Origin of the sequence: Haladaptatus halobius (genome assembly GCF_020618475.1) — an archaeon.
GTDB lineage: Archaea > Halobacteriota > Halobacteria > Halobacteriales > Haladaptataceae > Haladaptatus > Haladaptatus halobius.
This window is the reverse complement of the sequence record NZ_CP085340.1, coordinates 1-115,343: the sequence shown is the minus strand read 5'-3', so window position 1 is coordinate 115,343 and position 115,343 is coordinate 1. Positions and strand designations below refer to the sequence as shown.

The following is a 115,343-nucleotide window of genomic DNA, read 5'->3' as shown; positions in this document are numbered from 1 at the left end:
CAAAGGGGAGGATAACATTTTCGAGGCACCGTTCGGAGTTCCCGGTGTAGAGACGGTATTACCACTACTACTCAACGGCGTTAACAATGGACGAATCTCACTTGCCCGTGTCGTCGACGTTTTTTCGACCAAGCCTGCTCAGATCCTCGGCCTATTCCCAAGAAAAGGGATACTTCAGGTCGGCAGCGATGCAGATTTCGTCATCGTTGACATGGAACAGAGTCAGACGCTTCGTGACGAGGACGTCATCGCTAAATGTGGGTGGACTTCGTATGACGGACTTACCGTCCAGGGTATTCCCGAATCGACGTACGTCCGAGGCGAGCCTGTATTCGAGGATGGGGCCGTCACTGGAGAGGTAGGATACGGCGAGTTCATCGCTCGAAAGGAGGAGGTGTAACCGAATATGGTGCTTGATTTTGGTGCCCATCTCTATCCAGAATCGGTGTTTCCCCCACCCATTGCGGATAGCCCAGTTCGTACGATCCTCGGTGACGCACTTTCGGATCTTGACGTCCTGACTGGAAAGTACACTACTGCAGGTGTCGATGGGGCAGTACTTTCCCAACCCTATTATATGGGGCTGGCCGACAGTGACCGCGTGGCCACTGCGAACGACGCACTGCTTGACACTATTGCCGATGCTGATGACTTCGAATGCTACGGACTGGCAGCTATCCCCACAGCCGCAGGAGGTGATCAGGCGGCCGCAGAATTCGAGCGGTGCCTCTCGAATGGATATCAAGGCGGGGCACTCGAAACAGAGACTGACGGTATCGAAGTATCCGACGAACCACTTGCCCCCATCTTTGAGATTGCAAATAAAACAGGAGCACCGATTTTGGTGCATCCAAAGCTCTCTGACTCACTTCATCCCGAAGTATTGGACGATTCGTTACTTTTGAATGCCACCTTCGGTCGGGAAATCGCGCTCGCTGAAAGTGTCTGGAAGATGATTCATACTGGTGTTCTCGACCGCTATCCAAACTTAACACTCGTTTATCACCACCTTGGAGGAAACATCGCGAGCATGCTCGGCCGTATCCATCTCCAGCTTGACGCAGGACGATGGCCAGGTCAGGAACACGTCAAACCATTTGAGGAGTTCAACTCGCAACTCCACGAACGAATCCATGTCGATACGTCGGGGTTCTTTGGCTACACACAACCGCTTCAGACGACATTAGCTGAGATATCGGAGACGAACATCCTATTCGGAACTGACTACCCGTTTGAGCCACGGTCAGCTGACGAACTTGCGTCGTTCGTCGAGACAGTCCACGCTGTTACAGATGACGACACTGCGGACCGCATCCTTGATAAGAATGTGCGCGACCTTCTCGTCAACGTGAATTCCAGCTCAACATAAGGATGAAATAAAATGCAACTCGAAAATCGAACGGCTATCGTGACAGGTGGTAGCTCGGGGATTGGACGTAGTATCGCGCTCGAATTTGCACGCGAGGGAGCTGACGTTATGATTGGTGACGTTCAACGTGCACCGAAAGACAAAGCTGAAGAGACACCGACGGACGACCTGATTCAAGATTTGGGTCGTGAGGCAATGTTTACAAAAACAGATGTGACTCAAGTGACTGATGGAAAAAAGTTGGTTGAATCCACTGTCGAGGCGTTTGGTGGCGTAGATATCGTAGTGAATAACGCAGGGATTTTCCCACCTGGCTCCGTTGATACGGTTTCCGAGGAGGATTGGGATCAGACATTTGCGACCAACGTTAAAGCCATCTATATTGTGACAAAACCCGCAGTAGCACATCTTCGCGACTCTGAAGCAGGTCGCATACTTAATCTCTCTTCACAACTTGGGCTGGTTGGCCGTGCGAATGCAGCGGCTTATTGTGCATCAAAGGGTGCAGTCGTTAATCTGACCCGTCAGATGGCTATCGACTATGCATCTGATAAGATCACAGTGAATGCGATTAGTCCCGGTATTATTCGAACTTCGATGACTGCTGAAAAGTTGGCTGATGAGTCACGCCGCGAACCACTCGAGCGAGATACTCTTCTTCCCTTCTTTGGCGATCCAACAGATATCGGACGGACAGCCGTATTTCTTGCCTCAGATGACAGTCGGTATGTGACTGGTCATTGCCTTGTTATTGATGGAGGCTATACGGTGCACTGATTCTAAGTTAAGCAGTCGGTTTCCAATCCAAGTTGCTTAAGTTTGGTTCACTGGTTGCCTAGTGTATCGATTCTGTCCGCCCGCTCGCCGTCCGTTTCGGTCGGGCCGTCGTTCCACCCTCCCGGATCACCGGTTGGTTAGTCGGTCGGTTCCTGCGCGCCGTCGGTGCTCGGAACTCTCTTCACTGCCTCACGGAATAGTCACAATCTAGTACCCCAGTGTGAACCATGTGAGCGCAATCATGATCTCCTCTGTTGCAGGGTCGTGCTTCGTGACCCTGCCTGTCGTTGAGTTCGATGTGAGACCTCCCAGTTGATTGCTCCGATCGGCAGGTCCGGGAAATGCTCAGCTGCGACGTTCGTTGCGTGCTGTTGTGCTCGGTTGAGGAGGCCCGTCGGTGTCTCGTGGGTATCGTCGGCCGCAGCTTTCGCGCTTTTCGTCAGCGTTCGCTGGTCGGTGATCTCCGAGAACGTCACTTGGCGTGCCATGGATAAAAAAGACTGAAGCAGTGGTTAGTTCGGCAATTCCTTCCGTCCCGCTCTCACGCATGGCCAACACGGGAAGCCATCGAGACCGTCACAGTCGCAGTCTTCGGGTTCGGCATCGTCTTCGTCCTCCGACGGAAATGCGTCGAGCGTCCCGTCGTCGATCGCGGTTTCGACTGCGGCCATGTGTTTGCAGAACGCGCTCGTTCTCAGCCGTCTCCATGAAAACGACGAAATTCGCAAGAAGAAGCCCGAAGCTCGTCGCGTGATCTGGATTCGTCCGGAATAGGAGCCATTCGTTGGTATGGGTGATTGCTAATTGGAGGAGATTACACTCTTACTTAGAACAAATGAGTCACTCAGGATATTGGCTGCTCAGGTTCCGATCTGGAAAGGTCATTTGTACTTCTCGCAGGTAGGCGCATAAAGCAGCATCACTCTCACCATCATCGTACTCACTCTCAGGCCCGTCGATGATGGGATCTAGTTCGCGGGTAGTGCTACCAACCTCAATTGCCTCCGAATAGGCGTTCATTGTCTTTGAACTCCTGCTACAAAGCATTGTACCGAAATAGTTTTGTACTCATTGCCAATCGAATTTGCGTATTTCGGATAGATATAGTGTAAAAGAAGGAGCCGAGTACTGGAGTAATTCTTTGTCCTTGCCATACCGTATTTAATGGTCGAATGATGACTATTATATGATAATTTGATCAAAATTTTAGCCAATATATATAAATGCAATGAGAAGAATAATAATAACGATGAATCGACGGACCCTCCTCAAAGCGACACTCCCCGCAAGCCTCTTACTGGCTGGTTGTACCTCTCAGACAGATGACTCTAACACCTCAAGCCCTACTCAGATATCAACAACCGCAACGACAACAAAGAAGGTGTCAACAATAAACACGACGCGCCTGCAACCACAGACAACAACCAGCCAACGAACAGAATCCACAACAGAACCAAAGACAACCAGCATAACGCAATCTACAACAGAGCCGGAAACAACTTTTAGAACTCCATCTACGACAGAACCAGAGACAACTATCACAACCCAGTCCACGACTGAGCAAACGACTAGTACGACCCAATCCACAACTGAACCAGAAACAACCCCCTCGACAACCGAGCAACCAACAACCAGCACCAAACGAACAACTACAACGGTTGCTCACCGGGCACCGAACCACTCATCGACGAAGGGAGTGTTCGATGAACCAACGCGTGGACCGACGCCATTTAGTTCAGATGCAACTCTTATTGCATTCGAGGATCCATCCTGCCATAATTGTGTCTATTTTGAACAGAAAATATACCCAAAGCTCAAACGCAACCATATTGATTCAGGAGAGCTTTCATTCGTATTACGAACGATCCCCGTCGTCGAGAAGTGGGGAGCCCGCGCTATCTATGCACTTGAAGCGACCCACGCTCGGGATGAGCAAGCGTTCTGGGATCTGAAGGCATACTACTTCAGTAATCAAGATCAATTCAACACCGGAAACGTACTCTCGAAAACGAAATCTTTCATCGATTATAACACACGGTTGAATGGACGAGCCATCGTTCGCGACGCAAAATCAAAGGCATATAACAAACAGGTTCGAGAGGACCGTTCTGTGGCAAAGGCCGCAAACGTTCCTGGGACGCCGACGTTTTTCGCATTCAGATCTGAAGAGTACGTGACGAAAATCGTCGGGACGCAAAGTTACGGTATCTTTAAAAATATCCTTGGACTCTAAGAATAAGCGTGTTTGTTAGGTTTTGTTGTATTTGGCTATCCATATATGGGATTATCTATCCCTGAATGCTCTTTTACATATTTTATTACTTTGATAATGAACCTGTGCATCTGAGAATAAATTGCCACTTTGTGAAATGCGGTCGAATGTCACGCCGTGGTTAGCCTCACCGTATTCGTAATACTGCCAGGTGTAAATCAGTTCATGGCGAACGGTCGCACTGAATTGCTCCCAGCCGTGGTGCTCGAATGCATGCCATGCGAGCGAGATCGTCATCTCGTCCGTTGCAGGGTCGTACTTCGTCGCACCGGCCGACCGCTGTCGTCGGTGGGACACCTCCCACGCAATCGCCTCAACCGGCAACTCGGGGAAATGCGCAGCCGCGACGTCCGCCGCGTGCTGTTTCGCGCGGTCGAGCAGGGCGCGGTCAGTCGTCAGTGTATTTTCGCGTTCGGTCGCTGTATCCGAGCACTTGGTGAGCGTTCGCTAGGCGGCCACATCGGATAGCGTCATTTGGCGCGACATAAATGGAAGAGTGAGACGAGATTAGTTTGGCAGTTCTTTGCATCCCGTGCGCACGCACTCCCAGCACGGGAAGCCACCGAGGCCGTCACACTCGCACTCTGCCGTCTCACGCTCGTTCTCGTCCGTCTCGTCGTCGTCCAATGGGAACACCGTCAGGGTACCGTCGTCCCTCACGGTTTCGACGGCAGCCAGGTGCTTGCAGAACGCGGTGCGGTGGACGTGGTGCGGGCACGTGCAGGCAAGTGCATCGCCCGTCACGTCGTCCAGCGTGACGACATAGTGGTGTTCAGCGGGGTTCTCGTGGCTCTCATTGGTCACTTCGATCATTCCGGGGGCTTCGACATCGAAGCTGAAGTACTTCCGCTGCGCGCGTTTCTGTGCCGTCTCGTCACCTACAAATTCGCGAAGCGATTTCGTACCCAAGATCGTTCCATCATATTACAAAGACCAATATTTATTGGTGTGCGATGAGTGGGGGGTATGGAATGGCATTGATAGAGACGGAGGGTGTAAATGTCATACCGGAGTCAGAGCGCACGCGCGGATTCTGGCAGATATTTACCATCTGGGCAGGGTTCAGTATCGTCATCACAAACTTCCTCCTCGGATCACTAACAGTCGGCGCCGGACTCTGGACGGGTATCGTCGCCGTTATCGTCAGTATCCTCCTCATCGCGATCATCGTCTATTTCGGAACGTACATCGCCGCCGAAGAAGGAACAGCAGGAACCACCGCAATGAGGGCAGCATTTGGAATCAACGGACGCGCCATCCCCGCGCTGGCCACCGTATTAGCTACCGTCGGCTGGTTCGGCGTCCAAACTGGTATCGTGGCAGCGAGCGCAAAAAGTATTCTCACCAACTTCGGGATCAGCTTCCCATACATGTTCGCGATTCTTGCGCTTATCCTCGGATCCGTCATGGCCTCGGTTGCCATCTTCGGCTATCAGTGGATCGAAATCCTGAACAAAATCGCCGTACCAGTCATGACGATTCTGTTAGCGTTGGTAGTTTACCAGATCGTCACCCAGTACGGCCTCAACCTTTCGGGCGGTGGCGGAAGCGAGATGTCGTTCTGGGCTGCGCTCAACGTCTTCCCTGCGGCAACGGCGGCGTTCTTCATCGTTGCCATGGACTACGGCCGCTACGGATCGCCCACGAATCCAGACAAGCCGTCGTGGGGCGCGACACTCGCCTGGATCGTCTTCGGGATTGCACTCGCGATCATCGGCATCCTCGCGGCGATCGCCGCCGGTGACTGGAATCCCGTGAACATTATGGTCGAACTCGGCCTCGGCTGGGTCGGTCTTCTCTTACTAATCGCCGGCTCGTGGACGACAAACGTGACGAACGTCTACGTCGGCGGAATCGCACTCTCCCAACTCACAGGGATGAAACGTATCCAGATGACAATGCTCACCGGAGCGATCGGCACCGCGCTAGCAATCACGGGTATTTTCAGCTTCGGCGGGATCAACGCCTTCCTCGGAGCGCTCACGATTACACTCGTTCCGACGACCGGCGTACTGCTCGCCCACTACTATCTATTCGAACACGGCATCGATGAGCGCGCACTCTTCCAACGCGGCGGGAAGTATTGGTACCTACGGGGCTGGCATCCTGCCTCGGTCATCGCATGGGGCATCAGTGCGGTCTACGCGATCTGGGCGAACGGATGGATCCCCGGTCTCACGGGCGCTCCCTACCTCGTTCCAGCGCTCACTAGCGCCGTCGTCGCCGGCGCCATCTACTACGGTCTGAAAAATCCGGTCGAAAACTGGATCAACAACCGCTCGCCTACCGGTACCCGCACCGCCGATTGACCAACTAACGTCTCCTCTCTCGTTTCTTCTTTCTCATCTGTGCTATATGGAGTCTTGCCGGAGAGAACTAACCTCGTTTCGATCTTCTTCACTCAACTCTCTCTCTCTCGCGCGTTGTGTGATGAATATCTACCCCGCATCGCCGCTTCCCGGTTCGGACAGCCAGAGCAGGCATTCCTCCCACGATTACCGGTTCTTGTTTGGCACTGCAGCAGCGATGATCTTACAAGTCCACGGTTCCTTCGCTGGCAGCGGTTTCCCAGGCTGCACATAGCGTGAGTGCGTCCGCGACCTGCTCCGGTGCAGGGGGAACTGCATCAGGACAGGAATCAGTTTCGACAGCGTTGATGAACGCGTCGAACTGACGGTCGAGAATGGGACTTTGGACGCGTCCAAATACTTCCGCGTGGCGGTCGGCCGGCTCGCCAGCGTGCCAGTGGATGCCTTCGTACCCGTGGTGTGACGTTCGAAGGATCCCGTCCGTTCCAACTACCTCAACCTCCCAGTTCCCAAGCGGATCTCGGCAATCAGTCGTGTAGGTCATCGACATCTCTCCAATAGTGCCGTTTGCGAAGTAAACTGTCGCGGCGCCGAGATCGGGATGAGTGCTGTACGGTGTATTTACGTGAGAGAGCTCTCCCGAGAGCCGTTCTGGCGTGTCGTCGGCGAGCCAGAGGAGTGCGTCGGCAGTGTAGAATCCCATTGCGTAGATGCTTCCCGCTTCCTCGGGAGCGTGTTCGGCATTGGTCTCGATACCCGCTTCGGGAACTCGGTCATGTCGAATACTAGCACGGACGCTAACCACGTCGCCGACTGCTCCATTGTGAACGCGTCGTCCGAGGGTCGCGACAGCATCGTCGAACCGAGCCGGGCTCGTCGTCACGGCCGGAAGGTTCGCATCTACCGCTGCAGCACTGATTTCGGTAGCACCCTGGGGGCTGTTGGCGGCAGGCTTTGCTGTCAGTACTGGCGACCCGGCGTCGAGGACTGCACAGGCGTCGTCGGCGCGCCGGCGTGTTTTCGTAGTGACTACTGCGGCGTTGATGGATCCGGCTTCCAGTAGCTCGTCGACGTCGTGATAGAGCTGACAGTCGTACTCCGATGCAAACGATTCATCGGTCGGACAACCGAGCGACGTTCGCTGCTCGTCAGTCGTTTCTCCCGGGAATGCAGCAACGACCTCGCAATCGGGATGGCTCGCCGCTCGGTCTGCGTAGGCTGGCCCATAGAACGACGCAAGCCCGAGGATTGCAATGTTGAGTGTCATTGGATCGCCGCTACGCGATGACTTGCGCTGATGCCGATCGGATAGGATCGGAGTTGGAGTGTCGAATGGGTCGTTGTAGTTCTTAGTGATGCGTGGGTCCGATACCAGGACGAGTACTGGAGTAGCCGGTGAAACGGACGTGGTTTGGGTCGTGTTCGGTACGACTGTGGCATCGACTTGTGCCGGCTGGCAGTAGCTCTATCAGTAGAGTCTTCCTGGACAGTGAGTTGGTTCCAGGATCCTCGTTTGCGGTACTTCTCGGTGTCTGAGTAGCGACCGTTGGATTCCGCGTGTGTCATCGTAGCGTGTGGTATGGTACGACGAAGGTTGTAATGGTAGTTGGGTTCGTTTCGCGTGTCGGACGGAGCGACTACAAATTCATGACGACGAATCGGTATTTATGTGAATACATAACTGGTAGCAGATGCCACAGGAGAACATGGAATTCGGCATCTATCTGAACCAGTACGGTGACGACCGAGCAGATTTCGAGTTCGACGCAGCGTTCGAGCAGGCAGCGCTCATGGAAGACCTCGAATACAATATTGCCGCCGTGGGAGAACGACACTTCTACGAGGACGGGTTCTACGAACCGTTTACCTTCTTAGCGGCACTCGGCGGGCGCACAGACGCGCTAACGCTGATGACGAACATCCTCATTTTACCCGTCTATCATCCGATTCATCTCGCCGAGCGCATCACAGCCTTGGATCACCTCACGAACGGACGAACGGAATGGGGCGTATCGCTTGGCTACCGTGAGAGTGAATTAGTCAACTTCGGCGTAAAAATGGACAACCGTGTCGGTCGGTTCCTCGAATCAATCTCTGTCACGAAGCGACTCCTCGAAGGTGACCGATTCGACCACAACGGCAATCACTTTCAATTCAATGACGCGTTCATTCGCCCAGAGCCCGTACAGAACCCGTGTCCCCGATTCTGGGGTGGCGGCAACGCCGACATAGCAATCAAGCGTGCCGCATACCGCTGTGACGGCTTCACCGCGGCGGTAACCGAACCGGAACAACTTCGGAAAGACATCGAACGCTACTATGATGCCGTCGAGGAAGCCGGGAAAGACCCCAACGAAGCCGAGGTCACGATCATGGTCGACGGCTTCGTCGGCGAAACGACAGACGAAGCGTACAGCGCACTGGAACCGTACATGCTTGACCTCCATGAGAAGTACATCAAATGGGGGAATCCCGAATTCGACCGCCGTCCAACGTGGGAGGACATCGAAGACCAGATACTGGTCGGAACAGACGCGGAAGTCGCGGAAAAAGTCGAGGTCTACCGGGATATCGGCGTTGACAATCTTATCTTCCGAACGCAGTTCCCCGGAATGGAACAACAGCCCACCCTCGAGAGTATCCAACGGTTCGGCGAGGATGTCATGCCGGAATTCCAGTAATTGATAGTTCAGTCGACCGAACCGGATAACACCGCATCGCGCACCATCGACGCATCCGTCTCGACGGGAGCAGTCTCCAATTCGGATTCAGCTGGCTCTTTCAGCCCATGCCCGGTCACGAGTGCAACGACAGTCTCATCAGCAGCAATGCGATCCGCGGCGTGAATGCCGGCGACACTCGCCGCGCTCGCAGGCTCCGCGTACACACCCTCGGTCGCTGCGAGCCGGTCAGTTGCGTCGTAGATCACCATATCATCAAGCGCAACCGCATCCCCATCACTCTCGAGAACCGCCTGACGGGTCTGCTCCCCATCGGCGGCATAACCGTCCAGCGGATCAGCAATGGCGCCGACAGTTGTGGTGATCGGATCCGTCCACGGACGAACCGTCTCACCCTCCGCCATAGCGCGGGCAATGGGGTGGCAGCCTCGTGCTTGCACGCAGAGCATTCGCGGGATACTGTCGATAATTCCCGCAGCATGGAGTTCGACGAATCCGAAGTGTGTTCCGCCGAGCAAGGGACCTGCACCGACGGGAACGGTAACCCAGTCCGGTGCGTGCCCTAACTCTGCAACAAGTTCGAATGCGACGGTTCGGTTCGCACTAGCGACGAGTGCGTTTGCAGAATACACGGCGGTGGCGTTGAGCACTCGGTCGTCGCTCACCGTGTCGGCAAGTTGGAAGCAGTCGCTGAACGACCCGTCGACAGTGAAGATGTCGATACCGTGAGCGGCGACTTGTTCGAGCTTGGAGAGTGACGTTCCGTCAGGCACCAACACGACACATGGGACGCCGGCCCGAGCGGCGTACGCCGAGACGCTCGGCGCCGTATTGCCGGTGCTCGCGACGACAAGTCCCTCCCATGTCATCTCAGGATCGGTGACCGCCGACACGATGAGTGAACTGCCACGGTCCTTAAATGAGCATGTTGGGTTCAACGATTCTAGCTTGCCGTAGACAGATCCCGCGAGGGTCTGGCTTGTTTGATCGAATTTGACCAGAGCGGTCGTCCCTTCTCCCATCCGGAGGTCGGCCCCAAAGTCAGGGAGCGCGGCTTCTGGCTCGCCACTGACCGCTCGGCGGAGTGCAGTCAGGTCGTCCTCGATATAACGGACAAATCCACCGCACGTATCACACGTCGCCGCTGCGTCCGGCTCAGGGGTTCCGCAAGACTGACACCGAAAGGGCATGGTTAGGTGTACGCCTCGCCCTGTTCGGGATCGAACACATGAATCGCGTCCGGGCTCACGGTGATCGTGAGGTCGTCGTTCGGCGAGACCGACTTAATCACGTCTTCGTCGGCGGTCTTCATAATCAAATCCTCCTCGGTGCCCGCATCCAGATAGTACCAATTCGCATCGCCGAACGTTTCGACCATCGAGACTGAAGCGTCGAACGACGGCATCTCGGGCGCGCTGCCATTCGATGCGGGCCGTAGCTTGTTGGGACGCATCCCAATATGGACGTCTGGCGACGGGATGTTTTCGCGGTAGATCTCGTGATACGGTTCGGGAATCGCAAGCTGGAAGCCGCCCGTGTCGAGGTGTGGCTGCACCTCGTCGTCGACGTACGTCGCATCAAGGAGGTTCATGCTCGGTGTGCCAATGAAGTCAGCAACGAATTCGTTGTTTGGATCCTCGAACAGATCGATCGGGTCGCCGAACTGTTGAACCCGACCGTCGTTGAGCAGGAGAATCTCATCGGCGATCGACATGGCGTCCTCCTGATTGTGCGTTACGTGGACGAACGTGGTGCCGATTCGCTGCTGAATACGTGCGAGTTCGGTTCGCATTTCGATGCGGAGTTTCGCGTCCAACGAGGAGAGCGGTTCATCCAGCAGAATAACGTCCGGTTCGTGGACAAGACTTCGACCGAGCGCGACGCGCTGCTGTTGTCCGCCAGAGAGCGCTGCCGGTGACTGGTCGAGTTTATCCTCAATCTGGAGGATTTCCGCGATGCGCTCGACGTGTTTGGTTCGCTCGTCCTTCGGGACATCGTTCATCTTCAGCCCGAAAGCGATGTTCTCGCGGACAGTCTTGTGATCCCATAGCGCGAGATTTTGGAACACCATGCTAAGGTCGCGTTTGCGCGGTGGAAGATCGGTAACGATCTCGCCGTCGATGCTCACATCACCCATCGTCGGCGTTTCCAGGCCGGCGATCATCCGGAGCGTGGTCGATTTCCCACAGCCGGACGGCCCCAGAATCATCGTATAGGATCCTTCGGGGATGGTGATGTCAATGCTATCTACTGCGGTGAGGTTTCCGTATTCTTTCGTCAAATCGTAAAGTTGGATTTCGCCCATTGTTAGACCACTCCTGCACCTTTCGCGATGCCTTCGCCGAGATATTTCGCCATCAGCCAGAACAGGGCAAGCACGGGGAGCGTCGCGATGACGCTCACCGCCGCCAACAGCCCCCAACTGATGGAGTACGATCCAAGCAACTGCTGCAATGCAACCGGTACTGTATGGCTCGCCGAGTCAGTCATCAGCACGTACGCGAACATGTACTCGCCCCAGGACATGATGTAGGCGAACGTCCCGGCAGCGATGATACCGTGCATCGCCTGCGGGATCGTGATGTGGAAGAAGGCCCCGAACTGACTCGCGCCTTCGACGAGCGCTGCTTCTTCGAGTTCGCGCGGGATGTCTTCCAGGAATGCCTGGAGGATCCAGATGCAGAACGGCAGCGCCAGCATCGAGTGGACGAGGATGAGCGTGATCGGGTGGCCGAGCATTCCGAAGTCAGCGGCGAGTTGGTACATCGGCACCATGAGCGCGACGTGCGGGAACATGTACGTGAGCAACACCAGTTTCGCGGCTTGCTGGCGGCCAGGATACGTGAACCGAAGGATGCTGTACGCGCCAAGCAGCGCCACGGTGGTCGTCAACAGTGTCGTCCCGATAGCGACGACGAGGCTGTTCCAGACTGCACCGATGAACTCGATTTCGAGCGCGCGCTGATAGTGGTTGAGCGTGAACTGTGGCGGAATGAGGTTTACGCCACCGTAGATGACGTTCGTCGGCTCGAACGATGTTTTGAGCATCCAGTAGAAGGGAAACAGGAAGACGACGAGTACGATCGCGATCAGGAGGTATCGGATGGCTTCCGCAATGCGGCGGTAGGTGGAGTATCGCGAACTCACGCGAATTCACCTCCTTCTTTGAACTCTTCTTGCTGGAAGTAGAGCGCGACGAACACGACAAGCAGCAAGAATAGCACGACGCTGATGGCGGTTCCGCGTCCGATGCGCTGAGTGTTGAACGCGATCTCGTAGATGAACACGGGGAGAGTGGTGGTTCTGCCGACTGGCCCGCCGCTGGTCAACAGCCAGATGATATCGAAGATGTTGAACGTGAGGAGGAAGCCGAGAAGTCCGAGCACGGTCATGGAACTCTGTAGGTGGGGATAGGTGACGTGATAGAATTCGCTTAGCATCCCGGCACCCTCGATGCGTGCCGCCTCGTATTCCTCGGTCGGAATCGTTTGAAGAACCGCGAAGACGACGAGCGCGACCAGGGGCGTCCACCGCCACGTATTGATGAGCGTAACCGCCAGCAGCGCCAGTGATGGATCGTTCAAGGGGTTTACTGGTTGTGATAACACGCCGAGTTGGACGAGCCATTGGTTGAGCGGTCCGTACGTCATGTTGAGGATCCACCGCCACATGACGGCCGTTACCGCCGACGGAATGACGAACGGAATGAGCATGACGGTTCGAACGGCATTGCGTCCGAAAAAGTGGCGGTGAAGTAGCAGCGCGATGCCGATTCCCGCAACACCCTGGAGGACAAGATTACCGATCGTCCAGAAGAGGCTTTGTTTGAGCGCCGACCAGAACGTATTCGTTCCAAACAACCACTCGTAATGCGCGAACCACACGATTTCGCCGGCGGAATAGTTCGTGAAGCTAATGAAGACCGCGCTCAGGAACGGATACACGAGCGCGATAATGATGAGGAGGATTGCTGGAACGATGAGGCCCGCGCCGATGAGCGTTTGTCGGTCATACTCGTCGAGGTACTGACGGATCGTTTCAGAGCGAGTTGTTGTCGACATCGTCAGTTGAGCTTGTTACTTTTGTCCACCTGCAAGACGTTCTGGAGCCGGTTCTGTCCCCACGAGGCTGCATCCTTGGGGGATCGATCGTTCACGATGAGCTGCTGGGCGACCTCCCCCAGGACGTGTGAGCCCTCGAGCGTTCCAACGCTGGGGATGTACGTATTGTTCTTGACGTGGATGTCGCGGAATCCATAGAGCGATGCCTTGGGGAGCGCGTCGAACTGCGTTCTGACCATCTTCTCGTGTTTCTTGATGAGGTTGTGGTTCCAGAATTTCTTCGAGTTCTTCCCGGTCTTGGTGACGGGCAAGTACAGCGTCGGTTCCGTGTTCGCCAGCCATTCGCCGTACACACCCTCGCTGTGGAGGAATTTGACGAATTCTGCGATGGCGCTCTTTTTGTTCTCGTTGAACACCATGATATCGTTGACGTAGTGGACGCTTCCTTCCTGACCGTTCTTGGGATAGGGTTGCTCGATCGCCCCGAATTTCCCGGCGAGCCCTGTCTCTTCGAGACTGCGAACCCACGAGGAGAAGCCGTTCGTCGAGTAACTCGTCCCCTGTAGGAGCGAGCGTTCCCACTCGGCCCAGCCCCAGTTTGTTGCGCTCGGGGGGCTTGCCTGCTTGAACACTTTCTTGTAGAACTCCAGTGTTTCGACGGTCTCCGGGGTGTCGAACATGATCTTTCCCTGTGGCCCGTAGACGTACGCGCCGTTGTTGATCATCAGCGTGTAAAGGTTTTCGGTGGTCCAGAGGTTTTTCGCTGCTGGGAGCGTGATCCCATAGTGGTTGTCACCGCCAACCTTGGTCAATGCTTGTGACCACTGCTGCCAGTTTTTCGGCTTCCAAACGTTCGTCTCTCCGAGTGTGTCGGTCCGGAAATGATGGAGGAACACCATGTCCCACATTGGAATCCCCCACGTGCCGCCCTGGTACTGGAACGGTGTGATAGAGTTCTCGAACAGTCCGTGGTTCTTCTTGAGATCCTTGACGATGTCAGAGACGTCGACAAGGGCGCCACGGGACTGGAATGTCATTGTGAACGCTGGAAGCGAGAACATGAAGTCGGGCTCTTTGCCCGCTTCAAGTGCGCTCGTCAGTTTGCCGAACACGGAGTTCCAATTTTGGGGTTCAACTGTGACCTCGACCCTGTCCTGTTGCTGGTTAAACTTCTGCGTGTACTTCTCGAACTGTTTCTGCCGGTGGGGGACGCCTTCCTGGTGCCAGTACGTGAGTTCTGTGATCCCACTGCCGCCGTCACCGGTGCTGCCACTGCCGCCGTCATTGTTGTTTCCGAATCCGATGCAGCCGGCGAGACCGGCGGTTATGAGGCTCGAAGTGGCGATGAACGTGCGCCGTGACGTGCTCCTACTAGTATGGTTGTTACCCTCTGCCATGGCTGATCTATACAATTTCATTCCGCCAATTAATAGTTGTCGGATGGTTACCTTGAATAGACTCGGAAAAATATCGCAACCCCGCCACAACCCCAGCACCGCGCTATCTCGAATAGGGTTCAAGTGCGTTTGCGATCCACGTTAAGTTACGTTCTGGGAGGAGCCCATAGTTGTAAAAGGAGAGTCGGGGAGCGCCAGCATCCGCGAGACCGCGAACGATCTCACTGTTCGTCTCCTCGTCGTGAACAGCAGGGTGCCCAGGAAGGACTCCAGCGTGAATGCTCGCACCACCGGCGAGATCCGTCGCCGTTTGATACTGCTCAACAGCCGTGTCGCGAGAGGACTCATAGGCAACGACCGTATAATAGTCAACGAAGTCGGCGAGAGCGTCAAGATCGGCTCCGTGCATCCACGATCGCTCCACTCCGAAAAACCCGACGTAGTAGCCCAGTTCCGCATCCGTAACGGCGCTCTCTAGCAATCGGAACACCGACGTCAGAGTCGAAGTCCGAACATCGATATAGTCAGCGACCATTGGATGATCAGCTAGCCATTCTTTGACCGAGCGCTCCGAATCGAAGTTCCCGTCCGCGATTGCATCAATGGTCGTTCGACAGGTCTCTCGCGCACTCGCAACATCGATCCCTGCGTCCGCGGCGTTCGACCGGCAGTGATCACAGAAGCAGAGCCCGAACAAGAACTCGCCAAGCGCCCCAAGACGAGTGTGATACTTCTCGTGGTGCCAACCAAACCCCGTTCCATAGAAGTAATCGAACGTCTCCAGCTCGATGCGTTCGAACGGCGCACGCGAATCAAGATCCGCTACGAGGTTCCGAAGATACGCTTGCACTGCGGGGTTCGACGGACAAAGCCCGAACACGAGCGGATCGCCGTACGGGGATTCCAGCGTCAGATCTGGACGTTTCATTCCGAGCCGCGAATTATGACAGCCGACGGTCCAGGAGTTCAGCGACAAGTGAGTATCCTGTATCTGTTCGACGATCTGTTCTAGCCAGTCGTTGTCGCCCATTGTTTCGTTCGGGATTGGAGCAACGTCGTCATAGTCTTCACCAGGGTGGAAATAGGAACTGGCGTGCGCGAAGAACGTTCGTCGTTCAGGGTTATGTGGCAGGAACGTCTGCACCGAGTGGTAGTTCGTCGCGAGGTTGATTTCGGTCACCCCCATCGCACCGAGCTGGTCGGCGACGGTGTTGACACCCTCGTCAAGTAGATCCCAGGGATAGGCCCACATTGCGGCTTTCATGTCGGTCAGAGTATGCTGCGCGACGGACTTTATACTTTGGTACTCCATGGCAACCAGCTGGGGATAACAGTTATGCGCCCGACGATCCAGATTTCTTTCCATGGAGTTCGGTATCGACCTTGGCGGCATGTACGAGTCGCCGGCATACTATCTCGACCGCGCCGAGTCGGTCGAGGCTGCTGGCTTCGACACGCTCTGGTTCGGCGATCACATTCAACCATGGTTTCACACCGGCGGGCGAGCGCCGTTCGCTTGGTCGTGGATGCCAGCAGCGATGGAACGCACTGATTCCATTCCCGTTGGCGTCTTTGTCACTCCCCCGTTGTACCGCTATCATCCGCTCGTCATCGCGAACGCTGTCGCCACCATCGACGAACTCTACCCAGGGCGGTTCCTGTTCGGCGTCGGAACCGGCGAGCGAATGAACGAACACCCCTTCGTCGACGAGTGGCCATCGTGGGACGAACGGGGGGCGCGCCTCAAGGAAGCCATCGCTATTCTTCGCCAGTACTGGACTGAAGACGACTTCTTCGGCTTCGACGGCGACCAATTCTCGTTCGATCCAGTGTACCCATACGAGCAACCCGAGCAAGAGATTCCGGTATACGTCGCTGCCTCCGGGCCGAAGAGTGCACGCTTGGCTGCCGAGTACGGTGATCATATCATCACTATCGCAGGCGTCCCTAACGTCAAAGAACGCGTCATCGACACCTACCGCGAACACGGTGGCGACGGACAAGTCGTGATACAAACTGTCGGCGGATACGGCGACGCTGAACGCATCATCGATCGAGTGATGGAGTCGTTCGCCTCGACGCTCATCCCGGGGAACTTCGACGAAACGGATCCACGGGCACTCCAAGCGTCGACCGATCAGGTTTCCAGGGACGACGTCCGCGATGCGTTCCTCATTGCCGAGGAACCTGCGCACGTACTCGACTGGATGGATGAGCAAGCCGACCGTGGGGCCGATCACGTCGTGGTCACGGACGTCAGCTATGAACAAGACGAATTCTACCGTGTTGCAGCCGACGATATTCTCCCAGCACTGTAGCGTCGGACGACTCGGTCAGCTGCGTTACTATCCGGGGCTGTGACACGAGTTTACAAGTGACCGGGGGCCAGATTGGATGATATGCAGATAGAACGTGTAACGATCCACCAGTACGAAATCCCGCTCGAAGAACCCTTTGTGACGGCGCTCAAACCGATTCCGGAGCTCGAACGCGTCCTTGTTGAGGTCGAGACCGACGACGGAATCGTCGGGCTCGGCGAGGGTGCGCCCGCCTACGAGGTAACCGGTGAGACACAGGGATCCACCGCGGCGGTGCTCCAGGACGTACTGGCCCCACTGGTGCTCGAATCGAACCCGATCGCGATCGAGCGTCTCGTCAGTGAAATGCAAGCCCTGGTCGACGGCTCGCCTGCCGCTCATGCCGCGATCGAAATCGCACTCCAGGACATCCGCGGCAAACATGCTGGGATGCCGGTGTACAAGTTGCTCGGCGGCGACGCCGAATCGCCCTTTTTGGATGCACCGAAGGTATTGAGCATCAAAGCCCCCGACGAAATGGCGGCGGACGCCGAAGCAGCTGTCGAGGAGGGGTATAATCAGATCAAAATCAAGGTCGGAGGCGACCCAAGAACGGACATTGAACGGGTACTGACGATCGATGAACGCGTTCCGGATGACATGAGCCTCAAAGCTGACGCCAACCAGGGGTGGACTGATGCGAAGACGGCCGTCTCGGCACTGTCAGGGATGGCAGACCGTCTGGACGTCATCGAACAACCTGTTGCGAAAGAGAACGTCGACGACCTTGTTGCACTACGTGATCGCGTCGATATTCCAGTGATGCCCGACGAGAGCGTTGAAACGGCAAGCGACGCACTGGATTTGATAAAGCGCGGCGCCGGCGATATCTTCAACATCAAGTTGATGAAGACCGGGGGTATCACCGAGGCGATTCGACTCAACGCGGTCGCTGAAGCTGACACCCGGCCGGTTCAGATCGGCTCGATGGTCGAAGGACACGTCGGCACGGCCGCTGGCGTCCACTTCGCCGCGGCGTTCGAAAACGTAGTCTGGAACGAAATGGTCGGCCCGTTCATGACGACGTCAGGGATTACCAATCTTCGCACGGATCTGCCCCGCATTCACGCCGACGGCCCCGGACTTGGCGTGGATCTTGACCGCGACCGGCTGGCAGACCTACGGAGCAATCGGGAGGTCATCGAATGAGCAGCCAGGAACAGGCGGTGGTCGATTTGACGCGCGATCTCGTCGAGTGCGAGAGCGAGAATCCCCCCGGAAACGAGCACACAGTCGCCGAGTACCTCCGTACACGGCTGGAGAGTTCATCTGTCCCGTTCGAAGTGACCTCGTATGAGGTCGCCCCGAACCGTCCGAACGTCGTTGCACGAGTCGGCAACCCGGCGCACGGATCGGTACTCCTGACCGGGCATGTCGATGTTGTCCCGGCGAATGCTGAGGACTGGACTGGTGATCCCTACCTGCTGCGCGAGCAGAACGGCCGGATCGTCGGCCGTGGCACCGCGGACATGAAGGCAGCGCTGGCGGCGAAAATCCTCGCGACGGAGTCCTATTATGATGCAACTAACGACCCAGGCGAAGTGATTCTCGGATTCGTCGTCGACGAAGAAAATACCGGGATGGGAACGCGGGCGCTTGTCGATCGTGGGGTGGAGGCATACGCAGCGATCATTGGTGAACCGACCGAGCTCGAGGTGTGTGTTGCCCAGAAGGGTGTCGCACGATACAACGTGACTGTCCATGGTGAGAGCGGGCACTCCGGGCGGCCGGATGACGCCGTCGATGCGATTGCTGGACTTGGACAGGTGCTTGCGCGTATCGAGGCGTTCGACGATCGCCTTCGTGACGAAACCGCTCACGAATTCCTCGCTCCAGAGACAATCACCGTCACCAAAGTCGACGGTGGTATCGCCCCGAATGTAGTCGCTGATCATGCAACAGCGACTGTCGACTGGCGGATCCTCCCCGGCACGACGTCGGCCGAGACGTTTGACAACCGGCTGCGCGAACTACTCGCAGATATTACGGTTAACGGGCAAGCGATCGAGATTGAGTTCGAACGCACCGTGTTCGCTCGCGCGGCCGCGGTGCCAGCGGATCATGACCTCGTCCGGGCGATCCTCACTGCCGCTGACTCGGCCGGGGTCGCGGCGGATGCGGTTGGCTTTAATGCAGCGACCGATGCCCGGTTTCTCGTACACGATGCTGGAATTCCGACTGTCCTGTTCGGACCGGGGAGTATCCAGCACGACGCACATACTGTCAACGAGTCCATCAGCGTCAGAGACCTGCTATCGACGGTGGAGACGTATCAGGAAGCACTCGAACGACTTCTCTCCTGACGGGGTGATTGACGTCTCGATTCTCCCATTATGTTCTCGACGGCGGCGTGTACATCCCTGCAAGCGCGTCGGCCGCCTGATCGATGCTGTCCTGTCCGTCGCGGAGTCGTGGCAGTCCGTGGCCGGTGAAGAGCGCGTCGATTCCTCGTCCGACTAGATTCTCGATGTCGGTACGGTACGCAGCAAGTGATGAGCCGGGCGTATTGAGAAGACTGATCGATCCGTCCGGATACACTGCGTCGCCGATGAAGCACGCGGTCAGTCCGTCGACTTCCGTCAGGTACGCGACGTGGTCGCTTGCATGCCCGCGTATCTGGACGATGTCGAATTGTCGTCCGCCTAGTTCGAGTATCGATCCAGGAGTGGCCGTCTGATCCGGTGTGTAATGGCTGTACTCGTAGTCGTCGGGGTAGACAGAATCACGTTTGGCCGCCGTGATACCGAGTTCCGTTTCGGTTCCCTCCGTGAGCAGTGGGACGCTCGGGGTTGGCGCGACGACCGGGATGTCACGGTCTTGGAGTTCTGGACCGCCCTGTGCGTGGTCTGCGTGTGCGTGTGTGATGAGCGCACCGACGACATCGCCGAAGGTGTGTCGTGCGTTTTCAAGTATCAGCTCGGTGTCGCCGCCGCCGCCGGTGTCAATCAGGAGTGCTCCTTCTTGGGACTTTATTGCGTAGATGTTACAGTCGTAGGGATCCGTGAGTCGTGCATCGCCGGATCCAACGAGTGCGATGCTATCAGTGAGGCGCATACATAGCCTCATGACAGGGATCGCTTTGTAGTTACTGCCGTCGAGATCCAACATCAGAATTATTACTGTGGGTCGTCGTGTACTCAATAGAATGGTATCGCGACAAGCCACCGACGCCCCAGACGCCCGTCTCTCGAGCCGGGCCACATCGGTTGAACGGTCGTCGATTCGACTGATGTTCGACCTTGCGCAAGAATCCGATCGAGATGATCTCGTTCATCTTGAGATTGGCGAACCGGACTTCGATACGCCTGATCATATCATTGCCGCCGCGAGCGACGCTGCTACAGCCGGGAAAACGCATTATACATCGAATGCTGGACTGCTGGAGCTCCGTGAAGCCATTGCCGACGATATGGCGCAGGACGGGGTGACGGTGGATCCTCGATCGGAAATTCTCGTCACCACCGGCGCGATGGAAGCATTACACCTTGCGATGTTAACAGTCGTCTATCCCGGTGATGATGTAGTCGTTCCCACGCCGCTGTGGCCGAATTACCGAACGCAGGTGAAACTCGCTGATGCGACTCCGGTCGAGGTTCCTCTCCCGCCCGAGAAGGGATTTGAACTGGATCCGGATCCAATTATCGATGCGATGAGTGATGAGACGGCTGCCGTCGTATTAACCTCACCGTCGAATCCGACTGGACGCGTGTACGAGCGGGATGCAGTAACGGACGTCGTCAAGGCAGCAGTCGAACACGACACGTACGTCATCGCGGACGAAGTCTACAAAGGGTTGGTGTATGGCGATCAACCGACGGGGATCGCCGGTTACGTCGATGCGTCGGATCACGTGTTGACAGTATCGTCGTGTTCGAAGACATACGCGATGACGGGCTGGCGTCTTGGTTGGCTCGCCGGGCCAACGGCTATCGTTGAGGCGGCAACGAAGCTTCACGAGAGCACGACGGCATGTGCGCCGAGTATCTCACAGCACGCGGCTATTGCGGCGTTGACAGGGCCACAGGGCGACGTCGAGTCGATGCACGAAGCGTTCCGCAAACGCCGCAATTACGTGATCGACCGCCTCGATGAGATTCCTGGTGTCTCGTGCGCTACACCCGAAGGGGCGTTCTATGCGTTCGTCGATGTTTCATCGTTGGATGCCTCTTCGCTCGAGATTGCGAAGGAGCTCTTGTATGAATGGGGCGTCGTTACGACGCCTGGGTCTGGATTCGGTTCTGTTGGAGAAGGATTTCTTCGCTTGAGCTTCGCAAACGGACTCGAACGGCTCGAAGTTGGTCTCGATCGGTTCGAGGCGTTTGTCCGTGAGGGAGGTGTCAAGTGAGATGGTTCGCGTGACCATCCTCGGATGTGGGTTCATGGGCGAGAACCATATTCATGCTGTGAGCGATCACCCAACGTTCGAGCTTGCAAGTGTCGTCGATGTCGACAAGGAGCGGGCGGCGGCTATTGCTGACGAGTATGGTGCTGATCAGGCTTTAACTGATTACGAGACGGCGCTCGATGACGCTGATGCTGCGATCGTTGCCACGCCCGAGCAGTTGCATGCCGAGCAGGCGCACGCCACGTTGGATCGTGATCGCCACCTGTTGCTCGAGAAGCCGGTGACGGTCGAGCTCTCGTCGGCGTGGGAGCTCGCAGATCGAGCGGCCAAGAGCGACGTTACGACTGGTATAAGTTTTGTGCTCCGGTATGATCCGGGTTACAGCGGCGCCCATGATGCAGTTCGTGCTGATCGGGTTGGAGAGCCGGTGAGTGTGCGTGCGAAGCGGGGAATCACGATTGCGGAATCGCATCGGATCGGTGGCCGGGGGCATCCGGTCTACTACATGAACGTGCACGATATCGATGCGATGCGGTGGTGTATGGAGAGCGACGTTGAGAGTGTGCGTGCTGTTGAACGCCGTGGGGCGCTTGATGTCGATGTTCCCGATGCGATGCAGGCGCTTTTTGAATTCGAGAACGGTGGGATTGGCGTGCTTGAGGGGTATGGTGTCCTTCCTAACGAGACTCCGGGGCAGATCGACGCTGCATTTGAAGTTGTTGGGACGACTGGTCGCGCTGCGGTTGAAACACCTGGTACAACGTTAACGATCCACGGGGATCGATTTGACCGTCCAGATACTCGTCACTGGCCGGTGGTTAATGGGCGGATGGATGGGGCTGTTCGTCGTCAGATCGATCGGTTTGCTGCTGCTATCGAATCGGATGAAGAGATGCTCGCCACTATTGAGGATGGTGCGCACGCGCAAGCGATTGCGGCTGCGATGAAAGCCGCAGCCGAAACGGGTGACGAACAGTCGGTGGATCGTCCGTAATCGGGTTCGATTCCGGTTTCTTCCTCTAGAGTGGAGTCCATCGAGACTGACCTATACGGTGTCGATGATCATTATGATTCCAGCATTATTGGATACCGGCGAATTTTGTTTCGCTGTTTTATGTACCTTCTAATGATCCTGAAAGTCTAATCCATCGATGATGGTTTTCTCTACAACATTGCTGGATAGAAACAATGGGAAATTATTTCATGACCGGGCTGGTAGGGTGCATCATGGCCCAAGACACCGAAAAATCGTCCAAGAACCGGATACAAGCAGTTGTGAATGCATTCAACATCGTTGAATCACTCGAAGAGCTAGATGGGACGACTGTCTCAGAGCTCGCTGAACACAGGCAGATTCCGAATAGCACAGCCCATGTCTATCTGAAGACATTGAGCGAAAGTGGGTATGTGATCCAAAATGGCGACACGTACCGGCTCAGTCTGCGATTCCTCAAACACGGTGGCTACGCCCGCCATCAGCTCAATTGCTACCAAGCTGCCAAATCTCAGATAGACAAACTCTCGAACGAGACAGGAGAGGTAGTCGACATGGGAGTTGAAGAAAACGGCAAGCGAGTACTGCTCTACAAATCCGAGGGTCCCGAGGGTGTAACCCAGAAACCGACAACGGGCGAGTACACACACATGCACATGACGGCTCTCGGAAAAGCACTACTGGCGTGTCAGCCAGACGAGCGCGTCGAGGAAATCATCGATACCCACGGTCTTCCGCCTGCTACTGAGCACACCATCACCGACCGTGACGCCCTATTCGAAGAACTAGAGACGGTGCGCCAGCAGAATTTCTCCATTGAGGATCAAGAACGCCGAGATGGCATTCGTGCCATTGGAGTCCCGATTCGCGACGACCACAACCGAGCAATCGGTGCAATCTCTATCTCCGGTCCGATGAGCAAACTTACCAATGAACGAATTACGGAGGAGCTCCTCGGCCAGATGCGCGATGCAGTGAACATCATCGAAATTCAGACGAAAAACTACTAACTATCGAATATTTTAACCTGAGTAGTGGCCGACAGTCGGCAGGTTACTCACTATGGCCGTTACATTAGTAGTTTTGTAATCCATGTCTGCTTCTCATTTATTGGCTTAGATTTTCATATCGGAAAAATGGCTATGGAGTATTGCATCTATAATGCATAAATCGAACAATTCCAACACAAAGTGTGTTATATTATATTGACTACTAGACAAACTAGGTCTTTTTTCTGTGAATATTATTAAATCAAATGAAAAGTAGTAAATTGAACTAATTATTTAGTATATTTAGATTATTTTTTAGCCAAATTCTATAATAGACTCTCATATTCATATGGTATTTCGCAATATAGCGCCAGAAATTGGCTCTAAGCGGTAATAGAGGAACGAACCCTTATATCATATAATTGTTATGAATAGTATTGTATCAGTAGAGGGATGCCTGTGTCTAGAACGAATTGAAAGCATCTTCTTCATAGGTTCCTCGAACTTCTCTTTGGTACGTACGCATCTCCTCACGGTCAAACCATTCAATGGCAGCTCGTTCCTTAGTCTGCAACGACAGTTTCGGTGGTGATCGAGGCATGATCGCTCACCTCCAATCCCTGGACTTCTTCATTTGTGCCATAGAAGAGGAATTGCCCAGGGCTAGGTATGGAACGAATAGAGATCTCGTAGTCGTCGACAGAAGACCGCCATTCAACAATAGATGCGATTCGTTAGCGATCCCTACGATAGATACTGATCACGATACTACGAATTCTAATTCGTCCGTCTAGTAGAACTCAACGAATCATTAGCATCTCGAACCAGACGCTCCCGACGTCCTCATCAAAGCGAGTAGGGACAAGCGCAGGCACATCGAAGTCCGGTTCACGTTTGAGGAATATCTCATCGTCGTCCGCAGCAACCAATCCATCTTCCTCTACGAACCCCTATAAGATAACAGTAGGCACGACACAGGAGAACCTAGAGTGACGGCGTGAGCCTAGCGTCAGTACGCTCCATTCGGTCGGGGCACTATCCCAATGAGGGAGAGAAGATTCGCTGAGCAGCGCTGGGCTAGTATATTATACTAACGTCCGGTGGCGCACGCGGTTCGTCCGATGGGTAACGGAAAAGTGTGCGATTCGGCAATGGACGAAAACGGCATGTTCCCGATCAGAAACAGACGGCGGTGAGGGAGGAAGTAACTCCAGAATCTCCTCTTTGTTCCGCCCAACAGAGGGTGGGTGCTGGTAAATCGGTAATTGACCTCAACCTATTTCAAAACAGGATGTTATTGACGGCGGTTAGATCGATTATCCGAGTTCTGTCTGTTCAACCCCTAAATACCCAACCATTAATGAATCGACTGTCCATCCGAGCAGGACAAGGACGTTGAACCAGGTTTGTCTGTAGATTTTGCTCCCCGAACCGTCTGGTATTGAGTCAGTGGCGGTGACACCAGTCAAGTCGCCGACCGCCCGTAATAGCGTCTCGACGTTCATATATGGGGCGACACCAAGAACAAACGGAACCAACACGAAAATAGCGGTCTGCCATTGGGAAAAGAAAGGTTCGAGGCGCGTAAGGTGCGGCAGCAATATCGAGAGACAACATAACCTCATGAAGACACACAAGAGGTGGCGGTGCGCGAAAACTCTTTTATTGTCGCAAGAACTATTTAAACAAAACCTCGGTTACTGACTGTTGCCCTTCTCGACGCGAAGCGAGCCATCACAGTCACCGCAACTGGTATGATTCGGGGTTTTGAACCGTCTTCGAATGCTGATACCGGGGAACCCGACCACTACATCCCTCGCAAACGAGCCACCACTATGGCCCAGTGAAGCGTTCGCGGTACTGCGAGGTGTCAAAATCATCCGTCCAGCGGATGAATGTTCCATCGTGGTCAGCTTTGCCGTATTCGTGATACTGCTACGCATGGATCAGTTCGTGGCGAACGGTCGAACTGAATTGCTCCTAGCCCTGCGAGTCGTAGGCGTCCCAGCTGAGCGTGATCGTGATCGTGGTGGTCGCAGGGTCGTACTTGGTGACGCCTGCCTGCCGTTTCGCACGGTGCGACACGTCCCACTCAATCGCATCAACCGGCAGGTCGGGGAAATGCGCAGCCGCGACGTCCGCCGTATGTGCTTGCGCACGGTCGAGCAGATCCCGCTCAGTCATTGGTGTGTCGTCCGTGCGTTCGGTCGAACCAGCCGCGCTTTCGCTGAGCGTTCGCTGGGCGGCCACATCGGATAGCGTCGTTTGGCGTGACATAAATGAGAAGCGTGAGACGGTATTAGGCTGGCAGTTCCTTCCGACCCGTGCGCACGCACTCCCAGCACGGGAAGCCACCGAGACCGTCACAATCGCACTCCTCTGGTTCAGCATCGTCTTCACTCTCCTCCGGGGGGAAGGCATCAAGCGTCCGGTCATCAATCGCGTTTTCGACGGCGGCCATGTGTTTGCAGTAGGCGGTGCGGTGGACGTAGTACGGTAAGAAATCGAGTAAATGTACAAAGGTTATCTCGGTCCAAATTCGTTGGCTACTGCCTCAGCGTGCTCTGAGATTTCCGTCGAGAGTTGCTTATTAAGCATCGCCTTGTCATAATCTGCCACGTGTCTGCAGATGACATTTCGAAGACCGACACGCCCACCAGCCGTTCTCGGATCCGCACTCGTCTCATACTGGGCAGCTTCCTCTCCCTCATAGATAACCGTATAACGGCATGGGTTCGAGGTACCTATTGTCATTTCAACGGATAAGGATTCATCCAAATCAATAACGACCACTGTTACCACCGCACCTCATCGCCGACACCAAACTGTCCGGACTCAATAACGGACGCGTTGAGCCCGCCACGATGAACAAGGGCTTCAGAAAGTCCCTCCTCGCCGACCAACGACTGCATATAACCACATGGTTCACAGAGTTGAATCCCCTCACAGAGAACATCGCCGACGGTGAATGTTTGGCCCACAAGGTGATTGAGTGGTACATTTCGTGTCGTTACGTTTCGACGATGCGCACCCGACGGGATTTCGATACTTGTCTCTCGTTCAACCGCTGTCAGTGCCTCGGCTTCAATGAAAGTAACGTCACTTGCCTCCTTCACCTCTCGATTCGGATCCTCGTCAAGGAAGTTCCAGAGCCCGCGTTCCTCGAAGTACCGGTCGCCACGGAGTCCTCGTCCCGCAACTGCTTCCACGTCCGTTCGTGCCTGCATCGGATCACCACTGTCGGGAGCAATGTGAATCCTCTCGACTCGGCCGAGTTCCATACAGGTTCTTTGCGGGAGTGTATATTGTAGATTTCGAGGCGGGTGAAAATGTACATATTGGATGGACGGATGAGCCGGCGCTGCACCCTAACTCATTGCCTTCGTCTATCAGTGTACCACGCAACGGCCCTGAGGAAGCACACTTCCCTACTCTTACCTACTGGAACTCAAAAGATTCTAGCGAACGATTTGCCGGGCTAGAGGACGTTGTGTTGTTGAAGCGGTGGTTAGTTCGGCAGTTTCTTTCGTCCTGTCTGCACGCACGGCCAGCACGGGAACCCGTTGAGGCCGTCACAGTCACAATCTTCGGGTTCGGTCTCGTCTTCGTCCTCAGATGGGAAGGCATCAAGCGTCCCGTCGTCGGTTATGTTTTCGACGGCGGCCATGTGTTTGCAGTATACGTTGCGGTGAACGTGATGCGGACAGGTGCAGGCCATTAGTTCGCCGGTCACGTCGTCGATGGAGACGACGTAGTGGTGCTCTTTGGGGTTCTCATGGCTCTCGTTGGTGACTTCGACCATTCCGGGGGCATCGACGTCGTAGGAGAACTGTTCCCACTGTGCGCGTTTCTGTGCCGTCTCGATACTATTGGCTACCAAAGCAGATCATCCTCTTATCGTCCAGCGTCGCTTGCCAGAAATTTCATCGTCGCAGTTAGATTGCAGCACGGTGACGAGCCCATCGAACTTGCACGTGATCGCTCGACCGAGGCTCCGAACGACAAGACGATGAAGCAGCGACTGCGGTTGGTCAACGAGAAAGAGGTGGCCACAATCATACTGCTGAGCAGCGGTGAGTAGGCGATCAGTTTCGCGACCAACCATCCCAACGGCTGTGTAGTCGATGCCAAGCGGTTCGAGCGCTTGTCGCCCAAGCTTGAGGGCGTTTTGTCGACATGATTCTTCTGCCTGGCGTATACTGTACGTCGGAAGATGAGCGATCGGAGCGTACGCTCGCTGTCGCTCCATAAATTCACCCGTGGCCATTATGCTCACCAGTACGAGTTTACCACCCGTGCCGACGACGTACGTTCCTGCTTCACGAATGAGGCGCTGATCGATCTCGGTATCAGTGAGATGTACTAGTACATTTCGTGAACGATCGTCGATCGTAACTGTGTCGTCAAACGCCTCGACAGTGACTGTCGCCGGTGATTTGGCCATATACCATAATCACTTGGAAGCTCCATAATCGCGAGCCATACCCAGAGTGAAAGTGGTTTCGTCTCTCTTCAAGAGACAGTATATCGAACGGCAGAGCAGCTAATGAGCCACTTTCACCGACGATTTTCGGGGTGTGCTCCGAATATACTTCAACCCAACAAGGATCCTTCTGGAACTAGCGTGTTTCGACACGTCCGAGGGTACTGTTTTCCTGCCACGTACTATGTGATACTTGGTAATAAAGCTACCGAGGTACTACGTAGTGTATGGGTTTAAGATGGTAGATAGTGAACTAACGACTACAATGACAGACGAAAGAGATCGCGATACTCGTGGTCAATTTGCAGAGGAAACGACTGACGACGATATTCTGACGGTGATGCGCGAGTCAGAGTTCCCCGCTGTGACCGCCCGGTGGGTCGCAGATACGCTCGGTATTGAGCGACCCTCCGCGCATCGACGGCTCGAGGAGTTATATGATGATGGGAAAGTAGAACGTGGGAAATTGAGTCCGCGGGTGGTTATCTGGTGGATTCCAGGTGAATAGAGAAATTAGTGAATCCTCATAGTACGCAGTGTGCTTTGTGAAAGTAGACCAATTAGAGGACAGCAGGACAACCAATGAAACAGCCGCTCAACACCCACCAAAGAATACCGATGAAAATTGCGACGAGAATTACGAATAAGACTTTAAAGATCGCTAATAGTCTATAGTGTGGCTCTGGGTGTTGATTCTCGCTTTTCATCGTTCGTGATGCTGAAAAACAAGGACTGGTACAGTAAATACTTTCAGCGTTTTCGAACAGTCTCAAACCAGTGAAAACGTGGTCATGAGGAACAGAGCGAACGACATTAATTCCCAATAGTGAGACAAGAGCTATATCCATTGCTAATATTATGGACGTATGAGACGTGACTTCCACTCCACCGCAGCAATACTTCTCTTCACAACCCTCCTCGGTGCCTTCTGGTTCTTCGAGGTAGGAAGTGCGTTTGCTATTGATCGGGTTGTCAGAGGCTCGTGGGGATTATTTCCCGTCTGGTTCATCACAATCGGGAATTCACTCGGTGAACAAGTCACATACCACTTTATTCTGTTAGGAATATTCTCGTTTGCCCTCTCGCCCGTTCTTATCTTTGTTTTTGGATACTGGCTGGGCCACGGCTTCGACCTCATAGAGGAGTATCCAGAATTCTTCAAAGCGCTTCTGTTCATGAGAGGCAGTGGGCTCCTCATTGGCCGTGTCATCGCAGCTCTTGCCCTCTACTCTACCTTTGAGCAGGATTCGCAGGTTACATCCTAGTTGATTGGGAGTGTGGGATCGTTAGGCGAGTTGTATCTCCAGTTCATCTTAGTCTGTTTCGCTGGAGCCGCATTGCAGCAATTTCGACAGCAACGACGAGTACGCAGGACTGGTAGCTCAGACAGTGGAGCAGGGATCAGAGATTTAATTGTGTCATATCTTACTGCGTTCCGTTCGCGATCGCACTAAGAAGGATACTGTGCGTCCAGTCAATCTTCTCAACACGGGTCTGTCTGTAGATCGAATGCATTCGCTTGTTCGCCGTCTGGGGTCTGGTAAACAACCCGTATCGCCCCAAGAAAGGCCGTTTCTGAAGATAGTGTTATTTTGTATTTGAACGTGGCACCACCGCAGTCTACTTCATCTGGGGATCGTGAGTCTCCCCACTTGCTCGAAAGAACAATCGTAGCCCTGTCCTCGGTTTGGTTATACTCTAATGATCTTAGAACCATCTCGTGACAGCCGATCGGTGGACGAAACCACCCGGTCAATTCTGTTGTCTTCGTATCACAGTTGGTGGTAGCCGAGACTGATTCGTCTGGGGCTGGCATTTGGCCATCAACTACGACCAACTTCGCGGTAAGTCCATCCGCTTCTCCATTTGATGGCGGCGATTTCGATTACAAACCGCACACCGTACATGTCCTTATCGAACGCGATGGCCACCCAATCTACTGGGCTGATCATGAAACGACGGCCCGAACCAGTGCGAGCCTTGGGGGAGCGAGTATGCCGGGTGTCTGAGATGGCAAAGAAGGGAAGTATATCGTTCGTGCTCGGCTCAATGCTCGAACAAAGTGGCAGTCAATCGATCTCATCGAGTACGATAGCGAGATACTCGGGCTCTCGATTCACATTGGCGATACTGATACCGAAGAAGGGGCTCCACCGCGGCTTTCGATCTGGCACACAAGTAATGCACGTGCACGCTGTCAGGTGGAAACGACTATGAGTCACTGCCAAAGCGCTACATGAGTAGAATGTAAACTCCAACAAGGAGTAAATCGGTCACCTCCAACAAGGAGTAAATCGGTCAAGAACAACATTACCCAATGAATCGCGAAAAATTAGCGATCACAATCTACAGAAAGCTTATTCAATAGTACCACCAGTCATTACTATGATTTCTCGACGGCAGATGCTTGGAACTATCGGAGTGGCTCTGACAACAGAAAGTCTCGGAAGTTGTCTCTCTCAACTTGGGGTAGCAAAAACCGGTTACATCCAAGTAAAAGCCGTCTCTCTGGAATGGAAGTACAACGGGCAACGGTACGTAGACGAACCGTTGAATATCGTGTTCGATCGTGTCCAAGGAGACATTGTTGGAAGCTATGATCCAGATCTGCTTGGAGAAAGTGTCCATTCGCCGACTAAGATTGTCGTGTCAAAAGCCGCCCGTAACCGACTTGCAACACGGTTCAATGTAAACTACCTTATCCGTGTTTGTGGGACGGAGTTCTCCAAAAAAGGCTCACAGGGCTGTTCGAATAGGTGGACGAGTCGAGAAGATTTTAATCGCGTACAATTAGGTGACCGCGCTGAGGTTCGTGTTTCAGGAGACGACTTTGATGTTATTGATGTGTACAAGAATGCTGCGACGGTGAACTCGGTCAATATTCGGACGTTCGACTTTGCTGAGCTGCACAAGGAGCACGGTATTTCGCCACACCAATGGTAACTGTAATATTAAATGACGAGCAATGTTGCGGGGGAACTTAGATGGCCACGTCAGAAGCGTATGGATTCTCTATTTGCCGCCTTCCAATCCGATTTCGCGACCGTGTAGCAACTCCCGCCAATGGTGCGGATTCAACCCTGGCAACTCCCGCCAATGGTGCGGATCAACGATCGAAAGGGCGAGCCATGGCAGTATCTTCGGTCACAGGCTGATGAGTAAGCCACAGAGTGCTTCCTATTCGACCGTGTACTCGGTATCGAACACCCACCGATAACGCGGATGTACCCAGTTGAAATACGCCCTGCCAAGCTGTTGGACTGATTCGAGTACTTGCCCCTCAGTTCGCTTGTGGTCAATGTGCCGACCCCTATTGCCATCTAACCCATCAGTCTCGATCAGCGTTCGCGTAATTGAGTTCATCAATCGATCATAGGCCAAGACCGCTGTTGCGCCCTCAGTCAAGCCAATTATGAGCCACTTGTCCCCGTCATTGTCGAGCAGCCGCGTGGCAAGTCGATCAACATCGATCTCGTCGTCCCGCGTCTCCTCCAAGACAATCGCAAGCTCGCTGTGAAGCGTATCGAACAGGGCCGTCTCACGGAGCAGACACGGAGGTTGTGCTCCGAATTGGTTAAACAGTCGCCAGCCAAAGCGGAAAATGGAGGCGCCAGGGTAAGTATAGTCTACTAACATGGCCGTGTTGAAATCCTCAAGAAGTGATCGATTCTAGCGGTTGTACTGAATACAGGGCGCATATTCATCACTAATGTTGATCTATCTCGAGCCCATTCGAATTGAGCTGAAATCCGTAAGTAGAGGGTATGTGTCAGAGAGTCGGTCTCATTCGTCCGTGAGTCCGAGTTGTTCGAAGACCTCCTGCTGGTCGAAGTACACACGATACATCGGCAGGTTGCCGCCGCGATCATCCACCGAGTTGCGGAACCCCCACGTAAGAAGACTTAGAATGGCAGCAGGGATAGCTACAAATCCCAACACTCGCACTAGTTGAACTATGCAATCTGGGTTCACAGAGATCTTTATCCGAATTGTAGGGACATCCCCGGTGATACAGGCACTTGCAGGCGGTATTATCATTGCCGCAATGAACCTCTTTGGTGCGTCACTCGTTCTCGTCTGGCGAAACCCGTCTGAGCGAGTACTGGACAGTATGCTCGGATTCGCCGCCGGCGTGATGTTAGCGGCTGCATTCACGAGTCTCATCATTCCCGGCATCGAGGACTACTCCGGTGGGAATCCGATCCCGACGCTGATCGGCGTTGGCCTGGGTGCGCTGTTTCTCGATCGGGCGGATATGGTGGTTCCCCACGCCCATTACCTGCTGACCGGGAGCCGGCGGGCGGACGCGTCGGGATCCGACGAAACACTCCCAGTTACCGACGAACGGCTCGCCGGGGTAGTTTTGTTCATTCTCGCTATTACGCTGCATAACATGCCAGAGGGACTGGCCGTCGGCGTTGGCTTCGGTGCAGCCGCCGCAGACCCGGCCCAGCTCGGCGGTGCACTTTCCCTGATGGTTGCCATCGGCCTCCAGAACGTTCCGGAGGGGCTGGCGGTGTCGGTTGCGGCCATCAACGCCGGTCTCGATCGACGGCTGTACGCCGTCGTCGCCGGCATCCGGGCGGGCATCGTCGAAATCCCGTTAGCAGTCCTTGGCGCTGTCGCAGTCGCGACTGTCGAACCCCTCTTACCGTACGCCATGGGCTTTGCCGCCGGTGCGATGTTGTTCGTCATCTCCGACGAGATAATCCCGGAAACACACAGGAGCGGATACGAACGCGTGGCTACGCTCGGGCTCATGACTGGCGTCATCGTCATGCTATACTTGGACATTGCATTGGCTGGATAACGGCATCACGGTCGCAGAGATTCACCTATCAGGATCGATGCAGGCGGTTCTGTAGAAATGATTTCAATTGATAGGAGTCGGGCATTAAATACAGGTCTACACATATCGGCTTCCATCTCTGTGCTGAAGACATCCTCTCTATTCAGCACACCATTCCTGTCACGCTCTGAGAGCTTCAGCAGAACCGTGTAGGTTAGTATACTATACTAGCCTGTGTTAGCGCCTGTCCCAACCAGAAACGAACGAATGAGAGAAAGAAGGGAGGACCGAAAGCGTTCGCGGGAGTCAGTGAGATTCAGCGAGGAAGTCCGTCACCCACACATTAGGGCGTGGTGGGAGCAGATCGCCCATCTCAAGCAGTTGTCCGGGAGCCGCAACAGTATGTCCACAAGGCGAGAGAGCGATCCGAGAAGGGCCAGAGATCGCCATCAAATCAACAATTCGGCTGCAGCACGGACACCGATACTCTGTCCTCATTGTCTAGCAGCCTCCTCGACACGGAGAGATCCGCCACAGTCACCACAGCTATACTTCTCAGGATGTTTCACGGCTTTCGAGTGCTGGTAGCGCGCGAGTCGCCCACCACAATCCTCGCAAATCACCCACCAGTTCGGCGATCTGAATCGCTCGCAGTACTGTGCGGTGTCGAGAACGTCGGTCCAGCGGACGAACGTTCGCCCGTGGTTTACCTCCCCGAACTCGTGATACTGCCAGGCGTGAATGAATTGATAGCAGCGAATTCTCCGATCGATTCAAAAACTTCTCGTAACGGCTGGTGGGGGTTTTCTTCTAAAACGATTCTTCCACTGATCCTGTTCAGTATCATTGTCATAGTGTCGTTTACGGTGGGGACTGTCTATTAAGATATAGACAATTTGATAAAATGGGTCTCGGATAGAACAGGATGTATCTCAGAGAAAAGGGGACGGTAGCACGTAAGAAGAGAGACCAGACGCCATCTATTAAATCAACTGATGTGCCGTATTGTGTGTAGAGAGCGGTCTTACACCAAGTTCTATGCTTTCGTTTCTGTATCTCACGCTTTTTTATTCAATTGCTCGCTAAAAAGTGTCCTAGAAGAACGACAATACCTCCTGCAACAAAGATCAGGCCAGGTGGGAGACTGATAACAAAATACTCTCTACCATCATAGATAACCTGTGAAAGTATGAATGAGCCGACAAAATATACTTTCTTACGGAATAACCATTCAACCGTAATTGCCCCGCTAAGAAGCAATATCCCAGAGACAATCAATTCATGTTTCTCTAATAGGCTCATATCTGATGCTCACACCAATACATGATGGAAGCTCGGAATGCTGAAACTGCGATTTCACCAACCACAACGTTCATCAACAAATGATAGAACATAACAATCAATGTACGAAACTTTACTTTGAGATAGAGATCAACACTATCCAGCATCCTAGGCAAACAAGACCACCTAGGAAAAAGAGGAGTCCTGGTGGTAATGCAATAACGAACTGTAGTGACGAATCCGATGACACATGGCCTACAGTGCCGACGAGTAGGTCACGAGCATCTGCGTGGAGGATATCGTGACGTGCAAGCCATTCAACGCCAAGACTGCTTACGGCGAGTATTCCAAACACGCCCAAAATATCACGCAATCGTGATCGAATACGACTCGTTTTGTTTTTAGATCCACTCACGATAACCAAGGGATCACTTGTCGCTGCATAGATCGCCATCTCATTGCCCTTTGAGGAATAGGTTGTCTCAACTACTGTGACGAGATCAGCATCTTTTAGCTTATTTAAATGGTATTGTGCGTTTTGGATCGATGTCTCCGCATCTTCGGCGATTTCTGATACCGTTGCAGACTTCTCTTGGAGTATCAAATAGATTGATCGTGCCATTTCGGATGAAAGCACGGTAAAGAGTTCTGCGCCGGATTCAGTCGCGATCTTGAGTCTTCGAATTGTGTCCGGACGGTCGGCATCGAAGGTGCCTGAAAAGACTACGATCTCCTGTTTTAAGAGCTTTAAATCTTGTTTAACATCTGTAATACCAATATTCGTCGCAAAGAGGATTTTTTGTTCCTACTGGGAGTACTCCGAGTGAGACTGTCTCAAGTGCATCTACTTCAGTAAGACCTTGAACCACTTCATGAAGAGTACCATCACCTCCAGCAACGGCTAGCAAGTCAACACCGTCTGCAACAGCCTCCTTTGTGAGGGAGATTGCATGGCCTTCATACTTTCTCTCACGGATTGTGTACCCTTGTTGTGCTCCCTATTGTCGAATCGTATCGCGATGATCCGCTGTGCCACTGGTCGGATTGAGAATAAGCCAGTGGTCAGTTGCGTTCGGGAATAGTGGTACACTATTCCCCTGGTTGTTTACTTTCATTGGTTTCCGATTCTCTATGACATCCTTGTAAACAAGTTCTCACGATCGGCTTTACTCAAGCGAAACGCTGTGTTTCGATCCAACGAGTCGAGGATTGATTGTTGTTATTGGATGAGGTGAGAACCCACTTACCGAGTCACGCAAAGCAAACGAATTTTTCAGCATGTAGAGCGGAAGATGCACTCGATCTTCAAGCACAGTGGTAATGGCAGACTCATAGAGCTGCTTTCGTTTCTCGTGTTGGTCACTCTTTCGTGCCTCACTGAGTTTATTCATCACCTCTTCGTTTTGGTAGAATGTTCCATTTGTCTCACCTTCATTGTCTTCGTGGAATAGTGGATACATGAACGAGTCAGGGTCAGGAAAGCCAACCCAATCGCCAATGAACATGTCGTAGTCTGCGCCAGTGAGAATCTTTTCTTGAAACACTGGCCATGGATATTTGTCGACTTTCGCCTGGAGAAACGTAGCCGAGCCGAGACCTTCGACCACTGCTTCAGCCATCTTCTCGCGCAACTCATCGCCAGAACTCTTTGTGCCTGGAACGGCTATCTTCGGAGCCCACCGTTCAATACCTGCTTCGTCAAAGAGTTCTTTTGCTCGTGGAATGTTTTTCTTCCGTGGAATGTTTTCCCATTCCTCAAGTGGCATTTTCCATTGTTCTGCTAATCGCCGTGGCAAGGGACTATATTGTCGCTTGCCAGCGGGGTTGATCATATTTTTTACCATCTCGTCCATATCGACACAGTAGTCGATGGCTTTCCGAACCCGAGGATCTGTTGTTGGTCCTTCATTGCAGTTGAAGCCAAGATAATAATACCAGAAGCTGTCGACTGCACTTACTCTTGTATTTGAGAAGCCTTTTGTAACCTGCCAGAATTTTGGCTCGACGGTTTCGGCGATGTGATTTTGATTCGTCCAAAGACTCATCGTTCGTGTAATACCAGAGAAAACAGGGATGAATTTCACTTGGTCTATTTGGGGCTTAGGTGTATCCCAGTAGTCTTTCCAGCGAGTGAGCAACGCGTACTTGCCTGGTTTGAAGAGATCCACTTCGAATGGGCCTGATCCAACTGGATCGTGTGCAAATGCTTTGGGATCTGCCTCGCGAACTGACTTTGGAACGATAAACTGCGTAAGCACATGATGAAATGAAGGATATAGGTGTGAGAGTTCGAATCGTATCGTTCGCTCGTTGGGCGTTTTTACAGCTTCAATCATATTCAGTTTCCAACGATTCGCAAACGTCGGATGATCCCAGGAAACATCCGGTTGTTTACGTAGTGGCTCTTCGAAGGAATATTTGACATCCTCAGCAGTTACTGGCTGACCGTTTTGGAATTTCGCTTCCTTGGCCAATTTTACAGTGTAGGTTCTACCATTATTGCTTACCTGAGGTTCGCCATCTGCGAGTTCAGGCACAAGGTCGGTGCTGTCGCCATAGGTATAGAGTCCCTGGAAAATCTGAGAGATGACTTGTTCGGAGGGGATACCTTTGAGCATAAATGGATCGAGTGTTGTCGGAGAGAGAACTGTTGCAATGCGCATATCAGCTAATCCTACTCCCTGAGAAGCTGTCGGTTTAATGTTTGAACAGCCAGCGAGTGTCGTCGCCCCAATGAGTCCTAGTCCTTCTAATGCTTTCCGCCGTGTGATACCGTTTCTGAGAGTATTGTTTTCGGTCATTATTTATTGTATTATAGTTTATGAATTGCGTATTTTTTCAGCAATTGGTTCACCTTCGAAGTAGAGCAGTTCGGAGCCAATGATTACAATTGCAATGAGGAACACCATGCCGAGAGTGATTGGGTCACTAAGATACAGGTCATATAGCAGAAGTGGGGCGTACACCACTGCGGCGATGATTCCAAGAAGAGGGATGGGAGCAATGAGATCTAGTTCATCCCTATTGGTATAGGCAAGGTAGCTCATTGCGCCGAAGACGACAATAAATGCGAGTGACGAAAAAGAGGAAATGCTACGTAAGCTTCCATAAACAGCAAATGAAGCCGATAATAACCCGAGTATAATTACAATTCCGGACGGAATACTGTCTCCGTCTCCATCATCACTCGAACTCTCAAGCCAACTCGGAAGAAGATCCATATCAATGAGTGTTCGTGAGAAAAGGGCACTACTAAACAGAGTCGCGTTGACGGCACTGGCTGTCGAAACCAGTGCTGAAATCGCAATCGCAACAGCTCCGATCCAGCCCATGTACGGAAGTGCCGCATACAGCAGTGATACCTCGGGTGCGACCGCGATTTCAGGGAGTTCAAGGAGGCCGACAGTAACCAATGAAACGAGACCGTAGAGCAGTGTGGTCGCCGGAATTGCGATGTAGGTTGCTTTTCGGATTGTCTCTTCCGGATTGTCGAACTTGTCCTGATCGTACATCAAAAGCTGCCAGCCTTGAAATGTTACAATGGAAAATGCTGCACCAAGAAATGGTTTGGTAGATCCGACGATCGGATTCAGGGCGAGCGCTTTCCAGCCAAATGTTAGTAATTCCTGTGTATAGGCATAGTAGACCCCCCAAATACCGAAAACGGCAATAACACCGACTTTGAATACGACGAGGATGTCCTCTGCTTTGCCTGTTTCACTCACTCCAATCAGGTTTAACCCGACAAATGCTCCAATGAGGAAGACTGAAAGGATGTTGCTAATTGGAATTTGTAGGAAGTGGAGCCGCCCGAGCATGAATGAACCGAATGAGGCAAACGCATAGGCATACAGTGCAATAGATCCAATATACCCAAATAAGAGTGTCCAACCGGTCATCCCGGCGAGTGTCCGGTTACCAATCATCTCATGGATGTATGTTGGCGCCCCACCCTGTTTGTCCGTAAACTTATTCAAATGAATGTAGCTGTAAGCGGCGCTAAAACCGAGAATACTTCCAAGAAGAAATGCAGCCCAAGCCAGTACACCCGATACAGCTACGATGATACCGAAGGCTGAGAAGATCCCTCCGCCGATCATCCCGCCAAGGGCCATCGCAACTGCTTCTTTGAGCCCTAACTCTGCCATACTATCGGTTAACAAAAGAAGCTACGAAAGACTCATGGTTGACTATACAACCTACTCTGTGATTCGAACCAGAGTGAGCTTCAAAAGTAAAATACCCATTTGATAGAGTACGAACTAAGTCACCAGAATATAACGAGAAGAGTTCTAAAACATGCAGCCCTATCATGCCTTCCAAAATTACTTAACCACTCATAGCTACCGCAGTCTTATAATGGGATCAATGGCGGAAGTTTGCATTCCAGCAGAAGAATTTGCACTTCATGAGACGCTTTCAACTGTACCCACCGCTCAATTCGAAGTTGAACGCGTTGTCGCCCATGAAAACGACCGCGTTTTACCATTTGTTTGGACCACAGCTGATGATCATGAGATGGTGAAAGAAACTCTTGAAAACGACTCAAGTGTCGAAAATATGCTTCTTCTCTCAGATAATGACGATGCATGGCTCTATCGAATGGAATGGGTTGAGCGTGTCAAATTGGTCACGCATATTCTCTTAGAACACGAGGGAGTAATTTTCGAGGCAGTTGGATCCAATGACGAGTGGCATCTCCGCATATTCTTCCCCGAAAGAGATAGTCTTTCGCAGGCACATGAGTTTGCACAAAAACAAGACCTCACTATGGATATCCGTAGGATATATGAAGTAAATGAAGGAGCATATGATCGATATGGGCTCTCGGAAGAACAACACGAAACGCTTGTTTCGGCGTTTGACCGTGGCTATTACAACGTCCCCCACGGAGTGACTACAGAAGAGTTAGGGGAGGAATTCGGTATCACCGCACAAGCCGTCTCGAAACGATTACACCGCGGACACGGTAATCTCGTGAAGGAGACGCTGATCATCGGCAGCGAAGCAGGTTCTGAAAAGTAGTTTTGTGTCTTTTATCAGCCAATCGATGTAGGAGATAGAATGTGATCGTATTTTCTCAGGTTGTACTTTAAACGGACATCAATTAGTATCTCACGTGAGATCACCAAAATGACCCAAGTGATCTTGACCGCAACGAGGATCGAATGGTAAACTATGGCTACGCAAACAGATTCACAAACTACTGAAGACAAAAACGACCAATCTACGAACAAAACACCATCCAGCACGGTAGTTGGCGGGGGAGGCGCAGTAGCTGGACTGGTCGGTGGAATCGCTATGGGTGCAGTGCTGACTATATTAGTGCCGACTTTTCTCCAAGATATGGTGCCGGCGCTCTACGACCTCCAAGGTGGGATCGCTGGTTGGTTTGCTCATCTTATTCATAGCATTATTTTCGGTACCCTTTTTGCATTGATTGTCTTGATGAGTCTATTTCGAAGACACGTTGACAGTGTTCAAATGATCACATTCTCTGGAATCATCTGGGGGATACTTCTCTGGATCGTAACTACTGGGATTGTAATGCCACTCTGGTTGAAGATTACATATTATACAGAAGCTCCTCTTATACCTTATCTCCATCCCTCACTCTTTCTGGCGCATGTCGTGTATGGGGCCATGATCGGAGTACTATTGTCCTCACTTGCCTCAATAAACAAGATATTCTGACCTGTGGTATCTTTCTAAAAAGTATGTCGAGGACAAGTACCTCGATGTCCTCGAGCACGCGAAGAATGTCGCCAAGACGAACGACGTGATGGTTGCACGACTAGGATACCGCGAGGTCGCGACGCACTATGGTTGTGCCTACAAGAACGACGGTTATCGGGTGATGGAAGAGATGGCTGAGCGCGTTCCCGGTGTAAGCTACAAGACATCACGAACGCTGTCCGTGGACGATGCAATGGGCGTCGGTGGCCACCACATCGAAATCACGTTCGCCCATCCCGACCTCGCCGGATGGATGCGAGCCCACGAAGCAAACGCGGACATAGCGAACGGAGGACACTAATTATAGCGTTGTAATCACGGGGGTTCAGCGAACCCCCATTTCGGCGACGCCACCACACGAGATTCACACCGCATTGCCGGTGAACCATGGTGGTACTAATGTGTTGGTTACGGTGGAGTGCGTCTTTTTCTGCGTCATTTTCTGCGAAACGGAGGGGGATCGCGACGCGATCCCCCTCTATTACAACGGTATAATTGACTACCGTCGATAGCGATAAATGACAACAGTGTATCGAGGTATCAAGGACGAAATCCCCGACCCTAACGGTTTCTCTGAGTCGATTCTTCGAAGCCACTTCTACACTCTGCTGCCATTACTTTATCCTCGAACGCTGCTGATAGCTTTCACGGGGAACGATTGACTGCCATCCTGTCCACTAGTACTACAGCATATGGAAACCATTTGTATCGACGTAGTTTGCTCCGAGCTAATGCTTTACATGACCACTACGTCCATATCAGACGATGGCAACCAATTCCCTTTCAGCAGAAAACACGCGCGACATCGAATCATTTGTGAGTGAGTGGGTTCGTGACGAAGGTGTTCCAGGTGTAAGCGTGGCGATTGTCGACGACACGGATTGTCTCTACACCGATGGATTTGGGGCACGTAACCTGGAAACAAATGCACCAGCGACGCCAAAGACTCTCTATGGCATCGGTTCTTGCACCAAGTCAATTACCACGGTAGCGATTTTGCAACTCGCTGAAGACGGACAGCTCACACTCGATGATCCAGTTGACGACTATCTTCCATACCTCTGTGAAGTCAACGCAGACCCAATCTCGATCCATGAGCTACTCACGCATTCGTCGGGAATGCCCAGCGATGGAAGTCTTTCAGCCCTCATTACACGACTCACAGGCCGCAGTGATCAGGATCCAAATCAACCATTAAGCAGTGATGACGATTTTCGACGACATATCGAGGGATCTGTCGATGAACGACTGACAGATCGTGACCGATTTTTCTACTATAACACGGGCTATTATCTCCTCGGCAAAGTCATTGAAACAGTCACTGATCAATCGTATGCAGAGTATATTCGCGACCAGATTCTCGAACCACTGAAGATGACTCGGTCGTTATTTTCCAAAGCAGACTTCGAGGCAGTAGAAAATCGAATGACGCCATACAACCGGGAGGATGGAACAGCTGTTGAGGGCAAGTTAGCTTTCGATGAACGACTGTATGCCGCGGGCGGAATGATTAGCTCGGTCACAGAGATGGCGAACTATCTCCAGATGTTCCTACGGGAAGGAACGTTTGACAATCAAGAGATACTCTCATCGGAATCGATCGACTCGATGACCGAACCGTACGCAACACGTGAGGAGTATCTCGACGAACGCAAACAGGGCTACAGCTATGGAGTAGCCGTCGAGGAATTTCTTGAAGACACGCTCGTGAACCACGGCGGAATGATGGGAACGACGACAGCCTGGTTTGGCTATCTAACCGACGCTGGAATTGGTGTCGTAACAATGTGCAATACTACTCCCGAGAAACGACCATCGGATTTAGGAAAGGCGCTTCTCGCCATTGTACAGGGTGAATCGCCAGCAGCAGTGGTGCCAACGTATATGCTTGAGCAGAAAGCAAAACCGCTGCTCGGAGAATATGCATCGTATCATGGTATTCGAACGGCATCCGTCTCGAAGAAGAGTGGCGGCCTCCATATTTCGTTTGACGATCCAGGGTGGTCAGCCGATCACTATGTCTATCCCGAACGATTACAACCGGACGAATATCAGTACTCATTCGTCACCGACACCGGGAAACAGGTGCCGGTCGAGTTCCACGTCAACGATGACGGAGTGAGTATGCTGTTTCAGCGGTGGCAGCTCCACAAAGAGTGACGAGTGTATCGACGGGGTGGAGAGACAGACGCTTTTCGTTCTCAGTCTTTGAGCATGGCGGTTACAATGCGACTCGTAAGCGAAGATCTAGTACCGACCACTGCATATATAGTTGAATCAGCATCGTGCAGCTAACGCATGGTTTTGAACTTCTCGTGCCGCCACAAGTTCTACGACATCTCGCTAAATGTGTTCAATAGCTGATTCCAGAGAGGCAGTCCCTAAGCAACAACCACACCAATCCAAACATTCATTACTTATTATCTGTAAGCTGTAAACAGCAGCAACACCAATGTCACACACCGCATCTCACGCCAATGGCGATGTCATTCGAGATTTCCTCTCAATCGCGGATCTCCTCGAAGAGCCACGATTAGCCCAACTATACGCATACCTCTCTCGTGAGGATCCAGCAACTGTCCAAGAACTCATGGACGCACTTGACCTCCCGCAAGGAACCGCCTACACATACGTGAAGCGGCTGGCCGATGCGGGCGTTATCGAAGCAACGGGCGACGAGCAACCTCGAACATACGTTGCTCACCCAATCGACCTCACAGTCTCGACTGGTGACGGAACGCGGAAGTATACGATCACCCCGATGCTGGTCGACGCTGTGAGTCGCCAATCTACCAACGACGATATTGAGACATACATCGCTCGCCACGGCATTGCCGGCCTCGCGACAGCACTGACCTATACGATTGCACGTGAGCGCGGGGAGGTGACCCACCGATTAATGGCACGCGATTTGGACATCTCGCCGCTCGCTGCCGAAATTATTCTCCAGGCACTCCGTCCAGTCGTCCACGATTACATTGACATCGACGAAGCCGGTGCAGCAGGGCCAGATCTTGGGCGAAACGACGAGCAACCTGCGGAGACACCCGACGACACGTGAGCGACATCCATATCGCCGATTCGGGGATGTTCATCGCCCTCGGTCAACCCACAAACAATCGCTATCAGCGCGTGAGAGCGTTTGCCCACAAGAATGATATCGTGTTTCTCCTCTCAGAGCGAGTCTATGAGGAGATTGCAGGGGCTACCGGCGAAACCAAGACACCGCCTATTGAGACGGCAATCGAAGAGGGGTGGGCACAGATTGCCAATCCCCTCGATTACACGATTTCAGTCGTATCGCGAGCAATGGATGGCGTGCAGCGATATATTGCGAATGCCGATGACCGACCCGCTGATGAAGTCGAACGAGCGGATGCTGCGCTTGCCGCACTCGCAGCTCAACACCTCAGTACAGGAACGGCTGCACATGCATACATTTACACAACCGACATCGCTGCAGGGGAAGGCGCTGAAACCGTACTTGCATCGTACGGGTACGGTGATGCAGTCACCTTCGTGAACGCTTTCCGATTCATCGAAAACCTCCTTGACTGACAAGTGGTTGAGAGAGACGAGTCGCGATTGCTACTAAAGAAGTGAGTAGCCAGGAGAACTGCCGATCCTCTGAGTTCCATATATCCGACTATTCTTACTAGCGACAGTCGAGGATGCTGTGAGTGAGAACGTGAGAAGTGTTCCAAACAGACGAGTCAGCAGTTGAATGCTTCCTTCCTGTCGTCTGTTAGAACGGCATGCCAAATATAGAGGCGATATGCAGCACGGCAGCTGTGTTCTAGCCACGCCCGAACGGCTGTATCGAGCGTTAGAATACTCGGCTGAATATGTCACGTCGGGGCTTCTATATTCACGTTTGTCTCGGATGTAATCCGGACGGGCCCATCACGATCCGTCTTCTCGATGGTGAGAAGCAAAGTCGTTAGCCCCATCCTGTCCAATCGGGCAGGAACGATATCACCTGGCGCAACTGGCCGACCGGCAATTCGTTGGCGAACTACATCCAGAACCTCTGATTTGGACTCCAACGACGCCTCTTCTTCGATAGGAGGGGTAAAGCGGTTAGGAATTTCAAAGATGATGGTTCGATTCGTAGACTCACTCCCGATATCGAGGTCTTGGGCCTGTTCTGCCAGTGGGGACAAGACGACGGTTTGGGCAGGAGGGAGGTCGGCTCGCTGTACTGAAATGGACTCTCCCAGCGTGACTGCCGCGTTCTGCCTCGTGAATGCATCCATCCGTGCTGTTCCTTCTGGGTCAACAAAGTCAAGGCGGTGAGCATGAGCAGGGGTTGGACGCCTGCCGTGGATTAGTACCGTATCTTCTGGGTCAATTTCCAACCGATCTAGAGTGTTTTGATGAAGCCGAACAACCCCCCGTGCTTCATCTGACGGATATCCTTTCACCACTTCCAACTCTTCATCCATAGTCACCTTTCGCTGAGCATCATCAAAAGAATAGGCGTCGTGATCACACCCTCATCACATGAACGACGCCAAACTAGACTCAGTATACTGCATTAATTCCTGCTCGATATCCGATTCACGCCATCCAAGCGGTGACAATACACTCGCTGCCGCACGAACCAACAACTTCCGATAAAATCCAGTATCATACTCGTCTAACTTCCCACTCGCCAATTTCACCCGTTCTCGCGACTGCTTTGCATCATCAACCACCACATACGACACACTCTGACCAGGCGACCGTTCCAACCCCAAATCAGCCGCTCGCTCTAAAGCCGCCACACCCCGCGTCGATTGCGTGTAGTCCTCACGTTCAAAGGAATCCGATTTGTGATTACCAACTCACAAAACTAACTACTTCCCGTCCAAATCATTGATCTATGCATCATCATGCATTCATTTCTTTGTATATATCTAAACAATTAGAAGATCAATATCTCGAGGATAGTATGTCAGTGTTTCAGTTCCACTCACAGTTACGAGAACTGTATCCGAGTGACGGAAGCCGCCAATTTCCGGGACATAGAATCCCGGTTCGACGGTATACAGCTCCCCTGGCGAAATGGATCCCTCATATTCACGATCTAGGAACGGACGTTCATGTCCTTCCATTCCGATATTGTGCCCAATGTGGTGCTGGGTATATTTGTGGACACCTTGTTCTTCGTAGTAGTCCATCACGACCTCTTCGACAGTGCTGTATTGAATTCCAGGTTCAATGGTGTCAATCGCGATCTCCTGTGACTCCTGCATAATCGCAAAATAATCCCGCTGTTCATCGGATGGTTCGCCAACGATTAGTGTCCGTTCGAGTTCGGTTGTATAGCCACCCACAGTCGGTTTTACGATGGTGACAATGTTATCACCCTCACGAATTGGTGTTGTTTGATCGACGCTGTGGGGTCGTACAGTAACAGAACCCGTCGTGAAGTTGCATTGGAGTGGACTTGCCCAACTCATCATCTCATACCGCTCACCGAGTGTATCCAGCAGTACCTTGGTTCCTTCAGCTTCGACTTCAGCACTGATTGTAACTGGTCGTCGTCCTGGCTCAAGTTTTTCTTGCAGCAATTGATGGCCATAATGTGCCCAAGTACTTGCTTCACGGATGAGTTCGATTTCAGTCTCAGACTTTTGCTCTCGCATTGTCGTTACATAGTCTTCGACGCCAACAGAACCCGAAATGAGACTCGAGAGTGATGGCCCAGTATAGCCATTCCGACGTGGACTCCCATCGCTATCGACAGCAATCGACGAATCTGTAAGTCCAAGGGTATCGCACATCTCGACGATCCGTTCCATCGGATTGCCTTGTGGATAATCGAAGTAAACGTGAACATCGTCAATCAAGAAATCGTCACGCTCGGCATGGTCCTGTTCTAACCGTGGGACGACAATCTCAATCTGGTCATCGACCACTCCGACCGCACACGGTCGCTCGGTCGGGAGATGAAACATGCCAGTCACATAATGGATGTTTAGTGCATCGAATAATACAACGCCATCATAGCCATCGTCATGCGCAGATGTAAGCAATGATTCTACTCGTTCTTGGTGTTCGTCTTTCGAAATGCGAAGTTTGTCCATACGGCGTTCAAGATGCGAAACACAGTAAACTTATTTTCAACCCTGCGATATGGCCTGGTATGAGCAGGAAAAGCATGATAGAACGGAGTTTCCGCGGAAAATTCATCGAAGGAGAAATTCTACTGGGAGACTAATTTATGCCCGTACAACCAGATAATACACTGCTATATCCAGTCATAGGATATTTGGTAATCATGAGCGGGATTGGCATCTGGGCCTATGAGAAAGCAGATACAGCCGACGATTTTCTTCTTGCAGGAAGAAGCTTAGGATCTGTAATCGTTGCTGGAACCCTATTGGCGACGTGGATGGGGTCAGGCAGTATTACAGGCGGAGGTAACTCAATCGCGTATCAGTTTGGAATTTGGCCGGCACTTTTGCTTGGGACTGCTGCACTTATCGGGGTGGGGGTTCTACGCGTGTTAGCACCACAAATTCGAGGATATAACAAATATACGATCCCCGAGATTCTAGACGAAGGAATTGGGAAAGAAGCCAAAGCGATCGGACTTATTGTTATCGCAATTGCATATGTCGGAATTGTATCATATCAGTTCATTGGGTTCGGATTTGTACTGAATGTCACCACGGGAATTTCAGTTGAGACCGGGACACTCATTGCGGCCGTGATGATCATCGGGCTCGCGATGTTGGGCGGGTTGATGTCAGTTGCATACACCGATGCGATCAGTGCATTTTTGATGCTTATTGGTCTCTTCATCGGATTACCCTTTGTACTTGGGAGTGTCGGCGGATGGAACTCCATTACTACACAAGTCCCACAAACAGCAACGGAACCGTTTGGTACGTTAACTGGATTACAGTTCCTTGGTTACTGGGCGCCAGTGCTTCTCTTGATTCTTGCAGACCAGAACATGTACCAACGGATCGTCGCTGGTCGGTCTGATGAAGGAACAAATCGAGGGATGATAGGATGGTTTGTCGGTGTTGCAGTTGGTGGCATTGTCATCCCGATAATCGCATTTGCCGCTCGTGTTCGGTTTCCAAATATCGATCCAGGGATGGCAATGATTTCGATGACGACTGTCATCCCACGCTGGGTGGGTGGCATTCTTCTTGCTTCAGCGTCCGCATTCATCATTACGACTGGGAATTCCTATCTTCTCTCTGCAAGCACCAATGTATCTCAGGATCTATATCGTGGATTTATTAACCCAGACGCATCGGATCAGCGAGTATTCTGGCTCACACGTATCACCATTGTTGTACTTGGTGTCTTTGCATTTGTTCTTGGACAGTATTTTCCAACAATACTCTCCATCCAAATCCTTGCCTATACTGCATACGGGGCAACAATCACTCCCGCATTGTTTGCAGTCTTCCTCATGCGAGATCGATTGACTAAAATTGGCGGTGTCACTGGTATGACAACCGGATTCATCGTAACAATTTTGTGGGATACAGTTCTTGAACAACCATTCGAATTGAATGCTGTAATTGCTTCTGCACCAATAGCGGCAATTACGATTGTTGTGGTGAGCTGGATGACTAATCGGACGACAAAATCTCGTCCGATTACTGAATAGGGATTCTCATGCGCCTTTTTTACCGACAATATCCAGTGACAAGGGCTCATTTTGCGTTACACTGTCCGCTCGGTGTGCGTTACGACAGTGTAACGCTAGTGACTGTCCATCAGAATACGACTGCGATGACGACATTTCCAGGCGAGAACTATTCGTGTACCACGGTGAGAAACCCACTGCGAAGAGATGAAGCTCGCCTTCGTTAGTACGACCACAACGTTTTTGCATATTCTGCAAATACTTGTGGAGTATGCAAACTCAATCGGGGATAGTGCTCGATTTTCCGTTCCCGGAAGAGCGAGTGTTCCGATATCAAGCGATGCAAGATATCCTCCATCATCTCGTGAACGAACCTCATCAAGGGTTCACCCAGAAGGAACTCGCAGACATAACAGAGACAGATATTTCAACGATTTCTCGGTCAGTCGACTTGCTCGAACAACTGGGTGTCGTTACACTGGAAACAGGGCGTCCTGCTCAAATCCAGATCGATCACGACCATCTTCAAAAACCGGATCCACTCCTCTCAATTTCCCAGAGTGAATTCCGGAAACCGATCGAAGCATTTCTCACCAAGTTACAGCAGCAGGTTGCCGAATCAGATGACGTCGACACCCTCGTGGGTGTCGTCCTTTTCGGCAGTGTTGCTCGCGGAACCGCCGACCGAAGCAGTGACATCGACCTCTTAATCATCATCGACGGGAATCACACCTACGGACGACGGATTGCAAACCAAGTAGCACGGAGTCTTGAGGAACAATCGTTTGATGGCGATCGATATGAGTTTGAAGTGCTTGTCGAAACACCAGAGAGCGCATCACAGTATGGTGCGAAACTTCGAGAGATCTTCGACGAAGGGCTCATTTTACACCAAAGTGAAGACTTTCGACGCGTTCGAGCGGCGGTGTATTCTGCTGACGAGTCGGAGGAGGCCTAACCCATGCCCATTGAACGTGAGGACATCGAGCTATTGCTCACCGAGGCCGAAGAAGCATTCCGGAGAGGTGGCCAGCAACCGGAAGAAGGACTCGATATTTCTGATGCGGGTCTCATTCAGCTTCGCAAAGCGTGTCGATCCCTCTCGGGGGCAGATAGACTACTGTCGGATGGGTACTACACACTAACGATCGAAGCAGCGTTCACATCGATCGAGAAGACGCTCCTCTTCTGGCTGATTCACGAAGGGCATCACGACCCTTCGAATCCACCGCAATCACATACGACTGCAATCCAGTGGAGCGCAGAAGTTGGATTTATCAGTGACGAAATTGCTACTCGGTTGGTTGATCTCTGGCAGATGAATCGAGCGCAAACGTACTATCAGGATGGCCTAGCAACACAGGAACGAGCAACAGCGCTTCTCAAATTAGCAACTCACACACACAACTATATTATCGATCTCGTCCGAGTCCGCCATGAATGCGTCTGTGAGTAAGCTACCTGAAGTTCTTAACACGGTCGGCAGCCACCACATCGAAATCACGTTCGCGCATCCCGATCTAGCTGGATGGATGCGAGCCCACGAAGCCAACGCGGACATAGCGAACGGAGGTCGCTGATTAGAACGTTGTAATCACGGAGGTTCGGAGAACCCCCGCTTCGGCGGCACCACAAGAGATTCACACCGCACTGCCGGTGAACCATGGTGGTACTAGCGTGTTGATTACGGTGGAGTACGTCGTTTTCTGCGTCATTTTCTGCGAAACGGAGGGGGTCGCGTTCGCGATTCCCCTCTATTACAACGGTATAATCGGCTACTTCCATTAGCAACAATCGAGGACGGCCTGAGTGAGAACGTGCCGACGTGTTCCACACAAACGAGTCAGCGGTTGAATGTCACCTTCCAATCATCTGTTAGGAATGGTGTGCGAGATATAGAGGAAGTATTCATTAGACTGGGTATTTCTCCCGTATCAACCCAATTGAATCGGCTGTTCGGTAGACTTACTACATTTCTTGTAAAAATTGTTAATATTCTACAACGCTTCTGATCGATAGAATGCCCCGCTATTCTCAATTTTCGAAGGGTACCAAAGCGGGGGTTCTCGGTTCGATACTGGGTATTGTCCTTTCGCTCGGTCTCATGTTCGTCCCACTCGGAAGAAGCGAAGTATGCACTTCGGACGGGGGCTGTAGCGTTGTACGGGAACCGTCTGGAATCGATTACATCCTCGGTGTGAATGGGGCCGACCCAGCACTCGTTTTCTGGTCGCTGTTCATCCTCGGCTTCGCCCTCATTGGGGGCTATGGAGCGTGGAACGAAAACCGCTCCCTCGTTTGGCTTACTGCCCTCGCCCTACTTGCGCTGACGCTCCTCGGTATAGCTAGTATCGGCCCGTTTGTCGCGCCAGCAGCACTGCTTTTTCTGCTGGCTGGGATTTGGCTACGCCATGATCACAAATCCGAATCATCCGGACGCTCGCTGCCACGTTCGTAATCTGTATAGTCTCGTATCGTAGTCACAGTTAGGTCGATTAGTGACTGAGAAATACGCGCTCTGTAATCAGCACGACTGCTGAAACCCATCACTGGTTGAGGGTTTCAACAAGGCCGTGACTTTTGGTTCTATGGGACACAGTCTGCACCAAATCCGCCCTCTGAACTGGTAATCATTAGAGAAACGACTTGAGGCTGATTTCGTCGTGGCTTAAAAGGAATTGCTCAATGCGTTTCTCACGCCACCCAAGCGGCGATAACACACTCGCCGCTGCACGAATCAACAACTCCCGATAAAATCCAGCATCATACTCGTTCAACTCTTCACTGGCTAACTTCACCCGCTCTCGCGACTGCTTCGCATCATCAACCACCACATACGACACGCTCTGCCTAGGCGCACGCCCCAACCCCAAATCCGCCGCTCGCTCCAGTGCCGCCACACTCCGCGTCGATTGCGTGTAGTCCTCCTTCTTCTTCGAAACCCGATTCGTGATCACCAACTCACTTGGATCGATCGCCCCACGTTCAAGCCGATCAACCCACGACCGCAGTTCCTCACAAACCGCCTCTGGATCACGATACTCATCCACCACTCGAATCAGCGCCTTCTGCGCATCGTCGATATACGACGGCGTATTCCGTTGACGATACTCAATTCCCTGATACTTGTATTTGTCTTCACCAGCGAACTTCCCGAAGTACTTCGTCAAGGCACCAGCATCCGAATCGCGCAACGGAACAAACGCAATCCAGTCGTAGTGAGCTTCGTGTTCGGGACGAATCTCGACCTGCTTAGAAATCTGCGAGACAAGCTTGGACAGCGGCATTTGTTCCTCTGCCTCTATCAGTGTCAAGCAATTATTCGTCGCTCCCTGGCGTGGGCGAGCGAACGACATCACTGGTGGGTTGTGAATTATCCGTCGGTGAACGCAAAACCAGTGCGGCCAGACCACCACAGATGGCGAACACACCGCCGATACTGAATACAGTGGCCCAACTCGTCGCTGTAGCAAGCCATGCAGTAACTGCGCCACCGAAAACGCCGCCCCACATTTTGCCCGAGTAGAGGAGTGCATAATTAGCTGAAGAATGAGTCTCACCGTAGTAGTCAGCTATGAGGCTTGGAAAAAGCGTATACTGAGGGCTCCAGAAAAACGTAGCTACGACAACTGAGATGACAAAACCGAGACTCGAGTTCGTTTTCCCGAACCAGACGACTGCAAACAGACCGAGGCCGCAGAGCGTAAACGACGCTGCCATCGCCTTCTGCCGATTCACCCGATCGGAGAGGTCTCCTAATATGAGACGGCCGATACCACCAGCGATCGGTAGTAACGTCGCCGACATCGTAGCCGTCACTGAGTTCAACTCCATCTGCTGAGCGAACAGAACAATCTTCGCTGTAAGCATTAAGCCCGCCCCGCTCACCGCGACAAAAATACCGTACATTACCCAGAATTGCCATGTGCCAAGAATCTCGCGCCAAGTATAATCCTGCCGAGAGTAGTGCTTTTCACCTGCGTCGTCACGGAAACTCCAGTTTGCCGGGGGATCGCGCAAAACAAATGCAGCGATGAAAATGGCGATACCGATGACGAACCCCATGTTTCGTAGCACCTCACTATAGCCGCCGATGGAGGCATTCGCGCGGACGTAGGGAACGAAGAGTGCCGCACCACCCGCGAATGCCATCGTACCGGTTCCCGTGGTGAGACCGCGTCGATCGGGAAACCACTTTAATGCCGTATTCACCGATACCGTATAGACGATGCCCACACCGATCGCGCCAAGCGAGTACAAGACATAAAGCTGCCAGACTGCCGTTGCATATGCGAGACCAAAATAGCTACCGCCAGCGAGCACGGCAGCAGCAAGTGTTATCCCTCGTGGGCCGTGTCGGTCACGCCACCACCCCACCGGGAACTGTGATCCCGACTGGAAAATGACGAAAAGCGTAAACACGAAGCCAAGTTGGGTGAGAGGGATGTTGAGATCCCGCGCCAGTGGTCCCTCGATGGAAGACCAAACATATTGATATGGGCTGACGACAGCCATTGCAATCGCTGCGGCAACAATGAGCCACCAGCGTGAAAAGCCAAGCTGTTCGCGAGCACGCTGTGCATAGTCATCGCTTCTATCTGCCGCCATTCAGCAGCCCACCATCGTGGTTTCGGTCGTCATCTCCATGAGACAAATTAAATATATGGATATCTGTTTGTCACAACCCATTTTCAGCTCCATCGTTCTCCCCAGCATACGGATCCTGCGCCCGCCGTTTGTCTGCAGAGTATCCTAACCAGTGACAGGAAGCGAGATGTGACCGGTGTTCATCGTTAACCGCCTCGATCTCATGGTCAGTTGCCATCGTCTGCCCAATCGTGCCGGTTGCGTGGGCCACTGACTGAAGCTCAGGTTTCGAACCCTCGCACTCGCCGCCGATATACTCTGGGCAACGCGTGTGAAAAGGACAGCCTTCGGGAGGATTAATAGGACTCGGAGGAGTACCTGACAGCGGCTTTTTTCGCATTGACCCGTTGCCCTCGAGATTTGGAATCGAGTTCAACAGTGCCCGTGTGTAGGGATGCTGTGGGTTGCCGAAGATGTCCGATGTCGGTCCAGTTTCGACAATATTGCCCAGATACATCACAGCAACACGATCGGAAATGTGCTTGACAACGGAGAGATCGTGAGCGATGAAGAGATAGGAGAGCCCGTACTCGTTCTGGAGCCGTTTCATCAGATTGATAATTTGAGCCTGCACCGAAACGTCCAATGCTGAAACCGGCTCGTCCGCAATGATCAGTTTGGGCTCGACGGCAAGGGCGCGTGCGATACCAACACGTTGGCGCTGACCGCCGGAGAATTCGTGCGGATACCGATCCAGATGGGACTTCCGAAGACCAACTTCCTTGAAAAGTTCGATAACACGTTCGCGTGTTCCCCTCTCGGTATCAATGTTGTGTACTTTGAGAGGCTTCTCAACGATTTCACCAACTGTCTTTCGCGGATTGAGTGAGGAGAGGGGATCCTGAAAGATCACTTGCACGTTTTTCCGGAGGCGTTTGAGCGCCTTGCCTTTAAGATGGGTGATGTCATCCCCCTCGAAAGTGAGTGTACCAGCCGTTGGTTCGTAAAGCCGAGAGAGAACGCGTCCGAGAGTCGTTTTACCGCAGCCAGACTCACCAACGAGACCAAGTGTTTCTTCGTATCCAACCATGATATCGACGCCGTCGACCGCTTTCACCGACTCATCTTCACCAAACAGGCGGTCAATGAGTCCTGTATCGGTTGTAAAGTGTTTTTTCACACCTGTTGCGTGGAACAATGATTCGTAATCTGATTGTACACGTTGACTCTCGACCATCGAAGCTGTCTCTGAACTCATTGGCTATCACCGCCATCTGTCCGCGCTATTTTATCGCCCTTCACTTCTATTAACTTGGATTCGACTTCCGCGTGTGCACCCTCGGAGACGTGAATTGCTTTACCATCTGCATTGGTTTCGACATGGTCGTTGTGTAAATGACAGCACGCAGTATGTCCGCTGGGATCAGAGTTCGCTTCTGAACGGACATCATATTCAACGAGTGGCTTGTCACACATTTCGAAAGCTCGATTGCATCGGTCCCGAAACGGGCAACCCTGTGGCTTGTCGATGAGGTCTGGAACTGCACCCTCGATGACGTCCAACCACTCTCGGTCGTCCGTGATCCGTGGAATAGAGTCCAGAAGTCCCTGGGTGTAGGGATGGTGTGGCTCCGCGAACAGGTCGTCATCGGTTGCCTGCTCCATCAGTTCGCCTGCATACATCACCGCAACGCGATCGCATGTCTCTCTGACGACACCAAGGTCGTGGGTAATGAGCATGATCGAAACGTCGTACTCGTCTTTAAGATCGACAAGTTCGTTCAGAATTTGAGCTTCAATACTCACGTCGAGTGCCGTTGTCGGTTCGTCCGCAATTATGAGCGCAGGGTCGCCAGCAAGTGCCTGCGCGATGACAACACGCTGGCGCATCCCACCCGAAAGCTGGTGGGGGTATTCAGTCGCACGCACCTCCGGATCGGGAATACCGACCATATCGAGTAGTTCGATCGCACGTTGCCACGATTCACTCTTCTTGTTAGTGCCAGTGATATACTTCCGTTTCATTTCGGGCCAGAATCGACCAGATTCAGTCGAACTGGCGTGCTGTCGGTAGACTTCGGCAATCTGCTCGCCGATCGTCATCACCGGATTGAGAGATGTCGACGGATCCTGAAAGATCATGCTGATTTCACCGCCACGAACATCCTGCATCTCAGCGTCAGATTTGGTGAGGAGATCTTCACCTTTGAAACGGACGGCATCAGCCTCGATGGTGCTGTTCGAGTCGAGCAACTGGAGCAGCGAGAGTGCCGTAACGGATTTCCCTGAGCCACTCTCACCCACCACGCCGAACACCTCGCCGGGATAAATTTCGAAGGAAATCCCGTCGACAGCGTCGACGGTCCCTCGATCGGTTGCAAAACTCGTGCGAAGGTTGTCAATTTCCAACAATGGTTCACCGCTCATATCACGCACCTCCCTGATCTTTCACGTCGAAGGCATCCCTGAGCGCATCGCCAAAGAGGTTGATACCGAGTACGGTAATCATGATCATCAGACCGGGAATCACGGAGATCCACCACGCCTGTGTGAGGAAATTTCGACCCTGTCCGAGAAGCGCTCCCCAAGTCGGTGTGGTTGGTTTGACTCCTAATCCAAGAAATGATAGTGTCGCCTCTGCGAGCATGGCGCGAGCGACCAGCACGGTGAACTGGACGATGAGCGGTGCGACGGTGTTTGGGAGCACCTCCTCACCGATAATCTGAAGATTGCCTAATCCAACGCTTTTTGCGGCGAGCGTGTACTCCTCTTCACGGATCGATAGCACCTCACCACGCGTGATACGTGCGAAGTCATCGACATACGCGAACCCGACGGCAAAGATGACGTTCCAGAGACTCTGGCCGAAGATTGCGACAAGCATGATTGCGATGAGCAGCCACGGGAAAGCCCACATAATGTCGATGATACGCATCAGTACATCATCGATCCAACTACCGTAATAACCGGAAATAAGGCCGATCGTGACACCGACAATTGCACCAACTGAGACGGCACCCAAACCAACAAGTAAACTGATCCGTGCTCCATACATGATCCGAGACAGGAGGTCTCGGCCGTACGAGTCCGTTCCGAGCGGATGGTCTCCAGTGAATGTCGGTGGTTGAAGCATCTCGAATTCCTGTGCCATTGGATCATATGATGCTAGTTCGGGTGCAAGAATCGCAGCGGCGAGGAACGTAAGGACGATAGCGAGTCCTATTTTTGCCTTCAGGTCACGTTTGATCGTGTCCACGAAACGCTCTATGAGATCGGTTCGGATTCCGAACACCGTCGCTCCGTCGGTATTAAAACCGACGATGGAGAATATTGACATCATTATTCGCCACCTCCATACTTGATCTTTGGATTGATTATCGTGTATAACATGTCCACAAGGAGATTCATAAACACGAACACGAACGATATGATGATGACTGTCCCCTGCACCACTGGGAAGTCTCGCCGATTGATCGAACTAATGAGCAAACGACCCAGTCCCTGAATGCCAAAGACGATCTCAACGGCGACGACACCACCGAGGACGACAGCCAGCAGAATACCGGCAATCGTGACAACCGGGATAAGCGCGTTCTGAAACCCGTGCTTGAACAACACGAGCCGTGGAGAGAGTCCTTTCGCGCGGGCCGTCCGCATGTAATCCTCATTTAACACTTCCAACATCGATGACCGGGTCATACGCATGAGTATGCCGCCGTATGGCAGGCCAACGGCAATCGCCGGTAGGAGAATGTGCATGAACCACGGAACGATACCTTCCGAGATTGGGACGTAACCGAACGATGGGATGGCTTCAAACCGAGAGGCAAAGCCCAGAATCAACAGGATGCCTATCCAGAATCCTGGCATACTAATGCCAAAAAATGAAACGAGGGTGGCGAAGGAGTCTTCCAATGAATAGCGGTGAATGGCACTGATGATACCCGCTGGCACTGCGATACAGATTGCGATAATCATTCCAAGCAAAGCGATCGAAAGCGTGGGCTCTGCCACGTCAAGAAGCATCGTAATAACGCTCTGTTGGGTATGAATCGACTCGCCAAAGTCGCCCTGTGCAAGTTCTCCGAGCCATCGAATGTACTGGATATAGACGGGCTGATCGAGCCCGAGTTCCTGCCGGACCGCTGCGAGTGCTTGTGGATCGGCGTCACCACCGAGCATTAAGCGGGCTGGGTCACCGGGAATTGACCGGACGGCGACGAATACGACCGTCGCTACGACGTAGATGACCACGAAGGCGTGGATCACACGCTTCGCGAGATATCGCTGCATCCCCACGCTATTCACCGCCTGATAGAGAGACGAGTAGTATGGTGATTGACGACATTATTTCTCCAAATACGCTTGATGGAAGTTGCTCATCCCAGCCGGGATCCCGACATTCTTGAGACTAGAGACGTCGACCTTCGCTTTGAGCATGAAGACAGTCATAGCGTACATCGCTTGATCGAGGAAAATTTTCTCAGCCTCGCGGATGTACTGTTTACGCTTCTCGGGTTTCGGTGTCTTGAACGATTTTAGAAGCGCGTCGTCGAACTTTTTATCGAACATCATGCTTTTTTGCCAGACCCCGAGACTTGTCTCGGGATCTGGAGTCCCAAGCTGTTTCCACCACGTCATATAGGGGTCGATATCTGTTGATCCACCGTAGGTTGTGACCATATGATCATAGCGGTAGATGGAATCCCAGTAAGACGAAGGCTGTTGGATATCGAGTTCAACTTTAATTCCAACGTCGGAAAGCTGCTGTTGGATAATAGTCATCCAGCGTTTGTACTCAGGCATGCCAAGCAGCTTGAATGAGAACCGAGGATCACCGGTATAGCCAGCCTCGTCCAGTAGTCGTTTTGCCTTCTCTGGATTGTGGTACTGGCCAGGCTTAGGTTTCTCTTCGTAGGTGGTTGTCATCGTCGGATTGAACACCGAATGTGCCGGAACCGCATAACCGAAGTATGCTTTTTTAACGATTTCATCCCGGTCGATGGCCATCGCAATCGCTTGACGGACCTTCTTGTTTGCCGTTGGGATATCCTTTCCCTTCCATTTGGTAGTGACCGTATCATATCCGCTTGCGATTTTCGCCTTCTCAGGATATTTTGCAGGATCCGCACCTAGTGGTGCGATACACGACCAGTCACCTGAACTAGTCTTTCGGACACTGAGAGAACTCATATTCTCGCCTTGTTTAGCAAATTGACCAGTAATCTGGGCGCAATGTTGGATACTTTCGGATGTGATAGCTGACCACATCGTCGATGGTTCGGGAATAAGCCGAATCTTTACTTCATCCAAATATGGAAACTGGTTCCCCTTTTCGTCAGTCTCCCAATAGTCATCATATTTGGAGAGCGTGATAGATTCACCCATACTGCGAGATTTTACTTTGAACGGCCCGCTTCCGATCGGTTGTTTGTTGTACGATTTAGGATCATCTTTTGCACTTTTGTGTACAATTGAGCCTGCTCTTCCTGGAACGTTGGTCATAAACGCCAGGAATGGTGCAGTGGGTTCCGACATCTTAATCGTGACCTCATGACTACCCGTGGCTTCGACACTTTCTACGGTTGTAACCTTACCGTGGTGCTCAGACTTCTCATCTGCCATGAGACGATCAAGGGACCACTTCACCTGCTTTGCTTTCAAGGGATCTCCATTATGGAACGTGACTCCCTTGTGAAGTTGGAACACATAGGTTTTCTTATCAGGAATTTCCCAATTTTTTGCAAGATCACCGACAATTTGGTGATCTTGATCAAGTTTCAATAAACCACTAAAAACATTGGAAACGATTTGCATTTGAGCTCCCTTATCAACATAATGCGGGTCGAGAAATTCTAGATTATCCGTTTGGAAGCCAGCCTCGATGGATCCGCCCATTGTCGCTGAGGAGCTGTTATCGTCGCTTTTCGAGCCATCATCGGACCCACCCCCTCCGCCACCAATGCATCCAGCAAGGCCAGACATACTGGCTGCGCCGAGTAGTTTTAGTGTTGTCCGTCTGTCGATTTGGGGGCCTTCCAAATCCCGGTTGTCAACAATTGACATGGATGTAACCTTTAGTTGACGATGAAAAACGTTTGAGCCCAATATATTGGGATATCTGGAAAAAGTTATTATAAGATTATCGGCTGTATAATGGTATGTGGGAAGCATTGCTAGCAATCCGTCACTATGGCTGCCCAATTTCGGATACGAGTGCAGACATACCAGGGGTTCATGTTCAGAACCTATCAAAGGCAGAAACCAGTGGCCACCGCGCAAAGCGACTTATTTGCCTCCGAGGCGAAAAGACTCAAATCAATCAGTTTGAGAGAGCTTTTCGAGAACATGAATTCGTTGAGTCATTCAGACGGATCTCAGACGGGAAGTCTCGACAAGCTTATTTCACGAGTAAAATCGAGTATAACAGCGAAAATCCAAGCATCCTAAACCTCCTCGGGTCACATGGCTGTTACCGAGATAGCACTGTTAGTGTCCAGCGGGGTATCGAACACTGGGGGGTATATATCGAACAAAAAGAATCTCTCTATAAACTAATAGAGAAAATTGGAACACTTGATAATGACCTCGATCTGCAGAAGTGCATAAACATGGGAACGATTTCTGACACCCCACCAATGGATACAAACGCAATTCTAACCCAATTGACAGCACGTCAACAAGAGGCGTTTGAAACCGTTTACACATTGGGTTATTATATGACCGGTTCGGACATCACTATGGATGACCTCGGCGAAGCAATGGATGTGCACCCATCGACAGCATGGGAGCATCTCAAAAAGGCAGAAAACACGATATTAAGCGAGTCCGGTCAACGATTTTTCGGCGGTGAGGAGCCCATGGAGCAGTTAATCCCATGAATTACTATGCAATCATTTTCGATGAGCACGGTCTCGATACGAATCGCAACACAATGTGCCGAACCATACAATTCGTCGCAAAGTTCTCGAGTGAGAAGCTCAAGGAGGAACGTGACCCAGAGGATCACGATAATCTGATCACGCTCACCACGGACGGGTCGAAGCTCATACTTATCGCTGATCAAGACGAGTGGGTAGCGTACATGAGCCAGGTCAGCGAGCATCTCGAGGCAAAGAAACGCGCCCGGCAGGACGACGATTGGACTCGGTTACAGTCAAGGACGCCCAGTCGGACGCAACTCAACTCACGAAAGCAACAGACACCACGGTCGGAATGTCGGAGGACGCCACGGACACGGAGGGCATTACACTATCGTAACGCCCTCCCACGAATGAGCGTAACACCACCGCCCCCACAGCACCCACGGAGATGAGGAACGGACGCAATTTGCGTCCGTTCTGATGCGTAATTATCACTCGGGTACTGTGGGATGTAACGAATCCTTCTTTTCTCCTCGTGTGTGCGAAGCGAAAGAAGCCCCCATTGTGCGTTACACTGTCCACTCGGGGTGCGTTACGACAATGTAACGCTCATAGCGATTTAAGATGGCACGTGGCGGGTTGGTGGCGTGTAGCCTTTATACTGCCAGACCGCTTCCTAAACGGTGATTGAAGACATGAAGACCCAATACTACACAGCGACGAGCATCGACGGTTATCTCGCCGATGAGGATAACTCACTTGACTGGCTCTTTCAGTTCGAAGAGATCGAAGGTGTGGAGGATGACTACTCGCGGTTCATAGACCAGGTTGGTGCCTTAGCCATGGGCTCGACGACCTACGAGTGGATCATCAAGCATGAAAATATACTGGAGAACCCGGAAAAGTGGCCGTATGAGATCCCAGCGTGGGTGTTCAGCACTCGAGAATTACCGGTGGTTGAGGGTGCGGACATTCACTTCGTGCAGGGGGATGTTGCGCCCGTCCATGCGGATATGGTGAAGGCCGCAGATGGCAAGAACGTCTGGCTTGTTGGCGGGGGTGATCTTGTCGGACAATTCCATGATCACGGTCTCCTCGACGAAATTATTCTCAGCGTTGCTCCCGTCACGCTCGCCTCGGGTGCTCCGTTATTGCCGCGCAGGATCACCACCCCGCCCCTGAAATTGGCTAATGTGCAACAGCAGGGCGATGTATTTGCGGTTCTAACCTATGAGGTGCAGCAGTCCAGGGTGGATTAATCGATGGAACGTTTCTCCTCTCGCTAATAAGAGAAGAAAGGAAACCAACCATTTGGTTTCCTATGTTCGATTAATCTTTGCTCGGTTCAAACGCCTTCGAACCGTGGAGTGTTATCTGTTCACTTAGTTGATCAGTGGGACTTTCTGTGTGTACCCGGAAGTCGATCTGTCAGATAGAGCCCTGCAAGGACGAGTACAACACAGCCGACGAGCGACGCAAGCGCGAGGAAAACGACGTTGAATTGGTATCCCGCATTGGTGAGCAGACCGACAGCAGCAGTGCCATTTGCCTCGACCAGCAATGACAGGCCGGTGAATGTCGCGTATGCGACACCACGACTCTCGTCTGGAAGCGAATTGAGAAAGTACGTATCCAGCGCAGGAAAGAGGCTGTAAATGGAGTAGCCAATAGAAACAGAGATGATAATCAGAGCAACCAACCTGCCTGCATAGGTGAGTGCCCCCACTGAGATCACGAATCCAGTCAATATTGCCAAAATATACGGGATAATTGGCAGACGATCGGCAAGCCGTCCGCCAAACCAAAACGCGGGTAATCCGGCTGCGAAAACAACGGTGAGAAGAAAATTTGCCGTTGTTGTCGACACTCCCTTTGAGGTGGTCAGATATACGACGTAGAAATTGAATAGTCCTTGCCAGAGAAACCCAGTAGCACCGACCATCAATAGACCGGTTGCGATGAGTCGCCAGTGAGCCCGCACGGCGGAAAGAAACGCGTGGTCGGGGACAGCCTCATCAGCAATTCGAGATCCATGAACGACAGTTGCTAAAACGATACTGAATATGACGGCAGACACTACCAAAACGACGAACACCATGCGCCATGAGCTAATTAGCAGAATACCGACCACAATGGTTGGTGCAAGGACGGCAGCCAGTTGGGTTGCTGTACCGTGAATGCCAACCGTGCGTCCAACCGCATTTGGATACAATTCTGGGATGAGGGGAATAGCAGCGACGAAGTAGGCCCCACTGGCAACGCCGAGCAGAAGTGTTCCGAGTTGGAGTGTAATTAATGACTGTGCGAACGCGATGACTGCGGATGAACCAGCCAGTATGGCGCCCGTCGCGAGGACTGCTTGATACCGTGGGATGTGAGTCAGTATATATCCCATCGGAATCCGTGGAATCGCAGTGCCAAGCCATGCTAGTGATACTAATACACCGATGGTTGCCTGATCAGTCCCAAAGGCGACCGTCAGTGGTTCGAGCAGCGGTGCAAAGACGGTTCGCCCGAAGTTCATCAGGAATGCCAATCCACACAACGTTCCGAATAGGCGTCTCCTCACTCTCTAGTTCTACCAAGGCGGATGACTCAACCGTTCCGGAGCCGGCAGCGCTCGGAACAGAACACTGAACTCGTGAACTTCCGCGAAAAGCGAGTCGAAAGTCAACAGGTCGAAGACAAGTACCTGAATGTCCTTGAGCACGCGAAGAACGTTGCCAAGACGAATGACGTGATGGTTGCCCGGCTTGGCTATCGAGAGGTCGCGACCCACTATGGCTGTGCGTACAAGAACGATGGTTATCGGGTGATGGAAGAAATGGCCGAACGTGTCCTCGGGGTGAGCTACAAGGAGTCACGGACGTTGTCCGTGGATGATGTAATGGGTGTCGGCGGGCATCACATTGAGATCATGTTCGGGCATCCCGACCTCGCAGGGTGGATGCGAGCACACGAAGCTAACGCGGAACTAAACGGAAGGCGCTAATTATAGCGTTGTAATCACGGGGATTCTCCAAACTCCCACTTGGGCGGTACCACCACCCGAGATACACACCACATTGCCGGTGAACCATGGTGGTACTAGTGTGTTGGTTACGGTGGAGTGTGTCTATTTCTGCGTCATTTTCTGCGAAAGTGAGGGGGTCGCTCTCGCGATCCCCCTCAATTACAACATTGTAATCGTCACCTCCCGCTAACGAGAGTCGAGAACGGCATGAGTGAGAACGTACTGAAGCGTTCCAAGCTGACGAGTCATTAGTTGGATGCTGACTTTCACTCGTTTGTAAGGAATGGTATGCCAGATAGAGAGATTCAGAGATTGAGTTCAGTACACTTGACTTCTCAATACGAACTCGGCAAACTGTCACCAGTCGATGGTTTCAACAAAGGATACATCAAAGTATTTTGGCTGTGTGCCCTGCAGAAGATGTCTGCAGAGTGGTTACCAGAGCGTGAGAGGAGCCGCATTTTGAATTTGTTAGCAGCGGTGCCGGACGCAGAACCCGGGTCCCAGCATTGGTTCCGCCTTTCAATCCCCGTTACGGAAATACGCTCACTCTCTCCATTACTGACTTGGATCAATAACTCACTCCAATACCATAGGATACGTTCTCACGATCAACTCGACTCAAATTCTTCACAATCCTCGTCTCGAAAGGAAAAATTTGCGTTCGAGTTCCTTCCCACAATACTTACACCGATAGTAGGTTTGGGTGCCGAGTTTGGATTGTTTTCTTGTACGGACAACGACGTGTGGACCGACCGTCTCTGTCTTATCAGGGAGAAGGCGTGTGATTTTAACGAACAGCCACATCCCAACGAATGGAGCAGCTACTGCGAGGATTAATCCTAGTAGTACGTCGTCGGAAATCCTGAGGTCGATCCTAACCAGTACAACCTGCCCACAACAGGGATTTAGATCTATTGATGGATAGAGCATTTAGTCACTGTTTGAGGTTGAACCAGTGTATCTTTCACTGTTTCTATCCGATCGAGGCCCTTCTCTCTATCGCCACTGTGCACCGTTAGAAGCAACATCGAACACAAAGTAGTATCAGACAGTCCACACTCCATCAGCAGTAATTGGTTTCTGGCATCAGCTGTCAATTATAACCGATAGGTGCCCACCAATCAGCACGACTGTTGAAACTCATCACTGACAGAGATATTCAACAGGGTCATGATTCTTTGTTCTATGGAGACGCAGGGATGCAACAGATCCATCTTCTACGCTTAGAATAGTCAGAAAAACGATTTAAGGCTGAGTTCGTCATGACTCGAGAGAAACTGCTCAATATCTGATTCACGCCACCCAAGCGGTGACAACACACTCGCCGCAGCACGAACCAACAACTCCCGATAAAATCCAGTATCATACTCGTTTAACTCCTCACTTGCCAACAGCACCCGCTCTCGCGACTGCTTTGCATCGTCCACCACTACATACGACACGCTCTGACCGGGCGCACGAGCCAACCCCAAATCAGCCGCTCGCTCCAATGCCGCCACACTCCGTGTCGATTGCGTGTAGTCCTCCCGTTTTTTCGAAACCCGATTCGTGATCACCAACTCACTCGGATCGACCGCCCCACGCTCCAGTCGATCAACCCACGACCGCAATTCCTCACAATCCACTCTGGATCACGGTACTCATCCACTGCCCGAATCAACGCTTTCTGCACATCGTCGATATACGCAGGCGTACTTCGCTGGCGACACTCGATCCCCCGATACGAGTAACTCCTGCAGTCGAGTGCTTTCACTGAAGAGTAGAGACGACGATTAATATGCAATTCGCCGAACGATTGCGCTGAGGAACATCTGTCCTCTCGACTTCGGTGGATGGACGAGCAGCACGCTACAATCAAGCTGATCGCTAATGTCTGTCGCGGAATCACCAAATACCAGTTCGTGTACTCGTGAATGAGCAACTGTTCTGAGGGTTGCCAAATCAGCACCGGTCGTTGCTGCAACAATCTCATCAACGGTATCGGTTGTTTTGAGGACGGTACTTTCAGTCTCGACCGAACAGAGCTGTTCAAGCTCGTTCAGGAACTCAGACGTCGCATCGAAGAGTTCCTCCGAGGCGTCTGCAATCAACTGCCGTCACAAATCGAATCGTCGCCCCGAATTCAGTCACAATTGCATTGCGACCGCGACTTTCACTGGGGCGTACGGTTCACGTTGTGTGAGCACCGCAATGGTATTGATTTCGCCGAATCCACGATCGTGAAGGACACGACAACACGTGGTGTGTTTCATGAACCAATTGACGTCACTGTCGAGCAGTTCAGGGTGCCAGTGTTCCGGTCGCCGCTCCCCAAGGATGAGATTAGCATCGAGGTCGCGAGCGTAATTGACGACCGCCTGTGGTCGTTAATCGTCGGTGCTCTTATTGGCCCTATTTTGTTAGGCCTGCTACTTATTGAATTGCATCTATAATGATGAGTTCAGTATGACGGACAATGAGCGTCAAAAGTGGAAAACTGTCCTATCCAATCCCGACAATCAGGATACATTGGCTATTCTTGAAGATGCCTCACGGCCGCTCCATCTGAACGAGCTGGCCGAACGGCTGGTGAAACAGAACGAGACTGTGATGAGCTCCGACGAGTATGAGCATCACCTCAAACGAAAACAGATCACTCTGTATCATAATTCTCTCCCGAAACTCGCGGATTTTGGATTCATTGATTACGATCAAGAGGCGAACGTTGTTACGTCTCGAAACGACGCCATGCTAGATATTGACTGGCACGAAGAAGACATGTTTGCCGAGTTAATAGCTCGGTTTGAAACTGATCGGCAGTCCGACGAGAACTCGATCGGAACTCTTGAAGGCCGTCAGGCAGCACTTGAGTACGGAAGACAACTTGCCGACGAGGCAGAGGAGGAACTGTTTTGCATGTTCGTCAGCACCGATCTGCTCGAAGAGAAGTGTCTCTGTCACGCAGAAGATGCCATCGACCGGGGCGTGGAGATATACGTGGGTTCGCAAAATTCTACGGTTCGCGATCTCATCCGGAGCCATCTGCCAGAAGTCACTCTCTGGGAACCCCAGCGTGGGTGGTTGAATACACCATCAAGGTATCCAAAGGTCGGTCGACTGGTTCTCGTCGACCGCCAAAAGGTCATGCTTGCCATTCTGGATGAGCCGAATTCCGATGGCAAGCACCCCAAGGAGACGGTAATGGTCGGGAAGGGCGAGGACAACCCGCTGGTCGTCCTCGTTCGGGAACTGCTCGGGCCACGGCTTGATCATCTTGACTACCAGAGTGCAGATTTCCAAAAGGAACTCCACTCATAGCAATGACAGACTCTTCACCTGACGAACCGGGTAACGAGACTGCCCACAAAGCCCCCGAAGTTAGCTACAAAATCGAGATCGATGAACTACCGAGTGAAGCCGTCGTTCGAGCAACTGTCGCTCTCACGAATACACCGGTGATCGAACTCGACCCACTCTACGACGTGGTGGATCCTGTGCATCTTGATGGCCTTTTTCGCGAATCAAACAGCCGAACGATCCACGAAGAGAGATCGGTGACGTTTCGCTTCAACGGGTGCCACGTCTCTGTAACAAAGGAGACTGTCGTCGTTCGAGGAAATGAGTGAATTTTCGGATGACATGATGAATGAGAGTTACTCAGCAAACCACCATAACTCTCGCATCATTCGTCGTAGTTGTTAAGGGGAATGCAAACTGAATCATTTGAAATTAGGGAGAAGTGGAGAGTTTGGTAACAACTCAGTTGCTCAGGAAACTTGAAAGCCCCTAATCTATACAATCCTTCATCGTATCTATCTGTCGTCGGTCTTGATCTCAACGGCCCCTTCACTCGATACGGTAACCCAGTACCCTGCATACTGAAACGAGACTTCGCCGTCTGGACGGGATGACCCGTCTGCTCGAGATGCAAAAAGTGACTCAAGTGCTTCAGGGTTAATCGCATTATATAACGGTTCGAGTTCATCTACTGACTGTCCGTCTATCTCTGCAACCGTAGTGATAATCCGTTCAGTGAGTGAATCCGACATTCCAATTGTTATCTGTCTACTCCCCATGGTTGGTGAATTCATTCCCTTATGTCCCTCCTGTAAGAACACCCACCTTGCAAAGGCAAGGTACTCTTTACGGGATGTTCCTGCTAACTCGGTTAACTGGAGCAGCCGGTAAATAACTAACGGGACAGTATTGTACTTTAGTGCTCAAAAGTGATCACCAAGAGGATGGACCGCTAAACCTTGTCCACCGAGTTACTCTTGTTCTTGGTGCCGGCACATTTCTAAGAGTACCTCAAGACGGTTATTGCCACGATAATGAATGGTTTGACTCCGTGAATCGTACTCAATTACATTGTGATCAGCCAGCTTCGGTAGGTGGCGTTGATGGAGGTTTATCCGAAGATGTTTGCGGGTTATAGCGACGTCTTGCGCAAGTATATCAACGAGCGCTGAGAGCGTGAATGCCTCTCCATTCATTGTCGAGAGGTGATAGAGGAGATAACGTCGATGTTGATTTGCGAGTATCTTAAAAAGCATATCGAATGAGGGTTCTGATGATTGCGGAGGGTCGATTGTCATTGTCTAGTTACTGGGATGGAGTGCCAACGGACGTCAGAGGTAGTGTGTCTGATTCGTGATTGTCAGTGTGGTAGGGGCTGATCTCCAATTCCGCCAGCTTTGTTCCTTCGATTGTACTAATTTTTATCACCGATCCTATTTAAGAAATATGGAAGAAATATGGCTAAAGAAGAGACAATACGGTCGGTGAAATTAACTTTTGGAATACTGGTAGAATATCTTACTGAAGACGTTCTCTTCGATCAGCAGCTGAATGACCGTAAGCTCGACTCAGTGTACTGCCTTAACTCGTCCTCAATATCCGACTCACGCCACCCCAACGGCGATACCACACTCGCTGCTGCACGAATCAGCAGCTCCCGATAGAACCTAGTATCATACCCACTTAGGCCCTCACTCGCCAACATCACCCGCTCTCGCGACCGCTTCGCATCATTCACCACCACATACGACACACTCTGACCAGGTGCACGCGATAGCCCCAAATCCGCCACCCGCTCCAGCGCTGCCACATTCCGCGTCGACTGCGTGTAGTCCTCCCGTTTTTTCGAAACACGGTTTGTGATCACCAACTCATTCGGATCGACCACCCCACGCTCAAGGCGATCAACCCACGACCGCAATTCCTCACAATCCATCTCTGGGTCACGATACTCATCCACGGCTCGAATCACCGCTTTCTGCGCCTCATCGATATACGACGACGTGCTTCGCTGGCGACACTCGATGCCACGATACCTGGGTCGCCGGGCGTCGAGAGCGATAGCTTTCGCCCGACCACGCTGCCACTGCCGAGAAACAAGCGTTCTCACCGAGATTCACGTGTATATTTATGCCACTGTGATGCTCAAAGTTGGACATGGAGGTCCCCGATGAGTTACTGTGCCTGTTCAGTGAACGCATCCAGGATCAGGAAGAGTCCTACACCATCACGATCCCGAAAGAGGAGATAACAGACGGAGACATCCAAGCAAATGGCACCTACCATGTGGCACTCCTCGGATCTGGTTCGTCAGGAACAGACACCTCGCAGACTGAGTCGAACCGCTTCCACGATCAGCCTGCACCGCCTGTCGAGGAGGGAGAGCGCCGAAGTGTCGAAATCAAAGAGATCGGCGAGCAAGGTGATGGGATTGCCCGTGTTGAGAGAAGTGAATACGACAATATCTATCAACTACGTGCTACATAGCTGGCGCTTCACGAGAGTTGGCTTCGTACGTTGAGGTGGCGAGCCATTCAGGGTTGATTTCGAACCCCCATCCGGGACGATCGGGGACTTCGATTTCGCCATCTTCGACGGTCAGTGCGGGTTCGAGCATTTCCTCGGCCCAATGATCCTCGACCGAGAATTCAAAGTACGGCCCTGCGTTATCGATCGCGGTAAGCATGTGCATCGTAAATACGGTGACCAGCGAGTGATTCGCAGAGTGAGGAATGACCAGCAGTCCGGCATCTTCGGCCATGTCGGCCACGCGCATTGCGCGTGCGAGGCCTCCGACGTAACAGATGTCCGGTTGAACGATGTCCACGGCGTGCATATTGATCATCCGTTGCCACTGCGTGAGGTCATTGTCTTGTTCACCGCCGGCGACTTGCACGTCGGTATCATTGAGCGCCTCGCGTACTTCTGTGGTCCACTCGAGCTTTGGAAAGGGACAGGGTTCCTCGTAGTGGACGACGTCATGCGCGTCAAGGAGCTCTCCGACCTCGATGGCTTTCTCGGGTGTATAGCAACCGTTGGCGTCAACGAATAATTGCGTCTCGTCACTGACGGCCTCGCGAACCGTGGGTATCAAGTTCTCCGTCCGGCCCTCCCACGCGTCCTCATTGTCTCCCATCGTGCTACCAACACGGATTTTGAACGCCTCAAACCCCCGCTCCTCCTTCAGTCTTGCAAGACGCTCAGCTTCGGCCTCAGGAGTGTTTTCCCGACTCATGCTTGAGCCGTACGGTTTAAGTGTCGTCGGCTTCCCACCGATCAATTCGGCTACGCTCACTCCCTCCTGTTTGGCCTTTAAGTCCCACAAGGCGGTATCGAGGCCGGTCAACGCACGGTTAAGATACGACCAAGGGAATTTGTACTCCGCGTCGACGATCTCGTCGACGAGACCGTCGATATCCATCGGATCTGCACCGAGCGCGTGGGGCGCAACCTGTCGGTGAAAAACCTTAGCCGAGATATCCGCGTTGTAGGGAGACATTTGCCCGAGTCCCTCCTCATCCGTGTCAGTTCGGACACGGACAAAACTCACGGGCGCCGGCTTCCCCCGAACATCTTTCTTAGTGAACGTCTCTAATTGTTGAATTTCCATATCGTATGTGGGAAATTCTCGATCCACCTATAATAACCTAGACCCTGGTGAGAATGATGGACAAGAGAGACACTTATACTCGTCTTCACCAACCACTTTCCCGAAGTACTTCGTGAGCGCACCAACGTCAGAATCACGCAACGGAACGAACGCAATCCAGTCGTAGTGGGCTTCATGCTCAAGCCGAACCTCCACTTGCTTAGAAATCTCCGAGACAAGCTCGGACAGCGATGTTTGTTCCTCCCCGTCGATCGGTGTCACCCACACACTGTCGACGATGCCATACACAATCCGCCACCCGTTCTCCTCGAGTACTGCTTTCGTTTCCAACAGAATCTCCCGTGCATACGCGTTGATCGCTTCGTGGCACTCGATCCGCCCGAACTTGGCATTCGAAAAGCCCTGATAGCCGAAACACGACACCAAAATCCACTTAATCGCACTCGATTGGCCTTCCAACTCATCGCAACAATCCTCGTCCTCGGTCTCTCGAATCTCGGCTTTGATTGCATCGCGATCCTCAATGAGTGGTTGGAGTACGTCCGGAAGATAGCCCGCTCGTCATCTATTCCAACCGACTTAATTCCTCTATGGTTTCTATACCCGATCGCAATCGGACTATGAATTGGTATCGGTCACTTCATTCGTGCTGCTGCTGTTGTCCATCCAGTCTACGAAAGTCCGAAGCGAACGTTGCTGAGTAATCGTTTTCTCATCACTGTCATACTCAATCAACCCGACTTCCTCTAACTTCGGCAAATCCACGTGATGGAGTGTCACGAGGAGAGTGGGTTCGTTGCCACCATCCTCTGCTTCCCAAGTAGTATGGTCAGAAGTCGTCAGCGCGGTACCGAGTTCGTCAAGGGTGAGTGATTGATTGTAATCGGCGATGATTGACGCAACATGCTGACGTCGTGGACGTGCAAGGAGTGGTGCAAGCGCTTCCCAGGATGGCAAGTCAGGGTCGTCTATATCAGGGAGAGATAATTCTGTCTGTTCGAAAAAAAGCCGCTCAGTGGCGATGATCCCCTCTGGTTGCCGCTCAATCCATCCTGTTGCTTCCAACTTCGGTAAACAATAGTGATACAGGGTCATCTGGATCTGCTGGTAATCCTCCTCGGTCAGATCTGATGGTGATTGTTCCGTTTCTTGGGCGGTGAGCTGAACAGCGAGATCGCGTTCCGTCATCGGACGGGAATGATTCAATAGAATAGCAAGTATCCGTCGCTGGCGTGGATCAGCAAGAATCGCCGATCGAACAAGAGGATCAGTGTCTCCTGGAGGCAGTTGTATCTCGCTATCCATAGTGTATAGAGAATATCTCTAGAGTGGCATAATCCGAATGCCGGAAATATAAGGCTGATTGAAGAACTTGGTGTTAAGTCTCAGCGAACACTACGCCCAGAAGCTTCTTCTCAGCCTTACGAATATGCTGATGGAAAGTCGACGAACTAATGTCAAGAGATTCAGCAACGTTTTCACCAGAACTCTTTCGAGGCCACTCGAAAAATCCAGAATAGAACGCTGCCTCAAGCGCGATCCGCTGCCGATCTGTGAGTGAGTCCTCAAACACGGTTCGCAACTCTGCAGGAGGCATCTGCTGGCGAGTCACGTATTGCTGCCCAGCAAACATCATGTCTGGATAAATTTCCTTCACTGCCTCGGTCACTTCGCGTATTTGTGCTGTCGCTGGAAGTTCACCGATAATCCGCAGCTCATTGTCCGTTATCTTGGTATTTTTCGTGCGGCCTCCAAACGTAGTGAAAAGCGACGATATTGTATCGCTTGACGTCCGAACCTCAACCCTAGTTTGCTCTCCCTTATCGAAGAGGACGCGAACGTTAGTAACCGACGAAAACTTTCTGAGAAGTTCGTGGGGCTGCTCTGCCGTGAGTCCATCGAACGTGTAATACTGAAGGAATTCACCGTCGGCAAGCGGGATAGTTCGATCAATCGAGATATCAAGGTCACTGTCAGTCGCCTCTATGAAGGGCTCAGCCAACGTCTTCGAATGATATTCGACTTCGATCAAACGGTCAGCCAGCAATAATTGTTTGCGCTCGATCGCCGTGATTGCGTGGCCGATAACCTCCCCAAGCTGCTGGATGATCTCTTGCTCAACGTCACCCATTACGAAGGAACGGTCGGTATAGAGAGTTAATACGCCGTACAATCTACCGTCATGGATGATTGGAACAGCTAACATCGAGTGATCCTGATAGTCTCTATCGATCGTCCATTTATCGTAGGTTGAATCCTCGAAAATATCCCAAGAGAGATGCGGTGATCGTGTATTCGCTGCTTGTGCAACCGGCCCATGTTCTGTCGGAGCCTTCTCGTCGAGTGGGACAGTGGTCTCGGCCAGTTGCTCGGTCTCCTTTGACGTCGCGTTAACAGTAATCTCTTTGCCGTTCCGGGCGAGTTGACCAATCCAGGCGAAGTCATAGATATCTGACTCGGCGAGCTGTTCACAGACGCGTTGTTCAATTTCGTCTCGTGTGGACTGCTCAATCACAAGGTCGGTTACGCTTCTGACGGCAGTATGAAGATCATTGAGTGCTGCCAGCTCTTGACGCTGCCGTTCGAGGTCACGCTCACGCTTTTTCCGCTCACTGATGTCTCTAACTACTCCACATCGGCCCACTCCCCCAGTAATCGGAAACGGACGGAGTCGGCTCTCTGCCGGAATTCGATCACCGTGCTTGGTATGAAGTTCGAGCTCGATGGTCGCGTCATCGCGCTCGTTTGCGGCTACTTCTGCGGCGAGTTTCTCGGCACGCGGCGTGATTTCGTCGGCGTGAACGGTCGTGGCGTGCCGCCCAAGTAGCTCCTCACGCTCCCAGCCGACCATCTCGCAGAAGGCATCGTTGACGGTGACAAATTGAGCGTTCGCATCGACGGCGTAGACGCCATCCTCTACTGTCTCAACCAGGCGCTCGTACTGTTCGAGCTGGCGCTCTCGTTCCTTGCGCTCGGAGATATCACGGACGACCCCCACTCGTTCATGCGTGCTATCACCCGGTAGGAGCGCGAATGTCGCCTCAGCAGTGATCGTCCCACCGTCGGCCTGTTGGAGTTTCGCCTCAACCTTCGATGGGGCTCGCTCGCTTGTCCTCATGTCCTGCTCGATTTCCTGGGCGGTGGTGACGACCGTCTCATCGACCACCAGTGAGACATGTTCTCCAAGCAGCTCCTCGCGGTCGTGGCCCACCATCTTGGCGTACGCCTCGTTGACCATCGTAAAGCAACCCTCGGAGTCGACACTGTACACGCCGTCGTTGATCGTCTCGAAGATCGTCTCGTAGCGTTCAAGTTCGCGTTCGTGCTCGATGCGGTTGGTAAGATCCTGTGTCATCACCATCCCGGCAAACACCGATCCAGCTTCGTCTCTCACCGGAAGTGTCCATGTTTGGAGGACGTGACCGCCCCATTCGATCTCGAATGTCCGTTTTTCTCCCGACAGTGCTGCCTGATAGTGTTCCTTGAGGAGTTCGTTTGAGTCTAACGCCGTTTCGCCGACAGGCCGCCCTTCGATATCCTCGGGAGACAGTTCAGCATTGTCGAAGGGCGATCCCGTGACAAGCGTATACCGAAGGTCGTGGTCAAACAGGGCTACGACGCCATTTGGGAAGTGTTCGGCAAGTGTCCGATAGCGTCGCTCTGATTCTTCAAGCGCCCGCTCACGCTGCATTCGTTCGCTCATATCAACCATTATACCGAGAATCGCTTGCTCTCCCTTGTACTCAATCAGACCGCCATGTACTTCGACGTCAACCAATGTGCCGTCTGCATGCTTGGCCTTGGCATCGTATCGGATCGCGTTGACCTCACCGTGCTCACGTTTGCGGAAGTTTTCAGCGACCAGGGCTTGATCGTCCTCCGCCACAAAGTCCAGTGCCGATTCCCCGATTACTTCGTCCTGAGAATAGCCAAGAATGTTGGCAAATTTCGGATTGACGTACTTCATTTCCCCGTTCTGGACGATATAGATGCCCACAAGGGTCTGCTCGACGAGGTGTTGATACCAGGTCTTTGTCGCCCGGAGTTCGTCTTCAAGCCGCCTTTGTTCGCTGTTATCGGTTCCTGAAGCTGTGGGTGTATGATCAGTCGAATTCGTGGGTGGTTGCCACCATACCCGAGCACTCGAGCCGACTTTCTTCGTCCTGAGTTCACCTTTGTCGACGAGGTTCTCCAGCCGTTTATAGACGGTTCGGCGTGGACAACCAAGAGCTTCGGCAACCTCCGGCGAGGTGAGGGGTTCGTTCGGATGGTTGGTTTGCTCAAAGACGGTGAGGGTCTCTTCATAGATATCCTTTGAAGAGCTTGGTGATGACATGTATCTGGTGTTGATTCCAAAGGGCAAAGTAGTTCCGTCGGCGGCACCTCGGAAGCTCTCAAGCGCGGTGTCCCATCGGTTAGATACAACGTAAGCGGTGGTACAAAAGGTATCACAAGGAAGCGGTAGGACGGATCTAATGTATCCAAACTTAGCTCCGTCCTACCGGATAATAGTACGGTCAAACAGGTTTTCAAAACCCTGGAGACGACAGCGCTTCTCGAACAGCCTTGTCCTCTTGTTTCTCACTGACTACTCCCATGTTCGCCCTAAATACCAATAGCCGCGTTGAGTGGGCTCACAGTCACGTCGCCTGTACTGTAAACCACGACTTGGTAGCCTTCACAGGTAAACTAAATCTGGCTGTCTAATCGTATCTCCCCTCATAGATTGGTGAGGAGAGGTAATCCAATGAACCGGAATCAACGACTTTACAGAAAAGGGGAAGCTCACGATTTGAGCACTCGGCTGCGTCGGCGACCGCTACAATCCGTTCAATGAGCAGCGTAGAGGGATGCGTTAGCGGATGATAAAAGGCGTCTTAGCTCTCAGCAGTTGCTCGTGAAGCATTATGCATCGTCATTATATCATAGCAGAGCGTGCTAGTAACGGAATTTCTGCGACACCACTTTCCGTTTGCACATCACTCAACTCCTTACACCAGGCTCACCTACTCCACCTTCGCATGAATCTCACTATCTTGCCAGACTGTAACAGTCGCTCCTTGTACCGTGAACTTCACAGATGTAATTGTATTCCCCTCATGGTTGAAAAGGTCGTCAAGAGCATCAGGGTCTATGTAATCATAGAGTGTCCAATCCCCCAAATCTACGTCGATTTCATCGTGTTCTTTAATGGCTTCAACAACGATTTCATGGACTTGTACTTTACCTCCATCAGAACGCTTTCCTAATTGTGTCGTTACCCACATCCTCATCCACCACTTAGTGATATTCGAACGTGTATAATAATGATATTGGCTAATATGGATTCGAAGCGATATACCCAGACTACCACTGTTAGTTTGTCATCTACAATATCGAAGGCGCTTCTAAATTCGTATCGAGAGCGTCGATCGTGCCGTCATCGTTTATTTTCCACGGTCGAGATCAAAGTGCTCTGATACAGCCCGGTTCATAGCGAGCAACATAGCAACACGTAGGGGGAACATCGTTGGACACGGTGCCAGCTGCCAGAGACGAAAAACCAAACGGCGGTGCACTCTCGAGGCATCTCTCGGCAGAAAAATCTTCGAACCCGTCAAGCGGCATCAAGAACTTATCACTGTTTGAAAGTCTCGACATAGACATGATTTTTGCTTCTATGGAGACGCAGGCGTGCAATAAATCCATCCACTGAACTGGTAATCATTAGAGAAACGATTTGAGACTGGTTTCGCTATGACTCAAGAGGAATTGCTCAATGCGTTTCTCACGCCACCCAAGCGGCGACAACACAGTAGTGCGAAACCATATCACGCATAAGAACACTGCCGACTACGTCCAGTAGTCTATATAATAGAACAACTCCTCACTTGCCAACATCACTCGCTCTCGCGACTGCTTTGCATCGTCCACCACTATATACGACACGGTCTGACCAGGGGCACGCTCCAACCCCAACTCAGCCGCTCGCTCCAATGCCGCCACACTCCGTGTCGATTGCGTGTAGTCCTCCTTCTTCTTTGAAACCCGATTCGTGATCACCAACTCATTCGGAGCGACCGCCCCACGCTCCAGTCGGTCAACCCACGACCGCAACACCTCACAAACCGCCTCTGGATCATGGTACTCACCTACCGCTCGAATCAGCTCTTTCTGGGCCTCGTCAATATACGTCGGCGTACTCCGCTGACGGCACTCGATACCCCGATACTTGTACGCATCCTCTCCAGCGACCTTCCCGAAGTACTTCGTCAACGCACCAGCATCCGAACCACGTAACGGTACAAACGCAATCCAGTCGTAGTGGGCTTCGTGTTTAAGCCGTATCTCCACTTGCTTAGAAATCTCCGAGACAAGCTCCGAAAGCGACGTCTGTTCTTCTCCTTCAATCGGTGTCACCCACACGCTATCGACGATGCCATGCACAATGCGCCATCCGTTCTCCTCGAGTACCGTTTTCGTTTCCAAGAGAATCTCTCTGGCGTACGCGTTGATCGTCTCGTGACACTCGATTCGTCCGAACTTCGCATTCGAAAAGCCCTGATAGCCGAAACAGGAGACCAGAATCCACTTGATCGCACTTGATTGGCCTTCCAATTCCTCGCGACGATCCTTGTCCTCAGTCTCGCGAATCTCGGCCTTGATCGCATCACGATCCTCAATCAACGGCTCAAGCACGTCCGGAAGATAGCCTCGCTCATTACAAATCGAGTAGCCAATGCCCGGCACGTCCTCCCGATCGGCGTGACACTCACCGCGGATCTTCTCCGGACTCACGTTCCGCGTGACGATGATATTCGGATACAACGAGGAGAAGTCGAGCTCATGGATGTCCTCGTGTAGGCCAACATTCGACGCAAACGTGAACCCGCCCCGGTCGGCATCGTGCAGCTGGCGCATCGTTTTGGACTTCTCATGTCGCCACGAGTGCCACGGGACAAGCACATCCTGATCACGAGCTTCCTGAATCTGAATCCCGGTCAGAATATTCCCGATTGACGACCACGCCAACTCCTGCAGTGGTTTGCCCGATTGTTCGACGAGATACAGACAGCCGTCGAGATTCGTCTGATTCCACATGAACGTATTCGAGCCGTCGATAATCACCCGTCCGGAGAGGTTGTAGCAGGCCGGGAATGTCCGACTTGTCCGTAGCTTTCGTACGTGACGAGAACTGGAATGAGGTGATTAGTATTCAGGAAGAGAACATCCGGGTCAGCACGTTCGACTCGCTCCGACAATGTCACCAACACGTTCTCGCCACTCCCAGTCATCATTACGTTTTTTTACGAAGCCGGTGAGTTCCTCAGGGTAGCTCTGGTACACGGCGATATTAGCGGCTTCCGTCCTATCACGCGCCGTTCGAGATGTCGGTGTCCTCGTATCCTGCGTACGTGAAGAATCGTCGTTCAATGAGGTTTTCAGTGATCTTGAGGAGGTCTTCCTCGATCTCACCATTACAGGCGTCCGCGTAGAGGCCCATTGGAATCTTCGCCGCTGCCATGTCGTCGTGCCCGCCCGCTTCGCCGAGGTCACCGAACACGTCATCGAGGAGCGAGCCGAGGTTGACACGCGAATCGGTCGAACGTGCGCTGACCTCGATGTCTCCCTCGCTGATACCGTACACGAGGACGGTTTCGACGCCCTCCAGATTCAACAGGTAATCAGCAGCCTGCGGGAGCGCATCACGTTCGGTAGTCCGGCCGACGTTTGCAACAAGGTACGCTGACTGTACCGTCCGGGTCTGAACTGCCGTGCCGATGGCGTCGAGCGTTATCTCCGAGAGCGGCGGATTGTCCATCTTGCGCAGGAGATCTGGATCCACGGACGAGTGCAGGTAGTACCCCGCGAGATATTCCTTCTCAGTCACGTTGCGAATGAAGTCGAGCGTCTCTCGACGAATCGCGAACAACATGGCCGTCGCGAGGTCGCTTTCGAGTTGGACGTCAAGTGTGTAGAGGTACTCGACGAGGATGGTCGTCGTACTGCTGGCTTCTTCGCGTCTTGCGACGAACTCCGCGTCGGGCTCCTCCCCTGGATGGTGGTCGATGACGATGTCTATGTCGGTGTCCGGCGGCAAGCCGTTATTCTCTCCTGGGATCGAACTGTCGACGAGCGCGATCGTATTGTGGTTGTCCACGTCGACGTCGTCGAATGTCTTGAGGTCGATGTCGAGGCTGTTCACGAACACGCGGTTCTGCTGATGAGAGATGTCGCCGCTGTACAGCAACGTGACGTCGGTCACGTCAGCGTCAATCGCGATTCGTTCGAGCGCGAGTGCGCTTGCCAAACAGTCTGGGTCGGGGTTGTTGTGACACACAATGGCGAGTCTGGATGTGTCGGATAGACAGGCCAGTAGCGAATCGATTTCGGTAGAAGCATCGAGCTTCGTTTCTTCGAGAAGTGTGTCGTCTGATGCTTGTTGTGACATAGTGGACGGGATTTCTGCTGACCCGGTGATTGAACTGATAAAGGAGGCTCGTATGATTTGGAAACAGGAGGTCGAGATATATAATCGTTGCTGCCATGTGGTCAGAATCAACAAAGGAGGTGCACAGGCGTGACGACCGAACAGCGTTCAATCATTCCCACGCCGTTGAATCCCTGCGATGCCGAGGCGCTCACCCGTCGTCTCTCGCCCGGTGATCGCGTTTGCATTACAACGACTGACTTGCCACGAACCATTCTGACGGTCAGAGAGACACACCCCGTGACGAGTCAGGCACCACAGCTGGTGCTGACAGCACCGCCGGTGACCACGACTGCACAGGACGAACTGCAACAAGCCACCTACCACTGCACAGCAAGCCACCTCGAGTCGTCCATGACTGTTCTTGAGTACACCCACACGGCCAGTGACACGACCGCCCGTTGTATCGGTTCGCTTACCACGATTGCGCATTTCCCCCGACTTTCAACGCCAGCAGACGACACGACGGTCAAATCGGAGGTGCGTGTGGATGAGTAACACCACCACTTCCGGAGCTTCCAGTGCGCTCGATTTGGACAAGTGTTCGGTCAGCGACCTCGCCGAGCGTGTTCAGTCGCTCACCGACCGAATTGACGATCTCGAACAGGAAGTCGCCGAAAAAGACCAGCGAATTGAGGAACTCGAGGAGCAAGCCCCCATCGAGTGGCGGGGAGAAGCAAAGAAAGCGGAGAATCTCTGGGTCGGACCATACCCACTCGGCAAAGCCGTCGAACGACACGGTGAACGACTGGACGACCAAGACCAATGCATCGACAATCTCGAACGCGGTGAGGTCGACGTGAGCGACGTTCTCGATCTCGATGGCACTGGGAACCAACTGCAAATTCAACGCGATACAGCTGCTCGGAAGACCGGCAGTCATGACCTCTCGAAGAACAAGGAGCGTGCAACCTTTGTGTGGGCAACCTTCCACGAGCGTGCACGACGAGGCCATGGGAAGATGCGACTCCCGTCATGGCTCGTCAAACAGATCCTCGATGAGCATGACCTTGACACCAACCCAAACACAGTGCGCCGTGTCATGGAGTTCGTCGCACGAGGAACGAGCCGAAGTGAGACGCCTAACCCAGAGGACGACAGCAATCTTGTCACGCTGAAACACCGCAACGAGAAAAACGTTCTCGTGGCTGACGAAGACGAATGGGAGTCGTTCTTTGCAGCACAGATGGAGCAAGTCAACACAGGAAACGAGGACGCGGATACTAACAACCAGAGAAGCGACGACGGCAGTGACAATCAGGCAGACATAGACACGGTGAGAGAGAACGCGGACGAAGAGTTCGATGTTCTCTCGTCAGCAGCGGCAATCACGTCCGACAAAGACGAGAGCATCACGAAGGAGATTACGGTGTCGTAATCACCACCGAGCTACCGACCGTAATCGACGATCCCCAAGAGATGAGGAGGGGGTGCAACTTGCACCCCCTCTGAGGGTAGAATGAACGGTTGGCTACTGTAGGGTGTAATTGCTTCTTCTTCTCTTCGAGCCACGAAGAGAAGAAATGAAGCAGTGCAGCTGATTACACTGGTCGTCTGGAGGAGATTACGACAGTGTAATCAGATCTCACAAACGAAAGGACTCGTGTATAATCTCGCTGGATGAGCGTCATTTATTTTGTTTTAAATCGTGATTAATATATCCACGAACCCTGCTCGGTGGGGATTTATCCACGAAGAAACGGTCTGCACATTTTAATGCTATCTACGTAACACGCAAAAATATTTATACGAAGGTTTGAATGAACTCGGTATGGTAAAGAATAGCGTAGCCTCTATAGACCACCCGCTTGACCCATTGACTCACGAAGAGATTGAAATTGCGTACGAAATCCTCACTGACGAATACGATGTTGGAGAAGGGAGTCTGTGCATCAAAATCGAACTGAAGGAGCCAACGAAGGATTCCCTTCGTGAATACGATACGAATGATGTGTGGCCTGACCGACAAGCCCGAATAGTTATTCGTGTCAGTGCCGAGCGGAAAACGATCGAAGCCGTTGTCTCGCTCTCAAAACAAACAGTAGTATCGTGGGAACACATTGAGGAGGTTCAGCCCTCAATTGCCATTGAAGAATTCATTGCCTGCGAGGAAGCTGTAAAGACGAATGAGGCGTGGAAACAGGCATTAAGACAACGCGGTGTTGAAAATACAGATCGTGGAATAGTTGATCCATGGTCAGCTGGCTATGAATTCATACCTGAAGATGTTGACCGGTCGAAACGGCTTGCTCACGGCCTGACGTACCTTCGTCCGAGCGAAGATACCGGGGATGAAGGATACGCGAAACCGGTATCGGGCCTTCATACATTCGTAGATCTTGATCGCATGGAGGTTCTGAAGGTTGTCGACTATGGCCCACCGGATGAAAATGATCCGTTTCCTCCCGAAGGAATGGTCTATCGAGAAGAAGACGTCGATCTTCGGGATGATTTGACGGCTTACAATGTTGACCAACCCGATGGGCCAAGCTGGAGCGTCGACGGCCGTAAACTCGAATGGCAAGGCTGGCAAATGCGCGTTGGCTGGACCCAACGTGAAGGTCTCGTCCTCTATAATATCGGATATGAGGATGATGGAGAAGTCCGTTCTATTATCGATCGAGCGTCATGTGCCGAGATGTCTGTTCCCTACGGCGAGCAAAGCATCAATGATCGATTCAAGGATGCGATGGACATTGGCGAGTATAACATTGGCCGTCTCGCAAAATCGTTGACGAATGGATGTGACTGTCTCGGCCACATGCACTACTGGGATGCGACGATGAATATGGCCGATGGATCTGTGAATGTGGTAGAGAACGCAATTTGCCTGCACGAGGAGGATAACGGTACCCTTTGGGAAAGATCTGACTGGCGTACCGAATCGGAGGAGGTTCGACGACGACGACGGCTTGTCGTCTCTTTTGTTGCAGCAGTCGGAAACTATGACTATATTTTCAACTGGTATTTCTATCAAGACGCCTCAATGGAAGTAGAAGTTCGACTGACTGGAATTGATAATATCTCCGCGGTCGGCCCTGACGATGACCCGGCAGGATATGGTGAACTCGTAGCCCCACAACTCAATGCACCCATTCACCAGCATTTCTTTAATTTCCGACTGGATATGAATATCGACGATGGCCCCAATTCTCTGTTTCGGGTCGAAAACCAGCTAATCCCAACAGGTCCGGATGGTATAGATCCATTGAGTGATGTAGATGAGCGAAAGCACAATCCCGGTGGGAACGCCTTTTATGCAAAACGTGAAAAACTCACAACCGAGGAGGAAGCTAAAGACCTCATCGACCCGCTCAAAGGTAGATATTGGCAAGTTGTCAATCCTAAACGCACAAATCGTCTCGGTAAGTCGACTGGCTATCGACTGCTCCCTGGAAATAATGTCAAAGCTGCTGCCCAACCCGATTCAAGTGTGATGAAACGCTCCGGGTTTATCAAGTATCACTTGTGGGCGACACCTTTCCGTGAAGATGAGCGGTTCCCCGCGGGTGACTTCCCGAATCAACATCCCGGTGGCGCCGGACTCCAAGCATGGACTAGCGAAGATCGGAATATTGAGGAGGAAGATCTTGTACTCTGGTATTCGCTCGGCGTAAATCACGTTACTCGCCCGGAGGACTGGCCCATCCTTCCGGTACAGGTCTATAGCTTTAAACTTCAGCCAGTGAACTTCTTCGAGCGGAGTCCAGCAATGGACGTTCCACCTCAACATACCATCGACAATCAAAACGTCCCTGATCACAGTAACTGCATGTCCTCTGAGACAGACGATGCGTAGATATACCATCACTGCAATGATCCAGTCCGCCACATCACTCTGAATACAAAGAGATCGATGACTTTGTTTGAATAGTCGTGGCCATCTACTTCGGCGATCGAGAACCCGATCATTCCGGTCACATGTGTTAGTTTGAGGGACCGATGGAATCGTTATTCACTGTCCTGTTCCCAGTGGCTGAACTACAAGCCATGTGCTTCGAATACTTATTACATTGTAGACCTACGACCGGCGTTTGTCAGAAGAACCAATCTCGATCTCATTTTACATTATCTCAATGCGTGCTAGAAAAGTCGATATCGAAAACTAGCTGGGGTGTATCACAGGTTTAGTTATCCAATTCTCTACAATTATATTCATCAGGGAATGAAGGAATTCATTGAAGCTCTCATACTCTTGCTAGCAATGATTATGAATTTGATTATAATTTTATTATACAACGATTATTTATAATCCTATTTCAAAAGGAGAGATGTGGTACCAGATGGCAAGTCAGGAACAAGGAGATACGGAATTAGAAAGAAGCATTGGCTGGAAAGGGGTCACAGCATCGGCTATTGGACTGGTAGTCGCTAGCACGACATTTGCAGGGAACTTTAATGGATTCGGCGCTGCTGGACCGGGGTATTTCCTGGCGCTCCTGATCGGTTTCACAGTCAACGTTCTAGTCATGTTTGCCTATTTTGAACTCGCAACAATGTTCCCAAAGGCAGGTCAAATATTCGAATTCACAAAGCGCTCATTTACCAATAAGCGTACGGCAATTGTACTTGGAGTTGGAACGGCGCTGGCGTACTGGATAGCACTTGCTTTTGCAACATCTGGAGAGTTCATCGCTGGTGCAAGTGCGATGGTCCAGTCGACTGGTTTCGGCTCGGTGTTATTGTGGATCCTCATCATCAATTTAATTGCAATCGGCTTGAATCTCGCTGGACTTCGACTGGCGGTTGCCGTTGAAATAATTCTCGTCATCATCATGGTTGGCGTTCGCGTCCTCTTGGGGATTGGCGCACTCGCGGGCCTAAGCCAAGCTGGTCCCCCGGATCTCTCACTGTATACTACGAACTTCGCACCAGGAGGATTCTCAGCTATTGCGTCTGTAACCGCACTTGCGGTGTTCTCATTTGTGGGACTTGAATTCTCAACTCCGCTTGTAGAAGAGATCGTTGAACCTGGGAAGAATTTGCCGAAGGGTGGCGTAATTGGGGTTATTGCAGTCCTCTTTATGACTGTCGTGATGGGGTTTGGAATTATGGCGGTGCTAAGTCCACTCAACCAACCGCAGATCTATACAGGCAATGCTCCGCAGATCAAGATTGCAGGTATCCTCTTTGGGACATCGGGCGAAATTGTCGTCGGCATTGCGAGTTTTGCAGCGACGCTTGGAACAGTAATCGTCCTGTACGCAGCAATTCCACGCATCATCTACGCTATGGCTCGTGAAGATCTTCTCCCCTCGTTTTTAGCTAAAGTCCATCCGCGATCCAAGGCACCCTGGGCAGCAATTATCGTTACTGCAATTCTCTTCAACATCCCTCGGCTATTCTCCGGAAACGTTGTTACATTGGTAAACGCTTCTGTTGCGGTCTGGCTTCTCGCCTACCTTTGGGTGTTTGCATTAGCGATAAAACTCCGGTATACCCATCCAGAACTAAATCGGCCGTTTAGTATGAACATCGGTGTATACATTATCGGTATCGGACTTATCCTACTCGTGCTCTGGCAGGCTTATAAAGGATCATATCAATTAATTGTTATTGGGTTACTCTTGTTCGCGTTAAGTATTTTGTTTTCCGTGATCTGGACGAGTTTCATGGAGGAAACCGATCTCAACACGATCGAAACATTGACTGATGCCAGGGTATCCCCCTCGACTACCAACCAAGATCACCCCGAAGACTGATCCACTTGTTATTTTGCTTGAATAGCGGTAACTGCTGTTATGCCATTTGATGACAGGTATGTCCTTCACTATGAAATTCGTCTCTCGACAATGCCAAGTCCACAATCACATAAAGGATTTTAAACTCGAATCAGTATAGCTTCCTAATTCCTCCTCAATATCCGATTCACGCCACCCAAGCGGTGATACCACACTTACTGCTGCACGAACCAGCAACTCCCGATAAAACCCAACATCGTACTCACTCAGTCCCTCACTTGCCAACATCATCCGCTCCCGCGATTTCTTCGAATCATCAACCACCACATACGATACACTCTAACCAGGAGTACGCGCCAACCCCAAATCCGCCGCCCGCTCTAGTGCCGCCACATTTCGCGTCGACTACATGTAGTCCTCCCGTTGCTTCGAAACCCGATTCGTGATCACCAACTCATTCGGATCAACCGCCCCGCGCTCGAGTCGATCAATCCACGAACGAAGCACCCCATAAACTGCTTCCGGGTCGCGATACACATCCACCGTTCCAATGAGTTCCGTCTGCATAACGTCGGTGTTTACCGACGTACCTCGCTGTCAACACTCAATTCCCCTATAATCGTACTCTCCGAAGTGATCCAAGGGTTAGGCTGGTGCGCCAACTCCCCAGATGACCGCGATCCCAAGAACCGTCACGACTGAGAGAAGAAGCTGAAGCGGCGCGCCAACTCTCGTATAATCCGTGAATTTGTACCCACCTGGTCCATAAACGAACAGGTTCGTTTGGTATCCGACAGGCGTGATAAACGCGGTTGAGGCTGCAAATGTCACTGCGAGTACGAATGCAAACGGGTTGGCACCGATATCTTTGGCCGTTTCAATGGCAACAGGAATCATCAAGACGACACTCGCATTGTTACTAATGATGCTTGTGATGAGCCCAGTTGCAATATAGAACACCCACAAAACACCGATGAGTGGGAGGAAACCCGCGGTTGCAGCAACAACTGAACCTAGGAGGTTCGCTGCGCCTGTCTGTTCCAAGGCAACGCCTAGCGGAATGACGCCCGCTAGTAGAAGAATAACACTCCAGTCGACGCCCTCGTATATCTCACCAGGCTTAATCACGTCAGCGACAACCATTAGCACGACTCCGGCAAGCGCCGTTTGGACAATACTAAATTCAACACCGGCAAACACCTGAACACCAGTGATATTCGCAAGCATTTCCCATGGTATTCCCACCAGGCCGACAACTCCGATGATAATACCGAGTGCCCACGGAATTTTCTCTGTTCGATAGTCCGGAGATTCGGATTCATGGGCGACAATGAATTCGGGATTACGACTAAGCCGGTCGATACTGTCTTTTGGGGCTTGAACGAGGAGCGTGTCACCGACCTGTAGTCCGATATTGTTGAGCCGACTCCGTATCGTCTTCCCGCCGGATCGGAACGCAAGCACACTTGCGTCATATCGCTCACGAAATGACGATGTTGCGATCGTTTCACCGAGTAGTGAAGACCCAGATTGGATTACAATTTCGACGAGCGTCTGTGTTTCACCCTCGTCCGGTTCGAGTTCCGAATCGGAGTGTTGTGTTCCGACGAGTGAAAGACCCTCCTGTTTACGGAGGACATCAAGTGTCTCTCGATCAGTACGAACAGTGAGAATGTCCCCTGGCTGAATTCGTTTACTCGCGATACCTTCGAAGAACTGTTCGTCGTCGCGGATGAATTGGACGATGTCCGCATCGAACTGTGACTCATCGATCGCAGATTGAACGGTTTTTCCGACAATTGCCGACTCGTCACGGACGATGACTTCAAATACGTAGCCTTGCAGATCGTACTCCTCGATGTAATCCTCGCGCGCAGGGACGCGTTCAGGGATAAGTCTGTGACCAATGGTCATCAGGTATACAGAGCCAGTAACGAGTACGATAACGCCAAGGCCAGTGAAGGTGAACATCGAAAACGACCGCCCAATCAGTCGGTCGGAAACGCTGGATGCAAGCAGGTTTGTCGAGGTTCCGATAAGCGTGAGCATCCCACCAAACATTGAGGCATACGAGAGCGGGATGAGGAGTTTCGAAGGAGACGTGTTCCCCTCATGGGCAAGATCAGAAATAACTGGCACGAGGATGGCAACCACTGGGGTGTTGTTGATAAATCCCGAGACGGGTCCCGTGACTCCGATCGTCGCAATGAGTTGTTTCGTCGGGTTGTTTCCAGCGAAATCAGCCATCTTTCGCCCAATGATTTGAACGAGTCCCGTTTTACTGATCCCTGTTGAAAGAATGAGCATCGCAAGGACGGCAACTGTCGCTGTATTCGAAAAGCCTGAGATCCCTTCTGAAACGGAGACTTGGGTCCAGGGCTTCAGGAACATAAGCAAAACCATTACGAGAATTGCGGTGACATCAATCGGCAATAATTCTGTCACAAAGAGAATAAGCGTGAGGAGGACGATTCCAAATACAACTAGCATGCTAGTTGTGATTGGTGGGATTGCCCCCACTTGCGCTATGGCCATAGTAAGAACCATACACAACGGATACATTCAACCATCTTAATACCATTGCAAATTCTTCTCATAAGTTATCGAAAAGATACTAGTCATGGTGAATCTGAGATAGTGAAAGCGTGCTGTAGCACAATGTGAGCGAATCCATATCGAACACCTCCGGTTGTCTAGAACGGAATATGAGGTATGCAGCAACTTTGATGACTCTTTTAAGCCTCAACCGAACGACTGCAAACTGGATTCGGTGTACTGCCTCAACTCCTGCTCGATATTCGATTCACGTCACCTAAGTGGCGACAGCACACTCGCTGCTGTACGAACTTACAATCCCGATAAAACTCGATATCATACTCGTCTAACTCTTCACTCGCCAACATCACCCGTTCTCGCGAGCACTTCGCATCATCAACCACAACATACGACACACTCTGACCAGGCGCACGAACCACCCCCAGATCCGCCGTCCGTTCCAATGCCATCACACTCCGCGTCGATTGTGTGTAGTCCTCCCGCTTTTTCGAAACACGATTCGTGATCACCAACTCACTCGGATCGACCGCCCCACGCTCAAGCCGATCAACCCACGCCCGTAATTCCTCACAAACAGCTTCTGGATCATGGTCCTCATCGACCACTCGAATCAACGCTTTCTGTGTATCATCGATATACGACGGTGTACTCCGCTGGCGGCACTCGATCCCTCGATACTTGTACTCGTCTTCACCAGCGACCTTCCCGAAGTACTTCGTCAACGCACCAGCATCCGAATCACGCAACAGCACGAACGCAATCCAGTCGTAGTGCGCTTCGTGTTCCAGGCGGATCTCCACCTGCTCAGAAATCTCGGAGGCAAGCGCAGACAGCGACGTCTGTTCTTCGCCTTCAATCGGTGTCACCCACACGCTATCAACGATGCCATGCACAATTCGCCACCCGTGCTTCTCGAGTACCGCTTTCGTCTCCAAGAGAATCTCCCTCGCAAACGCGTTGATCGCCTCGTGGCACTCGATGCTCCCGAACTTCGCATTCGAAAAGCCCTGATAGCCGAAACAGGAGACCAAAATCCACTTGATAGATAGAAATAGAGGTGGAGAAGAGTAATAGATTATAGTTATGTTATGAATTTCTTCTCTAAGGCGCCTATTAGGGCGTGTATAGGAAAGGACGTACAGTGAATATAGTGAAGTGCCATGAGCCGACACACTCGGCGGACGTTCCTCGCAACTGTTGGCACTGTTGGTGTCGCCGGCTGTTCCGGGTACTTCCCTCCAAGCAACTCGCAGTCCACAGAGAACCCCGAGAAACAACTCAAGCAGAGTACGACCACTTCGTCAGCTCCAAAGGACGACTCCAAAACCAAGAGTTCGTCCACCGTCCAGACCTTCGAGGACTTCAAAAACATCAAGAAGTGGCACGCAGTCGAGCAGCAAGGGACGCTAAAAGCAAGTTCGAAGGCGTATCAGGGATCAACAGCCGCCCACATCGTCGGGAGTAAACAGACGAAAGAAGGCAAGATATTCCGTGCGAACTTCGGCGGGAAGCCAGTTGATCTGAGTGGGAAGAACCTCTCGCTCATGTATAGATGCACGTCCCACGATTACTCGAAGATCGCTGTACAACTGTATGCTCCTGACCAGGGGCACATCGTCGAGATGAAACGTACACTCTACGGGCCAAAGGGGAAATGGGTGCGCATCAACCTTGGCGTCACAGGCGACCAGCGCGTGAAAACGATTGATCTCTCAAAGGTGTACGAGATTTATATCATCGGACGGCCGGAGGACTCCAACTCGACCACGCCTATCGAATTCCTCGTCGACGACCTCAAAACCGTCCCCACGCCAAAAAAAGGAAAAGTGATGCTCACCTTCGACGACGGACTCGCATCACACTTCACAACCGCGTACAAGATGATGAAAGGATATGGCTTCCCTGGTGTTGAGGCCGTCGTCACCGAGGCGATTTACGACGATGGCTTCTTGACACAGTCCCAGATGCGGAAGATGGTGCAGGATGGCTGGGATATGATTGCTCACCCGAACGTTCAATCAAGCCCTATGAACAAGATCCCGCGAAAAGAGCAGGAAAAGTTGATGAAGCAGTCGAAGGGCTGGCTCAAACAATACGGGTATGAGGGACATAAGTATATGGCCGTCCCAAAGAACGTCGTTGGACCGAACACATTCGAACTCGCCCAGAAGCATTTCGACCTGACGATGACGTTCGGTGCTTCACCAAACGCCCTTCCGGTGATTACGAAAGATACGCTCATCTCACGTATTTATGGTGACAGTAGCATGCAAGAGACAAAGAGCGCGATCGACTACGCCGCCCGCTATAATCAACTGTCAGTGTTGCTATTCCATAAATTCGGGAGTGATGGCTTCTCGAAAAAGCAGTTCAAATCCGTATTGGACTATCTCAAAAAGAGTGATGTCGAGGTTGTCACTGTGACGGATCTAAAAGAACAAGGCCTACTCCTCTGATCACATCCCATTTCGGGTATGAGAGTAGTGTACGACTAGTCGAACTATGTTTTAATTAGTCTGTCATACTCGGCTCAAATCGCCGTTGCCGAGCCGGAATGGGGTCATGTAACGACACTGGTGAGTGTAATATGAATTCTGATTCCTGTATTAAAAACGAGGTTCGTTTCTTATCGGATATGGGCCAGAAGTACCAAGTAGAAATATAACTTTCCGCAAAAGGAGAATCGATACCGAGCTGGGAGATACACCGAGTATGCAACTACGCATTGATGTAATAAGGTTACCATTTTTCCTCATCATAACGGGAATACTCCTTGTCGGAGTAACGTTCGGTGCCAGTTGGGCGCTTGCACCGAACACGACGAAGATAACATCACAAACCAATACCACTATCCTCGTCGGTGTGCAGGGCCCAGGCTGGGGCGGAAATGTGACTGCACTTGATAACAATGGGAGTGTGCGGTGGAGCATTGGAAACGCTATTAGTTATCAGGGCGTTTCATACCTTGACAACGGAACGGTATTGGCGACCTATGCCGATAAATATCAGCGGTGCGGCCCGTACACTCCTCCCTGTAAACGAACAGGCATTCGGTTCATCGACCCACAACCAAAGCCGACGGTCACCAGTGAGTGGAGTTACCCAGTTCGCACGCGGAAAGACAGCGAAGTCCACGACGCAGAGATGCTTCCCTCGGGCGAGCTACTCGTCGCGGACATGGAGTACGAGAGTATCTACACGTACAACCTCTCTACCGGACAGCAAACATGGGTCTGGAACGCGAGTCAGTACTACGATGCGCCGGCAGATCCAACACAAACCGACTGGCTCCATATCAACGACGTCGATCGGATTGAACCGGGTCGGTATCTCGTCTCGGTACGGAACACCAACCAACTCATCATCGTCGAACGCGGAAAAGGGGTCGTTGAAGTAATAAACAAGGATCGCGATCCAACACTGCTCAACAAGCAACACAACCCACACTGGCTCGGGGATGGGGCCGTCCTTGTGGCGGATTCAGAGAACAACCGTGTCGTCGAACTTCACAAAAATGAGTCGACAGGACAATGGGAGGAAACATGGGTCGTGTACGAAATTGATGGAATCGCCCTCGATTGGCCGCGCGACGCCGACCGTCTGCCAAACGGCCATACACTTATTACGGATAGTCGAAACAACCGCGTCGTCGAGATACGGCAAAACGGAAGCGTAGTCAACAGCTATCAGGTTCCAAATTTGCCGTATGAGGCCGACCGTGTTCCGTACGGTGAATCATATGGACATCCCTATGAATCAGCGGAATCGGATACTGAGTTCGGTGACCAAAGCTTGGATATTCCAGTTCTTTCCCTACTGCTTACGGGCACCCAGCACGTCATTCCACTCCCATTTTGGGTATCCGAACTGCACGTACTTGCAGTCCTCGTCGCCATTGTCCTTTGGGCTGGGGCTGGGGTGTTGCTGATAAAAGTCTGGTGGACGTCTCTCTGGCCATCAAGATGAGGACGTTGTTTCTTAAGGAGTCGCTGCTGTTCCCGTCTATTTATGGGACTCGTCACGTCCTACCCGTGGAAGAACAAACTTATAGAACGGCGGCACTGTCTAGATAAGGGAAGGTTCTGATCTCAACCTCTGCTGTGCGCACTGAAAACGAGAACTGTACAATTTTAGTGGGATAAGAATACGGCGAAGAAGTATTTCAGCGATTAGAACCGGAAATTAGTAAATTTGGTATATTGATGAGCTTCAACCAACGAAAGAACGGAACAATCTAAGCGATGGCAAACTGACATGGCTTCAACCCTCGTCACTCTTGATATGCCCAACTGGAAGCTGGAGGCGGTATCCGCGCCAGTATGCCTCCGCAAGACACCACGTCAGGCCGACAAATAGGCCGACGATGAGCACTAACACTTCGAGCACGTTGAACCACCCCGGCATGACGTAGAGCGCTGCATTCAGCAATTTCGGTGGTATCGTGTCCTCGACGGCGGTCAGCGTCTTCGTCGGCAGGGCAGCCAGACCGTCATCGCTGGTCTTCACCTTGCTTGCTGTGTCCTTCGCCTCGCTAGCGACGGTCGCCTTCCCAGCAAGGTTGGCGCGCTGTGCACTCGGCCCGCCCGCGCTTTCGTCGCCCGTGCCAAGGCGTTCGGCATCGTACGGGAAGTTAGATTGCGCACTCCAAACCTTCTCGCCATCCTCGTTTATCTCGAGAATGCGGTTGCCGTGCGTGTCGGTGATAAGCGTGTGCCCGTTCGGCAGGCGGTCAGCGTCCCGAGTCCATTGCATCTGGGCATCCTGCCACACCCAGCTCTGTTTCCATTCGCCGTTGACGCGCTGGAACTCAACAACGCGGTCGTTATGCGAGTCAGCAACGATGACGGCGGGGCCTCCCCGGGATTTCGGGATATAGTCGGGATTATGCTGGCCGAACAAGATGGTGTGGTTATTCTCTTCGCCGAGCGTCCAACTCTCGTTTACTCCGGATGTTCGATTGATGAACACGACCTCATCCTGGTTACGGATGCTGGCCATGATGCGGCCGTCTGGGAGCACCTCTACGTCATTGACGTGTGTGAAGTCGTTGGGGTAAGGGCCACCACTTTTGTAGGAGTAGTGGACGAGAGCTTGCCACTCCCAGGTGATGATCTCGCTCGAGGTATTGACGATGAACACCCGGTCGCGCTCGATATCAGCGACGGCAAAGTGAGTTTCGTTGATGCGGTCAACGTCGTGCCAGCGGTTCGTATACGGGATCCGAAATCCACTGTAGGTCGGGACGACACGACTATATAGGCGGTCAACCTCATCAGTGGACATATTGAGACGTTCGATGACGATTCTGCGACAACGTGTCCTGCCGTCACACTGATTTTTAGGAATGTCTTCGACACCGACGTAGGTAACGGTGTATCTTCCGTTTGGAGATGGATCAACATCGGAATAATAGTCGAGTGTCGCGTTGTAGTACAGCACTTCTTTGTCCGGATTCAATGCGACGAGTTTTGATCCAACAGTCGGACTTTTGTGATCAGTAACGACAGTGATCTCATTAGCCGGTACGTCTGTGATCCCATGTGAGCCATTCGCCTTGGTGGGATCAGCGACGGCTACCTGTTCTGTGTATCCCGACGCGAGCACGCTAATACAGAGCAGCAATAAAACGCCAAACATAACGCGAGGTCGATTTCGGGAAATCATCTACTAACCCTCTCTACTGTTGTGTAATAAGTAAACCTTACGAATATTAAACTTAATAGTGCAATGACAACTATTTGTGCCTATAGCACTTCTAAGCAGGTGACATCGAGACTATTCAGTTGATATACCATAGATAAAAAACTGGAAACATAGATTAGTTCGGCAATTTCCTCCATCCCGTTCTCACGCATGGCCAGCACGGAAATCACCGAGGCCGTCACAATCGCACTTTGCCGGTTCAGTATCGGCTTCGTCCGTCTCGTCGTCTTCCGACGAGAACGCCGTGAGCGTCCCGTTGTCGGTTGCGTTTTCGACGGCACCCAAATGCTTACAGTAGGCGTTGCGGTGGACGTGATGCGGGCACGTGCAAGCCATCAATTCACCGGTCACGTCGTCGATGGAGACCACGTATTGGTGGTCAGCGGGGTTGTCGTGGCTCTCATTGGTGACGTCGATCAGTCCGGGGGCATCGACGGCGAAGGAGAGTTGTTCCCACTGGACGCGGTTCTGTGCCGTCTCGTCAGCTTCACGGGCTGCGGATGGGTTTGTACTCATGCTCCTTGGGTTTCATTAGGGAGAGTTCTACTCCAATGGTAAGTAACTACGAACCTTCCTTCAGAGATGAATGTCAGAATCGAGAATCTAAGTCAGATAAAGCCATTTCTATCAGATTCTCCGGATATCCACGTACAGGCGGTTAAACGCAACGCAGACGCAATAATTGACGGAGCAAACTTCGGTACATAGTGAAATGACCCGTTGAGCATTTAATGGCTATCAGATATTCGGGCTGCAATAGTGAGAAAATGCGCGACGACAAGTGACCGTCCGGCAACGTAATCATTTAGATGGACGCACAACCCTTCGACGTATGGAGGGAGAACTAGCAGATATCCAACAGGCGATTGCAGCTTCGCCGACCCCGGCTGCGGAATTCAGACAACTATCGCAGAGCCGACAACGAGAGGTGTTCTTTTTCCTACCGCAGACGATCCAGCAGTCGCTTGTCGAGGATATGGATCGTGAGCAATTACAGCAGTTCGTCCGCAGGCTAGACCCCGACGAAGTAGCAGACATACTAGGACTGGCGAACGAAAACACACGAGTGGACGTGCTCCGACGACTCGATGAAGATCGTCAAGAAAAAGTCGAATTCCTGCTCGGATTCAGTCCCGAGAGTGCTGCCGGTCTAATGCACCTGGACTACGTCACCGTTGGAATACATCGAGACCTCAATGCCATCGCACAACGTGTTCAACGGTACGAAGCTCAAACTGGCCGGATCCCGATCATCTTCGTTACTGAGGACGAGAAACTCGTGGGCGAGCTCCCCGGACAGGTTCTGGCAATGATCGACCGGGAATCAGTGGATCTCCACGACCATATCCATGAGACGCCTGTGGTCACGTATGATACTCCCGACACGGCCGTCGTCGACGTGTTCCGAGAGAATCCCGAAAGCTCGGTGGCCGTACTAAATGACGACGGAACCATCTTGGGGGTCATCCCTGCCGAAGACCTCCTCCGCGTCATCGAGGAGGAAGCAGCCGAGACGCTCTATGAATTCACGGGCGTCCAGGAAGAAGAGAGTATCCTTGACGGCCCGCTCTCGAAGGTGCAAAATCGATATAAGTGGTTGATAATTAACCTCGGAACGGCGTTTTTGGCAGCCGCGGCAGTCGGCGTGTTCGAGGATACGATTGCGGCGTTCACGCTACTGGCGGTGTACATGCCGGTCGTCGCCGGGATGGGGGGGAACGCCGGTACGCAGTCGATGGCCGTAACTGTCCGAGGAATCGCCCTGGAACAGATCTCCTTGTCGACCGGGGGTCGTGCCGTGGTCAACGAAATCATTGCGGGCGGCGCGAACGGACTCATCACGGGCGTACTTGTCGCGGTCATCGCGTCGGTGTTCAATCAGAGCCCGCTCCTGGGCCTCATACTCGGCGTTTCGATGGTGCTGAACCTCGTTATCGCCGGATTTTTTGGGACGACCATTCCGCTGGTACTCGACCGGATCGGCAAGGATCCGGCAACGTCGGCGACGATTTTCATCACGACGGCGACAGACGTCCTAGGGTTCTTCATCTTTCTCGGGCTGGCGCAAGCAGTTCTTTGAGGTCAATCTGTCTCCGTCCGTATCGTAGGCCATGCTTCTCAAACCGAAAGTCGATATCGAAGCGTTTCACGTAGTAGTATCGAGCGTCGCATGGCGTCTCGACGAACGGCGCGTCACGGCTACGCCGCTAACGCGCCACCCGTGTTCGTCGTACCGTATGTTCTGGTAGGTGAAGATGATGTAGACTGGAAACTCGACGTCACTCTGGACGCCGAAGGCGTTCTAGAGCACCGTCACGAAGTTCCCCACGTCCCGGCCGATGAGCCACGCGAACAGCGGGAGGACGAGAAGGAAATTCCACAACCTGCGAGCGACCAGAAATGAGTACTCACTCGTTCTCGTCGGTATTCTGCTTGTTTTCGTACGGGTCGGTAAAGAAAAAGTGGTTGAATGGTTGTACCCGGAGCTGGCGCAGTATTTCTGAACTCTCGATCGATAAGCTAATGTTGTGCATAGCGTCGGTAATGCGGACAGTATCGGCTGTGCTGATCTCGACGGTCTCGAAGTATAGATTCTGATGACCGGTCAACGTTTCCCGAAGTCCACGACCCGTGAATGTCGAGTATTTGTTCGACCATCTCCGACCGTTCAGTCGGCGGTGCCGAACAGACGAAGAGTACTTGGAGTAGGAGGTTGGCCTGCTCGTAGTCGATTTCGAGTGATAGCCTTTGATGATTCCATTGGCTTTGAGTTCTTCGATTCCGAACAGTGCTGGCGGACACATCGACCTTTTCGGTAATCTCTTGGGCAATCCGATTCCACGCATTAACCTAGAGTTCGTGCAGATTGTCCCGGTCTACGTTGTCTAGTTCGACCATACTGAGCACTCTGAGAGCCGCAGCCATAGGTGTCTGGGTTGAACCACGTCTACCAGTAGCACCGGTACCACAGTGAGAAACGAGGGTTACCAGAATAATCTGTATTGAACGGATGTTTCACAAGGAATTATCTGGATACAATATCTCCACCAGGGCCAGACGGTTCTGAGCCCACCAGACAGCGTTTCTTTGGCAACGTCTCCACTAATCCCCACCACGGACGACGTGGCCGTACTTCAACAGGGCAACGAACACGACTCCGCCGATTGCGTTTCCCATCGTCGCTAGTGCGAGGAACGTTAAGTAGTCCATCACCGATACCGCGGGCGAGAGAAAGACGCCGAACAGTACCTCTACGTTACCTGCGATTGAGTGAGGGAGGTGGAGGAGACCGATTGCAGCTGTGACGATCCAGATGATAAGCAGACGGCTTGTCGTCTCCTGCGCAGCGGTAACCAGCCACGCGAGTAATCCCATCAGCCAGCCCGCAAGCACGCCAGCGATGAATAGCCACGTAAGATCGTGGTCAACGAGTGAGAGGGCGATGGCTTCGAACGCTTCCGGTGAAGCGGCGCCCAAGTCGGGCATCAGCGTGACCACGAGCGCGGTGAATGTCGCACCGCCGACGATGTTACTGGCGTAGACCAGGCCCCAAAGACGGGCTAATTCCCCGAGTGACGCCTGTCTATCAAGAACGGGCATCACGGCTATGGTCGTATGTTCAGTGAACAGCTCTAATCGCCCCAAGATGACAAATATGAACCCGACGGAGTAGGTGCTCGCGAGCAGCAACTCCGTCCCGAGATCGCCGTAACTACCCTGTGAGAGGGTGAGCATCACCGCCATCAATAACGGTCCAAACCCAATATCGAGACCGGCTGAGAATCCAGAGAGTAATAGTCCGTTCGTCTCGCGTTTAATCTCGTGGAGCCCGCCTTCGATTAATGAATTGAGGACATCTGTTGCTCTCATCGGGTCAACCGTGTTCGCGCTCTCCGATCCTGATCCTTTCACGCTACTTCCGCTATGTGTCCGTCGCGCCAAAGGCATATTGACAGAGGCCAACCAGACACGGCCAAGTTAACGTAGGTTCTGCCGCAGTTCGGGGCTATCCTCTCAGGATCACCGCATATATAATGGACTTCGCTGGCAACCCTCCCTGTCTGCAGAAATGCTCATCGTCTGTTTTGAGCAGAGCTAGCGAACAGTATCCCGGAAAACACAGGTGAACGGTCGGATTGACAAATCGACTAAGAGCGAGTAGCTTTACCACACATCCAGTCATATTCCTAGGTTGGTGGTGTGATCCGTCCTTAGGAGGTGAACGATGCCAAAGATAGAACGCGATAATTGTGGGCGGAAGGTCACGGTCAACGGGGAGGGCCAAGAGTCACACGCGCCGATGCGGTATTACCGGCGCTGTGGTGAGGAACTCTCGCCGCGCAAGGATTGGTGACGTACCGCACCCCCAGAGAGCCGCGGTTTCACATACGCCATGCGTGGGTCAGTTCGTGGCGAACGGTCGCACTGAATTGCTCCCAGCCCTGCGAATCGTAGGCGTCCCACGTGAGCGAGATCGTAATCCCGCCGCTCTCAGGGACGTATGTCGTCGCTCCTATCGTTCGTTGCGCACGCTTTACTAGATGCTAGAAATTCGCCGTTCTCCTGGTCTACTGCTATACTATCGATTTAGGGATGTGGAGCGCGTATACGATACTATGCCGTCCGATGAACTCAGTCCCGATCATGAAGGGTATGCTTCAATCGAAGCGGCAGATCGTGATGTTCCCTTCACACTCGGGAGACCAACTGCTCTTCCAAGTGGATATCGACGGATTCAATTGCATGTCCAAGAAGCCAGCGAGGTTGGCCACTTTGGAATGAGTGCTTGGATGGTCTTTGAGAGTGAAAGCGGCGATCCAAGTGAACATTTGACTCTAAGGGCCCGGTCAGCCGACGATCCGAGTGTTCCTGGCCATCCGTATGGCGTTGATGAAGAAGTGTTGGTGAATGGACGCCCTGGCACATTTGCAATGACTGATCATTTAGAGGTGAGTCCAGCCCACCTGAAGACGAATTTGTTGAAGTAGATTCTCTACCACGTGGAGCATCTGTTGCACCACCAGAGAGGCAAAAGGGAGTTCTCGAATTCATTGACGAAAGTGGGACGTATTATTATCTAATAGGCCCGTTTAGCCGCGACGAGTTGGTTCGAATTGCAGAGTCAATTGACTAATGGCCAAATGAGAGGGTTGTTGATTTGAGGGGGGATTCGATGTTAGTATGATCCACTAACCAGAGTATGTACTTTGCATCTAAGCCAATAGCGATGGTTAGAACTCAATCAGGAAGCAGTAGCCTGCGAAAATCTTCCTCTTATCTCTCCGTTATCGCGAGAACTACTTAAAACGAAATTTATGGATACGTCTGTTTGGTGCCTCCTTCCCAATGGGTGAGGATGGCTGTTGTTGGCACCTGTCCATCGTGGGGCACGTGAAGAAGTTTCGCATACGGTACCCAGTCATTGGTTTGACCGGGGTGAGCGATGCAGGTATACGCATTGAAGGTAGTCGCGTTTTTTCGCTCAACGCCGAGTATCTGGAGTGGGCTTGACTCACCTGATGTGCCAACTTGGATTCCGAGTACCACCTTGTTGTCGAACTCTGTATCTTTCACCCACTGTTTAGCTGCGCCACCAAAGACCCGCGAGTTGAATCGATTCGTTTCATCACGGTCAGTAACGAGGACGGCTCCTTCTCCAATAAAGAGTGAAGTTGTATCCCGTTTTTCGTATGAAAGTTCGTCTTCCAGAGTTGGATTTGACAATCAAAGGCCAAAAGGGACAGACAGCCACTACTGAGTGTGAGGGCAGTCGCAGAGAGAAATACACGGCGTTTCATAGCATGATATCCGTTTAGTCAAGAATAAGCTTCGTGGTGAGTGAAATAACTCTTTGTCACTATCGCAGTTGTCATCGAATCGGCAGTCACAGCACCGTCACTCATTGTCGTGTGTGCCAAGGCATAACGTAAAGCCATCTACACACCTCTTAGAAACTATGAACAACCACCCATCACCCACAACTCGATCCGCATGGACAACCCGGTCGACACTCGTGCTCTTTGGCTTTCTCGCACTTACGTCACAATTGCCAGCAGTCGTTGATATCTACAGCAATGTAGTCTTTCGATTGCTCTACATTCCGGCGTATCTTGTTTCACTTCTCGTCTACGAAGGACTTGGGATCGAACACGTCACCTATGCGCTTGATGCACAGGTTCTAGGAGCGCAGCCGTATTTGTGGGATAGCGGGCAGGTCGTCACGTACTATCTCTTCGCAGTGAGTGTGATATGGCTCGGACAACGTTTCAAACACTTCGGACGGAGAGAACCTCCTCGGACACCGACTAATGGCAAGTAAATCTTCATCAGCTCACACAGGGAGCCGCTTACTCGGCACTCTTGCTGTTATCTCTACAAGTGTTGCAGCAATCTATCTCCTGCTCCCTAACCCACTTGCTGATGCGTTCTTCGCCGGATGGGTGCTGGTGAGCGTCATCCTCTCACTTGTCGGTGGGATTGCCGCCTGGAAGCAGTGGATACCCCTTGTCTGGGTGGCAGCACTCTTAATGACGGCACTATCCATTGTGGGAATGTGGTCGATCGGTCTCTTCATCGCTCCCGCTGCACTCTGCTTGCTTGGCGCTGCCCTGCTCTCCTCCCGGGCTGGGCCGCGTGAAGGCGTTCAGAAGACAGTCAGTAGTGAATCACCGGCTGTGTCGGAGATGATACGGAAGATGGGCGGTGGTATCGGTGCTGTGACTATTGGTAGCTGGCTCATCTATGTCGGCGCGTTCGCTCAGGAATTGTTTGGAGCGTGTGCAACAGAAGGGTTGGAGTGTACGATTAATAAGATAAACTGGGCGGGAGTCGGGATGACCGTTCTGGGGGTGACTATGGTGGGATTCGGTGGGGTACTACTGTGGAAGCACTTTTCGAGTATTCGCGTGTTTGTGGCACAACAGAACGGGTAGGTGGTGATATTCGAGACCGTGACGTGAGAGGGAGAAAAAGTTGAAACGAGTTAGTTCGGTAGTGCTTTGCGACCCGTTCTCACGCACGGCCAACACGGGAAGCCACCGAGGCCGTCACAATCGCGCTCTTCGGGTTCAGCGTCGTCTTCGTCCGTCTCGTCGTCGTCCGACGGGAACGCCGTCAGGGTGCCATCATCCGTCGCGGTTTCGACGGCAGCCATGTGCTTACAGACGGCGCTCCGGTGAACGTGGTGCGGACAGGTACAGGCCATCAATTCGTCAGTCACGTCGTCGATGGAGACTGTGTATTGGTGGTCTGCAGGCGTCTCGTGACTCTCGTTGGTCACGTCAACCATTCCGGGAGCCTCGACGTCGAAGGAGAATTGTTCGGCCTGTGCACGTTGCTGTGCCGTCTCGAATCGTTTTGTATTGAGGAGAAGTTATTCCTTAATCGTCGAACTCGGCTGCGGTAATCCTTTCGAGGAATTCGACACTGACATACCGATATTCAACGTCGTTTGTGAACCCATGACTGGGAAGCAGTGATTCTGCCGCCCGTCCTGCTGGTTTGTCTGTGGTCAGTAAGACAACAGAGCTTGTTTTACCAGTATCGAAGAGCTGTGCTGCGAGGCCGATAAGCGCAGTATCCGTCTTTTCGATTGTATCCTCGGGTCGATCCGTGTCGTTCGCGATAAATCGGCGGGCTGCATCCATCACTCGCGAGACACGAGAATTGGTGTAATCGAGTTCATCGGCAATTTGGATCCATCCTTCGTCAACTCCCTCTTGCCAACGGCTGTTGCTCGATGGATAAGCTTCGTCGTCAGGATCACCACCAAGTTCTTCATACACGCGACGAGGGACGAGCAGCGAGACATCAGCTTGTCGGACAGCGCGGCGAAGGCGTTGGTACTTCTCGTTGTCCGGCCCGCCACACCGGACGAAAACACCCGTGTCTACGATATACGTCGTCATTCGTCGTCGGAGTGGGAACGGATGACTGGTTCGAGAGCTTGTAAGATGATCTCGGCTTCGAGTGGTGAGAGATCAAGTTCGCGAGCCATGATTCGGTGATTGACAGTGCCATCCACGAACTCACGAGCGTACTCTAGGGCAGTTGCGAGGCCATCGATACCGTGCCGGTCAATGTAGACGTCGATATCCTCGTTTTCTGTGCGGCGTGCTGCAGCATCCACGAGTTCATCCGTGATAGTTCGCGTCTCACCGTCTGTCGTCAGCGTGAGTGAAAGCGGTTCGGCTTCGAATTCGTAGGGGCGGTTGTCTTCCTGTTTCGTCAGTAATCCTGCACCTTCGAGTGTTCGAACGTAGTCGTAGGCGGTCCCCTGTGGAACATCGAGTTCGGTGACGAAATCCGCGACAGTAGCGCCGTCAGAACGAAGTGTATAGGTGTAGATTCGCGCCAGTGTTGGGTTCTCCAGTAGTTCGACCACTGTTTGGAGTTGCGCAATTGGTATCGAATCGGTGGAGGCGGCAGACTGTGCCATCGTAGTTATGAATTATGCATAATTCGTAATAACTCTTCCGCTCGTGTTGTGTTACAGCGATGGAGTTACTGAGAGATAGTATGAACTACTAACCAGTGCAGGCTCTTACGTGATATAGGAGCGATAGAAATAACTCATGCAGAAAGCAGTGAACCGCGAAAATCTTCCTCGTATCTACTATTTATCGCGATAACTACTTAAACGAGAATTGGTTAGTAGCTGTTGGTCTCTTCAACGCGAATTGCACCGCCGCACTTGGAGCAACTGTACTTCTCAGGGTTGCGAACCATCTTCGAACGCCGATAGCACGGAATCCGACCGCCGCAGTCCTTGCACACCAGCCACCACTGTGGCGCAGTGAAGCGTTCGCAGTGCTGCGAAGTGTCCAGGGTGTTAGTCCAGCGGGTGAACGTGGCTCCGTGATCCGCTTCGCCGAACTCGTGGTACTGCCATGCGTGAATCAATTCATGGCGCACGGTCGAACTGAATTGCTCCCAGCCCTGCGAGTCGGAGGCGTCCCACGTTAGCGATTTTCTATCGGCTCAATCAGCACCCCACTCTTCGATATATCGGGTACGGTACAGGAGCTGCGGTCAAAACAACATGGTCTGCGCTGACCGTCCTCCAGTTTCGAACAGGCTGTCTCGATCCGTCGCTCGCGTGTCTCAGACTTTTTAGCTGAGCGGATCCAGCGGATATATTCCCAGCGTGCTTTCGTTGTGATATCATCCCAGAGAGTCTGTGCCTCTGGATGGTTTGCAAGAGCATTCTCCAAGTCCGCTGGCACCGTGGGTTCCGGCCATTCGCTTACCGGCTCAATCTCCAGTGTCACGGTGTCGCCAGCGTCTACTCCAGCGTTTTCACGTATGGATTTGTCTATCTCGAACCAGTGGCTTCCTTCACCGTCTGGTTCAAGCGGGGTCTGAAAGTGGAACCCGTTGATGGCTCCGCAGGCCATTACCATGCCGCGTGATGGGAGCTTCTCACTCGCGCACTCAGGTAGCCTGAGGACTGTCCGCGAGCCGATTGTAACCAGTTGAGCGGTAAAGTTGACTTTTGATTTTGACATTGTTCTTTGATCAAAGCAGCTTAGTTTCCGTTATATGCTGTTTGCAATTCTGCAATGTCGAGCTTCTTCATCTCCAGCAGTGCCTCCATCATGCGCGCATTGGCCTCTGGGTCGTCGTCCGGCAGCTCGTTCAGCATCGTCGGCGTAATCTGCCACGAGACACCAAATTTGTCCTTCAGCCAGCCACACCGCTCGGCCTCGGGTGCCGCGCTGAGTGCGTCCCAGAGTTCGTCGATTTCGTCCTGGGTTTCACAGTTGACGATGAGGGAGATAGCTTCGTTGAACGCGAAGTCCTGTTCAACGCCAGTATCCATAACGGCCAGCCAGACGTCCTCGACTTTGAAATCTCCGAAGGCAAGCGCCCCTTTCTTGGCTGGACCGGTGTCTTCCGGGTAACGTTCCAGGTGGCCCAGTTCGGTATCAGCGAAGACACTGGTGTAAAAATCAATAGCTTCCTCGGCTTTGTTGACGTTGTCCTGTGTGAACATGAGGGACGGCACCAGATCCGGCCGCCAGTCGCCTTCGTTGCTGGGGAGGATGAGCTGCCACGTGACACCATATTTATCCTGCACCCAGCCATAATAGTCGCTGAACGGGTGTTCATCAAGCTGGATGAGTACTTCGCCACCATCGACAAGCCGTGCCCATAACTCATCCATTTCCTCTTTTGTTTCTCGACTCACGAAAAACGATATCGACGGGTTGAAACTGAACTCTGGCCCGCCGTTGAGCGCGACAAACGTGAACCCTTCAACCTGGAAGGCAACCGTCATCACGCTGCCGGCTTCCCTGCCGGTTATCTCCTGCCCGGCATCTGGGTAATGGGTCGTGCCCTTGATCTCCGCGTTTTCAAACACGGAGGTGTAAAACTCCGCGGCTTCCACTGCTTGGTCATCGAACCAGAGGTTCGGAGTGATTTTTTGTCTGGATTCGACCGCATTTTCTGTTTCAGTATTTGATGTCATGCCTACACCTCTCCAGTAGAGATAGGCTAGCAAGTGTCATATAAACGCGCTAAGTTCAGTGAAAGTGAACCAGTACTACCCGTGTCTCCATTCCTCCTTAAATTAGATATATTAAAAGACTGAAACGGTGGTTAGTTCGGCAGTTCTTTTCGCCCCTCACAAACGCATGGCCAGCACGGGAAGTCACCGAGGCCGTCACAGTCACAGTCTTCGGGTTCGGCATCATCGTCGTCCTCCGACGGGAATGCGTTGAGCGTCCCGTCGTCTGTTGCGTTTTCAACGGCGGCCATGTGCTTGCAGAACATGTTCTGATGGACGTGGTGCGGACAGGTGCAGGCCATCAGTTCTTCAGTCACGTCGTCGATGGAGACTGTGTACTGGTGGTCTGCGGGGTTCTCGTGGCTCTCGTTGGTGACTTCGACGAGTCCAGGAGCATCGACGTCGAAGGAAAACTGTTTCCACTGGGCGCGTTTCTGTGCCGTCTCGTCAGCTTCACGGGCTGCGGATGGGTTTGTACTCATGGTCTTTCGAGCCTTGGTATACGAAAGACCAGCGTCGGGTGGTTCAGCATCTGGCGCGGTTCTCCGTTCATCATGCTCGAGGGCACCGTTTTTCTTGCCAGCTGAAGTCATTCTACCTGGAGCCCTGATGGATAACAAACTGCTCAAAATGAGTAAATATATGATTTACGAAAGGTTCAGAATCTGCTTATAAACGGCCTGTATTTGTTGATAATTGCCGAGATTGGGTTCAAATCGGTATTACTGATGGTAGTAATCGGACCGAATGATTATATCACCACTCGTGTATCGTTATTGGAGAGTACGATGAGCATGATTCAATCCGTTGAGACCCGACACTGCGATGCTGGATGGCGTAACTACCACTTTCTCCGCATCACCACCGATGAGGATGTAGTTGGCTGGAGTGAGTACGACGAGAACCTGGGTGCTACTGGTATCACCACGGTAATCGACGACATGGCTCCAACGTTGATCGGTGAACCCGTGAATGCCGTAGAGCACATCCGTGCGCGCCTCGTTGCCCAGGCGCGCCAATCCCTGACCGGCGTCATGGCCATGGCCATCGGTGCCATCGAGAACGCCCTGCTCGACGCGAAGGCGAAGGAAATCGGCGTTCCCTGCGTCGACCTACTGGGTGGGGCCGTCCGCAAGGAGGTACCGGTGTACTGGTCGCACTGCGGCACCTATCGCATCACTCGGTCGGAGTGGTACGACCCAGTGCGCACTCTGGAGGATGTGACGGCCCTAGGTGAGGAGGTGCGTGAAAGTCAGTTCACAGCCCTGAAGACTAACATCTTCGATTTCAGCGGCGACGAGCCGGCGAACTGGGCCCCGGGCTTCGGCCGGCCGTTCCACCCATCCCTAACTATTGAACGCCCCCAGCTGCGAGCGTTGCGGCGCTATCTAGACGCTCTCCGGGAGGGGACTGGACCGGACGTGGACATCCTTTTGGATCTGAACTACAATGCCAAGCCGGAAGGCTACATTCGCATCCTGCAGGAACTCGCTGACTTCGATCTGTTCTGGGTCGAGATCGACTCGCCCAATGCGGAGGCGCTGGCGGACGTTCGGCGCGAGAGCCCACACCCGATCAGCTCCTGCGAAGCGCTGGTACCGCACGAAGCATTCGTGCCCTTCCTGCGTGAACAGGCAATGGACGTGGTCATCATCGACGCGCTCTGGAACGGTATCTTTCAGTCCACGAAGATCGCGAGCATGGCTGATGCACACCAGCTGCATGTAGCGCCACACAACTATTATGGACATCTGGCCACGTTCATGAACGCACATCTGGCAGCTGCTGTGCCCAACCTTTGTATTATGGAAACCGATATCGATCGGCTTCCCTGGGATGACGAACTGTTCACTACAGTCCCGGAATTTCGCGACGGGCACATGCAGCTGCCCACAGAGCCCGGCTGGGGCTGCGAACCTGACGAGGGGGCGCTCGAACGTCATCCTGTTAATTCCTGATCCTGGAATGTTGCAGAGTCTGACTACTGTGTAACAAGAGCGGAAAATTACGATATCTATGACACTGACTCGTGATTCGGAGACAAAATTTCTCACCAACCAGTTTTTACAGCAGGCAATGTAGCGAACGTGATGCGGACACGTACAGGCCATCAGTTCGCGGGTCACGTCGTCGATGGAGACGGTGTACTGGTGCTCAGCGGGGTTGTCGTGGCTCTCGTTGGTGACGTCGACCATTCCGGGGGCCTCAACATCGTAGGAGAACTGTTCCCACTGCGCGCGTTGCTGTGCCGACTCGTCAGCTTCAAGTTCACTAGGCGTTTTCGTACTCATGGTCTTCTTGGCTTCATTACGGAAGACCGGTGCCGGGTGTTAGAGCACCCGGCGCGTTTCCACACGCTCGAGGACACCGTTCTTCCTTACCAATTGCTACGCACCAAATGGTAATAAAGCTTGTCCTGTTGCTTCGCACCAATAGGATTACGTCGGTCAAAATTCTATAGATGAGTATGAGCCGAGAACGGAACCGAGATACTGGTCGATACGTCCAGACACTCACCCTCGACGCTGTCCTTCGGGCAATGCGTGAAGCCAGTGATCCGGTCGTCACTGCCAAGGAACTGAGTGAGCGACTAGATTGTTCGTCAGAAGCAGCCCGTCAGAAACTCGTTCAGCTCCACGATCAAGGGCTAATCGAACGTCGGAAGGTTGGTGCGGGGGCAGTCATCTGGTGGATCGACGAGGATGCAGCATAATCGAGCGGTATCAATGCAGACGATCCGTTTTGGCCGCTGAAGCCAGCTGCTGGTGAGCCAGTCGAGGAGGACGAGATCGACGATATCCTCTACGGTGGCGATGAGTGAGCAGCCACAGCCGCTGTTCATCGATACGGGGTCATTCTTTGCCTGGGTGAACACTCGTGCTGGGCGGCACGAGATTGCGCAGTCTGTGTTTGACGCGCTTCGTCGTGAAGCGATTCCGTATCAGCCGTTGTTCACGAGTCGGTAGGTACTCTCGGAGCTAGCCACACTCACCAGTCGGAAGGTCAATCATAAGACAGCTGTCGATGCACTCCAGACAATTCGGCGCTCGGAGAGTTTCAATATTCTCCCTGTTGGTGAGAGTGTGTTTGCTGCGGCTTGTGATGAGTTCGAGCGCTATGACGACCAGCAAAGAACGAGCCTATCTCCCATCATCTCGACCGGGAAGTCCGAATCACCTGAAAATACAGAACAGAGACTCAAATGCGTGCTCAGGTGATTTGCTCGTCTATCAATCACCGCGAACGATAAATCACGAGAAACCCAGCCAGAAGTAAGAGGATCGTCGATAAGACGGTCGTGATGCTCCCGAGTGCGAACAGTTCTGGCGTGGCCCGGCGGGACGATGCGATCGAAAACACCTGGATGGGCATCGTATTCTGCCGCCCAACTAGCAACAGACTCCGCGTCGCCTCATTGTATGAGAGGGTAAACGCGAACACAGCTGCGCCGAGGACGGTTGGTGCAATCTGTGGAAGCGTTATCTCTCGAAATATTGTTCGCTCGTCCGCCCCCATGATGCGGGCTGCTTGTTCGTTTTCCGGCAAATTAGGTGGAATCCCCGCCAGCAAAACGATCGTCGCGAACGGGAGCGTCCAAACGACGTGAACAGTAAGTGCTAGCCATAGTCCATGGGAGAGGCCAAGTAATTGGTTGAGAAACAGTGTCGCTCCGACACCGTACGTAATCCCTGGGGTGATGATACCGAGTAAGAGAAGGTAGAGGACGGCGTGACGGCCTTGGAACCGTCGACGATATGCGAGGACGGTCGCCGTCGCGAGTATGGTCGCAATGATCATCGTCACGAAGGCAAGTTTGAGCGACCGCTCGACAGCGGTGATTATTCCTTGACTCGTGAACAACTCCACATACCAGCGAGTACTGAAATCAACGAACGGGAACGTCAGGCCACCCTCATTGAACGAGAACACGATCAACGAGAGCATTGGAAGATATATGTACAGCGAAATCAACACAGCGTAAATCCCAAGCAACCATCTCATATCGACTTGCTCAAAGAACGAGGTCACAATGTCTGTGAGCGAGCGGGTCGTTGGCGTTACGTGACCAGTTCGTTCACTCGTTTCAGTGTCGTTCGCCATTTCCAGAGATGATCCTTTCTCGTAGTTCGTTTCCTTATCTCGAGGGGCGCTGTTTCAAATGATCAACCCCACCACCATGAGAAGGCAGGTGAGAGTGACTCGTAGTGTTATTCTTCAAATTCCTGGGCTACAGTGTCCATCTCTTTGAACTCGACTCCATCCTTCGTTTGCATGTGCTGGATGAGTTTCTCAAGTCGCTGGATCCGATGGGCCTGTCCCATGACTTGCGGATGCATAGTGAGGATGAAGACCCCGTCGTCGACGTGGTCATACATCCAGTCGAACTGGTCGTACCAACGTTGGAAGATAGAATTCTCACTGACATATCCCATTCGATGAGGACGTGCCCACGTGAACGTCAATGGCGGCCAATCGTCACGTTGCCATGAGACTGGAAGCTCGACGAGATCGGTTGGCTCCCCACGCTCGTACGGGCCATCCTCTGGGGCACTCCATCCACCATAGACGTAATGTGGTTTGAAATCGGACGCCATCTTGCTCGAATCCCAGTCGAATCCGAGTTCCTGCAGGATGTCGAGTGTATGCTGTGAGAAATCCCATGCCGGAGAGCGATACCCGGTCGGTTCACGTCCGGTGATGTCCTGAATGCTCTCGATTCCGCGTTCTATGTCTGCTTGCTCGTCTTCTCGCGTCTCGAATGTCGCTGGCCCAGTGTGACTCCAACCGTGATGTTGAATATCATAGCCGCGATCCCAGACCTCACCACTGGCTTCCTCGAAGCTATCGATTGTGTGACCAGGAATGAACCAGGTTGCTGGGATGCCGTACTTATCGTGTAGGCCGAGCAACCTCGGTGTCGCTACTTCTGCCCCGAAAACCCCACGAGAATGTCGGGTTGGCATGTCCCACGAGTCATATGACCAGAGCCACGTCGATACCGCATCGAAATCGTATGATAGACAGACTGTTGCGTCCGTCATAAGTCGGAGCACACCGTGATGATAGATAAGAATATTATAATGAATCTTTAATTATTTATAATTATATATTATGGGAGAAGAGTTGAAGTACGGTTGGAAGACATTGAATCTCCGCTACTTCAATCTAGAATCTGTGTTGGTCTGTTTCCATAATTTATGTCGTTGTGGTGTCACAGCATTTATCTAGCTAATACTAGCCGTAACTCGTAAAAACAGATTTTTCTCTCGGTATTCCTTTCCGCAGTCGATTTCGATATTTTTCACTTTTAGATAACAAATCTCTTTTTGAGGATCAGTCGGAGTCATCTTGAAACTCTGCATCGATTGCGTCATCGACCTTCAAAATGAGTTGCGCGATCTCTGTCGCACAGATGTACTGTTGTCGACGATAGGCAACGGGATCAAGCAGACCAGCGTCGACCACATTTCCTACTTCACCTTCAGGGAGAATGAGACCAAATTCTTGATCTCCATTCTCGTATTTTGCACGCAACGTTGCAAGCGTCGCGATTGGATCTCGCCCTGCGTTCCGGATAAGAGTCGCCAGTACGGATTCAACAGCACTCGCAAATCCCGAAATTGCTAACTGTTCACGTTCTCCCACCGATATCGCAGTGGATTCGAGCGTACGTGCGACGTGCAATTCAGTTGCTCCGCCACCCGGCACGACCCCTGGGACATAGTGTTTGCATCCTTGTGCTGCTCCGACTGCCGCTGCTGCCTTGCGCACTTGGCGGGTCATTTGCTCGCTTAACGATCCGGAGACACCACGGAGGACGGCGGTCACGGAAGTTGGGTCTCGACACTCATCAAAGACGATAATGTGCCGATTCTTCCGTCGATGTCGTCGGGGCTCAATCTGTTGTTCTTCAACTAAGCCCGCATATCCAAGGTCTTCCGTGGTGGCATCGTCCGGCTTTACTACCGGCGTTGCTCCCGTCGCCTGATTGACGTGAGGAAAGTCGAGGCTCGTAACGCCTCTGATGCCGAGAATACCAGCATCTGCAAGCAAACGCAAATAGTGTGGGTCGATTCCAGATTGCGTTATGACGACGTCTACGCCCATCTCGGTTAGATACTCGACGACTTCGTGTCGCCTCGTCTGCTCCGAATCGTGAATCGCGGCCGTTAATTCAATTGAATCAACTCGAACCCCGGAGATGGATTCTGGTTCTCGAATCTGAAGTCCACGGTTCTCTTGGCCACCGAGAACGAGTATATTGGCATCTCGTTTTCGACGTGGCATCTCAGGATGGGCACGACCATGCCTATCGAGAACGGCTCCACGAACGAGCGCCGAATCCGCGATTCGCCCCTTCGAAATCTGTCGCACTACGAATGTTATTTCATCTGGCATACCGACGGTTTCGACCGCTTCGACCGCCAGTTGCGACCATTCATCCGAGAACTGTCCGACATCGTTCCCCGTCATGGCCGTTTGAGCGACGTTTCGAGCGGCCTCGGCCGAGTTAGCAAACGACTGTAGATCCCGTGTCGTTTTATTGAACGTCTCGATGGCGGTGTCGAGTGCTATCTCGTAGCCCGAGACGATCGTTGCCGGATGCAGACCGGTTTCGAGCAGTGACGATGCTTCATCGAGTAGTGCCGCCGCAAGCACGACGGTTGTCGTCACGCCATCGGGAATCCGTTCTCCTTCGACAGCCGTGTCGCCAGGGCGCTCTGGGCCGATAACGCGAAGCAACACTGGCGCAATTGGATGCTCAAGTGGCAGTTCCTCGAGAATTGTCGCACCATCGTTCGTAACCACGAACTCGTCAGTGCCGGGGATACCTCGCTCGGCATCCCCACTCCGTGTTTCGAGTTGCGTCAGAATCAACGTATCCTGCGGTGTCGGCCCGAGCGAACTCCGCATGATCTCGGCGATTGCGTCGATTGCGACGATGTTTGCCTCTGGGAACTCAGGTACCGATTCATTTCTCAACTCTGATTTTCTTGCTCCCCCCATAGTTTACTACTATACTGACTCTAATGAAGCGATGGTGTCTTGTCGAGGTGGCATAGATTGATCGTTCGACTTCATTCGAAGTACTCCCGTACAGATTCGATACTGTCGCTTACCTCGCAGGCTAACATCAGTTTGATTCGAGCTTTGTGTGCCGGAAGATCATCGCCGAAGATTGCACCATGCTCGGCTAGTGTTTTCCCACCACCATCTGTCCCATACACAGGCGTGACACTACCGGCGGGACATCGTGAAGTGACAACGACCGGAATGCCAGTATCGACTGTATCGGCAATGGCATTTCCTAGCGCAGCAGTCGTGTTCCCGAGCCCTGTTCCTTCAAGAACGATGCCGTCGACAGAACCGTTCCGCGCATCGATAATTGCACTTCCATCGATACCGACTCCACTTTTGACCATTGCGACGTCACTGTCAGTTTCGAGAACAGGGATATCGACGGATCGACTTCCTGGTTGACGAAATAATCGAACTGTCTCGCGTGTGATCGTCGCGACAGGGCCTTTTTCCGGTGATCGGAACGTTTCGAGTGCGGTTGTATGCATCTTCACTACGTCTCTTGCCGCGTGAACCTGCTGGTTGAATGCGACGTAGACACCACCGTGGTTTCGGAAGCGGTCATGTGTTACCGCACGGACTGCCGTCCGAAGATTCGCTGGCCCATCCGGACTTAACTCGTCTGGTCGGCGCTGCGCACCAGTAAAGACAACGGGAATATCACAATCAAGCGTCAGGTCAAGATAGTACGCGGATGTTTCCATCGTATCGGTTCCATGGGTAACGACAACCCCGTCTATCCCTTCATCCGCCGCACTCTGCGTTTGTTGAGCGAATGTCGCGAGTGTCTCCGTATCGAGATCGAAACTCGGCACTTGCGTCACCTGCTCTACCGAGATATCGGCATATTTCCCGATTTCGGGGACAGCATTGAGCAATTCGTCGCTTTGTTTGCTTGGGGTTGCCCCACTATCCCCGCCGGTACTGGCGATTGTACCGCCTGTCCCCAGAACCTTGATATGGGGCATCATATCACACATTCCAGCATCAGTGAGAAAACGATTTCGCTCGTATTCCGAACGGTGCTATGATATTTTTGCATAATACACGGTGTCAGTAAAGGAGCTCTGGTATCTGTCCTGTTTATTACCACATATATAAATGACTCACCTGGCAACATCCTTAGTTAATAATCATTACGGATGGTGTTGAACGCTAGCTTGGGCCATGAGAGACAACCTGACACGCCGAAACTTTATGAAATTCGCTGGCTCCGCATCGGCGGGGGCAGCATTAGCTGGCGGTGCGGAAGGGGCGAATGCTGCACTGAGTCTGTCACAAAACCAAGGCGGGTTACAAAACGGTCAACGACCGGTTCAGTGGGCGAGCACTGCCTACGCAGCTCGGGATGGTCAAGCGAACAAGTTCCAGGAGATGACCGACATTCCGATAAACCGAACCATCGGTGACCTTCCAACGACACAACAACGCATCTTGAGTGGTGGGAATAGAACCTTCGATGCTGTTTCCGTCGATACCTCGAGTGCCGGGGCGCTCACGATGGATAACGATGTAACCGCGGCGACCCCGACGAACCAACTCGACAAATGGGACAGCGAGAATATCTCCGATCTATTTACTAGTCCCAGGGAACGGCTGTCGGAACAAATCGGAGCACAGGCACAGACACTTAGTCAACAGCTTTGGATGAATCCGGGCAATCAACAGCAACTACGCTTCCCACCGACGATTTACAACTTCGACGCGATCGGATATAATCCGAATGCCATTGAACCGGGGAGCGTCTCGAGGTGGTCTGCACTCTTTGCTGATGAGTATCAGGGCCAGGTATTGTTCGACGCAATCGCGGCAATCGGAATACCTGAAGCCTTGATGCATTTGATGGACAACAACATGGTTCAGGGCGATGTCGGCCAACTGAACGATCCTACCAGAGACCAACTCGATCAGGCGATCGACTTCCTCGTTAAGGAGAAAAGGAGCGGTCAATTCCGCTCAACATGGACTGCGTACGGCAATTCGGTGAATTTGATGGCCAGTGAAGAGGCCATCATTGGGGATATTTGGCAACCGGCGGCCCTCGACGTTCGTCGGTCTGGCACTCCGTGTAAATACGCAACGATGAGTGAGGGTGTTCAGGGCTATCGGTTCTGGTATGCCGGTATCATCCCGATCAAGCCCGGCGCGCAACAGCGGAACAACGTGGACGAGGTGAATACGCTCATCAACGACGTTCACTACGGCGCCTGGTTCCCGGGTTATATCCAAGGGTGGGGCTATTCCGTCCCTCAGTACCCGAACACGGAACTCGTCCGTACTGGCTCTGATGAATCTGGACAGGGCATGGGGCCGGAATACTACGACTGGGCATACCGCGGTGAACGAACCTACGAACCGGTCGAGGATCCAAATCTGTTCGATCCGCAATCGTACAACTGGTCGATGCAAGAAGGGAATCCGAGTCAGAACGGTCAACAACGTGATTCCGGCCCAATCGAAGAGCGGATTAACCGAATTGGGTTCTTCCAAATCTGGCCGAGCAACGCAGACTACATGATTCAACGCTGGAGGGACTTCGAGAGCGCCTGATCCGCCCCATTCACTACGATGGCATCATCACTTCGAACGCGTCTCGAACAGGCTGAAACACCGCTACTAGTCGGTCCAACCCTCCTCTGGTTTGTAATCTTCCTGCTCTTCCCGCTCGGTGTCATTCTCTACTATAGCTTTCTGACCTACTCGAGTTTCAACGTCATCCACGAGTTCACCCTCGAAGCATGGCAAGTCTCCGTCTTCGACGAAACCGTCTACAATGTGTTCATCAGGACGTTAACGATCGGTGTGGCAGTTACCATTCTGACGCTCGTATTCGGATATCCCCTGGCCTACTTCCTCCGCTTCTATATGGGCCAAACCAGTGGGATCGTCTTACTTCTCTTTCTCGTTATCCCATTCTGGACATCGAGCGTCATCCGAACGCTCGGTTGGTATCCGATTCTGGGTCGGACCGGCGTCATCAACAAGGTTCTGCTTAATCTCGGAGTCCTCCAAGAGCCGCTTAGTTGGCTCTTGTTCTCGCCATTCTCTCAGGTCGTCGGTTACATCCAGAATTACGTCGTGTTCATGGCAGCGCCGATCTACATCTCACTTGCGCAGATCGACCCGGATTTGCTCGATGCGTCAGAAACACTGCGTGGAAATCCGATCGCGACGTTTCGATACGTTACATGGCCACTCAGCCTTCCCGGTGTGATCATCGGATCGATCTTCGTTTTTGTCCTTTCGATCGGCAATTTCACAATTCCCCAGTTCCTCAGTGGCGGCGAAAGCACGATTACGACCCTCATCTATCTCACCGTCAACTCTGGACTGAACTATCCGGCTGCTGCTGCACTCTCGATCACGCTTCTCGTAGTCATTTTCATATTTGTTATTGGATTGACGCGGATTGTGGATATCACCGAAATAAGTCGGGGGTGAAATCGTTCGGCAATACAACTCCTGACTGGAAATCTGACTGAGTACCTCTGAGGGTTTCCCGCAAAATGTGTTTGGCAATCTATATACGGATCAAATCCGTCGCAAACCGGTAAATCACTCGCCGAGAATATCCGTGTGGAGATCGATATCCGGAACGACACTCGTTTGTTCAAGAAGAATACTGTCTTCCATATTCCAGCCAACAGTCACCGTGTCCCGTTCAATGGTCAATCGCTCTGAAGATTTGAATTGTAGTTCCTTCTTCGGTGCGTCCTCATTAGCCATCTCGAGGAGTAGTTGCGTTCCACGACCGGGTCGGTGAATAACATCCTTGACGCTACACGTGACCGTATTTGGCAGCGTGCTATCAAGACGGAGTGCCTGTGGCCGAACCACGAATGGAACCTCACGCCCGACTAAATCTGAAAGATCTGAGTGAGCAGTACGAGCGTTCACTTGAAACATTCCGTAGTCCGTCTCGACAGACGCACTCTGATCACCTTCATTGACTGATATTATCTCACCTGTGAAGATATTCGAGTCACCGACGAAGGCAGCGACGAATGCTGTCGACGGTTGATTATAGATCATCGAGACCGATCCCGATTGCTCGATATTGCCGTCGTTCATTACGATAATTTGGTCGGCTAATCGCATCGCCTGCGACTGATCGTGGGTGACGTAGACGAATGTGGTATCAAGTTCCCTGTGGATACGCAAAAGCTCTCGTTCCATGCGCTTTTGCATCTTGTAATCCAGATCACCAAGCGGCTCGTCAAGTAGCAGTAACTGTGGTTCAAGCACGAGACTGCGAGCGAGGGCAACGCGTTGCTTTTGACCGGCAGAGAGCGCTTCTGGTGAATCGTCTCGAACATCCGCTAACTGCATCAAGCGAAGTACGTCATCGATCTTTTTATCCTCAGTTTCTTTGTCGGTTCCCATCCGTTCGAGTCCATATCGAATGTTTTCCCCCACGGAGAGATGTGGAAACAGTTGAAAGTCCTGAAATACCAAGCTAATATCACGTTGATACGTTGGCGACCTCGTTATATCCGTCCCATTGAGGAGGATCCTACCTTCTGTTGTTTCGACCTTTCCGATGATCGAATGAAGCGTCGTAGATTTTCCGCATCCACTTGGTCCAATCAATACACAGAAGTCACCCGCCTTGACGTTGAAGTCGATAGAATCGACCGCTAACGTACCATCGTCGTAGATTTTCGTTAGATCCTGAACTACAAGCACATCTGGCTGTTCTTGAATTGTTACTTGTTGCTCCGATTCTGGTCGAGAAATATCGACATCGTCGCGTGTACTCGAATCAACCATGCTTAGATCGCCTCCAAATCCTCGACGGTCATCGTTTCTGTTACACTAATGGTATCGAAATATAGCGCATCAGTTGAATTCCAACCAAGAGAAATGGGTTGACCCATCTCTCCAACCGTCTTCTCTCCGTGTTCAACAATTTCGAGCAATTGTTCTCCAGATTCTGCCGGTACAGAAACAGTGAATTCCGTGATCTCACCAGAGTAGGTTCGCCCTTCAAGTCGACCCTCGAACGAATTCTCCATCGTTGTCGCACTATCACCAAGCACGATATTCTCCGGTCGCACGAGAGCGACAGATTCAGAGGGAAGTGTTTCGGCTTCAGTTGCGGTCACCGCAGTCACCGATCCCATTTCAGTATCTAGCGTCACGTGGTGGCCATCTCTGTCCTGAAGCTCCCCCCGAAAGAGATTCGAGTCGCCGATGAATCGTCCGACGAACGCCGTTTTCGGTTGATCATACACTTCTAGCGGTGACCCGACTTGCTCGATACGGCCCCGATTCATCACAACAAGTTTGTCCGCTAACTTCAGCGCTTGATCCTGGTTGTGTGTTACATAAACGTATGTGCTCCCTGTATCACGTTGGAGATGCCGGAGTTCGAGTTCCATCCGCTTTTGCAACTTGTAGTCAAGGTCGGCCAATGGATCGTCAAGTAACATTGTCTCACAATCTCGAACGAGTTGGCGAGCAAGTTCGACGCGTTGCTGTTGACCGCCGCTCAGCTCATTTGGTGGACTATTTTTCGTCTCTGTAATCGCCAGTAGATCGAGTATCGCATCGACGCGTTGTTCTATCTTTGTGGTCGAGAGATCTCGTTGTTCGAGGCCAAACGCGACGTTCCCTGCAACCGTCTTATGCGGAAACAGCGTGTTCTCGAATTCCTGGAATACGAATCCAACGTTCAAATCGCGTACGGGGACCGCTCCTACGTCCGTTCCGTTCAGTTCGACCTGACCGCCATTGGCATCTAATAGGCCAGCAATACATTTCAAGAGCGTACTTTTCCCACATCCACTCGGCCCAACAACCACACAGAATTCGCCACCGGCAATTTCGAGATCGATACCAGTAAGCACATCCTCGTGATCGAAGGTCTTCGATAGGTTCCCGATGGAAATGGCTGTCGTGGACATCCCCCTTTCCCCAAGTACCTAACTATTGTTTCTTATGAACTGAAAAAGGTTTCCCACGACTGGTTACTGGCAATGTGTGATTGACATCCTCCCCGCGCTAAAGCGCGAGGATTCCTCATGTTGAGGTTCGGTGCGACATCGAAGTGGTTGACGCCGTGGTCGAGCATGAGTTCAACCATCTGGTTTGCTCCCTACTGCTCGAGCCAGTTGAGTGCGATTGCACCAAATGTCATGATGGAGCTGTCGTGGCCAGTGGTATCCAGAGGACGCGTTTGCATAGTAAACAGTTACTGCCAGTCCACAAAAACGTATGTCGCGGAGAATTGCTCGCCTTGTCTGGGCAAGCTCTTGGTGAATAGTGAACTGATGGCTATGATGACAGACGAGAGAGAACGCGATACTAGCGGTCAATTTGCAGAGGAAACGACTGACGACGATATTCTGACGGTGATGCGCGAGTCAGAGTTTCCGGCAGTGACCGCTCGCTGGGTCGCGGATACGCTTGAGATTGAGCGGCCATCTGCGCATCGACGGCTTGAAGCACTGCATGAGGATGGAGAAGTTGAGCGTGGGAAGCTGAGCCCACGGGTTGTTATCTGGTGGATTCCAGAGGAATAGGTGCAATAGGTACCTTAGTTAGCATCGTCG

General features: G+C 52.3%; 109 protein-coding genes and 6 pseudogenes (1 of these 115 running past the window's edge). 49 read left to right on the top strand and 66 right to left on the bottom strand.

Translation table 11 applies throughout. The features are described 5' to 3' along the window. The 3 genes in view from LIW51_RS33910 to LIW51_RS33900 are tightly spaced (at most 12 nt apart) and all read left to right on the top strand, a layout consistent with a single transcriptional unit that may run on beyond the window. On the top strand, window positions 1–400 hold the 3' portion of the coding sequence (locus LIW51_RS33910; RefSeq protein ID WP_227380413.1) for a dihydroorotase. Its footprint begins 1,091 nt before the window's first position; the window shows 400 of its 1,491 coding nt (coding positions 1,092–1,491); the start codon falls outside the window, past its left edge; it ends in the stop codon at window positions 398–400. A 6-nt stretch (window positions 401–406) separates the two neighbouring features. Continuing rightward, window positions 407–1,369, top strand: coding sequence for an amidohydrolase family protein (locus LIW51_RS33905; protein WP_227380412.1), 963 nt, complete (start codon window positions 407–409; stop codon window positions 1,367–1,369). 12 nt (window positions 1,370–1,381) lie between these two features. Next, on the top strand, window positions 1,382–2,146 hold the full coding sequence (locus LIW51_RS33900; RefSeq protein WP_227380411.1) for an SDR family NAD(P)-dependent oxidoreductase: 765 nt from the start codon (window positions 1,382–1,384) through the stop codon (window positions 2,144–2,146). Window positions 2,147–2,385: 239 nt separating this feature from the next. On the opposite strand, the gene LIW51_RS33895 is transcribed toward LIW51_RS33900, so the two are convergent. The 3 genes from LIW51_RS33895 to LIW51_RS33885 form a co-directional block, all read right to left on the bottom strand. Then, complete coding sequence (locus tag LIW51_RS33895) at window positions 2,386–2,634, bottom strand: hypothetical protein (RefSeq protein ID WP_227380410.1); 249 nt, start codon at window positions 2,632–2,634, stop codon at window positions 2,386–2,388. Window positions 2,635–2,658: 24 nt separating this feature from the next. After that, window positions 2,659–2,817: a hypothetical protein gene (locus LIW51_RS33890; protein WP_227380409.1), complete on the bottom strand. Its 159-nt coding sequence runs from the start codon at window positions 2,815–2,817 to the stop codon at window positions 2,659–2,661. A gap of 676 nt (window positions 2,818–3,493) precedes the next feature. Then, window positions 3,494–3,700 (bottom strand): hypothetical protein, encoded by a 207-nt coding sequence (locus LIW51_RS33885; protein WP_227380408.1) that lies wholly within the window; start codon window positions 3,698–3,700, stop codon window positions 3,494–3,496. 142 nt (window positions 3,701–3,842) lie between these two features. Here LIW51_RS33885 and LIW51_RS33880 point away from each other — a divergent pair, with 142 nt between their 5' ends. Continuing rightward, on the top strand, window positions 3,843–4,379 hold the full coding sequence (locus tag LIW51_RS33880) for a DsbA family protein (protein ID WP_227380407.1): 537 nt from the start codon (window positions 3,843–3,845) through the stop codon (window positions 4,377–4,379). A 51-nt stretch (window positions 4,380–4,430) separates the two neighbouring features. Here LIW51_RS33880 and LIW51_RS33875 read toward each other — a convergent pair whose 3' ends face one another. Further along, window positions 4,431–4,715: a SprT-like domain-containing protein gene (locus LIW51_RS33875; RefSeq protein WP_255767730.1), complete on the bottom strand. Its 285-nt coding sequence runs from the start codon at window positions 4,713–4,715 to the stop codon at window positions 4,431–4,433. A 36-nt stretch (window positions 4,716–4,751) separates the two neighbouring features. Between LIW51_RS33875 and LIW51_RS38875 the strand changes: the two genes are divergently transcribed. Continuing rightward, window positions 4,752–4,886 (top strand): hypothetical protein, encoded by a 135-nt coding sequence (locus tag LIW51_RS38875; protein WP_255767718.1) that lies wholly within the window; start codon window positions 4,752–4,754, stop codon window positions 4,884–4,886. A gap of 39 nt (window positions 4,887–4,925) precedes the next feature. On the opposite strand, the gene LIW51_RS33870 is transcribed toward LIW51_RS38875, so the two are convergent. Then, window positions 4,926–5,327 (bottom strand): SWIM zinc finger family protein, encoded by a 402-nt coding sequence (locus LIW51_RS33870; RefSeq protein WP_227380405.1) that lies wholly within the window; start codon window positions 5,325–5,327, stop codon window positions 4,926–4,928. A gap of 62 nt (window positions 5,328–5,389) precedes the next feature. On the opposite strand from LIW51_RS33870, the gene LIW51_RS33865 reads away from it, so the two are divergent. After that, window positions 5,390–6,727 carry a purine-cytosine permease family protein gene (locus LIW51_RS33865; RefSeq protein WP_227380404.1) on the top strand — a complete coding sequence of 446 codons (1,338 nt, stop codon included), beginning with the start codon at window positions 5,390–5,392 and terminating at the stop codon, window positions 6,725–6,727. A 223-nt stretch (window positions 6,728–6,950) separates the two neighbouring features. On the opposite strand, the gene LIW51_RS33860 is transcribed toward LIW51_RS33865, so the two are convergent. After that, window positions 6,951–7,994 carry a Gfo/Idh/MocA family protein gene (locus tag LIW51_RS33860; RefSeq protein ID WP_227380403.1) on the bottom strand — a complete coding sequence of 348 codons (1,044 nt, stop codon included), beginning with the start codon at window positions 7,992–7,994 and terminating at the stop codon, window positions 6,951–6,953. A gap of 424 nt (window positions 7,995–8,418) precedes the next feature. Between LIW51_RS33860 and LIW51_RS33855 the strand changes: the two genes are divergently transcribed. Next, window positions 8,419–9,408, top strand: coding sequence for an LLM class flavin-dependent oxidoreductase (locus LIW51_RS33855; protein WP_227380402.1), 990 nt, complete (start codon window positions 8,419–8,421; stop codon window positions 9,406–9,408). Window positions 9,409–9,416: 8 nt separating this feature from the next. On the opposite strand, the gene thrC is transcribed toward LIW51_RS33855, so the two are convergent. The 6 genes from thrC to LIW51_RS33825 all read right to left on the bottom strand — a co-directional run bounded on the left by thrC (window position 9,417) and on the right by LIW51_RS33825 (window position 16,130). Continuing rightward, on the bottom strand, window positions 9,417–10,598 hold the full coding sequence (thrC, locus tag LIW51_RS33850; protein ID WP_227380401.1) for a threonine synthase: 1,182 nt from the start codon (window positions 10,596–10,598) through the stop codon (window positions 9,417–9,419). Between the two features lie 2 nt (window positions 10,599–10,600). Beyond that, window positions 10,601–11,713, bottom strand: coding sequence for an ABC transporter ATP-binding protein (locus LIW51_RS33845; RefSeq protein WP_227380400.1), 1,113 nt, complete (start codon window positions 11,711–11,713; stop codon window positions 10,601–10,603). 2 nt (window positions 11,714–11,715) lie between these two features. Then, a complete protein-coding gene (locus tag LIW51_RS33840; protein WP_227380399.1) occupies window positions 11,716–12,555 on the bottom strand; it encodes a carbohydrate ABC transporter permease in 840 nt (279 codons plus the stop codon). Then, window positions 12,552–13,469, bottom strand: a complete 918-nt coding sequence (locus tag LIW51_RS33835; protein WP_227380398.1) for a carbohydrate ABC transporter permease — start codon at window positions 13,467–13,469, stop codon at window positions 12,552–12,554. The genes LIW51_RS33840 and LIW51_RS33835 overlap by 4 nt, the downstream gene beginning before the upstream one ends. A 2-nt stretch (window positions 13,470–13,471) precedes the next feature. Then, the gene (locus LIW51_RS33830; RefSeq protein WP_227380397.1) at window positions 13,472–14,866 is read right to left on the bottom strand and encodes an ABC transporter substrate-binding protein; all 1,395 of its coding nucleotides are present in this window, start codon (window positions 14,864–14,866) and stop codon (window positions 13,472–13,474) included. A gap of 103 nt (window positions 14,867–14,969) precedes the next feature. Continuing rightward, window positions 14,970–16,130, bottom strand: coding sequence for a hypothetical protein (locus LIW51_RS33825; RefSeq protein ID WP_227380533.1), 1,161 nt, complete (start codon window positions 16,128–16,130; stop codon window positions 14,970–14,972). Between the two features lie 100 nt (window positions 16,131–16,230). Between LIW51_RS33825 and LIW51_RS33820 the strand changes: the two genes are divergently transcribed. The 3 genes from LIW51_RS33820 to LIW51_RS33810 all read left to right on the top strand — a co-directional run bounded on the left by LIW51_RS33820 (window position 16,231) and on the right by LIW51_RS33810 (window position 19,526). Next, window positions 16,231–17,184 carry a TIGR03557 family F420-dependent LLM class oxidoreductase gene (locus LIW51_RS33820; protein ID WP_227380396.1) on the top strand — a complete coding sequence of 318 codons (954 nt, stop codon included), beginning with the start codon at window positions 16,231–16,233 and terminating at the stop codon, window positions 17,182–17,184. A gap of 81 nt (window positions 17,185–17,265) precedes the next feature. Beyond that, the gene (locus LIW51_RS33815) at window positions 17,266–18,372 is read left to right on the top strand and encodes a mandelate racemase/muconate lactonizing enzyme family protein (RefSeq protein ID WP_227380395.1); all 1,107 of its coding nucleotides are present in this window, start codon (window positions 17,266–17,268) and stop codon (window positions 18,370–18,372) included. Further along, window positions 18,369–19,526 (top strand): M20 family metallopeptidase, encoded by a 1,158-nt coding sequence (locus LIW51_RS33810; RefSeq protein ID WP_227380394.1) that lies wholly within the window; start codon window positions 18,369–18,371, stop codon window positions 19,524–19,526. Before LIW51_RS33815 ends, LIW51_RS33810 begins: the two co-directional genes overlap by 4 nt. Before the next feature lie 28 nt (window positions 19,527–19,554). Here the strand turns inward: LIW51_RS33810 and LIW51_RS33805 are convergent, their stop codons facing one another. Next, window positions 19,555–20,277 (bottom strand): MBL fold metallo-hydrolase, encoded by a 723-nt coding sequence (locus LIW51_RS33805; RefSeq protein WP_227380393.1) that lies wholly within the window; start codon window positions 20,275–20,277, stop codon window positions 19,555–19,557. A gap of 91 nt (window positions 20,278–20,368) precedes the next feature. Here LIW51_RS33805 and LIW51_RS33800 point away from each other — a divergent pair, with 91 nt between their 5' ends. The 3 genes from LIW51_RS33800 (at window position 20,369) to LIW51_RS33790 (ending at window position 23,572) form a co-directional block, all read left to right on the top strand. Then, window positions 20,369–21,568: a pyridoxal phosphate-dependent aminotransferase gene (locus tag LIW51_RS33800; protein ID WP_227380392.1), complete on the top strand. Its 1,200-nt coding sequence runs from the start codon at window positions 20,369–20,371 to the stop codon at window positions 21,566–21,568. Between the two features lies 1 nt (window position 21,569). After that, window positions 21,570–22,562, top strand: a complete 993-nt coding sequence (locus LIW51_RS33795; RefSeq protein WP_227380391.1) for a Gfo/Idh/MocA family protein — start codon at window positions 21,570–21,572, stop codon at window positions 22,560–22,562. A gap of 233 nt (window positions 22,563–22,795) precedes the next feature. Further along, window positions 22,796–23,572, top strand: a complete 777-nt coding sequence (locus tag LIW51_RS33790) for an IclR family transcriptional regulator (RefSeq protein ID WP_227380390.1) — start codon at window positions 22,796–22,798, stop codon at window positions 23,570–23,572. Between the two features lie 779 nt (window positions 23,573–24,351). Here LIW51_RS33790 and LIW51_RS38870 read toward each other — a convergent pair. The 7 genes from LIW51_RS38870 to LIW51_RS33760 form a co-directional block, all read right to left on the bottom strand. After that, window positions 24,352–24,480, bottom strand: a complete 129-nt coding sequence (locus tag LIW51_RS38870) for a hypothetical protein (protein ID WP_255767716.1) — start codon at window positions 24,478–24,480, stop codon at window positions 24,352–24,354. Window positions 24,481–24,867: 387 nt separating this feature from the next. Beyond that, the gene (locus LIW51_RS33785) at window positions 24,868–25,056 is read right to left on the bottom strand and encodes a hypothetical protein (protein WP_227380389.1); all 189 of its coding nucleotides are present in this window, start codon (window positions 25,054–25,056) and stop codon (window positions 24,868–24,870) included. A 475-nt stretch (window positions 25,057–25,531) separates the two neighbouring features. After that, window positions 25,532–25,828, bottom strand: coding sequence for a hypothetical protein (locus tag LIW51_RS33780; RefSeq protein ID WP_227380388.1), 297 nt, complete (start codon window positions 25,826–25,828; stop codon window positions 25,532–25,534). A gap of 22 nt (window positions 25,829–25,850) precedes the next feature. Beyond that, complete coding sequence (locus LIW51_RS33775) at window positions 25,851–26,012, bottom strand: hypothetical protein (protein WP_227380387.1); 162 nt, start codon at window positions 26,010–26,012, stop codon at window positions 25,851–25,853. 334 nt (window positions 26,013–26,346) lie between these two features. Continuing rightward, entirely contained in the window at window positions 26,347–26,778 is a 432-nt protein-coding gene (locus LIW51_RS33770; protein WP_227380532.1) for an MOSC domain-containing protein, read from the bottom strand. Between the two features lie 281 nt (window positions 26,779–27,059). Further along, complete coding sequence (locus LIW51_RS33765; RefSeq protein WP_227380386.1) at window positions 27,060–27,431, bottom strand: SWIM zinc finger family protein; 372 nt, start codon at window positions 27,429–27,431, stop codon at window positions 27,060–27,062. Window positions 27,432–27,437: 6 nt separating this feature from the next. Further along, complete coding sequence (locus tag LIW51_RS33760; RefSeq protein ID WP_227380385.1) at window positions 27,438–27,995, bottom strand: hypothetical protein; 558 nt, start codon at window positions 27,993–27,995, stop codon at window positions 27,438–27,440. A 304-nt stretch (window positions 27,996–28,299) separates the two neighbouring features. Here LIW51_RS33760 and LIW51_RS33755 point away from each other — a divergent pair, with 304 nt between their 5' ends. The 3 genes from LIW51_RS33755 to LIW51_RS33745 all read left to right on the top strand — a co-directional run bounded on the left by LIW51_RS33755 (window position 28,300) and on the right by LIW51_RS33745 (window position 30,977). After that, entirely contained in the window at window positions 28,300–28,542 is a 243-nt protein-coding gene (locus LIW51_RS33755; protein WP_227380384.1) for a putative DNA binding domain-containing protein, read from the top strand. Window positions 28,543–28,900: 358 nt separating this feature from the next. Continuing rightward, window positions 28,901–29,299 carry a hypothetical protein gene (locus tag LIW51_RS33750; RefSeq protein WP_227380383.1) on the top strand — a complete coding sequence of 133 codons (399 nt, stop codon included), beginning with the start codon at window positions 28,901–28,903 and terminating at the stop codon, window positions 29,297–29,299. Between the two features lie 1,120 nt (window positions 29,300–30,419). Continuing rightward, window positions 30,420–30,977, top strand: coding sequence for a hypothetical protein (locus tag LIW51_RS33745; protein WP_227380382.1), 558 nt, complete (start codon window positions 30,420–30,422; stop codon window positions 30,975–30,977). A 234-nt stretch (window positions 30,978–31,211) separates the two neighbouring features. On the opposite strand, the gene LIW51_RS33740 is transcribed toward LIW51_RS33745, so the two are convergent. Together LIW51_RS33740 and LIW51_RS33735 are read right to left on the bottom strand one after the other, a co-directional pair. Then, window positions 31,212–31,670: a hypothetical protein gene (locus LIW51_RS33740; protein WP_227380381.1), complete on the bottom strand. Its 459-nt coding sequence runs from the start codon at window positions 31,668–31,670 to the stop codon at window positions 31,212–31,214. Window positions 31,671–31,817: 147 nt separating this feature from the next. Beyond that, window positions 31,818–31,970, bottom strand: coding sequence for a hypothetical protein (locus LIW51_RS33735; protein ID WP_227380380.1), 153 nt, complete (start codon window positions 31,968–31,970; stop codon window positions 31,818–31,820). Window positions 31,971–31,989: 19 nt separating this feature from the next. Between LIW51_RS33735 and LIW51_RS33730 the strand changes: the two genes are divergently transcribed. Further along, entirely contained in the window at window positions 31,990–32,844 is an 855-nt protein-coding gene (locus LIW51_RS33730; RefSeq protein ID WP_227380379.1) for a ZIP family metal transporter, read from the top strand. Window positions 32,845–34,237: 1,393 nt separating this feature from the next. Here LIW51_RS33730 and LIW51_RS33725 read toward each other — a convergent pair. From LIW51_RS33725 to LIW51_RS33710, 4 genes are all read right to left on the bottom strand, one after another. Then, complete coding sequence (locus tag LIW51_RS33725; RefSeq protein WP_368411906.1) at window positions 34,238–34,726, bottom strand: ArsR/SmtB family transcription factor; 489 nt, start codon at window positions 34,724–34,726, stop codon at window positions 34,238–34,240. Between the two features lie 136 nt (window positions 34,727–34,862). After that, complete coding sequence (locus LIW51_RS39680; protein ID WP_227380531.1) at window positions 34,863–35,081, bottom strand: diacylglycerol/lipid kinase family protein; 219 nt, start codon at window positions 35,079–35,081, stop codon at window positions 34,863–34,865. Between the two features lie 189 nt (window positions 35,082–35,270). Next, entirely contained in the window at window positions 35,271–36,905 is a 1,635-nt protein-coding gene (locus LIW51_RS33715; RefSeq protein WP_227380377.1) for an ABC transporter substrate-binding protein, read from the bottom strand. An 18-nt stretch (window positions 36,906–36,923) separates the two neighbouring features. Further along, complete coding sequence (locus LIW51_RS33710; protein WP_227380376.1) at window positions 36,924–38,252, bottom strand: APC family permease; 1,329 nt, start codon at window positions 38,250–38,252, stop codon at window positions 36,924–36,926. Between the two features lie 211 nt (window positions 38,253–38,463). On the opposite strand from LIW51_RS33710, the gene LIW51_RS33705 reads away from it, so the two are divergent. The 6 genes from LIW51_RS33705 (at window position 38,464) to LIW51_RS33680 (ending at window position 43,398) form a co-directional block, all read left to right on the top strand. Beyond that, complete coding sequence (locus LIW51_RS33705) at window positions 38,464–39,129, top strand: bacterio-opsin activator domain-containing protein (protein ID WP_227380375.1); 666 nt, start codon at window positions 38,464–38,466, stop codon at window positions 39,127–39,129. A gap of 153 nt (window positions 39,130–39,282) precedes the next feature. Then, window positions 39,283–39,798 (top strand): DUF1440 domain-containing protein, encoded by a 516-nt coding sequence (locus LIW51_RS33700; protein WP_227380374.1) that lies wholly within the window; start codon window positions 39,283–39,285, stop codon window positions 39,796–39,798. Between the two features lie 88 nt (window positions 39,799–39,886). Next, a complete protein-coding gene (locus LIW51_RS33695) occupies window positions 39,887–40,141 on the top strand; it encodes a hypothetical protein (RefSeq protein ID WP_227380373.1) in 255 nt (84 codons plus the stop codon). Window positions 40,142–40,605: 464 nt separating this feature from the next. Beyond that, on the top strand, window positions 40,606–42,000 hold the full coding sequence (locus LIW51_RS33690) for a serine hydrolase domain-containing protein (protein WP_227380372.1): 1,395 nt from the start codon (window positions 40,606–40,608) through the stop codon (window positions 41,998–42,000). A gap of 292 nt (window positions 42,001–42,292) precedes the next feature. Next, window positions 42,293–42,901: a winged helix-turn-helix domain-containing protein gene (locus LIW51_RS33685; protein WP_227380371.1), complete on the top strand. Its 609-nt coding sequence runs from the start codon at window positions 42,293–42,295 to the stop codon at window positions 42,899–42,901. Continuing rightward, window positions 42,898–43,398: a PIN domain-containing protein gene (locus tag LIW51_RS33680; protein ID WP_227380370.1), complete on the top strand. Its 501-nt coding sequence runs from the start codon at window positions 42,898–42,900 to the stop codon at window positions 43,396–43,398. The genes LIW51_RS33685 and LIW51_RS33680 overlap by 4 nt, the downstream gene beginning before the upstream one ends. Window positions 43,399–43,688: 290 nt before the next feature. Here LIW51_RS33680 and LIW51_RS33675 read toward each other — a convergent pair whose 3' ends face one another. Together LIW51_RS33675 and LIW51_RS33670 are read right to left on the bottom strand one after the other, a co-directional pair. Beyond that, window positions 43,689–44,285: a hypothetical protein gene (locus tag LIW51_RS33675; RefSeq protein WP_227380369.1), complete on the bottom strand. Its 597-nt coding sequence runs from the start codon at window positions 44,283–44,285 to the stop codon at window positions 43,689–43,691. A 453-nt stretch (window positions 44,286–44,738) separates the two neighbouring features. Further along, window positions 44,739–45,911, bottom strand: coding sequence for a M24 family metallopeptidase (locus LIW51_RS33670; RefSeq protein ID WP_227380368.1), 1,173 nt, complete (start codon window positions 45,909–45,911; stop codon window positions 44,739–44,741). Between the two features lie 137 nt (window positions 45,912–46,048). Here LIW51_RS33670 and LIW51_RS33665 point away from each other — a divergent pair, with 137 nt between their 5' ends. The 4 genes from LIW51_RS33665 (at window position 46,049) to LIW51_RS33650 (ending at window position 49,895) form a co-directional block, all read left to right on the top strand. Then, window positions 46,049–47,458 carry a sodium:solute symporter family protein gene (locus LIW51_RS33665; RefSeq protein WP_227380367.1) on the top strand — a complete coding sequence of 470 codons (1,410 nt, stop codon included), beginning with the start codon at window positions 46,049–46,051 and terminating at the stop codon, window positions 47,456–47,458. Between the two features lie 250 nt (window positions 47,459–47,708). Further along, window positions 47,709–48,395 carry a nucleotidyltransferase domain-containing protein gene (locus LIW51_RS33660; RefSeq protein WP_227380366.1) on the top strand — a complete coding sequence of 229 codons (687 nt, stop codon included), beginning with the start codon at window positions 47,709–47,711 and terminating at the stop codon, window positions 48,393–48,395. A 3-nt stretch (window positions 48,396–48,398) separates the two neighbouring features. Further along, a complete protein-coding gene (locus tag LIW51_RS33655) occupies window positions 48,399–48,893 on the top strand; it encodes a DUF8154 family protein (RefSeq protein ID WP_227380365.1) in 495 nt (164 codons plus the stop codon). Between the two features lie 564 nt (window positions 48,894–49,457). Then, window positions 49,458–49,895, top strand: coding sequence for a hypothetical protein (locus tag LIW51_RS33650; RefSeq protein WP_227380364.1), 438 nt, complete (start codon window positions 49,458–49,460; stop codon window positions 49,893–49,895). A gap of 175 nt (window positions 49,896–50,070) precedes the next feature. On the opposite strand, the gene LIW51_RS33645 is transcribed toward LIW51_RS33650, so the two are convergent. The 7 genes from LIW51_RS33645 to LIW51_RS33615 all read right to left on the bottom strand — a co-directional run bounded on the left by LIW51_RS33645 (window position 50,071) and on the right by LIW51_RS33615 (window position 58,090). Continuing rightward, entirely contained in the window at window positions 50,071–50,724 is a 654-nt protein-coding gene (locus tag LIW51_RS33645) for a DNA polymerase domain-containing protein (protein ID WP_227380363.1), read from the bottom strand. 31 nt (window positions 50,725–50,755) lie between these two features. Continuing rightward, on the bottom strand, window positions 50,756–52,045 hold the full coding sequence (locus LIW51_RS33640) for an OFA family MFS transporter (RefSeq protein WP_227380362.1): 1,290 nt from the start codon (window positions 52,043–52,045) through the stop codon (window positions 50,756–50,758). A 70-nt stretch (window positions 52,046–52,115) separates the two neighbouring features. After that, window positions 52,116–53,282 carry an ABC transporter ATP-binding protein gene (locus LIW51_RS33635; RefSeq protein WP_227380361.1) on the bottom strand — a complete coding sequence of 389 codons (1,167 nt, stop codon included), beginning with the start codon at window positions 53,280–53,282 and terminating at the stop codon, window positions 52,116–52,118. Then, entirely contained in the window at window positions 53,279–54,451 is a 1,173-nt protein-coding gene (locus LIW51_RS33630) for an ABC transporter ATP-binding protein (RefSeq protein WP_227380360.1), read from the bottom strand. The genes LIW51_RS33635 and LIW51_RS33630 overlap by 4 nt, the downstream gene beginning before the upstream one ends. 1 nt (window position 54,452) lies before the next feature. Further along, complete coding sequence (locus LIW51_RS33625) at window positions 54,453–55,364, bottom strand: ABC transporter permease (RefSeq protein WP_227380359.1); 912 nt, start codon at window positions 55,362–55,364, stop codon at window positions 54,453–54,455. After that, a complete protein-coding gene (locus tag LIW51_RS33620; protein ID WP_368411911.1) occupies window positions 55,364–56,317 on the bottom strand; it encodes an ABC transporter permease in 954 nt (317 codons plus the stop codon). The genes LIW51_RS33625 and LIW51_RS33620 overlap by 1 nt, the downstream gene beginning before the upstream one ends. Before the next feature lie 54 nt (window positions 56,318–56,371). Continuing rightward, entirely contained in the window at window positions 56,372–58,090 is a 1,719-nt protein-coding gene (locus LIW51_RS33615) for an ABC transporter substrate-binding protein (protein ID WP_227380357.1), read from the bottom strand. Window positions 58,091–58,185: 95 nt separating this feature from the next. Here LIW51_RS33615 and LIW51_RS33610 point away from each other — a divergent pair, with 95 nt between their 5' ends. Further along, complete coding sequence (locus tag LIW51_RS33610; protein WP_227380356.1) at window positions 58,186–58,905, top strand: helix-turn-helix domain-containing protein; 720 nt, start codon at window positions 58,186–58,188, stop codon at window positions 58,903–58,905. A 677-nt stretch (window positions 58,906–59,582) separates the two neighbouring features. Continuing rightward, on the top strand, window positions 59,583–60,146 hold the full coding sequence (locus LIW51_RS33605; protein ID WP_227380530.1) for a dihydrofolate reductase family protein: 564 nt from the start codon (window positions 59,583–59,585) through the stop codon (window positions 60,144–60,146). 131 nt (window positions 60,147–60,277) lie between these two features. On the opposite strand, the gene LIW51_RS33600 is transcribed toward LIW51_RS33605, so the two are convergent. Next, the gene (locus LIW51_RS33600) at window positions 60,278–61,456 is read right to left on the bottom strand and encodes an MFS transporter (RefSeq protein ID WP_438267494.1); all 1,179 of its coding nucleotides are present in this window, start codon (window positions 61,454–61,456) and stop codon (window positions 60,278–60,280) included. Window positions 61,457–61,477: 21 nt separating this feature from the next. Between LIW51_RS33600 and LIW51_RS33595 the strand changes: the two genes are divergently transcribed. Further along, window positions 61,478–61,879: a hypothetical protein gene (locus LIW51_RS33595; protein WP_227380354.1), complete on the top strand. Its 402-nt coding sequence runs from the start codon at window positions 61,478–61,480 to the stop codon at window positions 61,877–61,879. Window positions 61,880–63,135: 1,256 nt separating this feature from the next. On the opposite strand, the gene LIW51_RS33590 is transcribed toward LIW51_RS33595, so the two are convergent. Beyond that, window positions 63,136–63,528 carry a hypothetical protein gene (locus tag LIW51_RS33590; RefSeq protein ID WP_227380353.1) on the bottom strand — a complete coding sequence of 131 codons (393 nt, stop codon included), beginning with the start codon at window positions 63,526–63,528 and terminating at the stop codon, window positions 63,136–63,138. Between the two features lie 288 nt (window positions 63,529–63,816). On the opposite strand from LIW51_RS33590, the gene LIW51_RS33585 reads away from it, so the two are divergent. From LIW51_RS33585 to LIW51_RS33575, 3 genes are read left to right on the top strand one after another with little or no spacing between them, the layout of a single operon-like run. Then, on the top strand, window positions 63,817–64,335 hold the full coding sequence (locus LIW51_RS33585) for a hypothetical protein (protein WP_227380352.1): 519 nt from the start codon (window positions 63,817–63,819) through the stop codon (window positions 64,333–64,335). A 13-nt stretch (window positions 64,336–64,348) separates the two neighbouring features. Further along, window positions 64,349–65,200: a DUF7344 domain-containing protein gene (locus LIW51_RS33580; protein ID WP_227380351.1), complete on the top strand. Its 852-nt coding sequence runs from the start codon at window positions 64,349–64,351 to the stop codon at window positions 65,198–65,200. Window positions 65,201–65,202: 2 nt separating this feature from the next. After that, entirely contained in the window at window positions 65,203–65,508 is a 306-nt protein-coding gene (locus LIW51_RS33575) for a HalOD1 output domain-containing protein (protein ID WP_227380350.1), read from the top strand. A gap of 186 nt (window positions 65,509–65,694) precedes the next feature. On the opposite strand, the gene ddfA is transcribed toward LIW51_RS33575, so the two are convergent. Together ddfA and LIW51_RS40220 are read right to left on the bottom strand one after the other, a co-directional pair. After that, window positions 65,695–65,973, bottom strand: a complete 279-nt coding sequence (gene ddfA / locus LIW51_RS33570; protein WP_227380349.1) for a DdfA family disk-determining factor — start codon at window positions 65,971–65,973, stop codon at window positions 65,695–65,697. 177 nt (window positions 65,974–66,150) lie between these two features. Continuing rightward, window positions 66,151–66,435, bottom strand: a complete 285-nt coding sequence (locus LIW51_RS40220) for a DUF7344 domain-containing protein (RefSeq protein ID WP_438267501.1) — start codon at window positions 66,433–66,435, stop codon at window positions 66,151–66,153. Window positions 66,436–67,336: 901 nt separating this feature from the next. On the opposite strand from LIW51_RS40220, the gene LIW51_RS33565 reads away from it, so the two are divergent. Then, complete coding sequence (locus LIW51_RS33565; RefSeq protein ID WP_227380348.1) at window positions 67,337–67,666, top strand: deoxyribonuclease; 330 nt, start codon at window positions 67,337–67,339, stop codon at window positions 67,664–67,666. Here the strand turns inward: LIW51_RS33565 and LIW51_RS33560 are convergent. The 7 genes and pseudogenes from LIW51_RS33560 to LIW51_RS33530 all read right to left on the bottom strand — a co-directional run bounded on the left by LIW51_RS33560 (window position 67,659) and on the right by LIW51_RS33530 (window position 77,220). Then, window positions 67,659–68,789: a mandelate racemase/muconate lactonizing enzyme family protein gene (locus tag LIW51_RS33560; protein ID WP_227380347.1), complete on the bottom strand. Its 1,131-nt coding sequence runs from the start codon at window positions 68,787–68,789 to the stop codon at window positions 67,659–67,661. The two genes, LIW51_RS33565 and LIW51_RS33560, sit on opposite strands and share 8 nt — an antisense overlap. 72 nt (window positions 68,790–68,861) lie before the next feature. Beyond that, a pseudogene (locus LIW51_RS33555) lies at window positions 68,862–69,344 on the bottom strand (DNA polymerase domain-containing protein); the annotation flags it as partial. Window positions 69,345–69,407: 63 nt separating this feature from the next. Further along, entirely contained in the window at window positions 69,408–70,094 is a 687-nt protein-coding gene (locus LIW51_RS33550) for a DUF7344 domain-containing protein (RefSeq protein ID WP_438267493.1), read from the bottom strand. 73 nt (window positions 70,095–70,167) lie between these two features. Beyond that, a complete protein-coding gene (locus LIW51_RS33545) occupies window positions 70,168–73,125 on the bottom strand; it encodes a PAS domain S-box protein (protein ID WP_227380345.1) in 2,958 nt (985 codons plus the stop codon). A 670-nt stretch (window positions 73,126–73,795) separates the two neighbouring features. Then, complete coding sequence (locus tag LIW51_RS33540) at window positions 73,796–74,056, bottom strand: HalOD1 output domain-containing protein (RefSeq protein WP_227380344.1); 261 nt, start codon at window positions 74,054–74,056, stop codon at window positions 73,796–73,798. 439 nt (window positions 74,057–74,495) lie between these two features. Next, window positions 74,496–76,063 (bottom strand): annotated as a pseudogene (locus LIW51_RS33535) (type B DNA-directed DNA polymerase); the annotation flags it as partial. A gap of 77 nt (window positions 76,064–76,140) precedes the next feature. Beyond that, complete coding sequence (locus LIW51_RS33530) at window positions 76,141–77,220, bottom strand: DHH family phosphoesterase (protein WP_227380343.1); 1,080 nt, start codon at window positions 77,218–77,220, stop codon at window positions 76,141–76,143. Window positions 77,221–77,349: 129 nt separating this feature from the next. Between LIW51_RS33530 and LIW51_RS33525 the strand changes: the two genes are divergently transcribed. From LIW51_RS33525 to LIW51_RS33510, 4 genes are all read left to right on the top strand, one after another. Further along, window positions 77,350–77,757: a hypothetical protein gene (locus tag LIW51_RS33525; RefSeq protein ID WP_227380342.1), complete on the top strand. Its 408-nt coding sequence runs from the start codon at window positions 77,350–77,352 to the stop codon at window positions 77,755–77,757. Beyond that, entirely contained in the window at window positions 77,750–78,637 is an 888-nt protein-coding gene (locus LIW51_RS33520) for a hypothetical protein (RefSeq protein ID WP_227380341.1), read from the top strand. Before LIW51_RS33525 ends, LIW51_RS33520 begins: the two co-directional genes overlap by 8 nt. Before the next feature lie 393 nt (window positions 78,638–79,030). After that, window positions 79,031–81,058, top strand: coding sequence for a primary-amine oxidase (locus LIW51_RS33515; protein WP_227380340.1), 2,028 nt, complete (start codon window positions 79,031–79,033; stop codon window positions 81,056–81,058). 484 nt (window positions 81,059–81,542) lie between these two features. Further along, window positions 81,543–82,961 carry an APC family permease gene (locus LIW51_RS33510; RefSeq protein WP_227380339.1) on the top strand — a complete coding sequence of 473 codons (1,419 nt, stop codon included), beginning with the start codon at window positions 81,543–81,545 and terminating at the stop codon, window positions 82,959–82,961. A gap of 624 nt (window positions 82,962–83,585) precedes the next feature. On the opposite strand, the gene LIW51_RS33505 is transcribed toward LIW51_RS33510, so the two are convergent. Then, window positions 83,586–85,475 (bottom strand): SLC13 family permease, encoded by a 1,890-nt coding sequence (locus tag LIW51_RS33505; RefSeq protein WP_438267492.1) that lies wholly within the window; start codon window positions 85,473–85,475, stop codon window positions 83,586–83,588. Window positions 85,476–85,682: 207 nt separating this feature from the next. Next, window positions 85,683–86,542: pseudogene (locus LIW51_RS33500) on the bottom strand (DNA polymerase domain-containing protein); the annotation flags it as partial. A 114-nt stretch (window positions 86,543–86,656) separates the two neighbouring features. Here LIW51_RS33500 and LIW51_RS33495 point away from each other — a divergent pair. Together LIW51_RS33495 and LIW51_RS33490 are read left to right on the top strand one after the other, a co-directional pair. Next, window positions 86,657–87,952, top strand: a complete 1,296-nt coding sequence (locus tag LIW51_RS33495; protein WP_227380338.1) for a polysaccharide deacetylase family protein — start codon at window positions 86,657–86,659, stop codon at window positions 87,950–87,952. 256 nt (window positions 87,953–88,208) lie between these two features. After that, window positions 88,209–89,462, top strand: coding sequence for an aryl-sulfate sulfotransferase (locus tag LIW51_RS33490; RefSeq protein WP_227380337.1), 1,254 nt, complete (start codon window positions 88,209–88,211; stop codon window positions 89,460–89,462). A 294-nt stretch (window positions 89,463–89,756) separates the two neighbouring features. On the opposite strand, the gene LIW51_RS33485 is transcribed toward LIW51_RS33490, so the two are convergent. Next, window positions 89,757–90,779: an arylsulfotransferase family protein gene (locus LIW51_RS33485; RefSeq protein ID WP_227380336.1), complete on the bottom strand. Its 1,023-nt coding sequence runs from the start codon at window positions 90,777–90,779 to the stop codon at window positions 89,757–89,759. Between the two features lie 564 nt (window positions 90,780–91,343). Further along, a complete protein-coding gene (locus tag LIW51_RS33480) occupies window positions 91,344–91,715 on the bottom strand; it encodes an SWIM zinc finger family protein (protein WP_227380335.1) in 372 nt (123 codons plus the stop codon). 316 nt (window positions 91,716–92,031) lie between these two features. Here LIW51_RS33480 and LIW51_RS33475 point away from each other — a divergent pair, with 316 nt between their 5' ends. Beyond that, window positions 92,032–93,279 carry a magnesium transporter gene (locus LIW51_RS33475; protein ID WP_227380334.1) on the top strand — a complete coding sequence of 416 codons (1,248 nt, stop codon included), beginning with the start codon at window positions 92,032–92,034 and terminating at the stop codon, window positions 93,277–93,279. Between the two features lie 49 nt (window positions 93,280–93,328). On the opposite strand, the pseudogene LIW51_RS33470 reads toward LIW51_RS33475, so the two are convergent. After that, window positions 93,329–93,477, bottom strand: a pseudogene (locus LIW51_RS33470) (ISH3 family transposase); the annotation flags it as partial. Window positions 93,478–94,301: 824 nt separating this feature from the next. After that, window positions 94,302–95,069, bottom strand: coding sequence for a formate/nitrite transporter family protein (locus tag LIW51_RS33465; protein WP_227380528.1), 768 nt, complete (start codon window positions 95,067–95,069; stop codon window positions 94,302–94,304). Between the two features lie 355 nt (window positions 95,070–95,424). Between LIW51_RS33465 and LIW51_RS38865 the strand changes: the two genes are divergently transcribed. The 3 genes from LIW51_RS38865 (at window position 95,425) to LIW51_RS33455 (ending at window position 98,131) form a co-directional block, all read left to right on the top strand. Further along, complete coding sequence (locus LIW51_RS38865; protein WP_255767711.1) at window positions 95,425–95,553, top strand: hypothetical protein; 129 nt, start codon at window positions 95,425–95,427, stop codon at window positions 95,551–95,553. Window positions 95,554–95,815: 262 nt separating this feature from the next. Then, on the top strand, window positions 95,816–96,187 hold the full coding sequence (locus LIW51_RS33460) for a hypothetical protein (protein ID WP_227380333.1): 372 nt from the start codon (window positions 95,816–95,818) through the stop codon (window positions 96,185–96,187). A 1,320-nt stretch (window positions 96,188–97,507) separates the two neighbouring features. Further along, window positions 97,508–98,131, top strand: coding sequence for a hypothetical protein (locus LIW51_RS33455; protein ID WP_227380332.1), 624 nt, complete (start codon window positions 97,508–97,510; stop codon window positions 98,129–98,131). 50 nt (window positions 98,132–98,181) lie between these two features. Here the strand turns inward: LIW51_RS33455 and LIW51_RS33450 are convergent, their stop codons facing one another. From LIW51_RS33450 to LIW51_RS33420, 7 genes and pseudogenes are all read right to left on the bottom strand, one after another. After that, window positions 98,182–98,487 carry an SWIM zinc finger family protein gene (locus tag LIW51_RS33450; RefSeq protein ID WP_227380331.1) on the bottom strand — a complete coding sequence of 102 codons (306 nt, stop codon included), beginning with the start codon at window positions 98,485–98,487 and terminating at the stop codon, window positions 98,182–98,184. Between the two features lie 91 nt (window positions 98,488–98,578). Next, the gene (locus LIW51_RS33445; RefSeq protein ID WP_227380330.1) at window positions 98,579–99,106 is read right to left on the bottom strand and encodes a PIN domain-containing protein; all 528 of its coding nucleotides are present in this window, start codon (window positions 99,104–99,106) and stop codon (window positions 98,579–98,581) included. Further along, window positions 99,103–99,636 carry a DUF7437 domain-containing protein gene (locus LIW51_RS33440; RefSeq protein WP_227380329.1) on the bottom strand — a complete coding sequence of 178 codons (534 nt, stop codon included), beginning with the start codon at window positions 99,634–99,636 and terminating at the stop codon, window positions 99,103–99,105. The genes LIW51_RS33445 and LIW51_RS33440 overlap by 4 nt, the downstream gene beginning before the upstream one ends. Before the next feature lie 212 nt (window positions 99,637–99,848). Next, window positions 99,849–100,130: pseudogene (locus LIW51_RS33435) on the bottom strand (SprT-like domain-containing protein); the annotation flags it as partial. Window positions 100,131–100,159: 29 nt separating this feature from the next. Then, window positions 100,160–100,705 (bottom strand): YdeI/OmpD-associated family protein, encoded by a 546-nt coding sequence (locus tag LIW51_RS33430; protein ID WP_227380327.1) that lies wholly within the window; start codon window positions 100,703–100,705, stop codon window positions 100,160–100,162. 20 nt (window positions 100,706–100,725) lie between these two features. Then, entirely contained in the window at window positions 100,726–101,670 is a 945-nt protein-coding gene (locus LIW51_RS33425; RefSeq protein ID WP_227380326.1) for a VOC family protein, read from the bottom strand. Window positions 101,671–101,801: 131 nt separating this feature from the next. Then, window positions 101,802–102,191, bottom strand: a complete 390-nt coding sequence (locus tag LIW51_RS33420) for an SWIM zinc finger family protein (RefSeq protein WP_227380325.1) — start codon at window positions 102,189–102,191, stop codon at window positions 101,802–101,804. A 306-nt stretch (window positions 102,192–102,497) separates the two neighbouring features. On the opposite strand from LIW51_RS33420, the gene LIW51_RS33415 reads away from it, so the two are divergent. Together LIW51_RS33415 and LIW51_RS33410 are read left to right on the top strand one after the other, a co-directional pair. Next, complete coding sequence (locus tag LIW51_RS33415) at window positions 102,498–103,667, top strand: mandelate racemase/muconate lactonizing enzyme family protein (protein WP_227380324.1); 1,170 nt, start codon at window positions 102,498–102,500, stop codon at window positions 103,665–103,667. Window positions 103,668–104,176: 509 nt separating this feature from the next. Next, window positions 104,177–104,422, top strand: a complete 246-nt coding sequence (locus tag LIW51_RS33410; RefSeq protein WP_227380323.1) for an HTH domain-containing protein — start codon at window positions 104,177–104,179, stop codon at window positions 104,420–104,422. Window positions 104,423–104,943: 521 nt separating this feature from the next. Here LIW51_RS33410 and LIW51_RS33405 read toward each other — a convergent pair. The 4 genes from LIW51_RS33405 to LIW51_RS33390 form a co-directional block, all read right to left on the bottom strand. Continuing rightward, window positions 104,944–105,654 carry an ABC transporter permease gene (locus LIW51_RS33405; protein ID WP_227380322.1) on the bottom strand — a complete coding sequence of 237 codons (711 nt, stop codon included), beginning with the start codon at window positions 105,652–105,654 and terminating at the stop codon, window positions 104,944–104,946. A 263-nt stretch (window positions 105,655–105,917) separates the two neighbouring features. Then, window positions 105,918–106,751 (bottom strand): polysaccharide deacetylase family protein, encoded by an 834-nt coding sequence (locus LIW51_RS33400; RefSeq protein WP_227380321.1) that lies wholly within the window; start codon window positions 106,749–106,751, stop codon window positions 105,918–105,920. Between the two features lie 292 nt (window positions 106,752–107,043). Beyond that, window positions 107,044–108,693, bottom strand: a complete 1,650-nt coding sequence (locus LIW51_RS33395) for a TCP-1/cpn60 chaperonin family protein (RefSeq protein ID WP_227380320.1) — start codon at window positions 108,691–108,693, stop codon at window positions 107,044–107,046. Window positions 108,694–108,788: 95 nt separating this feature from the next. Next, window positions 108,789–109,760: an asparaginase gene (locus LIW51_RS33390; protein WP_227380319.1), complete on the bottom strand. Its 972-nt coding sequence runs from the start codon at window positions 109,758–109,760 to the stop codon at window positions 108,789–108,791. 196 nt (window positions 109,761–109,956) lie between these two features. Here LIW51_RS33390 and LIW51_RS33385 point away from each other — a divergent pair, with 196 nt between their 5' ends. Both LIW51_RS33385 and LIW51_RS33380 read left to right on the top strand, forming a co-directional pair. Continuing rightward, window positions 109,957–111,339, top strand: coding sequence for a twin-arginine translocation signal domain-containing protein (locus tag LIW51_RS33385; protein ID WP_227380318.1), 1,383 nt, complete (start codon window positions 109,957–109,959; stop codon window positions 111,337–111,339). Window positions 111,340–111,357: 18 nt separating this feature from the next. Further along, window positions 111,358–112,230, top strand: coding sequence for an ABC transporter permease (locus LIW51_RS33380; RefSeq protein WP_227380317.1), 873 nt, complete (start codon window positions 111,358–111,360; stop codon window positions 112,228–112,230). A gap of 114 nt (window positions 112,231–112,344) precedes the next feature. On the opposite strand, the gene LIW51_RS33375 is transcribed toward LIW51_RS33380, so the two are convergent. The 3 genes and pseudogenes from LIW51_RS33375 to LIW51_RS33365 form a co-directional block, all read right to left on the bottom strand. Then, entirely contained in the window at window positions 112,345–113,559 is a 1,215-nt protein-coding gene (locus tag LIW51_RS33375) for an ABC transporter ATP-binding protein (RefSeq protein ID WP_227380316.1), read from the bottom strand. A gap of 2 nt (window positions 113,560–113,561) precedes the next feature. Next, window positions 113,562–114,695: an ABC transporter ATP-binding protein gene (locus tag LIW51_RS33370; protein ID WP_227380315.1), complete on the bottom strand. Its 1,134-nt coding sequence runs from the start codon at window positions 114,693–114,695 to the stop codon at window positions 113,562–113,564. 128 nt (window positions 114,696–114,823) lie between these two features. After that, window positions 114,824–114,973: pseudogene (locus tag LIW51_RS33365) on the bottom strand (aldo/keto reductase); the annotation flags it as partial. Between the two features lie 97 nt (window positions 114,974–115,070). Here LIW51_RS33365 and LIW51_RS33360 point away from each other — a divergent pair. Further along, window positions 115,071–115,313, top strand: coding sequence for a response regulator of citrate/malate metabolism (locus LIW51_RS33360; RefSeq protein WP_227380314.1), 243 nt, complete (start codon window positions 115,071–115,073; stop codon window positions 115,311–115,313). Window positions 115,314–115,343: the final 30 nt, after the last annotated feature.

Coding starts and splice junctions, on each gene's coding strand:
- LIW51_RS33905 (WP_227380412.1), top strand. CDS start 407: ATGGTGCTTGATTTTGGTGCCCATCTCTATCCAGAATCGGTGTTTCCC.
- LIW51_RS33900 (WP_227380411.1), top strand. CDS start 1,382: ATGCAACTCGAAAATCGAACGGCTATCGTGACAGGTGGTAGCTCGGGG.
- LIW51_RS33895 (WP_227380410.1), bottom strand. CDS start 2,634: ATGGCACGCCAAGTGACGTTCTCGGAGATCACCGACCAGCGAACGCTG.
- LIW51_RS33890 (WP_227380409.1), bottom strand. CDS start 2,817: ATGGCCGCAGTCGAAACCGCGATCGACGACGGGACGCTCGACGCATTT.
- LIW51_RS38875 (WP_255767718.1), top strand. CDS start 4,752: ATGCGCAGCCGCGACGTCCGCCGCGTGCTGTTTCGCGCGGTCGAGCAG.
- LIW51_RS33865 (WP_227380404.1), top strand. CDS start 5,390: ATGGCATTGATAGAGACGGAGGGTGTAAATGTCATACCGGAGTCAGAG.
- LIW51_RS33860 (WP_227380403.1), bottom strand. CDS start 7,994: ATGACACTCAACATTGCAATCCTCGGGCTTGCGTCGTTCTATGGGCCA.
- LIW51_RS33855 (WP_227380402.1), top strand. CDS start 8,419: ATGCCACAGGAGAACATGGAATTCGGCATCTATCTGAACCAGTACGGT.
- thrC (WP_227380401.1), bottom strand. CDS start 10,598: ATGCCCTTTCGGTGTCAGTCTTGCGGAACCCCTGAGCCGGACGCAGCG.
- LIW51_RS33845 (WP_227380400.1), bottom strand. CDS start 11,713: ATGGGCGAAATCCAACTTTACGATTTGACGAAAGAATACGGAAACCTC.
- LIW51_RS33835 (WP_227380398.1), bottom strand. CDS start 13,469: ATGTCGACAACAACTCGCTCTGAAACGATCCGTCAGTACCTCGACGAG.
- LIW51_RS33830 (WP_227380397.1), bottom strand. CDS start 14,866: ATGGCAGAGGGTAACAACCATACTAGTAGGAGCACGTCACGGCGCACG.
- LIW51_RS33825 (WP_227380533.1), bottom strand. CDS start 16,130: ATGAAAGCCGCAATGTGGGCCTATCCCTGGGATCTACTTGACGAGGGT.
- LIW51_RS33820 (WP_227380396.1), top strand. CDS start 16,231: ATGGAGTTCGGTATCGACCTTGGCGGCATGTACGAGTCGCCGGCATAC.
- LIW51_RS33815 (WP_227380395.1), top strand. CDS start 17,266: ATGCAGATAGAACGTGTAACGATCCACCAGTACGAAATCCCGCTCGAA.
- LIW51_RS33810 (WP_227380394.1), top strand. CDS start 18,369: ATGAGCAGCCAGGAACAGGCGGTGGTCGATTTGACGCGCGATCTCGTC.
- LIW51_RS33805 (WP_227380393.1), bottom strand. CDS start 20,277: ATGCGCCTCACTGATAGCATCGCACTCGTTGGATCCGGCGATGCACGA.
- LIW51_RS33800 (WP_227380392.1), top strand. CDS start 20,369: ATGGTATCGCGACAAGCCACCGACGCCCCAGACGCCCGTCTCTCGAGC.
- LIW51_RS33795 (WP_227380391.1), top strand. CDS start 21,570: ATGGTTCGCGTGACCATCCTCGGATGTGGGTTCATGGGCGAGAACCAT.
- LIW51_RS33790 (WP_227380390.1), top strand. CDS start 22,796: ATGGCCCAAGACACCGAAAAATCGTCCAAGAACCGGATACAAGCAGTT.
- LIW51_RS33785 (WP_227380389.1), bottom strand. CDS start 25,056: ATGAACGTCGAGACGCTATTACGGGCGGTCGGCGACTTGACTGGTGTC.
- LIW51_RS33780 (WP_227380388.1), bottom strand. CDS start 25,828: ATGTCACGCCAAACGACGCTATCCGATGTGGCCGCCCAGCGAACGCTC.
- LIW51_RS33775 (WP_227380387.1), bottom strand. CDS start 26,012: ATGGCCGCCGTCGAAAACGCGATTGATGACCGGACGCTTGATGCCTTC.
- LIW51_RS33770 (WP_227380532.1), bottom strand. CDS start 26,778: ATGCAGGCACGAACGGACGTGGAAGCAGTTGCGGGACGAGGACTCCGT.
- LIW51_RS33760 (WP_227380385.1), bottom strand. CDS start 27,995: ATGGCCAAATCACCGGCGACAGTCACTGTCGAGGCGTTTGACGACACA.
- LIW51_RS33755 (WP_227380384.1), top strand. CDS start 28,300: ATGACAGACGAAAGAGATCGCGATACTCGTGGTCAATTTGCAGAGGAA.
- LIW51_RS33750 (WP_227380383.1), top strand. CDS start 28,901: ATGAGACGTGACTTCCACTCCACCGCAGCAATACTTCTCTTCACAACC.
- LIW51_RS33745 (WP_227380382.1), top strand. CDS start 30,420: ATGATTTCTCGACGGCAGATGCTTGGAACTATCGGAGTGGCTCTGACA.
- LIW51_RS33740 (WP_227380381.1), bottom strand. CDS start 31,670: ATGTTAGTAGACTATACTTACCCTGGCGCCTCCATTTTCCGCTTTGGC.
- LIW51_RS33730 (WP_227380379.1), top strand. CDS start 31,990: ATGCAATCTGGGTTCACAGAGATCTTTATCCGAATTGTAGGGACATCC.
- LIW51_RS33725 (WP_368411906.1), bottom strand. CDS start 34,726: ATGGCACGATCAATCTATTTGATACTCCAAGAGAAGTCTGCAACGGTA.
- LIW51_RS33715 (WP_227380377.1), bottom strand. CDS start 36,905: ATGACCGAAAACAATACTCTCAGAAACGGTATCACACGGCGGAAAGCA.
- LIW51_RS33710 (WP_227380376.1), bottom strand. CDS start 38,252: ATGGCAGAGTTAGGGCTCAAAGAAGCAGTTGCGATGGCCCTTGGCGGG.
- LIW51_RS33705 (WP_227380375.1), top strand. CDS start 38,464: ATGGGATCAATGGCGGAAGTTTGCATTCCAGCAGAAGAATTTGCACTT.
- LIW51_RS33700 (WP_227380374.1), top strand. CDS start 39,283: ATGGCTACGCAAACAGATTCACAAACTACTGAAGACAAAAACGACCAA.
- LIW51_RS33695 (WP_227380373.1), top strand. CDS start 39,887: ATGGTTGCACGACTAGGATACCGCGAGGTCGCGACGCACTATGGTTGT.
- LIW51_RS33690 (WP_227380372.1), top strand. CDS start 40,606: ATGGCAACCAATTCCCTTTCAGCAGAAAACACGCGCGACATCGAATCA.
- LIW51_RS33685 (WP_227380371.1), top strand. CDS start 42,293: ATGTCACACACCGCATCTCACGCCAATGGCGATGTCATTCGAGATTTC.
- LIW51_RS33675 (WP_227380369.1), bottom strand. CDS start 44,285: ATGGATGAAGAGTTGGAAGTGGTGAAAGGATATCCGTCAGATGAAGCA.
- LIW51_RS33670 (WP_227380368.1), bottom strand. CDS start 45,911: ATGGACAAACTTCGCATTTCGAAAGACGAACACCAAGAACGAGTAGAA.
- LIW51_RS33665 (WP_227380367.1), top strand. CDS start 46,049: ATGCCCGTACAACCAGATAATACACTGCTATATCCAGTCATAGGATAT.
- LIW51_RS33660 (WP_227380366.1), top strand. CDS start 47,709: ATGCAAACTCAATCGGGGATAGTGCTCGATTTTCCGTTCCCGGAAGAG.
- LIW51_RS33655 (WP_227380365.1), top strand. CDS start 48,399: ATGCCCATTGAACGTGAGGACATCGAGCTATTGCTCACCGAGGCCGAA.
- LIW51_RS33650 (WP_227380364.1), top strand. CDS start 49,458: ATGCCCCGCTATTCTCAATTTTCGAAGGGTACCAAAGCGGGGGTTCTC.
- LIW51_RS33645 (WP_227380363.1), bottom strand. CDS start 50,724: ATGCCGCTGTCCAAGCTTGTCTCGCAGATTTCTAAGCAGGTCGAGATT.
- LIW51_RS33640 (WP_227380362.1), bottom strand. CDS start 52,045: ATGGCGGCAGATAGAAGCGATGACTATGCACAGCGTGCTCGCGAACAG.
- LIW51_RS33635 (WP_227380361.1), bottom strand. CDS start 53,282: ATGAGTTCAGAGACAGCTTCGATGGTCGAGAGTCAACGTGTACAATCA.
- LIW51_RS33630 (WP_227380360.1), bottom strand. CDS start 54,451: ATGAGCGGTGAACCATTGTTGGAAATTGACAACCTTCGCACGAGTTTT.
- LIW51_RS33625 (WP_227380359.1), bottom strand. CDS start 55,364: ATGATGTCAATATTCTCCATCGTCGGTTTTAATACCGACGGAGCGACG.
- LIW51_RS33620 (WP_368411911.1), bottom strand. CDS start 56,317: ATGCAGCGATATCTCGCGAAGCGTGTGATCCACGCCTTCGTGGTCATC.
- LIW51_RS33615 (WP_227380357.1), bottom strand. CDS start 58,090: ATGTCAATTGTTGACAACCGGGATTTGGAAGGCCCCCAAATCGACAGA.
- LIW51_RS33610 (WP_227380356.1), top strand. CDS start 58,186: ATGTGGGAAGCATTGCTAGCAATCCGTCACTATGGCTGCCCAATTTCG.
- LIW51_RS33605 (WP_227380530.1), top strand. CDS start 59,583: ATGAAGACCCAATACTACACAGCGACGAGCATCGACGGTTATCTCGCC.
- LIW51_RS33595 (WP_227380354.1), top strand. CDS start 61,478: ATGACTCAACCGTTCCGGAGCCGGCAGCGCTCGGAACAGAACACTGAA.
- LIW51_RS33585 (WP_227380352.1), top strand. CDS start 63,817: ATGAGCAACTGTTCTGAGGGTTGCCAAATCAGCACCGGTCGTTGCTGC.
- LIW51_RS33580 (WP_227380351.1), top strand. CDS start 64,349: ATGACGGACAATGAGCGTCAAAAGTGGAAAACTGTCCTATCCAATCCC.
- LIW51_RS33575 (WP_227380350.1), top strand. CDS start 65,203: ATGACAGACTCTTCACCTGACGAACCGGGTAACGAGACTGCCCACAAA.
- ddfA (WP_227380349.1), bottom strand. CDS start 65,973: ATGAATTCACCAACCATGGGGAGTAGACAGATAACAATTGGAATGTCG.
- LIW51_RS40220 (WP_438267501.1), bottom strand. CDS start 66,435: ATGCTTTTTAAGATACTCGCAAATCAACATCGACGTTATCTCCTCTAT.
- LIW51_RS33565 (WP_227380348.1), top strand. CDS start 67,337: ATGGAGGTCCCCGATGAGTTACTGTGCCTGTTCAGTGAACGCATCCAG.
- LIW51_RS33560 (WP_227380347.1), bottom strand. CDS start 68,789: ATGGAAATTCAACAATTAGAGACGTTCACTAAGAAAGATGTTCGGGGG.
- LIW51_RS33550 (WP_438267493.1), bottom strand. CDS start 70,094: ATGGATAGCGAGATACAACTGCCTCCAGGAGACACTGATCCTCTTGTT.
- LIW51_RS33545 (WP_227380345.1), bottom strand. CDS start 73,125: ATGTCATCACCAAGCTCTTCAAAGGATATCTATGAAGAGACCCTCACC.
- LIW51_RS33540 (WP_227380344.1), bottom strand. CDS start 74,056: ATGTGGGTAACGACACAATTAGGAAAGCGTTCTGATGGAGGTAAAGTA.
- LIW51_RS33530 (WP_227380343.1), bottom strand. CDS start 77,220: ATGTCACAACAAGCATCAGACGACACACTTCTCGAAGAAACGAAGCTC.
- LIW51_RS33520 (WP_227380341.1), top strand. CDS start 77,750: ATGAGTAACACCACCACTTCCGGAGCTTCCAGTGCGCTCGATTTGGAC.
- LIW51_RS33515 (WP_227380340.1), top strand. CDS start 79,031: ATGGTAAAGAATAGCGTAGCCTCTATAGACCACCCGCTTGACCCATTG.
- LIW51_RS33510 (WP_227380339.1), top strand. CDS start 81,543: ATGGCAAGTCAGGAACAAGGAGATACGGAATTAGAAAGAAGCATTGGC.
- LIW51_RS33505 (WP_438267492.1), bottom strand. CDS start 85,475: ATGGCCATAGCGCAAGTGGGGGCAATCCCACCAATCACAACTAGCATG.
- LIW51_RS33495 (WP_227380338.1), top strand. CDS start 86,657: ATGAGCCGACACACTCGGCGGACGTTCCTCGCAACTGTTGGCACTGTT.
- LIW51_RS33490 (WP_227380337.1), top strand. CDS start 88,209: ATGCAACTACGCATTGATGTAATAAGGTTACCATTTTTCCTCATCATA.
- LIW51_RS33485 (WP_227380336.1), bottom strand. CDS start 90,779: ATGTCCACTGATGAGGTTGACCGCCTATATAGTCGTGTCGTCCCGACC.
- LIW51_RS33480 (WP_227380335.1), bottom strand. CDS start 91,715: ATGAGTACAAACCCATCCGCAGCCCGTGAAGCTGACGAGACGGCACAG.
- LIW51_RS33475 (WP_227380334.1), top strand. CDS start 92,032: ATGGAGGGAGAACTAGCAGATATCCAACAGGCGATTGCAGCTTCGCCG.
- LIW51_RS33465 (WP_227380528.1), bottom strand. CDS start 95,069: ATGAGAGCAACAGATGTCCTCAATTCATTAATCGAAGGCGGGCTCCAC.
- LIW51_RS38865 (WP_255767711.1), top strand. CDS start 95,425: ATGCCAAAGATAGAACGCGATAATTGTGGGCGGAAGGTCACGGTCAAC.
- LIW51_RS33460 (WP_227380333.1), top strand. CDS start 95,816: ATGCCGTCCGATGAACTCAGTCCCGATCATGAAGGGTATGCTTCAATC.
- LIW51_RS33455 (WP_227380332.1), top strand. CDS start 97,508: ATGGCAAGTAAATCTTCATCAGCTCACACAGGGAGCCGCTTACTCGGC.
- LIW51_RS33450 (WP_227380331.1), bottom strand. CDS start 98,487: ATGGTTGACGTGACCAACGAGAGTCACGAGACGCCTGCAGACCACCAA.
- LIW51_RS33445 (WP_227380330.1), bottom strand. CDS start 99,106: ATGACGACGTATATCGTAGACACGGGTGTTTTCGTCCGGTGTGGCGGG.
- LIW51_RS33440 (WP_227380329.1), bottom strand. CDS start 99,636: ATGGCACAGTCTGCCGCCTCCACCGATTCGATACCAATTGCGCAACTC.
- LIW51_RS33430 (WP_227380327.1), bottom strand. CDS start 100,705: ATGTCAAAATCAAAAGTCAACTTTACCGCTCAACTGGTTACAATCGGC.
- LIW51_RS33425 (WP_227380326.1), bottom strand. CDS start 101,670: ATGACATCAAATACTGAAACAGAAAATGCGGTCGAATCCAGACAAAAA.
- LIW51_RS33420 (WP_227380325.1), bottom strand. CDS start 102,191: ATGAGTACAAACCCATCCGCAGCCCGTGAAGCTGACGAGACGGCACAG.
- LIW51_RS33415 (WP_227380324.1), top strand. CDS start 102,498: ATGAGCATGATTCAATCCGTTGAGACCCGACACTGCGATGCTGGATGG.
- LIW51_RS33410 (WP_227380323.1), top strand. CDS start 104,177: ATGAGCCGAGAACGGAACCGAGATACTGGTCGATACGTCCAGACACTC.
- LIW51_RS33405 (WP_227380322.1), bottom strand. CDS start 105,654: ATGCTCTCGTTGATCGTGTTCTCGTTCAATGAGGGTGGCCTGACGTTC.
- LIW51_RS33400 (WP_227380321.1), bottom strand. CDS start 106,751: ATGACGGACGCAACAGTCTGTCTATCATACGATTTCGATGCGGTATCG.
- LIW51_RS33390 (WP_227380319.1), bottom strand. CDS start 109,760: ATGATGCCCCATATCAAGGTTCTGGGGACAGGCGGTACAATCGCCAGT.
- LIW51_RS33385 (WP_227380318.1), top strand. CDS start 109,957: ATGAGAGACAACCTGACACGCCGAAACTTTATGAAATTCGCTGGCTCC.
- LIW51_RS33380 (WP_227380317.1), top strand. CDS start 111,358: ATGGCATCATCACTTCGAACGCGTCTCGAACAGGCTGAAACACCGCTA.
- LIW51_RS33375 (WP_227380316.1), bottom strand. CDS start 113,559: ATGGTTGATTCGAGTACACGCGACGATGTCGATATTTCTCGACCAGAA.
- LIW51_RS33370 (WP_227380315.1), bottom strand. CDS start 114,695: ATGTCCACGACAGCCATTTCCATCGGGAACCTATCGAAGACCTTCGAT.
- LIW51_RS33360 (WP_227380314.1), top strand. CDS start 115,071: ATGACAGACGAGAGAGAACGCGATACTAGCGGTCAATTTGCAGAGGAA.